The organism is Alteromonas sp. ABH2_165, assembly GCF_056159945.1.
In genome coordinates, this window is record NZ_JBSWWF010000002.1 from 1 (window position 1) to 115,041 (window position 115,041).

Annotated in this window: 112 protein-coding genes and 2 pseudogenes (1 of these 114 only partly in view); 57 read left to right on the plus strand and 57 right to left on the minus strand. The window is 48.3% G+C overall.

Annotation, left to right across the window (positions count from 1 at the left end; all coding sequences use genetic code 11):
• The first annotated feature begins 297 nt into the window (after positions 1-297).
• Complete coding sequence (locus ACXAFQ_RS04535) at positions 298-831, plus strand: gamma carbonic anhydrase family protein (RefSeq protein ID WP_474818427.1); 534 nt, start codon at positions 298-300, stop codon at positions 829-831.
• Positions 832-843: 12 nt separating this feature from the next.
• Here ACXAFQ_RS04535 and aroE read toward each other — a convergent pair whose 3' ends face one another.
• The gene (gene aroE / locus ACXAFQ_RS04540; RefSeq protein WP_474818428.1) at positions 844-1,650 is read right to left on the minus strand and encodes a shikimate dehydrogenase; all 807 of its coding nucleotides are present in this window, start codon (positions 1,648-1,650) and stop codon (positions 844-846) included.
• Here aroE and ACXAFQ_RS04545 point away from each other — a divergent pair.
• The gene (locus ACXAFQ_RS04545) at positions 1,649-2,077 is read left to right on the plus strand and encodes a group II truncated hemoglobin (protein ID WP_474818429.1); all 429 of its coding nucleotides are present in this window, start codon (positions 1,649-1,651) and stop codon (positions 2,075-2,077) included. The genes aroE and ACXAFQ_RS04545 overlap by 2 nt on opposite strands.
• Before the next feature lie 67 nt (positions 2,078-2,144).
• On the opposite strand, the gene ACXAFQ_RS04550 is transcribed toward ACXAFQ_RS04545, so the two are convergent.
• From ACXAFQ_RS04550 to ACXAFQ_RS04580, 7 genes are all read right to left on the minus strand, one after another.
• Complete coding sequence (locus tag ACXAFQ_RS04550) at positions 2,145-2,822, minus strand: OmpW family outer membrane protein (RefSeq protein ID WP_474818430.1); 678 nt, start codon at positions 2,820-2,822, stop codon at positions 2,145-2,147.
• A gap of 187 nt (positions 2,823-3,009) precedes the next feature.
• A complete protein-coding gene (hemF, locus tag ACXAFQ_RS04555; protein WP_474819238.1) occupies positions 3,010-3,924 on the minus strand; it encodes an oxygen-dependent coproporphyrinogen oxidase in 915 nt (304 codons plus the stop codon).
• A gap of 11 nt (positions 3,925-3,935) precedes the next feature.
• Positions 3,936-4,493, minus strand: coding sequence for an L-threonylcarbamoyladenylate synthase type 1 TsaC (tsaC, locus tag ACXAFQ_RS04560; protein WP_474818431.1), 558 nt, complete (start codon positions 4,491-4,493; stop codon positions 3,936-3,938).
• The gene (locus tag ACXAFQ_RS04565) at positions 4,490-5,044 is read right to left on the minus strand and encodes a DNA topoisomerase family protein (RefSeq protein WP_474818433.1); all 555 of its coding nucleotides are present in this window, start codon (positions 5,042-5,044) and stop codon (positions 4,490-4,492) included. The genes tsaC and ACXAFQ_RS04565 overlap by 4 nt, the downstream gene beginning before the upstream one ends.
• Positions 5,045-5,068: 24 nt before the next feature.
• A complete protein-coding gene (locus ACXAFQ_RS04570) occupies positions 5,069-5,545 on the minus strand; it encodes a DUF494 family protein (RefSeq protein WP_070124301.1) in 477 nt (158 codons plus the stop codon).
• A 3-nt stretch (positions 5,546-5,548) separates the two neighbouring features.
• On the minus strand, positions 5,549-6,679 hold the full coding sequence (dprA, locus tag ACXAFQ_RS04575; protein WP_474818434.1) for a DNA-processing protein DprA: 1,131 nt from the start codon (positions 6,677-6,679) through the stop codon (positions 5,549-5,551).
• Positions 6,680-6,713: 34 nt separating this feature from the next.
• The gene (locus tag ACXAFQ_RS04580; RefSeq protein ID WP_474818436.1) at positions 6,714-7,799 is read right to left on the minus strand and encodes a LysM peptidoglycan-binding domain-containing protein; all 1,086 of its coding nucleotides are present in this window, start codon (positions 7,797-7,799) and stop codon (positions 6,714-6,716) included.
• A 266-nt stretch (positions 7,800-8,065) separates the two neighbouring features.
• Here ACXAFQ_RS04580 and def point away from each other — a divergent pair, with 266 nt between their 5' ends.
• Genes def through trkA form a run of 4 tightly spaced genes read left to right on the plus strand, consistent with a single transcriptional unit; the run spans position 8,066 to position 12,266 of the window.
• The gene (gene def, locus ACXAFQ_RS04585; protein ID WP_474818437.1) at positions 8,066-8,578 is read left to right on the plus strand and encodes a peptide deformylase; all 513 of its coding nucleotides are present in this window, start codon (positions 8,066-8,068) and stop codon (positions 8,576-8,578) included.
• Positions 8,579-8,586: 8 nt separating this feature from the next.
• Positions 8,587-9,540 carry a methionyl-tRNA formyltransferase gene (gene fmt / locus ACXAFQ_RS04590; protein ID WP_474818440.1) on the plus strand — a complete coding sequence of 318 codons (954 nt, stop codon included), beginning with the start codon at positions 8,587-8,589 and terminating at the stop codon, positions 9,538-9,540.
• Between the two features lie 3 nt (positions 9,541-9,543).
• Entirely contained in the window at positions 9,544-10,860 is a 1,317-nt protein-coding gene (gene rsmB, locus ACXAFQ_RS04595) for a 16S rRNA (cytosine(967)-C(5))-methyltransferase RsmB (RefSeq protein ID WP_474818442.1), read from the plus strand.
• Positions 10,861-10,886: 26 nt separating this feature from the next.
• Positions 10,887-12,266 (plus strand): Trk system potassium transporter TrkA, encoded by a 1,380-nt coding sequence (trkA, locus tag ACXAFQ_RS04600; protein WP_070124308.1) that lies wholly within the window; start codon positions 10,887-10,889, stop codon positions 12,264-12,266.
• 31 nt (positions 12,267-12,297) lie between these two features.
• Here trkA and ACXAFQ_RS04605 read toward each other — a convergent pair whose 3' ends face one another.
• Together ACXAFQ_RS04605 and elbB are read right to left on the minus strand one after the other, a co-directional pair.
• Positions 12,298-13,749, minus strand: a complete 1,452-nt coding sequence (locus ACXAFQ_RS04605) for a TrkH family potassium uptake protein (protein WP_474818443.1) — start codon at positions 13,747-13,749, stop codon at positions 12,298-12,300.
• A gap of 120 nt (positions 13,750-13,869) precedes the next feature.
• The gene (gene elbB / locus ACXAFQ_RS04610; protein ID WP_474818445.1) at positions 13,870-14,523 is read right to left on the minus strand and encodes an isoprenoid biosynthesis glyoxalase ElbB; all 654 of its coding nucleotides are present in this window, start codon (positions 14,521-14,523) and stop codon (positions 13,870-13,872) included.
• A 421-nt stretch (positions 14,524-14,944) separates the two neighbouring features.
• Here elbB and polA point away from each other — a divergent pair, with 421 nt between their 5' ends.
• Entirely contained in the window at positions 14,945-17,716 is a 2,772-nt protein-coding gene (polA, locus tag ACXAFQ_RS04615) for a DNA polymerase I (RefSeq protein WP_474819241.1), read from the plus strand.
• 412 nt (positions 17,717-18,128) lie between these two features.
• Here the strand turns inward: polA and yihA are convergent, their stop codons facing one another.
• Positions 18,129-18,740: a ribosome biogenesis GTP-binding protein YihA/YsxC gene (yihA, locus tag ACXAFQ_RS04620; RefSeq protein WP_474818446.1), complete on the minus strand. Its 612-nt coding sequence runs from the start codon at positions 18,738-18,740 to the stop codon at positions 18,129-18,131.
• A gap of 177 nt (positions 18,741-18,917) precedes the next feature.
• Here yihA and ACXAFQ_RS04625 point away from each other — a divergent pair, with 177 nt between their 5' ends.
• The 4 genes from ACXAFQ_RS04625 to ACXAFQ_RS04640 all read left to right on the plus strand — a co-directional run bounded on the left by ACXAFQ_RS04625 (position 18,918) and on the right by ACXAFQ_RS04640 (position 21,577).
• Positions 18,918-19,541, plus strand: coding sequence for a c-type cytochrome (locus ACXAFQ_RS04625; RefSeq protein WP_070124313.1), 624 nt, complete (start codon positions 18,918-18,920; stop codon positions 19,539-19,541).
• Between the two features lie 360 nt (positions 19,542-19,901).
• On the plus strand, positions 19,902-20,549 hold the full coding sequence (locus ACXAFQ_RS04630; RefSeq protein WP_474818449.1) for a class I SAM-dependent methyltransferase: 648 nt from the start codon (positions 19,902-19,904) through the stop codon (positions 20,547-20,549).
• A gap of 49 nt (positions 20,550-20,598) precedes the next feature.
• Positions 20,599-21,105: a Der GTPase-activating protein YihI gene (gene yihI / locus ACXAFQ_RS04635; protein ID WP_474818450.1), complete on the plus strand. Its 507-nt coding sequence runs from the start codon at positions 20,599-20,601 to the stop codon at positions 21,103-21,105.
• Between the two features lie 13 nt (positions 21,106-21,118).
• Positions 21,119-21,577, plus strand: a complete 459-nt coding sequence (locus ACXAFQ_RS04640; RefSeq protein ID WP_474818452.1) for a DUF2489 domain-containing protein — start codon at positions 21,119-21,121, stop codon at positions 21,575-21,577.
• Positions 21,578-21,597: 20 nt separating this feature from the next.
• Here the strand turns inward: ACXAFQ_RS04640 and ACXAFQ_RS04645 are convergent, their stop codons facing one another.
• Positions 21,598-22,188 (minus strand): DNA-3-methyladenine glycosylase I, encoded by a 591-nt coding sequence (locus ACXAFQ_RS04645; protein ID WP_474818454.1) that lies wholly within the window; start codon positions 22,186-22,188, stop codon positions 21,598-21,600.
• Positions 22,189-22,309: 121 nt separating this feature from the next.
• Between ACXAFQ_RS04645 and glyQ the strand changes: the two genes are divergently transcribed.
• The 3 genes from glyQ (at position 22,310) to ACXAFQ_RS04660 (ending at position 25,802) form a co-directional block, all read left to right on the plus strand.
• Complete coding sequence (glyQ, locus tag ACXAFQ_RS04650; protein WP_474818455.1) at positions 22,310-23,215, plus strand: glycine--tRNA ligase subunit alpha; 906 nt, start codon at positions 22,310-22,312, stop codon at positions 23,213-23,215.
• A 2-nt stretch (positions 23,216-23,217) separates the two neighbouring features.
• Positions 23,218-25,287: a glycine--tRNA ligase subunit beta gene (gene glyS, locus ACXAFQ_RS04655; protein ID WP_474818456.1), complete on the plus strand. Its 2,070-nt coding sequence runs from the start codon at positions 23,218-23,220 to the stop codon at positions 25,285-25,287.
• A gap of 71 nt (positions 25,288-25,358) precedes the next feature.
• Positions 25,359-25,802, plus strand: coding sequence for a hypothetical protein (locus ACXAFQ_RS04660; RefSeq protein ID WP_474818457.1), 444 nt, complete (start codon positions 25,359-25,361; stop codon positions 25,800-25,802).
• 354 nt (positions 25,803-26,156) lie between these two features.
• Here the strand turns inward: ACXAFQ_RS04660 and gyrB are convergent, their stop codons facing one another.
• The 4 genes from gyrB to dnaA are packed head-to-tail and all read right to left on the minus strand — an operon-like array spanning position 26,157 to position 32,411.
• Entirely contained in the window at positions 26,157-28,577 is a 2,421-nt protein-coding gene (gene gyrB / locus ACXAFQ_RS04665) for a DNA topoisomerase (ATP-hydrolyzing) subunit B (RefSeq protein ID WP_474818458.1), read from the minus strand.
• A 10-nt stretch (positions 28,578-28,587) separates the two neighbouring features.
• Positions 28,588-29,676, minus strand: coding sequence for a DNA replication/repair protein RecF (gene recF / locus ACXAFQ_RS04670; protein ID WP_474818459.1), 1,089 nt, complete (start codon positions 29,674-29,676; stop codon positions 28,588-28,590).
• Between the two features lie 54 nt (positions 29,677-29,730).
• Positions 29,731-30,834, minus strand: a complete 1,104-nt coding sequence (gene dnaN, locus ACXAFQ_RS04675) for a DNA polymerase III subunit beta (RefSeq protein ID WP_474818460.1) — start codon at positions 30,832-30,834, stop codon at positions 29,731-29,733.
• Positions 30,835-30,866: 32 nt separating this feature from the next.
• Positions 30,867-32,411 carry a chromosomal replication initiator protein DnaA gene (gene dnaA, locus ACXAFQ_RS04680; RefSeq protein ID WP_474818461.1) on the minus strand — a complete coding sequence of 515 codons (1,545 nt, stop codon included), beginning with the start codon at positions 32,409-32,411 and terminating at the stop codon, positions 30,867-30,869.
• A 620-nt stretch (positions 32,412-33,031) separates the two neighbouring features.
• Between dnaA and rpmH the strand changes: the two genes are divergently transcribed.
• The 25 genes from rpmH (at position 33,032) to ACXAFQ_RS04805 (ending at position 53,553) form a co-directional block, all read left to right on the plus strand.
• Positions 33,032-33,166 (plus strand): 50S ribosomal protein L34, encoded by a 135-nt coding sequence (gene rpmH / locus ACXAFQ_RS04685; protein WP_014290886.1) that lies wholly within the window; start codon positions 33,032-33,034, stop codon positions 33,164-33,166.
• A 15-nt stretch (positions 33,167-33,181) separates the two neighbouring features.
• Positions 33,182-33,538 carry a ribonuclease P protein component gene (gene rnpA / locus ACXAFQ_RS04690; RefSeq protein ID WP_283645666.1) on the plus strand — a complete coding sequence of 119 codons (357 nt, stop codon included), beginning with the start codon at positions 33,182-33,184 and terminating at the stop codon, positions 33,536-33,538.
• Positions 33,526-33,774: a membrane protein insertion efficiency factor YidD gene (yidD, locus tag ACXAFQ_RS04695; RefSeq protein WP_283645667.1), complete on the plus strand. Its 249-nt coding sequence runs from the start codon at positions 33,526-33,528 to the stop codon at positions 33,772-33,774. The genes rnpA and yidD overlap by 13 nt, the downstream gene beginning before the upstream one ends.
• Positions 33,775-33,784: 10 nt before the next feature.
• On the plus strand, positions 33,785-35,449 hold the full coding sequence (gene yidC, locus ACXAFQ_RS04700; protein WP_474818464.1) for a membrane protein insertase YidC: 1,665 nt from the start codon (positions 33,785-33,787) through the stop codon (positions 35,447-35,449).
• 59 nt (positions 35,450-35,508) lie between these two features.
• The gene (locus ACXAFQ_RS04705; protein WP_474818467.1) at positions 35,509-35,991 is read left to right on the plus strand and encodes a YajQ family cyclic di-GMP-binding protein; all 483 of its coding nucleotides are present in this window, start codon (positions 35,509-35,511) and stop codon (positions 35,989-35,991) included.
• A 2-nt stretch (positions 35,992-35,993) separates the two neighbouring features.
• Complete coding sequence (mnmE, locus tag ACXAFQ_RS04710) at positions 35,994-37,382, plus strand: tRNA uridine-5-carboxymethylaminomethyl(34) synthesis GTPase MnmE (RefSeq protein WP_474818468.1); 1,389 nt, start codon at positions 35,994-35,996, stop codon at positions 37,380-37,382.
• 3 nt (positions 37,383-37,385) lie between these two features.
• Positions 37,386-37,820, plus strand: coding sequence for a flavodoxin domain-containing protein (locus ACXAFQ_RS04715; RefSeq protein ID WP_474818471.1), 435 nt, complete (start codon positions 37,386-37,388; stop codon positions 37,818-37,820).
• Positions 37,821-37,827: 7 nt separating this feature from the next.
• Positions 37,828-38,490, plus strand: coding sequence for a DnaT-like ssDNA-binding domain-containing protein (locus ACXAFQ_RS04720; RefSeq protein ID WP_474818472.1), 663 nt, complete (start codon positions 37,828-37,830; stop codon positions 38,488-38,490).
• 4 nt (positions 38,491-38,494) lie between these two features.
• A complete protein-coding gene (locus tag ACXAFQ_RS04725) occupies positions 38,495-39,313 on the plus strand; it encodes a DnaA ATPase domain-containing protein (protein ID WP_474818475.1) in 819 nt (272 codons plus the stop codon).
• A 650-nt stretch (positions 39,314-39,963) separates the two neighbouring features.
• Positions 39,964-41,865, plus strand: coding sequence for a tRNA uridine-5-carboxymethylaminomethyl(34) synthesis enzyme MnmG (gene mnmG / locus ACXAFQ_RS04730; RefSeq protein WP_474818476.1), 1,902 nt, complete (start codon positions 39,964-39,966; stop codon positions 41,863-41,865).
• A 35-nt stretch (positions 41,866-41,900) separates the two neighbouring features.
• A complete protein-coding gene (rsmG, locus tag ACXAFQ_RS04735; protein WP_474819247.1) occupies positions 41,901-42,503 on the plus strand; it encodes a 16S rRNA (guanine(527)-N(7))-methyltransferase RsmG in 603 nt (200 codons plus the stop codon).
• Between the two features lie 10 nt (positions 42,504-42,513).
• Positions 42,514-43,305 carry a ParA family protein gene (locus ACXAFQ_RS04740; protein ID WP_474818478.1) on the plus strand — a complete coding sequence of 264 codons (792 nt, stop codon included), beginning with the start codon at positions 42,514-42,516 and terminating at the stop codon, positions 43,303-43,305.
• A gap of 64 nt (positions 43,306-43,369) precedes the next feature.
• On the plus strand, positions 43,370-44,251 hold the full coding sequence (locus ACXAFQ_RS04745) for a ParB/RepB/Spo0J family partition protein (protein WP_474818480.1): 882 nt from the start codon (positions 43,370-43,372) through the stop codon (positions 44,249-44,251).
• Between the two features lie 197 nt (positions 44,252-44,448).
• Positions 44,449-44,832, plus strand: coding sequence for an ATP synthase subunit I (locus tag ACXAFQ_RS04750; protein ID WP_474818483.1), 384 nt, complete (start codon positions 44,449-44,451; stop codon positions 44,830-44,832).
• Positions 44,833-44,933: 101 nt separating this feature from the next.
• Positions 44,934-45,794 (plus strand): F0F1 ATP synthase subunit A, encoded by an 861-nt coding sequence (gene atpB, locus ACXAFQ_RS04755; RefSeq protein ID WP_474818485.1) that lies wholly within the window; start codon positions 44,934-44,936, stop codon positions 45,792-45,794.
• 101 nt (positions 45,795-45,895) lie between these two features.
• Entirely contained in the window at positions 45,896-46,117 is a 222-nt protein-coding gene (gene atpE / locus ACXAFQ_RS04760) for a F0F1 ATP synthase subunit C (protein WP_012520222.1), read from the plus strand.
• Positions 46,118-46,161: 44 nt separating this feature from the next.
• Positions 46,162-46,632 carry a F0F1 ATP synthase subunit B gene (atpF, locus tag ACXAFQ_RS04765; protein ID WP_474818486.1) on the plus strand — a complete coding sequence of 157 codons (471 nt, stop codon included), beginning with the start codon at positions 46,162-46,164 and terminating at the stop codon, positions 46,630-46,632.
• 14 nt (positions 46,633-46,646) lie between these two features.
• Positions 46,647-47,180, plus strand: coding sequence for a F0F1 ATP synthase subunit delta (gene atpH / locus ACXAFQ_RS04770; RefSeq protein ID WP_474818487.1), 534 nt, complete (start codon positions 46,647-46,649; stop codon positions 47,178-47,180).
• Between the two features lie 13 nt (positions 47,181-47,193).
• Positions 47,194-48,735: a F0F1 ATP synthase subunit alpha gene (atpA, locus tag ACXAFQ_RS04775; RefSeq protein WP_474818490.1), complete on the plus strand. Its 1,542-nt coding sequence runs from the start codon at positions 47,194-47,196 to the stop codon at positions 48,733-48,735.
• A 57-nt stretch (positions 48,736-48,792) separates the two neighbouring features.
• Complete coding sequence (gene atpG, locus ACXAFQ_RS04780) at positions 48,793-49,653, plus strand: F0F1 ATP synthase subunit gamma (RefSeq protein ID WP_474818491.1); 861 nt, start codon at positions 48,793-48,795, stop codon at positions 49,651-49,653.
• 33 nt (positions 49,654-49,686) lie between these two features.
• Entirely contained in the window at positions 49,687-51,069 is a 1,383-nt protein-coding gene (gene atpD, locus ACXAFQ_RS04785) for a F0F1 ATP synthase subunit beta (protein ID WP_070124358.1), read from the plus strand.
• 70 nt (positions 51,070-51,139) lie between these two features.
• Positions 51,140-51,556, plus strand: coding sequence for a F0F1 ATP synthase subunit epsilon (locus tag ACXAFQ_RS04790; protein WP_070124359.1), 417 nt, complete (start codon positions 51,140-51,142; stop codon positions 51,554-51,556).
• A 121-nt stretch (positions 51,557-51,677) separates the two neighbouring features.
• The gene (locus ACXAFQ_RS04795; protein ID WP_474818493.1) at positions 51,678-52,094 is read left to right on the plus strand and encodes a GFA family protein; all 417 of its coding nucleotides are present in this window, start codon (positions 51,678-51,680) and stop codon (positions 52,092-52,094) included.
• Positions 52,091-52,453, plus strand: coding sequence for a VOC family protein (locus tag ACXAFQ_RS04800; protein WP_474818495.1), 363 nt, complete (start codon positions 52,091-52,093; stop codon positions 52,451-52,453). The genes ACXAFQ_RS04795 and ACXAFQ_RS04800 overlap by 4 nt, the downstream gene beginning before the upstream one ends.
• Before the next feature lie 134 nt (positions 52,454-52,587).
• Positions 52,588-53,553, plus strand: coding sequence for a hypothetical protein (locus ACXAFQ_RS04805; RefSeq protein WP_474818497.1), 966 nt, complete (start codon positions 52,588-52,590; stop codon positions 53,551-53,553).
• Here ACXAFQ_RS04805 and ACXAFQ_RS04810 read toward each other — a convergent pair.
• Entirely contained in the window at positions 53,524-54,201 is a 678-nt protein-coding gene (locus ACXAFQ_RS04810; RefSeq protein WP_474818499.1) for a tRNA-uridine aminocarboxypropyltransferase, read from the minus strand. The genes ACXAFQ_RS04805 and ACXAFQ_RS04810 overlap by 30 nt on opposite strands.
• On the opposite strand from ACXAFQ_RS04810, the gene ACXAFQ_RS04815 reads away from it, so the two are divergent.
• From ACXAFQ_RS04815 to ACXAFQ_RS04825, 3 genes are all read left to right on the plus strand, one after another.
• Complete coding sequence (locus ACXAFQ_RS04815; RefSeq protein WP_474818502.1) at positions 54,175-54,519, plus strand: MGMT family protein; 345 nt, start codon at positions 54,175-54,177, stop codon at positions 54,517-54,519. The genes ACXAFQ_RS04810 and ACXAFQ_RS04815 overlap by 27 nt on opposite strands.
• 86 nt (positions 54,520-54,605) lie before the next feature.
• A complete protein-coding gene (locus ACXAFQ_RS04820; protein ID WP_474819251.1) occupies positions 54,606-55,793 on the plus strand; it encodes an HD-GYP domain-containing protein in 1,188 nt (395 codons plus the stop codon).
• Positions 55,794-56,064: 271 nt separating this feature from the next.
• A complete protein-coding gene (locus ACXAFQ_RS04825; RefSeq protein WP_070124369.1) occupies positions 56,065-56,697 on the plus strand; it encodes a YiaD family glycine zipper/OmpA-like lipoprotein in 633 nt (210 codons plus the stop codon).
• Between the two features lie 50 nt (positions 56,698-56,747).
• On the opposite strand, the gene ACXAFQ_RS04830 is transcribed toward ACXAFQ_RS04825, so the two are convergent.
• Positions 56,748-57,221, minus strand: coding sequence for a nuclear transport factor 2 family protein (locus ACXAFQ_RS04830; RefSeq protein WP_474818503.1), 474 nt, complete (start codon positions 57,219-57,221; stop codon positions 56,748-56,750).
• 138 nt (positions 57,222-57,359) lie between these two features.
• Here ACXAFQ_RS04830 and ACXAFQ_RS04835 point away from each other — a divergent pair.
• Positions 57,360-58,364: pseudogene (locus ACXAFQ_RS04835) on the plus strand (YecA family protein).
• 349 nt (positions 58,365-58,713) lie between these two features.
• Here the strand turns inward: ACXAFQ_RS04835 and ACXAFQ_RS04840 are convergent.
• Positions 58,714-59,577 (minus strand): YicC/YloC family endoribonuclease, encoded by an 864-nt coding sequence (locus ACXAFQ_RS04840; protein ID WP_474818505.1) that lies wholly within the window; start codon positions 59,575-59,577, stop codon positions 58,714-58,716.
• A gap of 269 nt (positions 59,578-59,846) precedes the next feature.
• Between ACXAFQ_RS04840 and ACXAFQ_RS04845 the strand changes: the two genes are divergently transcribed.
• The 4 genes from ACXAFQ_RS04845 to tusA all read left to right on the plus strand — a co-directional run bounded on the left by ACXAFQ_RS04845 (position 59,847) and on the right by tusA (position 63,596).
• Complete coding sequence (locus ACXAFQ_RS04845) at positions 59,847-61,784, plus strand: S9 family peptidase (protein ID WP_474818508.1); 1,938 nt, start codon at positions 59,847-59,849, stop codon at positions 61,782-61,784.
• Between the two features lie 203 nt (positions 61,785-61,987).
• Complete coding sequence (gene rph, locus ACXAFQ_RS04850) at positions 61,988-62,701, plus strand: ribonuclease PH (protein WP_474818510.1); 714 nt, start codon at positions 61,988-61,990, stop codon at positions 62,699-62,701.
• A 9-nt stretch (positions 62,702-62,710) separates the two neighbouring features.
• Positions 62,711-63,352 carry an orotate phosphoribosyltransferase gene (pyrE, locus tag ACXAFQ_RS04855; protein WP_070124376.1) on the plus strand — a complete coding sequence of 214 codons (642 nt, stop codon included), beginning with the start codon at positions 62,711-62,713 and terminating at the stop codon, positions 63,350-63,352.
• The gene (tusA, locus tag ACXAFQ_RS04860) at positions 63,342-63,596 is read left to right on the plus strand and encodes a sulfurtransferase TusA (protein ID WP_474818513.1); all 255 of its coding nucleotides are present in this window, start codon (positions 63,342-63,344) and stop codon (positions 63,594-63,596) included. The genes pyrE and tusA overlap by 11 nt, the downstream gene beginning before the upstream one ends.
• Before the next feature lie 79 nt (positions 63,597-63,675).
• Here the strand turns inward: tusA and ACXAFQ_RS04865 are convergent, their stop codons facing one another.
• From ACXAFQ_RS04865 to ACXAFQ_RS04885, 5 genes and pseudogenes are all read right to left on the minus strand, one after another.
• Positions 63,676-64,479, minus strand: a complete 804-nt coding sequence (locus ACXAFQ_RS04865) for a DUF1206 domain-containing protein (protein ID WP_474818515.1) — start codon at positions 64,477-64,479, stop codon at positions 63,676-63,678.
• A gap of 288 nt (positions 64,480-64,767) precedes the next feature.
• Positions 64,768-65,226, minus strand: coding sequence for a hypothetical protein (locus tag ACXAFQ_RS04870; RefSeq protein ID WP_474818517.1), 459 nt, complete (start codon positions 65,224-65,226; stop codon positions 64,768-64,770).
• A gap of 95 nt (positions 65,227-65,321) precedes the next feature.
• Entirely contained in the window at positions 65,322-65,906 is a 585-nt protein-coding gene (locus ACXAFQ_RS04875; protein WP_474818519.1) for a YqaA family protein, read from the minus strand.
• A gap of 9 nt (positions 65,907-65,915) precedes the next feature.
• Positions 65,916-66,251, minus strand: a pseudogene (locus tag ACXAFQ_RS04880) (amidohydrolase family protein); the annotation flags it as partial.
• Positions 66,252-66,470: 219 nt separating this feature from the next.
• The gene (locus tag ACXAFQ_RS04885) at positions 66,471-67,319 is read right to left on the minus strand and encodes a DUF3014 domain-containing protein (RefSeq protein WP_474818521.1); all 849 of its coding nucleotides are present in this window, start codon (positions 67,317-67,319) and stop codon (positions 66,471-66,473) included.
• Positions 67,320-67,602: 283 nt separating this feature from the next.
• Between ACXAFQ_RS04885 and ACXAFQ_RS04890 the strand changes: the two genes are divergently transcribed.
• The gene (locus ACXAFQ_RS04890) at positions 67,603-67,911 is read left to right on the plus strand and encodes a DUF6482 family protein (protein ID WP_474818523.1); all 309 of its coding nucleotides are present in this window, start codon (positions 67,603-67,605) and stop codon (positions 67,909-67,911) included.
• A gap of 8 nt (positions 67,912-67,919) precedes the next feature.
• Here the strand turns inward: ACXAFQ_RS04890 and ACXAFQ_RS04895 are convergent, their stop codons facing one another.
• The 4 genes from ACXAFQ_RS04895 to ACXAFQ_RS04910 all read right to left on the minus strand — a co-directional run bounded on the left by ACXAFQ_RS04895 (position 67,920) and on the right by ACXAFQ_RS04910 (position 72,598).
• On the minus strand, positions 67,920-69,248 hold the full coding sequence (locus ACXAFQ_RS04895) for an ABC1 kinase family protein (RefSeq protein ID WP_474818525.1): 1,329 nt from the start codon (positions 69,246-69,248) through the stop codon (positions 67,920-67,922).
• Between the two features lie 6 nt (positions 69,249-69,254).
• A complete protein-coding gene (locus ACXAFQ_RS04900; protein ID WP_474818527.1) occupies positions 69,255-69,533 on the minus strand; it encodes a hypothetical protein in 279 nt (92 codons plus the stop codon).
• Positions 69,534-69,612: 79 nt separating this feature from the next.
• Positions 69,613-70,146: a DUF6702 family protein gene (locus tag ACXAFQ_RS04905; protein ID WP_474818529.1), complete on the minus strand. Its 534-nt coding sequence runs from the start codon at positions 70,144-70,146 to the stop codon at positions 69,613-69,615.
• Positions 70,136-72,598, minus strand: coding sequence for a M1 family aminopeptidase (locus ACXAFQ_RS04910; RefSeq protein WP_474818531.1), 2,463 nt, complete (start codon positions 72,596-72,598; stop codon positions 70,136-70,138). The genes ACXAFQ_RS04905 and ACXAFQ_RS04910 overlap by 11 nt, the downstream gene beginning before the upstream one ends.
• A gap of 248 nt (positions 72,599-72,846) precedes the next feature.
• Between ACXAFQ_RS04910 and proB the strand changes: the two genes are divergently transcribed.
• The 4 genes from proB (at position 72,847) to ACXAFQ_RS04930 (ending at position 76,192) form a co-directional block, all read left to right on the plus strand.
• Entirely contained in the window at positions 72,847-73,947 is a 1,101-nt protein-coding gene (gene proB, locus ACXAFQ_RS04915) for a glutamate 5-kinase (protein ID WP_474818533.1), read from the plus strand.
• A gap of 50 nt (positions 73,948-73,997) precedes the next feature.
• Positions 73,998-74,435 (plus strand): acyl-CoA thioesterase, encoded by a 438-nt coding sequence (locus tag ACXAFQ_RS04920; protein ID WP_070124394.1) that lies wholly within the window; start codon positions 73,998-74,000, stop codon positions 74,433-74,435.
• Positions 74,435-75,364 (plus strand): D-2-hydroxyacid dehydrogenase, encoded by a 930-nt coding sequence (locus ACXAFQ_RS04925; protein WP_474818535.1) that lies wholly within the window; start codon positions 74,435-74,437, stop codon positions 75,362-75,364. The genes ACXAFQ_RS04920 and ACXAFQ_RS04925 overlap by 1 nt, the downstream gene beginning before the upstream one ends.
• 246 nt (positions 75,365-75,610) lie before the next feature.
• Entirely contained in the window at positions 75,611-76,192 is a 582-nt protein-coding gene (locus ACXAFQ_RS04930) for a HupE/UreJ family protein (protein ID WP_474818537.1), read from the plus strand.
• Positions 76,193-76,248: 56 nt separating this feature from the next.
• Here the strand turns inward: ACXAFQ_RS04930 and hypE are convergent, their stop codons facing one another.
• From hypE to ACXAFQ_RS05035, 21 genes are all read right to left on the minus strand, one after another.
• The gene (gene hypE / locus ACXAFQ_RS04935) at positions 76,249-77,289 is read right to left on the minus strand and encodes a hydrogenase expression/formation protein HypE (RefSeq protein WP_474818539.1); all 1,041 of its coding nucleotides are present in this window, start codon (positions 77,287-77,289) and stop codon (positions 76,249-76,251) included.
• Between the two features lie 5 nt (positions 77,290-77,294).
• Positions 77,295-78,422, minus strand: coding sequence for a hydrogenase formation protein HypD (gene hypD, locus ACXAFQ_RS04940; protein ID WP_474818540.1), 1,128 nt, complete (start codon positions 78,420-78,422; stop codon positions 77,295-77,297).
• Entirely contained in the window at positions 78,422-78,703 is a 282-nt protein-coding gene (locus ACXAFQ_RS04945) for a HypC/HybG/HupF family hydrogenase formation chaperone (RefSeq protein ID WP_474818542.1), read from the minus strand. The genes hypD and ACXAFQ_RS04945 overlap by 1 nt, the downstream gene beginning before the upstream one ends.
• Before the next feature lie 8 nt (positions 78,704-78,711).
• The gene (locus ACXAFQ_RS04950) at positions 78,712-80,187 is read right to left on the minus strand and encodes a sigma-54-dependent transcriptional regulator (protein WP_474818546.1); all 1,476 of its coding nucleotides are present in this window, start codon (positions 80,185-80,187) and stop codon (positions 78,712-78,714) included.
• Positions 80,184-81,143: a hydrogenase nickel incorporation protein HypB gene (hypB, locus tag ACXAFQ_RS04955; RefSeq protein WP_474818549.1), complete on the minus strand. Its 960-nt coding sequence runs from the start codon at positions 81,141-81,143 to the stop codon at positions 80,184-80,186. The genes ACXAFQ_RS04950 and hypB overlap by 4 nt, the downstream gene beginning before the upstream one ends.
• A 1-nt stretch (position 81,144) precedes the next feature.
• Positions 81,145-81,486, minus strand: a complete 342-nt coding sequence (gene hypA / locus ACXAFQ_RS04960) for a hydrogenase maturation nickel metallochaperone HypA (RefSeq protein ID WP_474818551.1) — start codon at positions 81,484-81,486, stop codon at positions 81,145-81,147.
• Positions 81,479-82,567: a hypothetical protein gene (locus ACXAFQ_RS04965; RefSeq protein WP_474818554.1), complete on the minus strand. Its 1,089-nt coding sequence runs from the start codon at positions 82,565-82,567 to the stop codon at positions 81,479-81,481. The genes hypA and ACXAFQ_RS04965 overlap by 8 nt, the downstream gene beginning before the upstream one ends.
• Positions 82,564-83,160 carry a [NiFe]-hydrogenase assembly chaperone HybE gene (hybE, locus tag ACXAFQ_RS04970; RefSeq protein WP_474818556.1) on the minus strand — a complete coding sequence of 199 codons (597 nt, stop codon included), beginning with the start codon at positions 83,158-83,160 and terminating at the stop codon, positions 82,564-82,566. The genes ACXAFQ_RS04965 and hybE overlap by 4 nt, the downstream gene beginning before the upstream one ends.
• Positions 83,160-83,408, minus strand: a complete 249-nt coding sequence (locus ACXAFQ_RS04975; RefSeq protein WP_474818560.1) for a rubredoxin — start codon at positions 83,406-83,408, stop codon at positions 83,160-83,162. Before ACXAFQ_RS04975 ends, hybE begins: the two co-directional genes overlap by 1 nt.
• Complete coding sequence (locus ACXAFQ_RS04980) at positions 83,392-84,258, minus strand: hydrogenase expression/formation protein (protein ID WP_474818561.1); 867 nt, start codon at positions 84,256-84,258, stop codon at positions 83,392-83,394. Before ACXAFQ_RS04980 ends, ACXAFQ_RS04975 begins: the two co-directional genes overlap by 17 nt.
• A gap of 23 nt (positions 84,259-84,281) precedes the next feature.
• Positions 84,282-84,713 carry a hypothetical protein gene (locus ACXAFQ_RS04985; RefSeq protein ID WP_474818562.1) on the minus strand — a complete coding sequence of 144 codons (432 nt, stop codon included), beginning with the start codon at positions 84,711-84,713 and terminating at the stop codon, positions 84,282-84,284.
• A gap of 15 nt (positions 84,714-84,728) precedes the next feature.
• Entirely contained in the window at positions 84,729-85,058 is a 330-nt protein-coding gene (gene hypC, locus ACXAFQ_RS04990; protein WP_474818565.1) for a HypC/HybG/HupF family hydrogenase formation chaperone, read from the minus strand.
• Positions 85,058-85,687: a HyaD/HybD family hydrogenase maturation endopeptidase gene (locus ACXAFQ_RS04995; protein WP_070124418.1), complete on the minus strand. Its 630-nt coding sequence runs from the start codon at positions 85,685-85,687 to the stop codon at positions 85,058-85,060. Before ACXAFQ_RS04995 ends, hypC begins: the two co-directional genes overlap by 1 nt.
• A gap of 189 nt (positions 85,688-85,876) precedes the next feature.
• Positions 85,877-86,194, minus strand: a complete 318-nt coding sequence (locus tag ACXAFQ_RS05000; RefSeq protein ID WP_474818567.1) for a HigA family addiction module antitoxin — start codon at positions 86,192-86,194, stop codon at positions 85,877-85,879.
• A 41-nt stretch (positions 86,195-86,235) separates the two neighbouring features.
• The gene (cybH, locus tag ACXAFQ_RS05005; protein ID WP_474818570.1) at positions 86,236-86,979 is read right to left on the minus strand and encodes a Ni/Fe-hydrogenase, b-type cytochrome subunit; all 744 of its coding nucleotides are present in this window, start codon (positions 86,977-86,979) and stop codon (positions 86,236-86,238) included.
• 27 nt (positions 86,980-87,006) lie between these two features.
• Positions 87,007-88,812 carry a nickel-dependent hydrogenase large subunit gene (locus tag ACXAFQ_RS05010; RefSeq protein WP_070124423.1) on the minus strand — a complete coding sequence of 602 codons (1,806 nt, stop codon included), beginning with the start codon at positions 88,810-88,812 and terminating at the stop codon, positions 87,007-87,009.
• A complete protein-coding gene (locus ACXAFQ_RS05015) occupies positions 88,812-89,888 on the minus strand; it encodes a hydrogenase small subunit (protein WP_070124425.1) in 1,077 nt (358 codons plus the stop codon). The genes ACXAFQ_RS05010 and ACXAFQ_RS05015 overlap by 1 nt, the downstream gene beginning before the upstream one ends.
• Positions 89,889-90,173: 285 nt before the next feature.
• Complete coding sequence (gene hypF / locus ACXAFQ_RS05020; protein WP_474818575.1) at positions 90,174-92,585, minus strand: carbamoyltransferase HypF; 2,412 nt, start codon at positions 92,583-92,585, stop codon at positions 90,174-90,176.
• Positions 92,586-92,603: 18 nt separating this feature from the next.
• Positions 92,604-94,055 (minus strand): nickel-dependent hydrogenase large subunit, encoded by a 1,452-nt coding sequence (locus tag ACXAFQ_RS05025; RefSeq protein WP_474818577.1) that lies wholly within the window; start codon positions 94,053-94,055, stop codon positions 92,604-92,606.
• Between the two features lie 10 nt (positions 94,056-94,065).
• A complete protein-coding gene (locus ACXAFQ_RS05030; RefSeq protein WP_474818579.1) occupies positions 94,066-95,061 on the minus strand; it encodes an NADH-quinone oxidoreductase subunit B family protein in 996 nt (331 codons plus the stop codon).
• Positions 95,054-96,382: a sensor histidine kinase gene (locus tag ACXAFQ_RS05035; protein WP_474818581.1), complete on the minus strand. Its 1,329-nt coding sequence runs from the start codon at positions 96,380-96,382 to the stop codon at positions 95,054-95,056. The genes ACXAFQ_RS05030 and ACXAFQ_RS05035 overlap by 8 nt, the downstream gene beginning before the upstream one ends.
• Before the next feature lie 186 nt (positions 96,383-96,568).
• Between ACXAFQ_RS05035 and ACXAFQ_RS05040 the strand changes: the two genes are divergently transcribed.
• Positions 96,569-97,069 carry an RNA polymerase sigma factor gene (locus ACXAFQ_RS05040; RefSeq protein WP_474818583.1) on the plus strand — a complete coding sequence of 167 codons (501 nt, stop codon included), beginning with the start codon at positions 96,569-96,571 and terminating at the stop codon, positions 97,067-97,069.
• Positions 97,059-97,643: a hypothetical protein gene (locus ACXAFQ_RS05045; protein WP_474818586.1), complete on the plus strand. Its 585-nt coding sequence runs from the start codon at positions 97,059-97,061 to the stop codon at positions 97,641-97,643. The genes ACXAFQ_RS05040 and ACXAFQ_RS05045 overlap by 11 nt, the downstream gene beginning before the upstream one ends.
• A 4-nt stretch (positions 97,644-97,647) precedes the next feature.
• Here ACXAFQ_RS05045 and ACXAFQ_RS05050 read toward each other — a convergent pair whose 3' ends face one another.
• The 3 genes from ACXAFQ_RS05050 to ACXAFQ_RS05060 are packed head-to-tail and all read right to left on the minus strand — an operon-like array spanning position 97,648 to position 104,221.
• Positions 97,648-98,661 (minus strand): LLM class flavin-dependent oxidoreductase, encoded by a 1,014-nt coding sequence (locus ACXAFQ_RS05050; RefSeq protein ID WP_474818588.1) that lies wholly within the window; start codon positions 98,659-98,661, stop codon positions 97,648-97,650.
• Complete coding sequence (locus ACXAFQ_RS05055; protein ID WP_474818590.1) at positions 98,658-102,398, minus strand: translocation/assembly module TamB domain-containing protein; 3,741 nt, start codon at positions 102,396-102,398, stop codon at positions 98,658-98,660. Before ACXAFQ_RS05055 ends, ACXAFQ_RS05050 begins: the two co-directional genes overlap by 4 nt.
• Entirely contained in the window at positions 102,395-104,221 is a 1,827-nt protein-coding gene (locus ACXAFQ_RS05060; RefSeq protein WP_474818593.1) for an autotransporter assembly complex protein TamA, read from the minus strand. The genes ACXAFQ_RS05055 and ACXAFQ_RS05060 overlap by 4 nt, the downstream gene beginning before the upstream one ends.
• A 369-nt stretch (positions 104,222-104,590) precedes the next feature.
• Here ACXAFQ_RS05060 and ACXAFQ_RS05065 point away from each other — a divergent pair, with 369 nt between their 5' ends.
• Positions 104,591-105,805, plus strand: coding sequence for a multidrug effflux MFS transporter (locus tag ACXAFQ_RS05065; RefSeq protein WP_474818595.1), 1,215 nt, complete (start codon positions 104,591-104,593; stop codon positions 105,803-105,805).
• Here the strand turns inward: ACXAFQ_RS05065 and ACXAFQ_RS05070 are convergent.
• From ACXAFQ_RS05070 to ACXAFQ_RS05085, 4 genes are read right to left on the minus strand one after another with little or no spacing between them, the layout of a single operon-like run.
• A complete protein-coding gene (locus ACXAFQ_RS05070) occupies positions 105,802-106,482 on the minus strand; it encodes a M15 family metallopeptidase (protein WP_474818599.1) in 681 nt (226 codons plus the stop codon). The genes ACXAFQ_RS05065 and ACXAFQ_RS05070 overlap by 4 nt on opposite strands.
• 5 nt (positions 106,483-106,487) lie before the next feature.
• On the minus strand, positions 106,488-108,113 hold the full coding sequence (locus ACXAFQ_RS05075; RefSeq protein ID WP_474818603.1) for a hypothetical protein: 1,626 nt from the start codon (positions 108,111-108,113) through the stop codon (positions 106,488-106,490).
• Complete coding sequence (locus ACXAFQ_RS05080) at positions 108,106-109,902, minus strand: hypothetical protein (RefSeq protein ID WP_474818604.1); 1,797 nt, start codon at positions 109,900-109,902, stop codon at positions 108,106-108,108. Before ACXAFQ_RS05080 ends, ACXAFQ_RS05075 begins: the two co-directional genes overlap by 8 nt.
• The gene (locus ACXAFQ_RS05085; protein ID WP_474818605.1) at positions 109,899-110,738 is read right to left on the minus strand and encodes a hypothetical protein; all 840 of its coding nucleotides are present in this window, start codon (positions 110,736-110,738) and stop codon (positions 109,899-109,901) included. The genes ACXAFQ_RS05080 and ACXAFQ_RS05085 overlap by 4 nt, the downstream gene beginning before the upstream one ends.
• A gap of 324 nt (positions 110,739-111,062) precedes the next feature.
• On the opposite strand from ACXAFQ_RS05085, the gene ACXAFQ_RS05090 reads away from it, so the two are divergent.
• Positions 111,063-113,027, plus strand: coding sequence for an alpha/beta hydrolase family protein (locus ACXAFQ_RS05090; RefSeq protein WP_474818607.1), 1,965 nt, complete (start codon positions 111,063-111,065; stop codon positions 113,025-113,027).
• A 144-nt stretch (positions 113,028-113,171) separates the two neighbouring features.
• Here ACXAFQ_RS05090 and ilvC read toward each other — a convergent pair whose 3' ends face one another.
• Entirely contained in the window at positions 113,172-114,653 is a 1,482-nt protein-coding gene (gene ilvC / locus ACXAFQ_RS05095) for a ketol-acid reductoisomerase (protein ID WP_474818610.1), read from the minus strand.
• Between the two features lie 152 nt (positions 114,654-114,805).
• Between ilvC and ilvY the strand changes: the two genes are divergently transcribed.
• Positions 114,806-115,041: the start of an HTH-type transcriptional activator IlvY gene (gene ilvY / locus ACXAFQ_RS05100; protein ID WP_474818612.1), read on the plus strand. It continues 622 nt past the right edge of the window; the window shows 236 of its 858 coding nt (coding positions 1-236); the start codon lies at positions 114,806-114,808; the stop codon falls past the right edge of the window.

Genomic DNA, 115,041 nt, shown 5'->3' on the forward strand with positions numbered 1-115,041 from the left:
CTACGCGCTTCGTTTTTAGTGTCAATCATTTTTTTAATTTAATTTCAAAATGTTGCTTCTAAAAACTGCTTACCGAATTTGCTTGAAAGCCTTATCCTGCAAGCTCTTCGCGGTGTCTGTCAGTGACGTTCCCCGTCGAAGTGGGGCGCATTATAGGGGGTTCAGTTAATAGATCAATGGTTATTTTCAAAAAACTGAAACATTTCGTTCGTTCGCTTAAATCTTGTACTTTCGCGCCTATAAAGCGAGCGATCAGAGGCGTATAGTAGCGTTATTACTATTTAAGAGAGCTTTATAATGCCTGTTAGAGAATACAATTCTATCTCCCCTTCTATTGCAGAACGCTGCTATGTAGATGAATCGAGTGTATTGGTTGGCGACATAACTATCGGTGTGGATTCCAGTGTCTGGCCCCTTGTTGCAGCCCGTGGCGATGTTAACTACATAAAAGTAGGTGTCAGAACGAATATTCAGGATGGTTCTGTTCTCCATGTTACCCGTAAGTCATCCGGCAACCCTGAGGGCAATCCTCTGATTATTGGTGATGATGTCACTGTTGGGCATAAATGCATGCTACATGGCTGCACCCTTGGTAATCGTATCCTTGTGGGTATGGGCGCGATAGTCATGGACGGTGCGGTTGTAGAAGATGATGTGTTTATTGGCGCTGGCACATTAGTGCCTCCAAATAAACGACTTGAGAGTGGTTATTTATATGTAGGCAACCCAATGGTGAAGAAACGCCCGCTCAAAGAAAGTGAACAAGCGTTTCTCAAAATATCAGCGGATAACTATGTGCGCCTTAAAGATGAGTATCTGGCGCAGGACTGAATAGGTGCAAATCTAAGGTCTCAGTTTCTCAATGACACCGGCGGTCTCCGGTGTCTTTCCTGTCCATATAGTGAATGCCGCTGCAGCCTGTTCCACCAGCATACCAAATCCGTCTTTCGCATTACGCGCGCCTTTCTCCTGTGCATATTGCATAAATGAAGTGGGATTAGCGCTGTATACCATGTCATAGGCAAGCTCACAGTGATCGAACAAGCCTTCGGTCACAACAGGAAGCTCACCGGTCAGACTAGCCGACGTACAGTTAATAATAATATCCGGCTGGTTAGTCTCTGCATCCTTAACGCTCACGGCGCAGAATCCATCCAGTTGAATATCCGAAACAATTGCTTCTGCTTTAGACAAGGTACGGTTTGTCATCATCAGTAATTCAGGCTCTGCTCTGAGGATTGGCTGCACCACACCACGGGCTGCCCCACCAGCGCCAATTAACAAAATACGCTTACCTTTTAACTCTGTAGCATTCAGTAAATCCGCCACCAGCCCCATGCCGTCGGTTGTATAACCAAATAGTGCATTCCCCTCACGATGAAGAGTATTTACTGCCTTAGCAGTTTTCGCTTCCGGATTACAGTTTGCTTCACTTAGCACAAACGCCTTTTCCTTAAAGGGAACCGTAACATTACAGCCCACCGCCAGTTCATCTGCGAAGAATGCGTCGACAGCTTGCTCAAAGCCATCTACTGGTGCCTCAATTTTGTCATAATGAATATCTTCACCGGTTAATTCTGCAAACATATGGTGGATGGCCGGTGATAAACTATGAGAAATTGGATTTCCGAATACAGCGAACTTTTTCATGGGCATTTTTAGCTTGTTAAATAAATCAAAGAAGAATACAGGATCCCCTGCCACACCTTATGAGGCGATTGGCGGAGAGGAAACAGTCAGATTAATTGCTAACCGATTCTATGACATCATGGAGCAAGATCCTATTGCTGAGGAGCTTCTCGCTATCCATCCGCAGCCACTAGATAAAATTCGCCATGTATTTTTTCTATATTTAACGATGTGGCTGGGCGGGCCAAATGAATTTGAAAAACAGTTTGGCCACCCACGTTTGCGCGCGCGTCACCTAGGCTTCCCGGTGACACCAACCCTTAAACGTCAGTGGATGTACTGCATGCGAAAAGCCATGCTACAAACGTTAGACAATATGGCTATTGCTGAGAAGCTACTCGACGCACTGGATCAGTTAGCTGAGCACATGATTAACCGCGAGGAATAAAAAAGCCCTCCAATTCAAGAGGGCAAAAGGCAAGTGCGAAAAACGCATGGAAAGCAAAAGCGAGTTATTAGAAAACGTAGCCCACTGATACGGTGTAAACCCAAGGGTCAATGTCAACGTCTACGCTGCCAGCTACACTAGCAACAGTGAAGTCGGCAGTAGTGTCAATAGCGATATAGCGGGCAGAGGCATTAATCAGCCATTTTTCATCAATTTTATAGTCGAAGCCTACCTGCGCAGACCAACCAAATGAATTGTCGAGATCTAGGTCAGAAAAGGTTTGCCCCTCACGATCGCCTGTAAAGTCTTCATCATAGATAAACGTGTAGTTTAAACCCGCACCAATGTAAGGAATAAAAGCTGAGTTGGTATCAAAGAAGTAAACAGCACTAATCGTTGGAGGTAGATGCGTAACTTCAGCAAGTTTACCGTCACCTAAACCGAGAGCATTATCTTCGGTACCAGTCAGTTCAACATCATGGGTAAACGGCGTTGCAGCCAAAATTTCTACGCCCCAGTTTGAATCCAGCATGTAAACCAGGTTTAAACCAAGCTGAGTATCGTTATCGACACCAACCCCCATACCAACATTGCCGCCTAGCGCGTTTACGTTAACATTGCTAGAATCGTCATTTGGCGCAACCGTAGTTACACCCGCGCGAACAATGATATCACCGGCTTCATAAGCCATGGCAGGAGCAGTAAGAGCAGTCAGAATAAGTGCTGCAAGGGTAGTTCTTTTCATGATTTTCTCTCGTGTATTAACGTTGATGTGCGTACTGTACGCCTCGGGAAAATCAGAATGTTGTTCTAGATCAACAGAAAAAATCTGTTTGAGAATGTGCCCGTTGAGGTTGATCTGAATCAACATCAACGAGTCATAGTGCTTTTAAAGAGAAAGCGAATTCACTGAGAACCAGTGGAGTGAATCATTACCAATCGGTGGGTTTAAGCCAGCTTGAGAGCTTGTCTTCAGGACTGCCAGGGGCTGGTTCAAAACCATACTCCCAACGAGCCAGCGGCGGCATCGACATAAGAATGGATTCAGTACGGCCGCCGGTTTGCAAACCAAACAGCGTGCCTCGGTCATACACCAGGTTGAACTCGACATAACGACCACGGCGATAAAGTTGAAACTGACGTTCCCGCTCGCCAAAAGACTGACCTTTACGACGCTCTACAATAGGCACATAAGCATCGAGGTAACTATTCCCTACAGACTGCATAAATGCGAAGCTTTTTTCGAAGCCCCATTCATTTAAGTCATCAAAGAACAAACCGCCGACACCACGGGTTTCATTGCGATGTTTCAGATAGAAGTAATCGTCGCACCATTTTTTATAATTCGGATAAACTTCATCGCCGTATGGCGCGCAACACTTTTTGGCCGTATCGTGCCAGTGCTGTGCATCTTCCTTAAATGGATAAAAAGGCGTGAGGTCGTATCCGCCACCAAACCACCAAATCGGCGCTTCGCCTTCTTTCTCTGCAATAAAGAAGCGCACATTAGCGTGGGATGTTGGAATGTAGGGGTTGTGTGGATGGATCACCAATGACACGCCCATAGCCTGAAAGCTTCGGCCAGCTAACTCTGGACGTGATGCTGTGGCGGAAGCTGGCATAGCATCACCAAACACATGGCTGAAATTAACACCGCCCTGCTCGATTACGCAGCCATTCTTCATTACTCTAGAACGGCCACCACCGCCCTGCTCTCTCTCCCAGGTGTCTTCTTCAAAAGAACCTTTTCCGTCAGCCAATTCCAGGGTCTGGCAAATATTATCTTGTAGAGAGAGTAAAAAAGCTTTTACTCGAGCGATGGCGTCAGCCGTATCCTCAATGTTCATGGTTTGCATATCTAGTCTCTGATTATCTGCCCGGTTTCGCAGTCACGAATCGTACTGGGACGGGTTTTAGCGCCGGTTTCGCCATCGATATAAATAACGCTATCAGCAAAATAAGCGCGCGCTTGCTGTTGATCTTGCGCAGGCGGCTCGCCGGAAGGATTGGCGCTGGTAGATACCAACGGCTTCCCCAAGCGCTCACAGAGCGCTTTAACCACCGGGTGATCAGTAACGCGAACGGCAATTTTTTCGTGTTCGCCCGTTATCCAACGAGGCGCGGTTTTCGATTTGGGTAGTAACCAGGTGTTGTGACCCGGCCAGGAGGAGAAGATTTCTGCTCTGCGATGAGGCGGCACGGCATTATCATTAACAAATGGCAGTAATCTTGAATACGAATCTGCGATCAGGATCATGCCTTTTTCAATTGGACGCTGTTTTAGCTGTAGCAGCTTATGTACTGCCATTTCGTTATCAGGGTCGCAGCCAATCCCCATTACTGCTTCTGTAGGGTAGACAATTAATACCCCCTTTTCGAACGCACCTTTCAGCGTATCGTTTTGTTGTTCGCTCATTCTTTGGACTCAGCCTGATAGTCACATAATGGTTGAGGGCAGCAGAGTGTTCCTTTCTTATCGATAAGCAATTCCCATCCACATTCTGGGCAGCTACCCGACACAGGCGGGAAATTTACCACATATCGACATTTGGGATAATGATTACAGGCGTAAAACCGCTTCCCATATTTATTTGTGCGTTCGATGATATGCCCGGTTTTACATTGTGGACATAAAACCTGTGTATCTTCCTGTTGCTTGATCGGCTCGATATGATGACACTCAGGGAAATTGGTGCAGCCGATAAACATACCATATCGCCCTTTCTTAATAGCCATCACATTTCCACATTCTGGACAGGCCGAGCCGGCAATTTCTTTTAGCGTTGTAGTTTGCTGATCGTGTAGAGGTTTACTGAAATGGCAATCAGGATAGGCAGTACAGCCAAGAAACGGGCCGTTTTTGCTGTTGCGAAGTTGCATACGACTGCCACATTCCGGGCAGTCGCCAAAGGCGTGCTCAAGCGCATGCTCGTGAGCACTAAAAAGGGAATGATCAATTTTTGACATAAAGAATGTCGGAAACGCTCCTACTTAATGTAGCGTACCGTCTGATTCCTCAAACAAAAGATCTTCCATTTGGGCGTACGCATTTTCTTTACCGGGTACATTGAATAACACCATCAATACTACCCACTTAAGATCTTCAAGGCAGAATTCAGGAGAATCGATTTCCATTACTCTGTCTATCACCATCTCACGCGTTGACGCGTCAAGCACACCAACCTGCTCTAAAAACAGCAGGAAGCCCTGACACTCAACATCAAGACGCATTTGCTCTTCTTGCGTATAAATGCGGCTCACGCCAGATGAGATCCCTTTACAAAAATACGGTTTAATATCCGTCTCTTGCAATGCGGCGAGTTTTTCTAACCAGGCCAACGCTTTGTAGATCTCATCGTGATGAAAACCAGCGCGTATTAACTCATCTGTCAGTTCGTCCTGATCGACGCGGATTTCCGTTTCGCTATGAATGAAATTCTCAAACAGATACATGAGGATGTCGAACATGGTTTATTTCCCCCTCAATTTGACGTAACCACCAGGAACAGCGGCTACGAGACCACGCAGCTCATATTCTAATAATGTTGCCATTACTACTGATATAGGCAGAGCGCTACGTTCGGCTATGATGTCAACGCCAGTAACATCTAACTCCACACTATCTAATAATTTATCGGTTGCCAAGTTTTGTTCTTTACTTTTTTGCTGCGATGTTTCGGGCAGACCATGCGCAGTACTGGCTTGCGGACTCAATTCTTCAATAATGTGTTCAGCCGATATAACCAGTTTAGCACCTTGCTGAATAAGTGCATGACACCCACTTGTTTGCGAGTTGCTGATATTACCTGGCACTGCGAACACATCACGCCCCATATTTGCGGCCAAATTCGCAGTTATCAAGGTGCCACTTTTCAACGACGCTTCTACAACCAATGTTCCTGCCGATACAGACGCAATCAGGCGGTTTCGCCGAGGGAAATGAAATCGTTTCGCCGGTGTACCGGGGAAAAACTCAGAGGCAATCAGACCTCCCCCTTCGACAATGTGCCTGGCAAGACTATGGTTACGCCGGGGATAGATGATGTCAGCACCTGTCCCCAAAAAGGCGATAGTTCTGCCTTCAAATGGCATTGCCCCCTTATGCGCCGCACTGTCGATACCGGTGGCTAAGCCACTGGTGATAGTGATACCAGCCTGCGCTAACTGTGTAGCAAACATCTCAGCGTGCTGTAGTCCAGAGAACGTTGCTCGTCGGCTACCAACAACGGCGATTTGTATATCAGATAATCTTGATACGTTGCCAACAGCAAAAAGTACCAACGGGGGCGATGACAACAACGAGAATCCGGTTGGCCAGTGCGCATGCTCACAGGTAAGAATATGGTGCTGCTCACTTTGCTCAAGCCAGTTAATAGCCTGATTTACCGCCTTTACATCGATATGTAGACGTAGGGTAGCCAATGCTGTTCTTACAGGCTCAGGAATAGCGTCAGACGATAACACTTGCTGATTAAACATGATGTCCTCTGCGCTCAGTGAGTATGCAGAAAGCATGCGGTGCCACTTTTGCGGCGACATTTTAGGAACGGTGGCCATGGCAAGCCATGCAGCGAGGGATGAATAATGGGAGGAAAAGTGCATGCCGTAACTCCTTGGTTACGGCATGGCTATTTAGTTAAGGGTTGGCGACAATCGCGCCGGTTTTCACCAGCTCCCTTGCGCGGGTAATAATACCGTAACTCGCTTTTTCAAAGGTTTTGAAGATAACAATTTCGCCAATTTTTATGCCTGGCTGATGCACCGTACTGCCATCGTTAAACACGCTGTAAAGCGCATTATTTTCGCCGGCATATTTGGGGGATTCACCATCAATGATGTCTGGCCCTTGTGCATAAAGCCCCATGACTGTGCCAGGCTGAACCTGTTCTGCGCCCAAGTCGACGATGACTACATCATCTTTTCCAAGCAATTCATGCTGATGCAGGTTACCCACCACGAACCCTCGCTGTTCAGGCTTCGCTGCCTGAAGCATGAGATCTTGTTTACCGGTAAACTCGCCATCGTATAGGCGGTCACCGCGGCGGGCTTCAAAATTAGATTTAGATACCTTAACGAGCCATTGAAACGGTACCGTGTCGTCAATCATATCGGCATCGGCGACGTGATAAACCTGGATGCCGAGGATATCGCCATTCAGGTTTTCAATAGTAGATTGTCTTCTCAGCACGCGATACTGATCGGAAGATCGGCCGTAGCTGCGACTAATCACGATATCATCTGTCACGAAACGGATATCACCCGTTTGGTTACCTAAAATGTGAGGCAGCTTTTCGTACACCTCTTCATCCAGCAATTCGTTCTGATTGATGTAAGGCGCAATCGCGGTCCAGGGCAACATGCCGATAGGATCTGGTTTATTCTGCTTTCTCAGTGATGGCCCGAGGGTTAAATGTTTCTTCTCCCGCTGTACAACAAGTACAGGCTGCCCGTCAACAATTCGGATAACCAGCACGTCGCCGGGGTAAATAAGATGAGGGTTTATGATTTGCGTGTTGTTGCGCCATAACTCTGGCCACAGCCAAGGCTTATCCAGAAAAAGACTCGCAATGTCCCACAACGTGTCGTGACGTTTTACGGTATAGGTTTGTGGTGCACCTTCTTTTAACGTCACCGCCTGGGCCAACCCCGACAAACAACCGACAAGCATACCTAGCAAGACTGCGGCAGTGGTTAAACGCTTCTTTATGAATCCTGTTTTCATGCTGGCACCAGCCACTCCTGTTGAAATTTTCGTCATTGCCTCTATATCGGCGGTGTAACGTATTTTTACAGTCCGAAACGCCTTATTACTTAGCTTTGATTGAAGCAGGCCTCTAGGACTAAAGCATAGCGCCAATGCATCAGGAAACAAAAAAATGCACGGCTGAACCCGTTATACGATAGAATAGTAACTTAAACGAATGTGTAAATAGCGCTGGCTATTGGATCGTATATAAATTCATACACGCAAGCGAAGTAGAACGACAGATGGCAATATTAGACGTTTTAAGTTTTCCCGACGAACGGTTACGCACTGTAGCGAAGCCGGTAAAGTCAGTTAATGATGAAATCAAACAACTTGTTTCGGACATGTTCGAAACCATGCGCGACGAGAAAGGCATTGGCCTGGCAGCAACGCAGGTAGATCGTCATGTTCAGGTGGTGGTGATGGATGTGTCTGAAGATCAGGACACGCCTCGGGTTTTCATTAATCCGGTTATCACCGAAAAAGACGGTTCCACGATCAGTGAAGAAGGCTGCTTATCGGTACCGGGCAATTACGCCAAGGTGGATCGCGCCGAGCGTGTTACCGTTAAGGCCCTCGATGCCGACGGCAAAGAATTTGAGCTTGAAGCTGATGGCCTGTTGGCTATTTGTATTCAGCACGAACTCGATCACCTGAAAGGTAAGCTGTTTATTGATTACCTCTCTCCTCTCAAGCGTCAGCGTATTCGTAAAAAGCTTGAGAAAGAAGCCCGACTGGCTGCGAAAGAAGCATAAGGTACGCTGTGACTTCACCACTACGAATTATCTTTGCAGGTACGCCTGAATTTGCTGCCGATCACTTATGTTCTTTGTTAAAAACAGAGCACGAAGTTATTGCCGCCTATACGCAACCCGATCGCCCGGCAGGACGTGGGAAAAAGCTCACTCCCAGCCCGGTAAAAGTGCTAGCGGAAGAAAGCCAAATTCCGGTTTTCCAACCGGCATCGCTTAAAAATGAAGAAGCGCAGGCAGAACTGGCTGCATTGAATGCCGATGTAATGGTAGTTGTGGCGTACGGTTTACTGCTACCTAAAGCCGTACTCGATATGCCGCGCTATGGTTGCATCAACGTTCACGGTTCTATTTTGCCCAAATGGCGAGGTGCTGCACCTATCCAACGTTCTATTTGGGCAGGCGATGACGAAGCCGGCGTTACCATCATGCAAATGGATGTGGGTTTGGATACCGGCGATATGCTGCATATTGCTAAACTCCCGATTGAAGCTTCAGACACCAGTGCCACTTTGTACAATAAATTGGCTGAGTTAGGTCCGGTTGCTTTGGTAGACGTACTTAATGATCTTGAGCGTTACCTTGGCGCTGCAGAAAAGCAAAATGACGACGAAGCCACCCATGCTAAGAAACTAAGCAAAGAAGAAGCGCTTATTGACTGGCAGGCAACGGCGGAACAGATTGAGCGGAATATTCGTGCGTTTAATCCCTGGCCGGTTGCATGGATGCAGTTAGGAAGCGACAACGTGAAGGTATGGTCTGCATCGGTTAGCGAAGCAACGTCAACACAAACGCCTGGCACCGTAGTCAAAGCGGATAAGCACGGTATTGTGGTTGCCACCGGCAGTAAAGATCTGCAAATCAATCAATTACAAATTCCGGGTAAAAAAGCCCTACCGGCGGCAGATGTTCTTAATGCTCGCCCTCAGTGGTTCGAAACCGGCAAGCCCATCGGCGGCAATTAAGTTATGACAATCCCCTTACCCCGTCAGAAAAACCTGCGCGCCGATACCGCGTGGGTTATTTATCAGATCCTCGAAAATGGTAAATCCAGTCGTGAATGCTTAGCAAAAGTACAGCGTCGATATCAGGGGAAAGATAACGCGTGGATTCAAGAAATGTCGCTGGGAGTGATGCGCCAGTTGCCTTTATTGCAAACTTGGTTACGTCAGCTGCTGGATAAACCGTTAAAAGGCAATAAGAAGGTGCTTGAACATCTGATTTTGCTTGGGCTGTATCAGATTGCATTTAGTCGTGTGTCGTCACATGCCGCTGTCAGTGAAACCGTCAACGCTGCTTCTTATCTTGGCGGCATGCAACTAAAAGGTTTAGTGAATGCCATCCTACGTAATTTCGAGCGACAGGCGCTGGCAACACAACCCGTAGAAGATCCTATCATCGCCAGTGGATTGCCCAAGTGGTTCTATAAACGTGTTGTTACGGCCTACCCTGATCACTACGAATCGGTTGTTGAACAAACCAATGCTCAAGCGCCTATCTGGCTTCGAGTGAATACCTGCCAGGTTTCACGTGAAACGTTTTGTGCAGCATTAACACAACAAGACATTGCGTTTTCGCTGTCAGAACAACACCCGCAGGCAGTGATACTGGTTAAGCGCCAGGATATTACCGCCCTTCCTGGCTATGAGAAAGGTTGGTTCGCCGTGCAAGACGGGGCGGCTCAATTGGCAGCGCAATATTTGGCACCACAGCCAAACGACCGAGTTTTGGATTGCTGTGCGGCGCCCGGTGGAAAAACCGGACATATTTTTGAGATCCAGCCTGCCGTTGGCTCTTGCCTCGCCATCGATAGCGATGCCATTCGTTTAGAGCGGGTTAAAGAAAACATGACTCGCCTACAGCACAAACCAGAAATAAAAACAGGTGATGCGCTTAGACCGGATCAATGGTGGGATGGCCAACTATTCGATCGTATTTTGCTTGATGCCCCCTGCTCTGCAACCGGAGTAATTCGTCGTCATCCAGATATACGCTGGTTACGTAAATCCACTGATATTGCAGCACTCGGCGCACTGCAGTCGGAAATTATGGATGTCATATGGTCATTGCTTAAACCCGGCGGCACACTGCTTTATGCCACCTGCTCCATACTGCCTGAAGAAAATCATCAGCAAGTTGCCGCGTTTTTAGCGCGCACTGAAGATGCAGAATTGTCTTCGCTTACTGAAACCGACTCCACCGAAAAACCTGGTCGCCAGATTTTACCTGGCGAGCAACAAATGGATGGTTTCTACTACGCGAGACTGATAAAGTCTTCTCACTAATAAGATAAAGAGTCTGAAATAAATCAATGAAAATCATCATTCTTGGCGCAGGACAGGTCGGTGGTACGCTGGCAGAAAACCTGGTTGGTGAAAAGAACGAGATAACCGTTATTGATTCAGACCCGACCATCTTACGAGCGCTACAAGACAGGCTCGATCTTCAGGTCGTTGAAGGCGTGGGTTCTCACCCAGATATTCTTAAAAAAGCCGGTGCCGAAGACGCAGACATGCTTATTGCTGTAACCAACAGCGATGAAAGCAACATGTTGGCTTGTCAGGTCGCTTACAGCCTGTTCAAGACCCCAACCAAAATTGCTCGCGTGCGTAGCGAGCAATACATTATTTATCAGGAACAACTGTATAAAGAGCAGAATATTCCTGTCGATCATATTATTGCGCCAGAGCAATTGGTTACCACGGCGATTAAACGCCTAATTGATTACCCTGGCGCACTGCAAGTTGTCGAATTTGCCGAAGGCAAAGCCAGTCTTGTTGCGGTAAAAGCCTATTATGGAGGTTTGCTCGTAGGTCATGCACTTTCAACATTAAAAGAGCACATGCCTAATGTGGAAACCCGGGTAGCCGCTATTTACCGACGTGGTCGCCCTATCCGCCCTCTAGGAACAACGGTTATAGAAGCCGACGATGAAGTGTTCTTCATTGCGGCTACAAAGCATATTCGCGCCGTAATGAGCGAGTTGCAGAAGCTGGAATCCAGTTATAAGCGTATCATGATAGCCGGTGGTGGCTTGATTGGCGCGGGCTTGGCAAAACGTCTTGAGCATAAGCACAACGTTAAACTTATTGAATTTAGTCCTGAGCGCGCGCAGTATCTTTCTGCGAACCTGGATAAAACCATCGTGTTCTGTGGTGATGCTTCTGATCCTGAGCTACTGAATGAAGAAAGTATCGATCAGGTAGATGCCTTCATAGCGGTTACCAACGACGATGAAGCGAATATCATGTCTGCGATGCTGGCCAAGCGAATGGGCGCGCAAAAAGCGATGGTGCTAATTCAGCGCAGCGCGTATGTTGATCTGGTTCAGGGCGGCGAGATTGATATCGCCTTTTCACCACAACAGGCAACGATTTCTGCACTGCTGACGCACATCCGTCGCGGTGACATTGTAAATGTATATTCTTTACGTAGAGGGGCCGCCGAAGCCATCGAGGCGATAGCCCACGGCGATGAGAATACGTCTAAGGTGGTCGGACGCGAAATTGGTAGTATCAAACTACCGCCCGGCACAACCATCGGCGCAATTGTTCGTGAAGACACGGTAATTATCGCTCACAGCGACACCAAAATTGAAGCCAATGACCATGTGATTCTGTTTCTGGTAGACAAGAAATACATCACCGACGTGGAAAAACTGTTCCAGCCTAGCGCTTTCTTCTTTGGCTAATTGATAACTTACAGATGAAGGCGAAGCAGGATCAGCTTCGCCAGAATGTGGGCGAGAATAGCACTAAAAGTGAAAACACCTCCAAACGACCAAACAGCATGGCCAGCACCAACAGCCATTTACCTGCATCGGTGACTTCAGAATAAGTGCCAGCAACACTGCCAAGACCAGGGCCTAAGTTATTCAGCGTTGCCGCTGTTGCCGTAAAGGCTGAAATATTGTCCAGCCCGGTAGCAATCATACCAATCATGATCACCACAAACACGATGGCATAAGCCGAGAAGAACCCCCATACCGCTTCTACAACGCGATCAGGCATTGCCCGCTCACCCAGCTTAACGGAATACACCGCTTTAGGGTGAATAAGCCTATCGACTTCCCGCTTTCCCTGTAGAAATAGCAGTAAGACACGCACCACTTTTAGCCCACCACCGGTAGACGACGCACAGCCGCCGATAAAACTGGAAAAGATTAACAATATTGGCAAGAAGGCCGGCCAGGATGAGAAGTCTGTGGTAGCGAATCCCGCGGTAGTACTAATAGACACCGCTTGAATCATTGCCTGATCGAGGGCTTCTTCTGCAGAACCGTAATAACCCGATAGCGTGAGCACCAGGAAGCAAATCATGATCAACGCAAACTGAATGCAAAGGAAAGCTTTAAATTCTGGATCCCGCAGGTAGCCCTTTATCGATCGAGAGCTGGCAGCCGCGTAGTGTAATGAAAAGTTAAGTGCCGCGATAAGCAGGAAGATGGAGCAAACCGCATTAACCATCGGACTGTCAAAGTAGCCAAGACTCGCATCATGCGTCGAAAACCCGCCAATAGCCACCGTGGCAAAGGAGTGGCAAACCGCATCAAACCAGTCCATACCGGCAATCATGTAAGCACCGGTACAAGCGATTGTCAGCGACAAATAGATATACCAAAGGTGCTTTGCCGTATCGGCAATACGAGGCGTCATTTTTGAATCTTTCACAGGACCGGGGGTCTCCGCTCTGTATAGCTGCATACCCCCTACGCCAAGAATAGGCAGAATCGCAACGGCCAGTACAATGATACCCATGCCGCCTAGCCACTGCAGTTGCTGACGATAAAATTGAATTGAATGAGGAAGGAATTCAATCCCTTCGATAACAGTGGCCCCGGTGGTGGTGAGCCCAGAGAAGGACTCGAAAAAAGCATCTGTGACCGTCATGCTCGGCTGTTCGAGCAAAATAAACGGGATGGCACCGAAGCTGGCCAGTACTGTCCAGAACAGTACGACGATGAGAAACCCCTCTTTCGCCCGGAGTTCTTTACGATGGTAACGGTTTGGGTACCACATTACTGTGCCGGTGGCGACACACATCAGGAAGGCAATAATGAAAGGCAAACCACTGCCGTCTTCAAAAACCAATGATATCAGTGCAGGCGGTATCATTGTGACGCTAAACAGCGCAACCAGTAATCCCAGAATCCTTACGATTGCACGGTAGTGCATATTTCGCTGTGCCTTTTTATATTTCTTCTAATGCAGTAACTGCATTGTTATCACCCCAATCTTGTCATTATGCGGTGACTCAGGCGAAAGGGAAAGCCCATTCGCCTTAACCGACTACGATTAGTTCATCGCCAGTACGGTTTTCACCATTTTATCGATACCGGCCTTGGCCTCCAAAATGTCACCTGCAAGCATGTAAGCAGGTGTGGTGACAAGTTTTGCTTCGGTATCAATAACGATGGCATCAACGGCGCAATCAACATGTGAAGCACCCAACGCATTAATACCTGCCGCCGCTCCCTCGTCGTTGCCGATGGTGACTTTACGTTGATCTTTATAGACCGCTGCAGCAAGGGCTGGTGCAATACAGGCGTAGCCCGCTGGCTTGGCGGCTTCTGCAAATGCTTTGCAGACGGCCATGACATCATTGTTAACTGAACATTCAGGCCCGTCTACCGCAAAGGAGCATAAGTTCTTCGCTGCTCCGAAACCGCCCGGTAACATAATGGCGTCAAAGTCGTCGGGCTTGCACGCGGTAACAGGTTTAATTTCCCCGCGAGCGATGCGGGCAGATTCAACCAGCACATTGCGCGACTCGCCTTCAGCAACTTCGCCTGTAAGATGATTCACTACATGCATTTGCGCCACATCCGGCGCGAAGCATTGATATTGTGCCCCGTTTTCACGAATTGCTAATAAGGTAATAACCGCTTCGTGAATTTCAGCTCCATCAAACACGCCACTTCCACTTAGAATCACTGCTACTTTTTTCACTGAATACTCTCCCATCTCTGCAGGCCAGATAGATCAGGCGTTATGCCTTTTATGATTAAAAAAACAACAAATACTATACAAAAAGTATCAATCTCAGCTGTCACTGATTGTTACCGTTATGCTACATTAACTGCCGAACTTGGTTAAACCATAAATCTCAATACACCAAGTTATCCACATTATCAGGGAAGAATTTATCACAAGGATGATGCCTCTTCGGTTTCCTGCAACACCTTATATACTCAGATCTACGGAATTTGACGCCGTTTTAGATCTACATTAACGATCCCGTTATTCTTAGATTTGATCACAAAGTTATCCACAAGCGATCCGAATATTGCTCAATACGGCTAATATGGCTTTAAGACGCCGCCTGTGGCATCCTGCATGCTTTATTATTGATGCCTGCGATAGCCTTTCTATGTCCCAAAGCAAAAAGCCTCCTTTTATTCTTGTTGATGGATCTTCTTACCTGTTCCGCGCTTTTCATGGTTTGCCCCCTCTGACCAACTCCAAAGGTCAGGATACGGGTGCCATTTACGGTGTGATCAACATGCTCAGAAGCTTGATCCGCCAATACCACCCTACTCACATAGCCGTTGTGTTCGATGCAAAGGGTAAAACCTTTCGTGACGATATGTATGCCGACTATAAGGCTAATCGCCCGCCGATGCCGGAAGAGCTGCGTTCTCAAATAGCCCCACTGCACGATATTATCCGCGCGATGGGTTTACCGATAATTATCGAAGACGGCGTTGAAGCCGATGATGTGATTGGTACGCTCTCCCGACAGGCGACAGAAAAGGGTATCGATACGCTTATCAGTACCGGTGACAAAGATATGGCTCAGCTGGTTAACCAGCATGTCACGTTGATAAACACAATGAACAATCAGATCACCGACATCGCCGGCGTAAACGAGAAGTTTGGTGTACCACCAGAATTGATCATCGACTTCCTGGCCCTAAAAGGGGACAAAGTGGATAACATTCCTGGCGTGCCCGGTGTAGGTGATAAAAGCGCGCAAGCCTTATTGAACGGCATTGGTGGCATTAATGATATCTACAATCATCTTGATGATATTGCTGGCTTGTCATTTCGCGGCAGTAAAACCATGGCAGCGAAAATGGCCGAGTACGAAGAACAAGCTCGCCTTTCCTATGAGCTTGCCACCATTAAGTTAGACGTGGAAATGGACTTTGCCCCAGAAACCCTCACCCCAACAGAGGCAGACAACGGCAAACTTGCTGAACTGTTTGCGGAATATGAATTTAAACGCTGGTTCTCTGAAGTATCTTCCGAATCGGCGGCTGAATCGGCTGAAGCAATCGCTGAGTCTGATGATACCGAAGACGCCCCGGCCTCTCTTTCTGATATTAATCGCGACAACTACGAAACGGTAACGACACAAGAAGTGTTCGATACCTGGCTTAAGAAACTCGAAGACGCCCCGCTGTTCGCGTTTGATACCGAAACCACCAGTCTGGATTATATGGAAGCGGAAATCGTCGGCGTGTCTTTTAGCACCGCCCCCGGCGAGGCGGCTTATGTTCCGGTTGCCCATGATTATCCCGATGCACCAGAACAGCTCGATCGCAATCACGTGTTAAGCGCACTTAAGCCCCTTCTCGAATCGGAGAGCATCAAGAAAGTGGGTCAGCATCTAAAGTACGATAAGAATGTACTGGCGAATTATGATATCAACCTGCAGGGCATTGCTTTCGATACCATGCTAGAGTCGTACGTGTTGAATAGTACCGCCACTCGTCACGACATGGACTCTCTGGCGATGGCATACTTGAATCACAAAACGATTCACTTTGAAGAGATTGCGGGCAAAGGAGCCAAACAGTTAACCTTTAATCAGATCGATCTGAATGAAGCCTCGCCCTATGCCGCAGAAGATGCCGATGTTACGCTTCGCCTTCATAACGAAATTTGGTCCCGTCTGGAAGAACATGACGAGCTAAAAGCGCTCTTATTAGATGTAGAAGTGCCCCTTGCCAGTGTGCTATCCCGCATGGAACAGTTGGGCGTTTTTATCGATTCGCAGAAGTTGAATCAGCAAAGTCAGGATCTCGCCACCAGAATTAAAGAACTGGAAGCCAGCGTGCACGATGCAGCCGGAGAGACTTTTAACCTGGGATCAACCAAACAGCTCCAGCAAATTCTGTTTGAAAAGCTTGAACTGCCTATCATCAAGAAGACACCTAAAGGTGCGCCTTCTACTTCCGAGGAAGTGTTACAGGAACTGGCGCTTGAGTACCCTATTCCAAAAATGATCATGGAATACCGAGGCTTGACCAAGCTGAAGAATACCTACACGGATAAACTCCCGAAGATGATTAATCATCGTACCGGTCGCGTGCATACTTCTTATCATCAAGCAGTCACTGCGACAGGACGTTTGTCTTCAACTGATCCAAACCTGCAGAATATTCCAATTCGTACAGAAGAAGGTCGTCGGGTGCGTCAGGCATTTGTCCCCCGTGATGGCTTTAAAATTGTAGCCGCCGACTACTCGCAAATCGAACTGCGTATTATGGCGCACCTATCTAAAGACAAAGGCTTACTCGATGCCTTCTCTGAAGGAAAGGATATTCACCGCGCAACAGCAGCTGAAGTATTCGATACGCCTTTAGATGACGTTACCGCCGATCAGCGCCGCAGTGCAAAGGCGATTAACTTTGGCTTGATTTACGGTATGTCTGCGTTCGGCTTATCTCGGCAACTGAATATTCCGCGTAACGATGCACAGAGCTATATGGATTTGTATTTTGAACGTTATCCAGGTGTACTTCGCTACATGGATGAAACCCGCGAACACGCGAAAGAGAAAGGCTACGTGGAAACGGTGTTTGGCCGTCGTCTTTATTTACCTGACATTAAAGCCAGCAATGGGGCCCGTCGTAAGGGCGCCGAACGTGCAGCGATCAATGCACCGATGCAAGGTACTGCAGCCGACATCATTAAACTGGCCATGTTAAAAGTGGATGAGTGGATCCAAAAAGAAGCCGGCGATGATGTGTATATGATGATGCAGGTACACGACGAACTGGTATTTGAAATTCGCGAGTCTGTTGTTGACGAAATGAAGGCAAAAATTGTAACCCTGATGGAGCAGGCTGCTGCTTTATCTGTTCCCCTCCAGGTAGAAGCCGGTGTGGGTGAAAATTGGGATGAAGCGCACTAAAACAGAAAGTAGCTTACAGTATTTACTGTATTTATCCTTACAATCGCCTACATTTGGTAATTTTATTACATTTTAACTTGCCTTTTCAGCATTCTGTTGTACCCTATTGCATGTAGGGTACAGAGGTGAGAAAGCTGTTTTCAAACCTTTGCTTTGGCCCCGGTAGTTTTACCGGGGCTTTTTTATGCCTGAAATTCAGTGATAAAGCTTTATCGTAAGACTATGATTTATATAGAGGAAAAAATTAAATAGAAAAAAATCGCGTTTTTTTCTATTTAATTTGAACTAATGGCGGGATGGGGCACTCTATATCTTCGGTTTTTATGTGTTTTCTCTCAGTCCTTTTCCCCGTCCAAATGGATGGGGATTTTTCTTTTCAAGACTGCAAAAATTTATCTCCTACAGCTGCCACCTACTCTTCTTCTTTTTTATTCAGGTCGAACCAATTATTTAATATTGCTTCAGCTTCACCCACGCCAATCTTATTCAACGACGAGAAAGTCTGTACCGTCACATCGCCATTGAAGGCCAGTGCTGCCGTTTTTGCAAACATTAATGCTTCTTTTCGCTTACCTGATTTTAACTTATCAGCTTTCGTCAATAACGCTAATACGGGAAGTCCCGCATCAACAGCCCAGAAAATTAAATCCTGATCGAGATCTTTAAACGGGTGTCGGATATCCATCATCACCACCAGACCACGTAGGCTTTTCCGCTTTTGCAAATACTCACCCAGCGATGCCTGCCATTTCTTTTTCATCTCTAAGGGTACCTGAGCAAAACCGTATCCAGGTAAGTCAACCAGGCGGCGGTTTTCGTCAAGTTCAAAGATATTAATTAACTGTGTGCGACCAGGCGTTTTACTGGTTCTAGCCAGGTTTTTTTGTCTGGTGAGCGTGTTTAATGCGCTGGACTTCCCGGCATTCGAGCGGCCTGCAAACGCCACTTCGATGCCCTCATCCTGTTTAAGATGGCGGATATCCGGCGCACTCATGAGAAACTTTGCTTTTGTGTAATACGACATTGTTAATATCCGTCTATACTTTGGACTTAATTATAAATTGTTTGACACTTATCAGAAAATCGCCATAAAACCATAGTTTTATTATGGAATAAGTTTTTCTGCCGTGTTAAATGTGTAAAGATACATATGATATCACGTATAACGTCGAAGCCGTTTGGTCCTTTGTAGAGATTAGTTATGAAAAAACTGTGTTTAGTTGTTTGTGTGGCATTAGGTTTTACCGGAACTGTTCTGGCAGAAGGAAATGCCGAAGCCGGAAAAGCAAAATCTGTAACCTGTGCAGCTTGCCACGGTCCTGATGGCAACGCCATGATCCCCATGTATCCGAAAATCGCAGGGCAACATGCAGGCTATATCGAAAAACAACTGAAAGAGTTTAAACTGGCGATGCAAACGGGCGGCGCAGAAGGCCGTAATAACGCCGTGATGAATCCAATGGCAGGTGCCCTGTCAGAACAAGACATGGCAGATTTAGCGGCCTATTTCTCTTCACAAGATCCTAAAATCGGACAAACGCCAGAGAATTACGTCGAAGCAGGCCAAGCGCTTTACCGCGGTGGTGACGCATCACGTGGCATTCCCTCCTGCAGTGCTTGCCACGGTCCAGACGGGAATGGCATGGGGTTAGCTGGCTTTCCCGATATTAGTGGTCAATACACTGACTACGTCGCAGCCCAACTAAAAAGCTTCCGGGAAGGCCAACGGGCTAACGACATGAACGGCATGATGCGTGATGTGGCCATGAAGCTTACTGACGAAGACATTGAGATCCTGTCGAACTACCTGGCAGGCCTACACTAAGTACTTGTATTTCAAAGGTTGTTAATTATTTGTAAATAACCACTTGTTTTTTGAACTCAGTTCTGTAGTATAGCTGCTCAAGTTTGGAGCTTTGCCTGAAAGAGCACCAACTGAAATACAACAATAACAAAAATCAACAGACCAGGAATTTGGATAAAGCGTCAGGAAGACCTTAAACAATATAAGCTCTGTAAAAAACAAAAAAAAGGGGAGCACCCTTGCACATAAGTGCAATAACGGGAGAGGTGTCATCAGACACTGATAAACGAGGTGATGGTTTCGACCATCACCTTTTTTTCTTTTTGGCTCCTGTTAAACTTGTTTCCAATCCTCCCCCAACCAATCCGGACGCCTCTGTAAATGAAATACTCTGACACTTGTCCGCTCTGTCTTTCAAAACAAATTAACCACTATCACGAAGATAAAAAGCGTCGATATTTGCGCTGTGAGCAATGTGATTTGGTATTTGTGGCAAGGGAGTTTTTGCCCGATTTAAGTCAGGAGAAAGCCGAATACGACCTTCACGAAAACAGCTTTGATGATCAAGGTTACCGGCAGTTTCTGAACCGAGCGTGCACACCAATAACAGAACAACTCACGCCTCCAGCTACAGGATTAGATTTTGGTTGTGGTCCTGCGCCGGTACTCGCCGATATGCTGAAACAGCATGGTTTTTCGATGCACTGGTACGATCCTATTTATGCCAATGACGAATCAGTTCTTAACCTGAACTACGATTTTATTTCCTGTACCGAAGCTATCGAGCACTTTCACAGACCAATTGAAGAGTTAACGTTGCTTACTTCATTGCTAAAACCAGGCGGCATGATGGCAATCATGACCAAGCGTGTTGAAAGTCCGGAGAAATTCGTCAGTTGGCATTACAAGAATGACATGACACATGTGTCATTTTTCTCAGCGCGTACCTTCGACTATATTGGTCGGGAATTCGGGTTTTCTGTCACTCTTTGCAGCAAAGACGTTGTATTGTTGAAGAAGCATCCATAGATACGCGGTATAATTACACCCAATTATCGTTTAACCAGGAGACAAAGTTATGTCGTCTCGTTCTAAAAAGACCCGTAAAGTCGGGCTAATTGGTGTCAGGAAAGATCCTGACTTCAATAAAAAGAAAAAACAAAATACCACTTCACCTGCAAAATCTAAGAAGCACTCCGGTAACAAAGCGGGTAGCAGAAACGCAGTTGAATCTAAGGCCAAGCAAGAGAAGCGCGCCTCAGGAAATAAAGATCCTCGCCACGGCAGTAAAAAGCCGATTGAGCTGATAAAAGCCCCGGTAACGAAAGCTGTGGTAAAAAAATACGCCACGCCAGCAGACGAATTGGCCGCGTTAGAAGCGGATAACCGATTAGCAACGTTACTCGATAAACTCGACGACGGTATTGCCATTAGTAAGGCAGAACAAGCTTACGTTGACGAGAAAATGGCACGTCACCGTATTATTTGTGATTTACTGGGTATTACTGACAGCGACGATGAAGAAGAGGACGAAGATCCGATGAAGCATCTGGATGCTATCAGTATGGATGAATTCAAAGACTAGGGTGTAAAGTGCTATGTGGTTAACTGTCGCCATTGTCGCAGGTTTACTGATTATTCTAGGTCTTGGATTTTATGCCGGAAAGCTCCTGTTTTTGTTAAAGCAACAGAACGCGAGACAGAAGGCTGCCAGAGATGGCCGGATAGACACAATCACAGAAAGTATTGTTGTTATCAGCAAAGCGATGCAACAGCAACAGTGTGATTTATCAGAAGGCGCCATTCGCATTTGTAAGCTGCTTAATGCCCTGCCATTGGAAGCACCGCCAGAGTATAAAACGAAGTTCCCCCATATCTACGCGCTCTATGTAGAGATCAGTGGCTTTGCGATTTTAGACGAACGCAGAAAACTGCCACTGAAAGAACGAAGAAAGCAAGATGTGGCCAGAGAACAAATTGAATCTGAATACGAGACCAAGGTGTTAGCCGAACTGGATGATATCAGTCGCTGGTGCCAACAACTGAACACCGCTTGAGTGCCAGTCTATCTTCACTGTTACCGCCGTGCCTGTTCACAGCACGATTGGTAACAGTGACATTCCACCGTGTGATCGTTCACCATTCCCACCGCCTGCATGTAGGCATAACAAATCGTTTCCCCCACAAATTTAAAGCCGTCTTTTTTAAGTGTTTTCGACATCTGCTTCGATTCAGGTGAACTGACCGGTGCCTGTTTATAGTCTTGCCATTGGTTAATAATGGTTTTATGTTCCGTGAACTGCCAGATGTAGTCTTTGAAAGTCATGCGCTCAGTAATGTTTAAATAGGCCTGAGCGTTGGTAATGATGCTTTTTATTTTAAGACGATTACGAATAATTCCTGTATTTTGCATAAGTCGCTCAACATCGTCATCGGTCATCTTTGCTACCCGTTCTGGTTCAAAGTTATGGAAAGCGGATTCAAAATTGGCCTGCTTTTTCAGAATCGTAATCCAGGATAAGCCAGCCTGTTGTCCATCGAGGCAAAGTTTGGCAAACAGTGCCTTATCATCCAATTCTGGTCGTCCCCATTGCGTATCATGATAAAGCTGATATTCCGTATCATCCGAGACCCAGCCACAGCGATTTACACCTGTCGTCACTTTCATATCGGTTTCCCTGCTAAATTAAGCGTATTTTAATCAGTTTTCATTGAATTCAGCCTACATTCGGCTGCTGACAAATTGTATACTACTCCACCTTTACATTGGTCAGTTATAAGCAGCAAACATGCAGAAATACGATATTAAAACCTTTCAGGGTTTGATCCTCGCACTGCAGGATTACTGGGCACGCCAAGGTTGCGTGATTATCCAGCCTCTTGATATGGAAGTAGGTGCCGGTACTTTCCACCCGATGACGTTCTTAAGATCGTTAGGGCCAGAGCCTATCAGCAGTGCTTATGTACAACCTTGCCGACGCCCTACCGATGGTCGTTATGGCGACAACCCCAATCGTCTGCAGCACTATTATCAGTTTCAGGTTATGTTGAAGCCTTCTCCTGACAACATCCAGGAGCTATACCTTGGCTCGTTGAAAGAGCTGGGTTTCGATCCGCTGGTTCACGATATTCGTTTCGTAGAAGACAACTGGGAATCACCTACCCTGGGTGCCTGGGGTCTTGGTTGGGAAGTCTGGTTGAACGGTATGGAAGTAACTCAATTTACTTACTTCCAGCAAGTAGGTGGCCTTGAGTGTAAACCGGTTACTGGTGAAATCACTTATGGTTTAGAGCGCCTGGCCATGTACGTTCAGGGCGTCGACAGCATTTACGATCTGGTGTGGACAGATGGCCCAATGGGTAAAGTGACCTACGGTGATGTGTTCCATCAAAACGAAGTTGAGCAGTCGGCGTATAACTTCGAGCACGCTGATGTGGATTTCCTGTTCAAAACATTCGATGAATGCGAAGCCGCCAGCCAATCGTTAATTGAAAAGAATTTACCTCTGCCCGCTTACGAGCAGGTTATGAAGGCGTCTCATGCTTTTAACTTGCTCGATGCCCGTCATGCGATTTCAGTCACCGAAAGACAACGTTATATCTTGCGCGTACGAACACTTGCTAAGGCCTGTGCTGAAAGCTATTACCAGGCGCGTGAAGCTCTCGGTTTCCCAATGTGTAAGAAGGAGCAGTAATCGTGCGCACAGAGAATTTATTAGTAGAAATTGGCACTGAAGAACTCCCTCCTAAAGCGCTGAAGGCGTTGGGGCAAAGTTTCGCCGACAATTTACAAACGGCTTTGGATAATGCTGAACTCGCTTATTCTGGAATTCACTGGTTTGCAGCACCGCGTCGTCTAGCAGTATCGGTTTCCGACCTTGCAGAATCACAACAGGATAAAGTGGTAGAGAAGCGCGGCCCTGCGGTTTCTGCTGCGTTTGATGCAGATGGCAATCCAACGAAAGCCGCCATGGGCTGGGCCCGCGGTAATGGTATCGACGTTTCTGAAGCAGAACGCATGGTTACCGATAAAGGGGAATGGTTACTTCATCGCGCCAGTGTTGAAGGTCAGCACATTAGCGCACTCATTGAAGGCCTGGTTAATCAAGCGATCGGTAAATTGCCTATTCCTAAAGCCATGCGCTGGGGTAATTCTACAACCCAGTTTATTCGTCCGGTGCATACGGTTACTGCCCTTTACGGCGCAGAATTGTTGCCTTTAACCGTACTGGGTAAAGCCAGTAGCCGTGTTGTTCAAGGGCATCGATTCCATGGCGAAGCCACCTTTGAGCTTGATCACGCTGATAACTACGCCGCCGCTATGAAGTCGCATTATGTTTATGCCGACTTTTCAGAGCGTACCGAGTACATTCGAAACGAACTGGAAAAGGCAGCGTCTGAGCTTGGTTTAAAAGCTGACTATGACGAGAGTTTACTGGAAGAAATTGCGTCACTGGTTGAATGGCCGGTTGTAATGCAGGCATCGTTCGAAGCCGCTTTCCTGGAAGTGCCAAAAGAAGCCCTCATTTACACCATGAAAGATGACCAGAAATACGTCCCGCTGCTGACCTCAGAAGGCGCGCTGGACAACCGTTTCCTGTTCGTCAGTAACATTGAGTCTCAAGATCCCATTCAGGTGATCTCCGGGAACGAAAAAGTCATCCGCCCTCGCCTTGCTGACGCAGAATTCTTCTTTAACACAGATAAGAAGTCTACGTTAGAAAGTCGTCTTGCCAGCCTGGAGACGGTGCTGTTCCAAAAGCAGCTCGGTACACTGAAAGATAAATCTGACCGTATTGCAGCCCTCTCTGGTTTTATTGCAGGCCAAATTGGTGCCGACGCGGAATCCGCTTCGCGTGCAGGTTTACTCGCGAAAACCGACTTAATGTCGCAAATGGTCATGGAATTCCCTGACGTACAGGGCGTGATGGGCAAATACTATGCGCTGAACGACGGCGAATCTGCTGACGTTGCCAATGCGCTTTATGAACAATACATGCCGCGTTTCTCTGGCGATGCGCTCCCTGCATCTGGCGTGAGTGCTGCTGTTTCTTTGGCAGACAAGCTGGATACGCTGGTGGGTATCTTTGGTATTGGTCAGTTGCCAAAAGGCGATAAAGACCCATTCGCACTGCGTCGTGCTGCCATTGGTGTGCTTCGTATTATTGTTGAGAAAGATCTCGCGCTTGATTTAGATACGCTGGTTGCGAAAGCGGTAGACGTTTATGGTGATAAACTGACTAACGCAGAAACACAGGCGCAGGTTGTAGACTTCGTGCTTGGACGTTTTGTCGCGTTACTGCAAGACCAAGGTGTTAGCATTGATGTTATTCAAGCGGTGGCTGCCCGTCGTCCTACTCGTCCAGCCGATTATGCTGCACGTGTAGAAGCGGTGTCGGCGTTTAAAGCCCGTGAAGAAGCTGAAGCACTCGCGGCTAGTAATAAGCGTGTTGCCAATATCCTTGCTAAGCAAGATGGCGATATTTCTGACGCTGTCGATGCATCCTTGTTACAGGAAGCAGCCGAAATCGCCCTGTACAAAGCGCTGGAGAGTGTTAAAGCTGAAGTTGAGTCTGGTGTTGAGTCATCTGATTACAATGCGGTATTAAGCGCTCTGGCTACGTTACGCGACGCCGTAGATAGCTTCTTCGATAACGTGATGGTTATGGCCGAAGACGACGCTGTACGGAACAACCGTCTGGCGCTGTTGTCTGTATTAAGACAGCAATTTCTTAAAGCAGCAGATATTTCGCTTCTCGCCAAATAGCCTGCTGTATTGCACACAATAACGCGCATTGCCCGGCAAGTTGTGTCGGGCATTTTTTTAATGGAGTTACAGTGATTAAAAAGTTCGCTTTTTTATTATTCGTCGCCCTTCTCTCTGGCTGTAGTAGCCGCAGCGTTGTAAGCCTGCCTGGCCTAATGGATCCGCCTGAGATTAAATTTGAAGATCTCTATTTACGCGGTGTTTTTAACTGGTGGGAAGCCAACGCTAAATATCAGTTAACCGATGGCCCTCAAGGCTGGTATGTTGATGTTGATTTAATTGCTGATGGTCAACCGTATGATTTCCGTCTGTCTGACGGTTTCTGGACACCAGACCAAACCTGTGGCGCCCGTTATCGTGGTCAGGTTGTACTTAACCAAGAACCGCTCTACATGGTTTGTGGTACAGATTCAGAGAATCTGCAGTTCACGCCACAAAAGACCGGTGTGTATCGATTTACCTTCACTCCCGCAAGCGGTGGTGAGGTAATGCTACTGGTGACGCCAAGAGCCTAATCCACCATTTATCTGAGCGCCGATAAATGTGAAAAGTCAGCTTATTGAGCTGGCTTTTTTTCGTCTAGCAGATGTCAGCGCAAAAATCGGGTCATCGTTTCGAACAATTTATTTCGGTTGCGTTGGATGGTTGAGATGCTTCAATGGGCGTTGCAATACCAATAAGGCAAACTAAAGTGAAAGTGATTTTTCTAAGCATGGCAATGTCCTTATTTACATCTGACACGTCCCTTTTTCTTTTTGAAAAAATTACCACGATTTTCTAAGCAATACCTCTCTTTGAGGTAGTTGTTTCCCATACAAAAAAAGGCGACTCATTGAGTCGCCTTTCACAAATTATTTTATTGTAATCAACTACACATCCAGGTTTTCAACTTTCAGTGCGTTCGCTTCGATGAAGGCACGACGCGGTTCAACCTGGTCTCCCATCAGCGTAGTAAACAGCTGGTCACAGTTAATCGCATCTTCAACTGTAACCTGAAGCATACGACGGCTATCAGGGTCCATGGTAGTTTCCCAAAGCTGGTCTGGGTTCATCTCACCCAGTCCTTTATAGCGTTGAATATACTGACCGCGTTTTGCTTCGTTCATCAACCATTCCAGTGCTTCCTTGAATGACTCCACCGGTTGCTTCTTCTCGCCACGTTGCACGAATGCCGAGTCGTTCATCATATCGTTAATTGACTCATTGAGGTCACGGATTTTCGCGTACTCAGCAGAGTCGATAAACTCCTGGCTTAGCTTATAGTTATAGTCGATACCGTGCATACGCATAGTAATTTGAATGAAGAATTCACTGCCTTCTTCTTCCTTCAAGATATCGTAGCTATACGTGGCACCATCATTCTCTTTCTCGTTAAGACTGTTTACGAAGCTCTCAGCAACGCTATCGAGTGTCGATTCACTCATAAGGTCTTCGTGTCTTAATGTTGGAGAATAAATGAGACGATATAAAATCGCAGGCGGCATCAGACGATGCATACGCTTAATCATTTTCTCAACTGACTGGTACTGCTTAACCAGATTTTCCAGAGCCACACCAGAAATTCCGGGGGCATCTTCGCTGGTAAATAACGCCGAACCATCTACAGCAATGTTCGTCAGATAATTAGTTAGAGCATCTTCATCTTTCAAATATTGCTCTTGCTTACCCTTCTTCACTTTGTAAAGCGGTGGTTGAGCAATATAAACGTAACCACGCTCGATGATTTCAGGCATCTGACGATAGAAGAACGTGAGTAGCAATGTACGAATGTGTGATCCGTCTACGTCCGCATCGGTCATGATAATGATACTGTGATAACGCAGTTTCTCCGGGTCGTATTCGTCACGCCCAATACCACAACCCAACGCAGTGATAAGCGTGGCGACTTCCTGAGAAGATAGCATCTTATCGAAACGGGCTTTTTCTACGTTCAGGATTTTACCCTTCAACGGCAGAATAGCCTGATTTTTTCTGTTACGCCCCTGCTTGGCGGAACCACCTGCAGAGTCACCCTCCACGATGTACAGTTCAGACAGTGCAGGATCTTTTTCCTGACAGTCAGCAAGTTTGCCAGGAAGACCAGCCAAGTCGAGCGCGCCTTTACGACGGGTCATTTCACGGGCTCTTCGTGCAGCTTCACGGGCACGGGCTGCATCGATAATCTTTGAAGCAATAATCTTACTTTCGTTAGGGTTTTCAAGCAGGAAGTCAGCCAGTTTTTCGTTCATTGTAGACTCAACGGCATTCTTCACTTCTGAAGAAACCAGTTTATCTTTAGTCTGTGATGAGAACTTAGGGTCTGGAACTTTTACCGAAATAACAGCAGTCAAACCTTCGCGGGCATCATCACCACTCGCGTTGGTTTTGGCCTTTTTGTTCAGGCCTTCTTTTTCCATATAGTTATTCAGCGTACGCGTCAACGCACCACGGAAACCCGCTAAGTGTGTTCCGCCGTCCCGTTGAGGTATGTTGTTGGTAAAGCAGAATATGCTTTCCTGGAAACCATCATTCCACTGCATCGCCACTTCAACAGAAATGCCGTCTTCACGCTCTGTGCTGAAATGAAATACTTTCTGATGCACGGGTGTTTTATTCTGGTTCAGGTACTGAACGAAAGCCTGAATCCCGCCCTCGTACATGAAGTGATCTTCTTTACCATCACGCTCATCTTTGAGACGGATAGATACGCCAGAGTTAAGAAATGACAGTTCACGGAGACGTTTAGCCAGAATGTCGTAGTGGAACAACGTATCGGTGAAGGTATCGGTACTGGGCCAAAAACGTACTGAGGTACCGGTTTTGTCTGTATCGCCAGTCACTGCCAGCGGCTCCTGAGGAACACCATGTTGATATTCCTGCTCGTGAACTTTGCCTTCACGTCGGATTTTCAGCTTCAGTTTGCTGGACAGTGCGTTTACTACAGAAACACCTACACCGTGTAAACCACCAGAAACTTTATAAGAGTTATCGTCAAACTTACCGCCGGCATGCAGTACGGTCATAATAACTTCTGCTGCAGACACGCCCTCTTCCGGGTGCATAGCAGTAGGAATACCACGGCCGTTATCTGATACAGAAACGGAACCATCAGAATGAATCTGAATAACGATTTCGGAGCAGTGACCTGCCAGTGCTTCGTCAATGGAGTTATCTACAACTTCGAAAACCATGTGGTGCAAGCCGGTTCCATCGTCTGTATCACCAATATACATACCCGGGCGTTTACGTACGGCGTCCAAGCCCTTAAGTACTTTAATACTGGACGAGTCGTAGTTATTTTGCTCTGACATAGTCTAACCTTTACTCCTCTTTCACGTGGCCATGTTCCACGTGAAACATTTTTTTGTCTTCATATTTGTCTATAAATTCGAGTTGCTCGCGTTCAATTGCTGTAACAAACAATTGTGTATCCATTGCGATCAACCCATCTATAAACCGCTCTCGCTTATCTATATCTAATTCTGCGCCGACATCATCAAGAAGGAAAATACTCTTTCTTTGCGTTTCCTGTTGAAACAGCTTTGTCTGCGATAACTGTAATGCTGCGACAGCCATTCTAAGTTGGCCTCTTGATAGAATTTCTTGTGCAAGGTTTCCATCTACCTTAAAGCGTAGATCAGATTTATGTGGTCCGGATGTGGTATATCCTACCTTGCTATCGTAATCACGTTTGCGGAGCAAACTATCTGTCAAAGAGGCGCCTTTTTCCCACCCCTTATAATACGAGATTTCGAGAGAAAACTCAGGTAGAAATTCACTACAAATAGCATTAAATATTGGCTGTAAGCGGCCTACATAGTCTTTTCGTTGGGTATTGAGGTGCTCCCCTACAATAACAAATTGCTGCTCCCAGTATGCATTCTCGGGCGAATCCAAATTAGCTTGCTTTTTAAGTAGCGTATTACGGGTTTTAAGCAGTTTTTGAAAGGTCTGAAACATCAAATTGAATTGATGTTCCACGTGGAACAACCCCCAGTCGATGAAACGTCGTCGCTCACCAGGAGAACCAATTATCAAATCTGTGCTCTGCGGTGTGAACAGTTGAACTGGGATCAGGCTAACTAAATCAGCTAAACGGTGGGAATGATTGCCATCAATCGAACAAACAAATTGTTCATGGCGACTACGTTGCAACCCAACAGAAGACTGCTCTCCTTCATCGTCTATACAACGCGTAAAAATACTGAAACGCTCGGCAGTGTGCTGAATTGCTGATTCGTGCTTGTTGGTTCGAAATGAGCGACCATAGCCAAGATAATAAAGCGCTTCAATAAGAGACGACTTACCACTGCCGTTTTTGCCACTGATTAGTGACAGCGAACGTGAGGGGTTGAAATCTGCGCTTTTGATATTTCGAAAATCAGTCAGCTGGACACGGTCCAGTTTCATAGAATAAATCCGGAAGGGAAAATATCCGGTGCAGTATCCGCACCGGAAGAATGTCTACAGACGCATAGGCATAATGACATAAAGAGCTGAGTCATCACCCGCGTTTTGAATAAGTGCGCTCGAATTGGAATCAGATAATGTAAGCTGCACCTCTTCAGTAGTAAGGGCATTTAAAACATCGATAAGATACGCAACATTAAAACCGATTTCTAAATCATCACCGCTATAGTTAACGTCAACGATTTCTTCGGCCTCTTCCTGCTCTGGGTTATTAGCAGTAATTTTTAGCTCACCGTTAGAAAGGTTCAACCGCACACCGCGGAATTTCTCATTAGACAGAATCGCTGCCCGGGCAAATGCATCTTTCAGCACTGCCTTGCTTGCAGTGATATTCTTATCGCCATCACGTGGAAGTACACGACGGTAATCAGGAAAACGGCCATCTACCAATTTACTGGTAAAGATAAAATCTGCTGAAAAAAGACGGATGTGATTAGCACCAATTTGTACTTTAATAGATTTGTCTTCATCACCAATTAAACGCGAGATCTCAAGAACACCTTTACGCGGAATAATTACCTGACGCGCTGGCAGCGATGCTGCGCCGTATTCTAAACGACACAATGCAAGACGGTGCCCGTCTGTCGCAACAGTGCGAATAATATTTTCTTCGGTCTCGAGGGACATCCCGTTCAGATAATAACGTACATCCTGCTGCGCCATGGAGAAATGGGTACTGTTTATCAGGCGTTTAATGTCTGAAGAAGACACTTCAAATTCAACTTCACCTTCCCAATCTTCCAAATTCGGATAATCGCCAGCCGACAAGGTTGATAAGGTGTAGCGACCACGACCTGCACGAATAAGTGCTTTGCTTGTATCAAGGGTAAAAGTAATCGAGGTGCCATCCGCAATGCCGCGAATAATATCAAAGAGCTTTTTAGCTGGAACGGTGATTTCGCCTTCTTCGAAATCCCCTTCAAGTTGCGTGCTGGCAATCAGCTCGACTTCTAGATCTGTACCAGTCAGCCAGAGTGCGCCTTCACTAACTTTAATTAACACATTAGAGAGAATGGGTAAGGTGTGTCGACGCTCAACAGCGCCAGATACCAACTGCAAAGGTTGAAGAAACTTTTCTCGACTGATGGTAAATTTCATTGATTTACTTTCCTGCCTGGAATGTCAAAGATTTATGAGGACAAGGTCCTTATCAGGTTCTTGTAGTCCTCTTTTATATCATGACTTTCCTCTCTAAGCTGCTCTATTTTTCGGCATGCGTGCAGAACCGTTGTATGGTCGCGACCACCAAAAGCATTTCCCAATTCCGGCAAGCTATGGTTGGTCAATTCCTTCGCTAAGGCCATAGCAACCTGACGTGGTCTGGCTACGCTTCGACTTCTGCGTTTAGAGAGAATGTCAGCTACCTTAATCTTATAATAATCCGCGACAGTTTTCTGGATGTTATCAACAGTTACCAATTTTTCCTGTAAAGCTAACAGGTCACGTAGTGCTTCGCGCACAAAGTCGATAGTGATGGGTCGACCCGTAAAATTCGCATTAGCAATTACACGGTTCAATGCACCTTCAAGCTCACGCACATTAGACCGTAAACGCTTAGCAATAAAGAATGCGACTTCATCCGGCAGGTGGATTTTATTTTCAGCAGCTTTACGCATCAAAATTGCAACGCGCGTTTCCAGCTCTGGCGGTTCAATAGCAATAGTTAAGCCCCAGCCAAAACGGGATTTAAGTCTATCCTCCACACCATCGATTTCTTTCGGATAGCGATCAGATGTGAGAATAATTTGCTGATTACCTTCCAACAACGCGTTGAAGGTGTGAAAGAACTCTTCTTGTGAGCGCTCTTTATTCGCAAAAAATTGAATATCGTCAATGAGCAGTGCATCAACAGAGCGATAAAAACGCTTAAAATCTTCAATGGCATTATTCTGTAGTGCTTTTACCATATCTTGTACAAAACGCTCAGAATGCATGTACACGATTTTTGCACCGGGACGATTAGCAATAATGCCGTTCCCCACTGCATGCAATAAGTGCGTTTTACCTAAACCGGTACCGCCATAGATAAACAACGGGTTGTAAGAGCCGCCAGGATTATTGGCCACCTGGGTGGCCGCGGCGCGAGCCAGTTGGTTCGACTTACCCTCAACAAAGTTATCAAATTGATAGGTCGGATTAATATTACTTTTGTGCTTCATCGCCTCAGGAATAGGCACCACATTTGGGCCCGCCCGTTGCGGTTGAGCCGAACTGGAATAATCGCGATTTTGTTGAGGCTTAGGTTCTGCCATCACTGCTGATGGACTTGCAGCCTGACTCCCCTGATGATGATGAGAAGATACATTCGCTGTTGCATCGCCCTGTTGGTGTGAAAACTGACCAGGGGCTTGAAATGCAGGTGGCTGCGTTGGCGTACGCGCAGGTTGTTGGTTCGACGTTGGCGGTCGAGAAGCAACAGAAGGCGCTGGTCTTACAGAACGCGTAGCAACATCAAGATGCAACTGAGGTGCATCAGCGCCACGAAATTCGTTGAACAATTCAGTTATCTTGTCTCTGTACTTATCTCTTACCCAATCCAGCACAAAACGGTTTGGGGCAAATAAAGTCAGCACGCCAGCTTCTTCTTGCGCAGTAAGTGGACGAATCCACATGCTGAACTGCTGAGTCGGCAATTCCTGGCGTAAGCGCTCTAGGCACATATTCCACAGAGACATAATAAAAACGGACTCCAAAAGGTGCTGCAGACGCCAGGTAGCGAAAAAAGACGAAAAGAATAGCTATTCCTTATCTGAAAATAAGAAATTAAGCTATGTAGTCTGGGTAACAGCGGTGTTTATCGTATTGTAATTGTGATCGCTGTGGATTATCTGATCTTCTGTGGGTAAAGTAAATCTTGATCTTTTTCGATCTCTACGATCTAACATTTAAATTATTGTTATTATTTGTTTATTTTATTTATTCATGAATTTAGTAAATTTATAAATAAAAACACTGTACGCTTGATCAGGTTGAAGGATCACGCAACAAAACTTACTGATCCGGCGCGATCAATGCTTGACTTGTGGATAAAATTATAGTTCCGACAAGGTTATTCACAACTTTAACTCGTCGGTCAAGTGTGAAAACGATTGATTGAACAAAATTTCTCCTTTGATAGCGAAAAAATATCCACTATCATCGCGTTTTCAATTGACATCAGCCCGCGAGATCTCTAGAATTCAGCGTCCTTTTTGGATGGGCGGCGTAACAACCTTACTGACAAACTCCACGTTTCGTTATTAAGTGCGTTATTTTGAACGTCTGATAATTTAACTAGAAAAGTGAGACTTTGGTCATGAAAAGAACATTTCAACCGAGCAACTTAAAGCGCAAGCGTTCTCACGGTTTTCGTGCTCGTATGGCGACTAAAAATGGTCGTAAAGTACTAGCAGCTCGCCGTGCTAAAGGTCGCGCTCGCCTTTCTGCTTAAGAGTACTACCCTAAAGTGGGTGAAAATAATTTCTCCAGGGAGTTACGTCTGTTAACTCCCTCCCACTTTACTCATGTGTTTAATGACGCAACCCCTGCTGTATCTCCCGCTTTTACATTACTTGCCAGACATAATCAGTTAGCACATCCACGTGTTGGAATTACTATTGCCAAAAAACGTGTGCGTAAAGCGCATGACCGAAATCGGCTGAAAAGATTAATCAGAGAAAGTTTCCGGCATCAACGCCACAAACTTCCTGCAGTTGATATTGTCGTTGTCGGAAAATCTGGCGCTGATAAGTTAACCAATGAAGAAATTGTTTCAATGTTGGACAAGCAATGGAAAAAACTGGCAAAGCGCTGCGCAAAATAACCATCGCCCTTCCCTTGCTACTGGTAAAATTCTATCAGTGGTTTATTTCACCCATGCTCGGGCAACGCTGCAGGTTCCATCCAACCTGCTCATATTATGCAATTGAAGCATTAAATTCGCACGGATTGCTAATTGGCGGTTGGTTATCGATTAAACGCATATTAAAATGCCACCCTTTCAATCCGGGCGGAGTAGATCCCGTGCCGGAATCACGGAATAATAAACACTCAGAATAAAGAGACCTATATGGAATCGCAACGTAGTTTTCTGCTAATCGGCCTTGCCCTCGTAAGCTTCTTGCTTTGGGATCAATGGCAAAAAGATTATGGACCCCAACCCGTTCAGCCCGCCGCGACTGAACAAGCCAGCGTAGAAGCCGGTAATGAGGGTGTACCTTCATCCGTGCCAATGAGCGACGATATTCCCGCCTCTTCCAACGAAGATGTACCGGGTGTGACACCAGAAGCAAAGCCGAACGCAGCTCGCATGATTCACGTTCTGACCGACACACTGGATTTACAAATTGATCTGGTCGGTGGCGATGTTATCAAAGCGAACCTGGTAAAATTTCCGCTAACGCAGGAATCAACCGAAACTTATAGTCTGCTACGCCCTGCAGACGGTCTCTATGTTGCGCAAAGCGGGCTAGTTGGTCGTGATGGTCCTGACGCTAACCGTTCTGGACGTCCTCGCTACGATGCAGAACAACAAGAGTTTGTCATGCAAGGTGATACGTTATCTGTACCATTAACTTGGCAAAATGCAGATGGCGTTGCGGTAACGAAAACTTACAACTTCACTAAAGGCAGCCACGACATTGCCTTAACCTACACTATTGCGAACAATTCATCGCAAACGACCACTTTCCAACAGTACGCGCAATTAAAGCAAACCACGCAAGTGCCTGACGGTGGCAATATGTTTATGCCGACATACCGCGGTGCAGCGTATGGTACTGATGAAGACCGTTACGAAAAATATCCGTTTGATGATATCGAAGACAAAAACCTGAAAGTCTCTACGGCTGGCGGTTGGGTCAGTATGCTTGAGCACTACTTTGTTGCTGCATGGGTACCGCCTCAGTCACAAACGAATAATCTGTATTCCAAACTGGTTCAAAATCAGTACGCCATCATAGGTTTTACCGGCACACCGGTTAACGTTAATGCGGGTGACACTGTGACCGTTGGTTCCGAACTGTATTTAGGACCAAAAGATCAAGATACCCTGGAAAGTCTGGCTAACGGTTTGGATCTGACAGTGGACTACGGCATTCTGTGGTGGCTGTCTAAACCACTTTTCGCCCTGCTGCAATTCCTGCACAGCTTGGTTGGTAACTGGGGTGTAGCAATCATTCTGATCACCGTTGTGGTGAAAGGTGCAATGTACCCGCTGACTAAGAAGCAGTACGAATCTATGGCGCGCATGCGTAATCTTGCACCTAAAATGCAGCAGCTGAAAGACCGCTTCGGTGACGATCGCCAGAAGATGTCTCAGGCAATGATGGAACTGTACCGCAAAGAGAAAGTAAACCCGATGGGCGGCTGTCTGCCAATTATCCTGCAGATGCCTATCTTCCTGGCACTGTACTGGGTACTACTGGAAAGTGTGGAACTGCGCCACGCAGATTTCTTCTTGTGGATCACTGACCTGTCTGTGAAAGACCCGTACTTTGTACTGCCAGTACTCACCGGTGCCAGCATGTGGTTACTGCAAAAACTGCAACCAACCACGGTGACCGACCCAATGCAGCAGAAGATCATGCAATTCATGCCAGTGGCAATGAGTGTATTCTTCTTATGGTTCCCAGCTGGTCTGGTGCTGTACTGGCTGGTCAGTAACATCATTACTCTTGTCCAGGCGAAATTGATTTACGCCGCCATGGAAAAGAAAGGGCTGAAATCCAAGTAATTCATCTAATCTTAAACAGCCCGCTTCTGCGGGCTGTTTCATATATAAAGAGGTCAAACATGCCATCTTTCGATATCGTATCCGAAATCAACATTGAAGAAGTCCGTAATGCCACGGAAAACACTACCCGTGAACTTGCTACCCGTTTCGATTTTCGTGGCGTAGAAGCCAGCATCGAATTTAAAGAAAAAACGGTTGTGATGAAGGCAGAGGGTGAATTTCAGCTGCAACAGCTAGAGTCAATGTTCCGTAACGCCTGTTCTAAGCGCAATCTGGATACCAGCATCCTCGACGTCAAAGATTACGACCAGCGCGGAAAAACCTGTACCCAAGTCATCGCGTTTAAAGAAGGTATAGAACAGGCTACCGCAAAGAAAATTGTAAAACTCATCAAAGATGCCAAGATCAAAGTACAAACGGCTATCCAGGGCGACCAGCTTCGTGTTACCGGGAAGAAGCGCGACGACTTACAACAGGTAATCTCGCTGGTTCGTGGCGCTGACTTAGGCCAGCCATTTCAGTTCAAGAACATGAAAGACTAATAATGAATTCACTCACCACCTCTCAGGATACTATCGTAGCTCAAGCCACCGCGCCCGGTCGTGGCGGCGTGGGCATTGTACGGGTATCCGGCCCGGCCGCCCTTGATGTAGCTAAAGCGCTGGTTCCTTCTCCGCTTAAGCCTCGTGTAGCCAGCTATACCCCTTTTGTGGGGCAAGATGACACGGTTATCGATCAAGGTATCGCGCTGTTCTTTAAGGGGCCTAATTCGTTTACTGGCGAAGATGTACTGGAAATCCAAGGACATGGCGGTCAGGTGGTGATGGATATGCTCATTGATGCGGTACTCAATGCGGCCAATGTGCGCCTGGCAAGACCGGGAGAATTCAGTGAACAGGCATTCTTAAACGACAAACTCGATCTGGCGCAAGCAGAAGCCATCGCCGATCTCATTGATGCCAGCTCTAAACAGGCAGCAAAAAGTGCGCTGCGTTCACTTCAGGGTGAATTTTCACAAACCATCACTCAGTTATCAGAAGAGATCATCCACTTAAGAATGTATGTGGAAGCCGCCATTGATTTTCCTGATGAAGAAATCGATTTTCTGTCTGACGGAAAGGTAGCCGGCGATCTTCGTCAAATTATCGAGTCATTGTATCAGGTGCAGCAAAAAGCTAAGCAAGGTTCCCTACTGAGAGAGGGCATGCAAGTAGTCATTGCAGGTCGACCTAACGCCGGTAAATCCAGTTTGCTAAATGCATTGGCAGGACGCGACAGTGCAATTGTTACCGATATTGCCGGCACCACAAGAGATGTGCTCAAAGAGCATATAGATATTAACGGTATGCCGGTGCATATTATTGATACCGCGGGCTTACGTGAAAGTCCGGACAAAGTAGAACAAATTGGTATCGAACGGGCTTGGAAAGCCATTGACGAGGCCGATCGAGTTCTTTTCGTAGTCGACAGTACTGACACGGCTGTTATTGATCCTTACGAAATCTGGCCAGAATTTATGGCTCGTCTGCCTGAAAACATTCCAACCACCGTTATTCGGAATAAAGCAGATTTGTCGTCAGAAACGGTAGGTATCCAACAGTTAAACACGCAGCATGGAGAAGTGAGTGTCATTGGTTTATCAGCAAACACCGGTGATGGCGTAGACTTACTCCGGCAACACCTTGCAGACACCATGGGTCTGGACACCACCACCGAAGGCCAATTTATTGCACGACGTCGGCACCTTGATGCCCTCGCCAAAGCAGCCGAACACGTAGACAATGGTGAGCAACAATTACTCTCAAACCTAGCAGGGGAACTCCTCGCAGAAGAATTGCGATTAGCCCACCAAGCGCTCACTGAAATTACCGGCGAATTCACCTCCGACGATCTGCTAGGTCGGATTTTCTCTTCTTTTTGTATTGGTAAATAACGCATGTCTCAGCATTTATCTATTGTGGTCGGTTCCGTTCTCGGTGCCTCAGAATATGTCGCAGAAGCCCTTGAGCAAGTTGCACAGAAAGCGGGTTTCACAACCACACTGCAATTTGAGCCAGACCTCTCAGGGCTAAAATGTGAAGGCAAATGGCTCATCTGTACGTCTACACATGGTGCGGGCGAATTACCTGAAAATATTCAAGCTTTTGCCAAATCACTGGAAGAGGCCGATCTTTCGGGGGTGCACGCCTACATCGTAGGACTAGGCGATAGCAGCTATGACACCTATTGTTTTGGCGCCATCGAAATGGAGAAGCGCTTAAAAGCTGCTGGCGCGAAAATCATCGCTGAACCACTGCACATTGATGTGCTCAATCATCCCATTCCAGAAGATGTCGCGATAAAATGGTTTGAACAGCAATTGAACTCCTGAACAACGCATGTTTACTGAAGCCGAATTTCACGCGCTTACTGCCTCGTTGTCAAATGACAGCCGGGTACTCTACTGTCTCGGTTTACGACCCACCGTTGATGTGCCTTCTGCATTGTCGGAACCTGTAAATTATAAATATCTGATCAACTTAGTTAACGGCAACAACACTGAAGACGGTGACTATTCTCGCGGCCAACAAATCAATGCCCTACTCGGGGAACTCGAACAGGCTGGCCTGATTGCCCTTCAGGATGACAACACGCTGGAAACGTCGTTAAGCGGACAACGTCTTTTACTGCCATTATGTAATGGTAACCAAGACAACTTTACGCACCTGCATCGTCAATACACCGCGATCCACGGACGCTGGCGACCCGATCCCGCTCTCTTTGAAGAAATGGCCAATCTCATCGGACTCATCGATCGCAAGTTTGATGACGAAGATATCGGCGAGTTTGTCTCGTATTGGTTAGGCCGTCCAGATGCGGTTTTCAGCCATTTTCAATGGACCCAGAAATTCGCCTATGCAGTAAAACGTAAGCGATTAGCTGTAGGCCATACCACAACGCGAAAGGTGGGTACACAGACCGTTCCAGTTGCAGCCGGTATTGAAGCCGACGATAATGCCAGAAAGCTGGTGGAAAAATACGCATCACAGAAAAAGAGCTGATCCAATGCAATCATTAAAAGACAAACTGAATTCCCTTGCCCGCGCCATGGGTAAACCAGAGGTGCAGGATGGCTATCAGGATTACGAAACGCTGCGAAAAGAGTACGAACGCAAAGCTAACGATGAAATTCGACAGTTGCAACAAGACAGCAAGATTAAACGTATCCGCGACTTACACGGGCGTTCTGATCTGAATCCGAGATGGACCTTTGCTAACCTGGTAGAAGACAGTGACGATGTGATAGAAGCCGTTAGCATCGCCCACTCCTTTATTGCCGCTCACAGCGATAGAGAATGGCGTCAGGCAGGATCACACATGATGCTGTTCTACGGTGACTATGGCCGCGGTAAATCACACATTGCTGGTGCCATTGCCCATGAACTCATTGAGCAATACGAGATCACCGTGTTGTACCGACAGCTATCTACACTCATGGAAATGCGTCATTTTTCTTTTGATTTTGGCTCCCAGGACAACATCGGACAGCGTTTCCGTGAAGCCCATCAAGAGCTTCTAGAGGTCGATCTGCTGATCTTAGATGAAGTGTGCGTGAATGAAACCATGCTAAAGAAAAATCAACAGAGCTGGCTAGGAAACTTACTTAGACAACGTTTGGTGAATAAGAAGAACTGTATTTTGATCACCAATCACAATCTCACAGAGCTCGAACTGGCGTTAGGCAAGTACTGCTTTGAATCAATAAAAGAATACGACACCTATAAAGTACGCTTTTCAGGGCCTAGTCGTCGTGACGGATTGGTTAATGATGAGAACCCGGCAGACAATCCCCAGCCGCGTTATCAACCTAATCAGGTACGCTAAATAACAAAATTTCCGTGAAAAAAATCAAAGCCGGTGTCCATCACACCGGCTTTTTTTCGTTTGGCCACAAATAATGTATTTATCAACATAAACGTTTTTGGATCGAAAAAAGCGATCATGTGGAAAAGATCTAATCACAGGAAGATCACCCGATCAGCCCCCGAAAACACTACGATCATACGATCATAAAGTGATCGTTCTCGACAACTTATCCCCAACACGATCACATCTTGATCACCCTTGTGGATAGGATCCCCTAAACCTTTGTGCATAAGCTCTGATCGTAAAATGCATAAGTTTTCAGCCACTTCCCGCTGTGGATAATATACCCGGTTATACACATGATCACAGAGTACTTATGATCCCCTCTGTACCACGGTTATTAATTCTGTAAGATCATGATCTCATGATCAAAAAGTGACTTACTAACAGATCTTCGCGATCCTAATAAATATAAAAATAAAGATCTTAAAAGAGATCTTATTTTCTTTAAGCCACCAGGCAGACCCAAACTAAAAACAGATTGCAGAAAATTTAACCATTTTCATTAGCCAATAAGTCAGCTAAAATACGCGCCCTTTTTCTGACAGACTAACCAATGTTAGAACAAACCAGATTAATTACATTCCCCGTGTTATGTGAGGTTCAACATGTTTTATCAAGACGCATTTGATGTCATTGTGGTTGGCGGTGGGCATGCCGGAACAGAGGCTGCTCTGGCATCTGCTCGCATGGGCGCAAAAACATTGCTGCTAACCCATAACATGGAAACGATTGGCCAGATGTCTTGTAATCCCGCCATTGGTGGGATCGGAAAAGGCCACCTGGTGAAAGAAATTGATGCCCTCGGTGGTGCCATGGCATTGGCTATCGATCACGGTGGAATCCAATTTAGAACACTGAATTCAAGTAAAGGCCCTGCTGTACGTGCAACCCGCGCGCAAGCTGACCGTAGTCTGTATCGCCAAGCTATTCGTCAAATTGTAGAGAATCAGCCTAATCTGTCTGTATTCCAGCAATCCTGTGATGATTTGATCGTAGAAAATGATCGTGTCGCGGGTGTTGTCACGCAAATGGGCCTGAAATTCAAAGCCCAAAGTGTGGTACTCACGGTTGGCACATTCTTAGGCGGTACCATTCACATCGGCCTTGAAAACTACCGTGGAGGCCGTGCTGGTGATCCTCCGTCCATCGCGTTAGCCGAACGTTTGCGAGATCTCCCTTTCCGTGTTGATCGCTTGAAAACCGGTACGCCTGCGCGTCTCGATGCGCGCACACTGGATTTCAACGTGATGCAAGCCCAGCCGGGTGACACACCAACGCCGGTATTTTCTTTCATGGGCAACCGTGAAATGCATCCTGAACAGATCAGCTGCTACATCACGCATACCAATGAGAAAACCCACGATATTATTCGTGGCGGTTTGGATCGCTCGCCCATGTTCACCGGTGTCATTGAAGGTGTTGGTCCGCGTTACTGTCCGAGTATCGAAGATAAGATCACCCGCTTTGCTGACAAGAATTCACACCAGATCTTCGTTGAGCCTGAAGGTTTGAACAGCATCGAAGTGTATCCAAACGGCATTTCAACCAGTCTGCCTTTCGATGTACAGCAGGCGCTCATCCACTCAATTCGTGGTTTTGAGAACGCGCATATTATCCGTCCGGGCTACGCTATCGAATATGATTTCTTTGATCCGCGGGATCTGAAGCAAACGTTGGAAACCAAATTCATCGGTGGTCTGTTCTTTGCCGGTCAGATTAACGGTACAACCGGTTATGAAGAGGCTGGTGCGCAGGGTCTGATGGCGGGCGCGAACGCGGCGCTGCAGGTACAGCAGAAAGATCCTATGATTTTACGTCGCGATCAGGCTTACATGGGTGTGCTAGTTGATGATTTGGCCACCATGGGCACCAAAGAACCGTATCGTATGTTCACAAGCCGTGCTGAATACCGCCTGTTGCTGCGAGAAGATAACGCTGATTATCGTTTAACGGCATTAGGCCGTGAGGTTGGTCTGGTTGATGACGCCCGTTGGCAGTCGTTTAACACCAAAATGGAAGTCGTTGAACAAGAACTTCAGCGCCTGCGCGGCCAGTGGGTTCATCCTGATCACGCTGCGGTTGAAGCACTTAACCCGTTACTGAAAAATCCGGTAAGCCGAGAGCATTCTTACGAAGAACTGATCCGCCGTCCTGAAATGACTTACAACGCATTGATGGCCATCGAAGGGATCGGGCCGGGTATCGACAATCCTATCGCTGCAGAACAGGTGGAAATTCAAATCAAGTATGCCGGTTACATTGCCCGTCAACTTGACGAAATTGCAAAAACTCAGCGTCACGAAAATACCTTGCTGCCAATGGACTTCGATTACAGTAAAATATCCGGTCTTTCTAACGAAGTGGTTGCTAAGCTAACTGAAGCTCGTCCAGAGACCATTGGTAAAGCATCACGTATCTCGGGTATTACCCCTGCCGCAATCTCGCTTCTACTGGTATATCTCAAGAAGCACGGCATGTTACGTAAACAGGAATTAAAAACCGCGTGAGCAGAATCGACACCGCAAAACTCAACGATATTTTAATGCAGGGCAGCGATGCGCTGTCTCTGGCTGTGTCAGCACAGCAAGCTGAGAAGCTGATTGGGTATGTGGAACGTATTGATAAGTGGAACAAAGCGTATAACCTGACATCGGTTCGTGAACCTGAGCAGATGATGGTAAAACACATTCTCGATTCAATCGCCGTTGCGCCGTTCATCGAAGGTAAACGCATCATCGATGTGGGAACCGGGCCAGGTTTGCCTGGCATACCATTGTCAGTGATGTTGCCAGAATCTTCGTTCACGTTGTTAGATAGTTTGGGCAAACGCGTGCGTTTTATGAAACAATGCGCTTTCGAACTCGATTTGAAAAATGTCACCCCCGTCCATAGTCGTGTGGAAGACCATAAGCCTGATCACCCATACGATATCGTATTAAGCCGCGCATTTGCGTCCCTGAAAGATATGTTGCACTGGTGCGAGCATCTGGTAGATTCATCAGGAGTCTTTGTTGCTCTTAAAGGTCAGTTTCCTCAGAGCGAAATAGATGAAGTAAGTGATCACTTCCGAATCGAGTCCGTAAAGGCGTTATCTGTCCCGGATCTTGAGGGCGAGCGTCATTTAGTCAATATTCGAAAAGTCTAACGGGTGCACAGTGGCGAAGGTAATCGCAATAGCGAATCAGAAAGGTGGTGTGGGTAAAACCACAACGGCAGTGAACGTGGCGGCATCAATGGCTGCAACGAAACGTAAAGTGCTGCTGATTGATTTGGATCCTCAGGGTAACGCCACCATGGCGAGTGGTGTCGACAAATACGAAGCCGATGCGACCAGTTTTGAATTGCTGATCGAAGAAAAACCGGTGGATGACGTTATCATCAAGAATACCACTGCCAAATACGACCTCATTGCCGCAAATGGCGATGTGACCGCAGCAGAAATCAAACTGATGGAAATGTTTGCTCGCGAAGTCCGTTTGCGTAATGCGCTACAACCGGTGAAGGATTATTACGATTTTATTTTTATCGACTGCCCGCCATCACTGAACCAACTCACCGTTAACGCGTTGGCCGCGGCCGATTCTGTGCTTGTCCCGATGCAGTGTGAATATTACGCCCTGGAAGGGTTAACCGCACTGATGGATACCATTCAGAAACTGGCATCTGTGGTAAACCCGGAACTGAAAATTGAAGGTGTGTTACGTACCATGTACGATCCACGTAACCGTTTGGCCAATGATGTTTCAGAACAGCTAAAACGTCATTTTGGTGAACAGGTTTATCGTACTGTCATCCCCCGTAACGTCCGTTTGGCTGAAGCACCGAGTTTCAGCATGCCGGCCATGTATTACGACAAATCGTCTGCCGGTGCTAAAGCGTATCTTGCGCTGGCCGGAGAAATACTGCGTCGACGCGAAAAGACATTGCAGCCCGCAAAAGCCAGTTAATCTGGTAAACTAACAAAAATTACTACACTGTCAGTTTAAATCGCTTGAGTCATTGAGGAAAAACATGTCTGCAAAGAAAAGAGGACTCGGACGTGGCCTGGACGCGCTACTTGCCACCAGTCAGACATCCGCTGCCCGCCGTGAACAGGAATCGGAAACGGTTGCTTCAGCCCAAAGCGAGCTGAAGAAACTGCCTGTTGAGTTTTTAAAACCTGGCAAATATCAGCCGCGTAAAGACATGTCTCCAGAGGCACTCGAAGAATTGGCCTCTTCCATTCGCTCTCAAGGTGTAATTCAGCCAATCGTGGTGCGCAACGTTGGCGAAGACGAGTATGAAATTATTGCCGGTGAGCGCCGCTGGCGTGCATCGCAACTGGCGCAGCTCGATGTTGTACCCTGTTTAATCAAGAACGTTCCCGATGAAGCGGCGGTGGCTATTGCACTTATCGAGAACATCCAGCGTGAAGACTTAAACGCGATGGAAGAAGCGCAGGCACTGGAACGCCTGATGAACGAGTTCGAGCTGACGCATGCACAAACGGCCGAAGCGGTAGGTAAATCCCGCGCGACTGTCACGAATTTGTTACGCCTGAATAATCTTAATGACGATGTAAAACTGCTGCTTGAACATGGTGACATTGAAATGGGCCATGCCCGCGCCCTGCTTGGACTTGAAGGTGAGCAGCAAACCGAGGTGGCGCAGGTGGTTTCGGGTAAGGGCCTGACGGTGAGAGATACCGAAAAGCTCGTTCGTAAATGTTTGGAGCCAGCAAAGCCAAAACCTGAGAAAACCGTCGACCCTGACGTGGCCAGTTTAATGAATCGTCTTTCTGAGAATCTTGGTGCTGCGGTATCCATCGATCATAACGCCAAGGGGAAAGGGAAAATTACCATTAATTTTAATGATTTAGAACAACTGGACGGCATCCTTTCCAAGATACACTAATCCTCTCTACGACCATAGTTGCAGATCGCTTTACTGTGGTCGTTATTCCTGTACTTTTCGCGTACAATGCGTGGCGACCTGATATTCGACACGAAAATTTTCAGAATAACTTTCAAAACGCGATGTTTAGTTGAAAATTATCGTTAAAACAGTATACTTCTGACGCTTTTTATTTGGGCTGAGAAATAAGCGGAATAATGGCCAGAGAAGAATTGGCTGCGGCCGGAAAGCGGCTTGCGAGAAAAGCCCTCTACATGCAAGCGATTGTCATGTGTATTTTAGTCGCCATCAGTGGTGCAGGAATGTCATTCAATGCTGCGAAATCAGCAGCGATTGGCGCGCTCATCAGCATCCTGCCCAATCTTGTGTTTGCGACATTCGCGTTTAAATACGCCGGCGCCAGTAAGAATCAACTGGTTGTCAAAAGCTTCAGTCAGGGCGCGAAACTGCGCATGGCAATAGCAATAATTTTATTCGTAGTGGCCTTTAAGCTGTTGCACGCAATACCGGAGGTGGTATTTGCCAGCTTCGCCATTACGACGGTTAGCTACTGGCTGACCATGTTTCGTCAACAACAATAATAAATAATAACGAAGTTGACCGGTACCTTGGTAGCACGACTACTGTGGTACAGACGAAACGCTGAAAAGTTTTTACACTTTAATTTTTTTTAGGTTGAAACATGGCATCTGAGATTACAACACAAGAGTATATTCTCCACCATTTGACCAATGCCACCATGTGCGTCACTGACGACGGGGTGAAATTTAGTCACGGTGAAGAACTTCATAACGTTGCAGAAGTATGTGCGGAAGCAGGCTTCTGGGTTTGGAACATCGATACGATGGGCTGGTCTATCGGTCTGGGTATTCTGTTCCTATGGTTGTTCCGTCGCGTTGCAAAGTCAGCAACATCTGGCGTACCGGGCAAAACACAGGCGTTTATCGAGCTGGTTGTTGAGTTCGTAAACGACAACGTACGTGATACTTTCCACGGTAAAAATAATCTCATTGCGCCACTGTCATTAACCATCTTCGTCTGGGTTTTCCTGATGAACCTGATGGACTTGATTCCAGTAGACTTCCTGCCTACCGCAGCGGGTCAAATTGCTAACGCTGCAACCGGTGTCGATCCACACCATGTGTACATGAAAGTGGTACCTACCACCGACCTGAACATGACGTTGGCACTGGCATTAGGCGTCTTTTTCCTGATTCTTTTCTATTCCATCAAAGTCAAAGGCATTGGTGGCTTCATGAAAGAGCTGACGTTCCAGCCTTTCAATCACTGGGCTTTCATTCCGGTTAACTTTGTACTGGAATCCGTTACCCTGCTGGCTCGCCCGTTCTCACTGGCGCTGCGACTGTTCGGTAACCTGTATGCCGGTGAACTTATCTTCATTCTTATTGCGACCCTGGGTGTCTGGCAGCTGCCTCTGCACTTCCCGTGGGCGGTATTCCATATTCTGGTAATCGTGCTCCAGGCCTTCATCTTTATGATGCTGACCATTGTATATCTGAGCCTGGCTCACGAAGACCATTAATGTAGTCCGGAGAGCCTGCATAACCCTGGAAAATGCAGGCAATTCAAACTGTTTTACTTTTTACACTTTAATTTTAAATTTAACTTAAATCGGAGACGTACATGTTATACATCGCTGTTGCACTACTGATTGGTCTGGGTGCCCTGGGTACCGCTATTGGTTTCGGTCTGCTGGGTGGTAAATTCCTTGAATCTGCTGCTCGCCAACCAGAACTGGCTCCTCAACTGCAAGTTAAGATGTTTATCGTAGCGGGTCTTATCGACGCGATCGCAATGATCGGTGTTGGTATCGCGCTATACCTTCTGTTCGCTGTTGGTGCTTAATTTTTTAAACCCATTTTTTAGCGAACATATGAGGAGGAGCGGTCGTGAACATTAACGCCACTCTAATTGGTCAATTAATCGCATTCATCGTATTCGTGTGGTTCTGCATGAAGTACGTATGGCCACCATTGCTGGGTGCGATTGAAGAACGTCAGAAGAAGATTGCCGATGGCCTTGAAGCTTCTGAACGTGCTGAAAAAGACCTGGAACTGGCTCAGGAAAAAGCTACTGAGCAGTTGAAAGATGCGAAAGCGCAAGCAGCTGAAATTGTCGAGCAAGCCAAAAAGCGTGCTAGTCAACTTGAAGAAAGTGAAAAGCAAAAAGCTTACTCAGAGCGTGAGAAAATCATCGCTTCTGGTTATGCCGAAATTGAAGCTGAACGCAATCGTGCCAAGGAAGAATTACGCGCCCAGGTAGCAGCCTTAGCTGTTGCTGGTGCACAACAAATTCTTCAACGTGAAATCGACGCAAACGCACAAAACGACATTGTTGAAAAACTTGTCGCTGAGCTATAAGAGGGAGATGAGCCATGTCTGAATTGACAACCGTTGCTCGTCCCTACGCTAAAGCTGCTTTCGATTTTGCTGTCGAGCAAAACGCCGTTGCCAAATGGCAAGACATGTTGGTATTTGCCGGCGAAGTTGCAAACAACGACGACATGCATCAGTTAATGACTGGTGCTGTTGCCGCAGAGCAACTCGCTGAAATATTCATCCATGTGTGTGGTGAACAGCTCGACGAACATGGTCAGAACTTCATTAGGGTTCTGGCTGAGAATAAACGTTTAGTTGCACTGCCAGCCATTTCGGAGCTATTTAATGCTTTGAAAGCGGATTACGACAAAGAAATCGAAGTTGTATTAACTTCTGCTTCTGCACTGTCTGATTCGCAAACTGCTGAAATCAGCGCATCGTTAGAAAAACGTTTGGCACGTAAAGTGAAGCTTAATTGTAACGTGGACCCTGCCCTGGTCGCAGGCTTTGTAGTCAAAGCCGGTGATACAGTTATTGATGGTTCCGTGAAGTCGAAATTGAACCGTCTCGCAGACGCGTTGCAAGCATAACGGGGATAAGAGTATGCAACTTAATTCCACTGAAATTGCAGAACTGATCAAAAAGCGAATTGAACAGTTTAATGTAACCAGTGAAGCTCGCACCGAAGGGACTATCGTCGCAGTAACTGACGGTATTATCCGCATTCACGGCTTAGCCGATGTAATGCAAGGTGAAATGATCGAACTTCCTGGCAGTCGCTACGCTATTGCACTGAACCTTGAACGAGATTCAGTTGGTGCAGTAGTTATGGGTCCGTATGCGGACCTGCAAGAAGGCACAAAAGTACAATCTACCGGCCGTATCCTTGAAGTACCTGTAGGCCCTGGCCTGCTGGGTCGTGTTGTAAACACCCTGGGTGAGCCAATCGACGGTAAAGGCGCTGTTGAAGCTGCCGGCTTCGAACCAGTAGAAAAAATCGCACCAGGCGTAATCGACCGTCAATCAGTTGATGAACCTGTACAGACTGGCTACAAGTCAGTTGACGCGATGATTCCTGTTGGTCGTGGACAGCGTGAGCTGATCATCGGTGACCGTCAGTGTGGTAAAACAGCCATGGCTGTTGATGCCATCATCAAACAGAAAGATTCAGGCATTAAATGTGTTTACGTAGCAGTTGGCCAGAAGGCTTCTACTATTGCTAACGTAGTACGCAAACTGGAAGAACACGGCGCGCTGGCTCACACCATCGTTGTTGCGGCTTCTGCCTCTGAATCTGCTGCCCTGCAGTACCTGGCACCTTACTCTGGTTGTACCATGGGTGAGTACTTCCGTGACCGCGGTGAAGATGCACTGATCGTATATGATGACCTGTCTAAGCAAGCTGTTGCTTACCGTCAGATCTCTCTGCTTCTGAAGCGTCCTCCTGGTCGTGAAGCATACCCTGGTGACGTTTTCTACCTCCACAGCCGTCTGCTGGAGCGTGCTGCTCGTGTAAACGACAAGTACGTAGAGCGTTTCACTAACGGTGAAGTTAAAGGTCAAACGGGTTCACTGACGGCTCTGCCTATCATTGAAACTCAGGCCGGTGACGTTTCAGCGTTCGTACCTACTAACGTTATCTCTATCACCGATGGTCAGATCTTCTTAGAAACTGACCTGTTTAACGCAGGTATTCGTCCTGCTGTTAACGCCGGTATCTCTGTATCACGTGTTGGTGGTGCTGCTCAAACCAAGATCATTAAGAAATTGGGTGGTGGTATCCGTCTTGCGCTTGCACAGTATCGTGAATTGGCTGCGTTCTCTCAGTTCGCATCTGACCTTGACGAAGCAACGCGTGCACAGCTTGAACACGGTGAGCGCGTTACCGAACTGATGAAGCAGAAGCAATATGCTCCTCTGTCAATCGCTGATATGGGTGTGTCTCTGTATGCCGTTGAGAAAGGCTTCTTAAAAGATGTAGCGCTGGACAAAATCCTTGATTTTGAATCTGCACTGCACGCTTACATGAACAGCGAACACGCTGAGCTGATGAAGACTATCAATGCAACCGGCAACTACAACGACGATATTGATTCACAGTTGAAAGACGCTTTAACGAAGTTCAAAGCAACTCAAACTTGGTAATCAATGGTGCTGGCTTTCGTGGTCAGCACATTTCGTTGAGTAATCGGAGAGATAATCATGGCCAGCGGTAAAGAGATTAAAGGTAAAATTGGGAGTATCAAAAATACTCAAAAGATTACCAGTGCGATGGAAATGGTTGCTGCGTCGAAGATGAAAAAGGCGCAGGAACGTATGGCCCACGGCCGTCCATACGCGCAAAGCATGCTAAAAGTGATTGGTCACATTGCTAACGGTAACCTTGAGTACCGTCACCCTTACTTAGAAGAGCGTGATGAGAAACGGGTTGGCTTTATCGTGATTTCTACCGACCGCGGTTTATGCGGTGGCTTGAATACTAACGAATTCAAGCTGGTCACCCAGAAAGTGCGTGAATACCACGACAAGGGTGTTGAAGTAGATTTTGCGGCATTAGGCTCGAAGGCTTGTGCATTCTTTAACCGTTTTGGTGGTAAGCTACTTGCCGCAGAAACTGGTTTAGGCGATGCCCCTTCAGTCAGCGATGTAGTTGGTGTGGTTCGTGTAATGTTACGCGCCTACGACGAAGGTTCACTGGATAAGATTTATCTGGTTTACAACGACTTCGTTAACACCATGACGCAGAAGCCTGTGATGAATCAATTATTGCCTTTGCCAAAGTCAGAAGATGAAACACTGAAGCATCGTTGGGATTACATCTACGAGCCGGATCCAAGAGAAATTCTGGAATCCTTAATGGTTCGTTACATTGAATCCCAGGTATATCAGGGTGTTGTGGAAAACGCAGCATCAGAACAAGCAGCGCGAATGGTAGCAATGAAAGCGGCAACAGATAACGCCGGCAACCTTATCGATGATCTGCAACTGGTATACAACAAGGCTCGTCAGGCTGCAATCACACAGGAAATCAGTGAGATTGTATCCGGCGCCGCAGCGGTGTAGGCAAAGGTTTAGAAGAGATAACGAGGACAAATTATGAGTCAAGGTAAGGTCGTCCAAATCATTGGCGCCGTTGTGGACATCGAGTTTCCACAAGATGCGGTACCAAGAGTATATGACGCACTGAAAGTTACCGAAGGTGACTTATCCGGGCTAACCCTGGAAGTGCAACAGCAATTAGGCGGTGGCGTAGTTCGTTCCATCGCTCTGGGTACCACAGACGGTCTGCGTCGTGGCCTGGCAGTAGAAAACACTGAAGCACCTATCATGGTTCCGGTTGGTACATCCACTCTGGGTCGTATCATGGACGTGTTAGGTAATCCAATAGACGAAGCGGGCCCAATCGGTGAAGAAGAGCGTATGTCTATTCACCGCGCAGCGCCAAGCTACGAAGACCAGTCAAGTGCAGTTGAGCTGCTTGAGACAGGCATCAAGGTTATCGACCTGGTATGTCCGTTCGCGAAAGGTGGTAAAGTTGGTCTGTTCGGTGGTGCCGGTGTAGGTAAAACCGTAAACATGATGGAGCTTATCCGTAACATTGCAATCGAGCACAGTGGTTTCTCTGTATTCGCTGGTGTTGGTGAGCGTACTCGTGAGGGTAACGACTTCTATCACGAAATGAACGAATCTAACGTACTGGACAAAGTATCGCTGGTATACGGTCAGATGAACGAGCCACCGGGTAACCGTCTGCGTGTTGCTCTTACTGGTCTGACGATGGCAGAGAAGTTCCGTGACGAAGGTCGTGACGTTCTGTTCTTCGTAGATAACATCTACCGTTATACCCTGGCAGGTACTGAGGTATCAGCACTGTTAGGTCGTATGCCTTCAGCAGTAGGTTATCAGCCTACCCTGGCTGAAGAGATGGGTGTTCTACAGGAACGTATCGCATCAACCAAAACGGGTTCAATCACGTCTATCCAGGCGGTATACGTACCAGCCGATGACTTGACTGACCCGTCACCAGCAACCACCTTTGCTCACTTAGATGCAACGGTAGTACTGTCTCGTGATATCGCGTCTTTAGGTATCTACCCTGCGGTAGACCCACTGGATTCGACTTCACGTCAGCTGGATCCTCTGGTAATCGGTCAGGAACACTACGACACAGCGCGTGGCGTTCAAACCGTACTTCAGCGCTATAAAGAGCTGAAAGATATCATCGCGATCCTGGGTATGGACGAACTGTCTGATGAAGACAAGCTTGTGGTAACACGTGCTCGTAAAATTCAGCGTTTCCTGTCTCAGCCATTCTTCGTAGCAGAAGTATTCACCGGTTCTCCTGGTAAGTACGTTTCTCTGAAAGACACTATCAGTGGCTTTAAAGGCATTCTGGAAGGTGAATACGATCACCTGCCAGAACAGGCTTTCTACATGGTTGGTTCTATCGACGAAGCGTTGGAAAAAGCCAAGAAATAAGAGTGAAGCCGGGCGGGTGGTAACCCCCCTCGCCCGTGCTTGATTCACGTTCCTTACTAAGGAGTTTACAATGGCAGCTATGACCGTTCATCTGGATGTAGTAAGCGCAGAAAAAGAGATTTTCTCTGGTCTGGTTGAAACATTACAGGTAACAGGAAGTGAAGGTGAATTGGGTATCCACCCAGGTCACGCGCCACTTATTACTGCAATTAAACCTGGTATGGTGCGTTTGGTTAAGCAGCACGGCGAAGAAGAGTTGATTTATGTTGCTGGTGGCGTACTTGAAGTACAACCCGGCACTGTGACTGTTCTCGCTGACGCAGCGGTACGTGCAGATGATCTGGACGAACAGGCAGCGGAAGAAGCGAAACGTCGTGCTGAAGAGCACATCGCCAACCCAGGCGCTGATTTCAACTATGCAGAAGCGGCACAGGAGCTGGCAGAAGCCATTGCTCAATTACGCCTGATTCAGAAACTGCGTAAGTAATTATTCAGCTACTTTTAAAAAACCCGGCTTATGCCGGGTTTTTTGTTTTCTGTGGCTTGCCAATACGACGCAAATAGCGTTACTGTATATTTAACCAGCAAGGAATCCCCGGAGAACCGATATGTCAAAATCAGGAAGTTGTCTGTGCGGTGAAGTCGAAGTTCATGCTTCACAGGTTGAAGAAGGCGTCGGCGCCTGTCATTGTTCAATGTGTCGTAAATGGGGCGGAGGACCGTTCTATGGCGCTCACTGTGGTACATCAGTTACATTCAAAGGCGAAGATGCAATAACACGGTTTGCGTCATCTGCGTGGGCTGAGCGCGGATTCTGCCATCGTTGCGGCACGCACCTGTTTTATCAGTACATGGAAACCGGAGAATACTTTGTGCCGGCTGGGATTTTCAGTGATGACTCCCTCACTTTGGCAAGCGAAATCTTTGTTGATGAAAAAGGCAGTTATTATCAGCTCGACGCAAACAGTAAAAAAATGACCGGTGCAGAAGTACTGGCATCGTTCTCTCAGGAAGATAAATCGTGAAAAGTAAGTCGTTGCAATATCTCGAATACCCTACTCGCTCTATCCCTAAAACCAAGGCATTCTTCAGCACTGTATTTGGCTGGGAATTCATAGATTATGGCGACATGTACTGCGCCTTTTCATTGGACAATGTCGATGGTGGCTTCTTTCAAAGTGATGTAATCAGCGATACCGGAAATGGCGCTGCTTTAACGGTTTTCTTTAGCGATGATCTCGAAGCGATTCAAAGCGAAATTACACAAGCTGGCGGCTTTATTAAACAAGAAATCTTTGCGTTTCCGGGTGGTCACCGTTTTCACTTTAGCGAGCCAGGTGGTAGTGAATTTGCCGTTTGGTCAGATTGTTATAAAGAAAAGTAATATACAAATTAAGGGATAGCATTGTGCGAGTGTTGCATTAAGCTGCTGGTCATTTAAACTACGCCAAAAATAATAATAAGTAATACTAACAACGCAGTGGGAAGGACTTTACTGATTGGTTTCGTGAAGGCCCTATGACAACACACTACAACTATCCTTCTTCCTCTGCCTCGTCGTTCTGGCGAATGCCGCTTAGCTACTTTTTCATTTGCTGCGTCATTAACTATTTCACCGGTGCACTGGATTTACAAACAATAAGCGACGCGCGAGGCCAGCGAGATTTTAACGCGGCCATCGGCATGCCGTTGTTAACCAGTTTCTTTTGGATCAGCCTTCGGGTTCAGCAGCAACAAATGGCCAGTGCTATCATGAGCTACTTGCTGGATAAGAACGCGCTGAGCCTATTTGCACAACATCGAGCCAGGCTAGCTTCTAAGTTACGCCAGCAAATTATTACATCCGCTACGCTGGCCGTTTCGGTAACGGTTGTTTATATCATTTCCGAAGAGTTGGTAGCGTTCGATCTTAATGCCCAAGTGCTGGTACTCGATCTCATTGCTGTGCCATTCTGGTTCTTTTTCTGGTTATTCTTATTTCAAATGGTGTCATCGACGCAATATATAACACGACACTTCATTACTAAGACCATCACCACCAGCGGTGAGCTAAAAGCACTTAAACGTATCTCATCTCTTTCAGTGGAAAATACACTCTTTGGCCTTATTGCGCTGGTTATCATTCCTGTATTCTGGTTTAACACGCAAATTCCAGCCATAGACATGTTCATCGTCACCATCTTCTCGTTGTCACTGATTGCCTATTTGTTCATGCCCGCCTACCGAATTGTGGGTTTAATTAGTACGCAAAAGCAGCAGGTTATCGATAAACTCACAGTTGGCTTAGTCGCCATCCATAAAGTAGAGCAGCACAATAAGCTTGAAGCAGAACGTCGTCATACACTGGAAAGGGAAATTGAAGAGGTAGAAAATATCTCAGCGTCGCCTGTTCCTTTCGAGCTGGCTAAGCGACTAATCAGTGTGGTGATGTTGGTACCTGCCTCGTGGATGGCGTTACTGTACCTTGAGCACCTTGTTGGCTGAAACCTTGCTGTTACGGCGATGTGCCTGGGGACTTTGCCAAAACGACTGAAATTTTTGCTGAAGTCGATGTAACGGTGCAGCAGAGCTATCGCATGTGTTAGTCAGGGTGTATGCGACGGCCTCCAGCGTTGAAAGACTTTTATCAAATTTAGTGTGTCTTATTTCGTACTCACTCGGCGGTGCACTATCAAAATGATACTGTGGCAGTGTATGTAACTGCTGCAGTGTTTTCCACATACCAAAAGCCTGCTTCCAGCTCCCATCGAGCAATATGAACAAATCGTGTTCGCGCACCGGCTTTGTCTCTAGGGATTCAATCGCTACACTGCCTTCAGACGGATAAATAACTGCAGGTGATTGATACTGTTGCAGATAATCGGTAACTTTTTGATTTGATTGCTCGGTGCCGGAGACAATAATTTTAGTATCAGGTAGTGTAAGACACACTAATCGTGCGGTATTCTTTGCGTGAATTGCTTCTTTCTTATGCTGAATGATGAGAAAATGAACATCTGAGTGAAGCGTTTCTACTGCTTGGCAAACACAGGTTTTACTAGGATAGCCACAGTCTGAACAATAGGAACGCATGAGTAACTCAGGATTGCCGAAGAAGGGGTTATTATGGCTGAAATTGATAAAACGAGGCAAATTCTCGAAACTGTCATGGTCATTCCTGTAGGGAAAGTAGCGACATACGGACAAATTGCCGATCTTGCGGGTTTGCCCGGTAGAGCCCGGCTAGTCGGCAGTTCGCTAAGAAGTGAGTTCGATGGTGCTGAAGTGCCGTGGCAAAGGGTGCTCAGGGCAGATGGAAAAATTGCGTTTCCCAGCGGTTCCCCCAAAGCCGAAGAACAGCGACAAATATTAATCGCCGAAGGCGTGTGCGTTAAAAATAACCGCGTTTCGCTGGCGGATTACCGATGGCAACCTGATATGGCAACTATACTTAGTGCATTGAAATATTGAATACAAACTTGCAGAGTTAACGTGTCAATGTGTGCCAAAACCAATATTATGCGTAGAACCTGGTGTAAATTGAAGTGACCAATACCGTGATAAAAACAATTACAATCAACGAATTAACCCCCGGTATGTTTGTTCATGAAATTACTGAGCAGTCAGGCAAGGTAAAAATTAAAAGTCAGGGGCGAGTAGCCAGTGAAGCCGTGGTCGATTCGTTACGTGCCAGAGGGGTACTCAAGCTCCGTATTGATTTATCAAAACAGTTCGATCCGCGAAACGGCACCCCTATTCCTGCAGCTACGCCAGAAGCCCCTGCCAATACGCGAAAAGCCACTAAGACAAGTTTTACCAGTGAATTGATCAATGCCGAAAGTCTGTATAAGCAAGGTAAGAAAATTCAGCACACGTTGCTTCAGGCTGTTGAGAAAGGACTGCCATTCGATGATCGTATCCCCAGCGAGTTCTCTCACAAACTGGTTGCGTCTGTCGAGCGTAACCCTGATGCGCTGCTTTGCCTTACCCGTATTCGCGAGAAAGATGATTATCTTCTCGAGCACTCATTGAATGTGGCGATTATTCTGGCCAACTTTGCCCGATTCGTTGGCATGAATGACGACGAAGTCCAAGAGCTGGCCTACGCCGGTTTTCTTCACGATATGGGAAAAATTCGAATTCCTGATGACATACTTCATAAGCCTGGCAGGTTGACCGACCAGGAAATGGATGTGATGAAGAAACATGTGCAGTTTGGTGTTGAGGCATTAGAAGAAGTCAATCTTAATGCGGCGCTCATTCGGACTGTCAGCGAACACCATGAACGTCTCGATGGCGGTGGTTATCCTGCCGGCACTGCCAGTGACGGTATCAGTCATGCCGGGCGGATGTTGGCTATAGCCGATATGTACGATGCGCTCACCGCTGATCGTTGTTATAAAGCGGGCATGCCGAGCCAGCGTGCTTTTCAAATTCTTATCAGTGAGAGCCCTCATAAACTGGATAAAGGATTGGTTCAACAGTTCATCAAGTGTATGGGGGTTTATCCGGTAGGTAGTTTGGTGCTGTTGTCGAACGACAAACTCGCCATGGTGTTGGCCCAAAACGATTCGCCGTTAACGCCGAAAGTAAAACAGTTCTATTCCACGAAAGGTGGGCACTACATCACACCAAAAGATGTCGATCTGGAAGCTGATACAAGAATCACGATTGTTAAAGCAGTGAGAGCGAGTGACTACAAAATTAACTTTAACGAGTTCTTTAACCAGAGCATCGCCCCGTAACGCTGAGTCCTCCTGGAACCGAATCCCCCTAGCACCGTTGCCTATTTCATACACTTACCGGGAAATATTTACCGGCTAGAAGTGATCTTCAATATTTAATTTCACTTGTTAACTTTATCGTATTGCCGCGCTGTTCAGCGTGTATTCATCCGCTTAGTACTAATCTGCCCACATATTAGCGACTGGAACAGGAATTGCTGTTTTATCCGTTGTAATCACTGCTAAACACGAAGCAGACCCGATACAGAAGTAGAACCTTAAGAGGGACATGATGAAAAAAGTATTCGCAGTAGGATTAATTAGCGCCGCACTCGCGGTTGGCGGTTGTGCAACCAGTCCAAACAACACACAAAAAGGTGCTGGTATTGGCGCGGTAGTCGGTGCTTTGCTGGGTAAGGCCACGGGCGATAATGATAAAAGTCGTTACGCCTGGGGAGCCGTGGTAGGCGCCATTGCGGGTGGTGCAATCGGTAACTACATGGATCGTCAGGAAGAAGAAATGCGCGAACAACTGGCTGACACCGGCGTTCAGGTAGTACGTGAAGGTGATAACCTACGCCTTATCATGCCGGGTGACATTACGTTTGCCACCAACAGCGCGTCTATCAGTCCAAACTTCAACCCTGTTTTGCAGGACGTTGCCAAGGTTGTAAACAATTACGAGAAAACGGTATTGATGATCGAAGGTCACACCGACGATACCGGTGCTGACTCTTATAATCAGACCTTGTCTGAGCGTCGCGCACAGTCAGTGAAAAACCTACTGGTAACGTTTAATGTAAATCCGACCCGGGTAACCACCGTTGGACTGGGCGAATATCAGCCCAAAGTGCCAAATACATCTGCTGAAAATCGTCAGATGAACCGCCGTGTAGAATTGAAAATCCAACCGCTGACCAACTAATCTGTCTGCTAGTCAAGAAAGGGAGCAAATCTGCTCCCTTTTTAATGCTGCTAATGCTGCGCGGTTGCTTGAATTTGCTTTACCACGTCATCTACCAATTCATTGGGGAGTGGAATGGTAAGATGATACTGTGTTACCAGCCATTTACCGTTTCTTTTCTCAAGTACTCCCGTTCCTCGAGTCACGCCGTAACTCTGGCTATCCAACATTTCATCAAACCAGGCGACATCCCCCGATTGTGAAAAATACACATGACGCGCTGTGGGCGTATATGTCCAGCCCTTGCCCTGATCGAAATAAGGCTTTGCGTACGCTTTGAATTCACTCACCGTCCAGGTTTCAGAGGCATCGGTACCGATGAAAACGCCGTCAGTCGCGAAGGTGCTGAAATAGTCTTCATAGCTGGCTGAAGCTGCTGATTGATGAAGTTTATCAAGAACTATTGCTACTGCCTTCTCGCTAGGTGTGGATGCAATAGCGGATGAGCAGAAGACGATTAAACTGCATAGTAGAAGTTGTTTCATAACTTTCCCTGTAACCCGTTAAAGCATCATCTTAACCTTAGAAGCGCATTTTTGATATTCTCGTATTGGTTGATTGCATATGCACAGTGCAAGCAGGAAAATGCAGCGATTACTCTGTAACTACGAGAAGGGACAACAATGAAAATCGGCCGAAACGATCCTTGTCATTGCGGTAGCGGGAAAAATTTTAAACGTTGTTGTATGGACAGTACTTCAAAGCAGCATGCTCAAGTTATGGATGACGTTGAATCTATGTTGGCAATGAATCCTAATTTGACCCTCGATGAACTTAATACGGTTTTGCAAAAAAAGATGTTGGATCGAAATAACCAACCTAACGCTGATTTTTGTGGAGTAACACCAACGCAGATGGCTAATTGGCTTTATGCGCCTTTTGATGAGTTGCAGTGGGTAACAATTAATACGCCAGATGATCTTTCCACCAGCCCGGTAATGCGCTATTTAGCGCTCATTCTCGATGAAGCTATGGCGCAAGAAGGGTCCTTCAAAGCAACAAGCAAAGGCAATTTGCCGACCAAATTAGTCAAGCAGGCCAGTGAATTATTGGCTGAGTTCCCTGTTGCGCAATTCGAACATCATATAAGCATCAGTGAATTTGCAGGTAGTAACGAAGACAAGTTTAATGCCCTGCACTACACTCGGGTGCTTGCTGAAATTAGCGGTATTATTTATCGACGCAGTGGCCGCTATCATGTGAAAAAATCAGCGCAGAAACAGTTTCAGACGTTAGGCATACAAGCATTTTTTAAACCCATGTTAGAAGCTGCCATTTACAAATATAACTGGGGATATTTGGACGGTTTTGAGTTTGATGTCGACTTGCGAACATTTTGAGTGTTTATGCTGTGGCGTATTCAAAACCACAAGCGTGTGGATCGGTTGATTGAAGAAGTCCTGACAGCATTCCCAGATTTACTACTGGCATTACCTGCGGACAATTATTTTTCGCCAGAAGAAAATATAAGCAGACTTATCGAGACTCGATTTCTGGAGCGATTTTTACAGTTTTGGGGATTTGTAACCATTGATTCGAGACGTTATATAAATGCCGATCCCGTAGCCAGAGTGGTTAATGTGCAACCTTTACTCACACAAACTTTTCAGTTCTCTGTAAGTCCATAGCAAAGTCATCTGGCATTGCTGTTTCACCCACTCGTTATTACCTACATTCGAGAGAGTTCGTATTTCGTTTAAATCAGGCCAACGATAAGTATATTCACCGTTAGTGGTGATTTTAGATATATTCGTTACCTGTGAACCAATAAATCACCTATATGGGTGATTTATTGTGCGGGATTATAAGGACGGGGATAATTTGTAGGTTTTTCCAGTCTATTGAGCCCGCGGCTTAAATTTTCTAGTCATATACTTGAAGCCTTGATTTATAAAGATGACGTTAGAGAAAGTTGTAAACCGGCGGAATGCATACTTTTAATGGAGTAAGTAGGCTGAGGCAGGCTCAGCCATGTTTTTACTCAATATTCTGGATCTGCTCTCTCATCTGCTCAATCAGCACCTTCAATTCAACCGCAGACTGGGTGATTTCGGAGTTAATCGACTTTGACCCTAATGTATTCGATTCACGGTTAAATTCCTGCATCATAAAATCGAGACGACGGCCGCAGGCGCCACCTTTTTTGAGAATATTTCGGGTTTCTTTCACGTGGGCATTGAGGCGATCAAGCTCTTCGGCAACATCAACTTTTTGTGCCAGCATCACCATTTCTTGTTCAATACGAGTTGGATCCAACTCTACCTTGGCTTCTTCGAAGCGAGATAGAATTTTCTCACGTTGCCACTCCACAATAGCAGGCATCTTTTCGCTCACTGTAGCGGCTTCAGACTCAATGGCATCAAGACGTTGTTCAATCATTGTTTTAAGGGCATCACCTTCGCTGGCGCGGGCTTCTATGAACTGAGTCAGCGTAGTATCAAACGCGGCAAGAATGTCTGCCTGAATGGCGTCCATATCGGCTTCTTCTGCGGCAATGACACCGGGCCAGCGTAATATATCCAAAGGATTGACGCCGGTAGACTGACCATGGGACTGCACCCAATCTGCTGCATGCATCACTTCTTTTGCCAGTGCTTCGTTGAGGTTGAGCTTAGTGACGGCCGCATCGTTTGCATTGAAACGCAGAGCACACTCTACTTTGCCGCGCTGAAGACGTTTACGGAAGCGCTCTCTGAGCACTGGCTCCAATGCGCGAAACTGCTCTGGTAAGCGAAAATATGTTTCCAGAAAACGCTGGTTAACCGAACGGATCTCCCATACTGCAGTACCCCAGTCTTTTTTGATTTCAGAACGGGCAAAAGCGGTCATGCTGTAAATCATAAAAATGCACTCTCCCAGAGGCTCACTATTGTTTGTGTAAACGATCATACGCGACTTTTGGACAGTATGCCCAATTATCAACATGACGCATAATAGCATTGTTAATATGTAAACACTGTTTCTGGCCACAACAGAGTCATGCGCTAAACAATGTATCTAAATGGTATCTAAATGTTTCGTAAATTGATTTTACAACGCAGCTACACTAATCTTTTACACTGTTTAGACAAACGAAATTCAAAAAAGTTAAATACAAGGAAAGTATTAGTATGCGCAGTTTACTTTTTGCCTTTTGCTTAGCCATATCATTTAGCAGCTCTGCTAAATTCACCCTCGAAGAAATAGCTCAGGCTCCTCAATATCGTGACGCCGATATATCCCCAGACGGCAAACACCTCGCCGTCGTTTACATTAAAGATGGAAAACGGAATCTTGCTGTATTAGCCATGAAAGATTTTTCGGTAGTGGGTGGCACTAATCTCGGTCAGGATGCCGAGATTGGTACGGTTTACTGGGCGAATGAAGAACGCTTGGTAATGACGCTTCTGCGTACTGAAGAAAAGCAAGCTGAGTCAATGAGTCATGGTGAAATTTACGCACTGAACTACGACGGTTCCGACGGGAAAATTATCTTCGGATATACCAAGGCCCGGCGAGGCGGTATTAAAGCCCGGCAAACAAACGCGGATATGGCTGGTGGAAGGATCATCAATTTATTACCGGATGATCACGATAATATTCTTGTTTCATCACAACCATTCTCCCGGGATGGCGGCAGTCTTGCAGAAGTTCACAAGCTTAACGTTTATACCGGCAAACTAAGTCCGAGAGTAATACGTGCACCTACAAAGCTCGCATCAGTTTATACAGATAAAGCCGGTAATGTTCTGATGGCATCGGGCGTCGATGACAATGGTAATTCGCAAATATTCAGAAAAGCAAAAGATTCAAATGACTGGGAAGAAGTGTCTAGTAATTACGGCACTGAATTTGGCATTGTTGGCTTAAGTGAAGATGGCAAGAGTGCGGTCTTTTTTGATAACTACCAGCAGGACAAAATTGGTCTGTTCAGCCTGAATCTCGACACCTTTGAAAGAAAGAGCATTTACACCGACCCTACTGTCGATCTGAGTGATGTTTCTCTTACTTCGGATGGGACTGCGGTTTACGCGGTGAGAGTTGAAAGTGGCTACCCGTCTTATGTGGTGTTCGGTGATGCGGGTGAAGAAGCACAACTATTTAAATCCTTATTACAGGCCCTGCCTGGCTACCGATTGAACATCACCAGTAGCACAAAAGACAACAAGAAGTGGGTAATTCATGCGAGTAGCGATATTGATGCTGGTACCTGGTATATGTTTGACGCTGCGAAAAACAGTCTCACTCAGCTTCTTGCCAACATGTCACATATTGCTGTAGATGATTTGTCTGAAATGAAACCCGTCACTTTCGCTGCAAGAGATGGTGAAAAGATCCCGGCTTACGTGACCTATCCGATTACCATGAAAAAAGGTGAAAAGGTGCCACTGGTTACGCTGGTACATGGTGGCCCCCACGGTCCTCGCGATGCCTGGGCATTCTATCAGGAAGTGCAGATGCTCGCTGGTCAGGGGTATGCGGTTTTGCAGGTAAATTTCCGGGGCTCGGGTGGCTATGGCAGAGCTTACATGGAGAGCGGCTACCAGCACTGGGGCGATTTGATTATGCACGACATCATCGACGGCACACAATGGTTAGTGGACCAGGGTAATATCGATGCCGACAATATTTGTATCATGGGTACCAGCTTTGGTGGCTATTCTGCAGTCATGGCCGCAGAACTTGCTCCGGATTTGTTTAAATGTTCGGTGGCTACAGCTGGCGTCTACGACATGAATTTAATGTTTACTGAAGGTGACACAACCGATGTCTTCTTTGGCACTGATACTCTGGAGAAATTCCTTGGTACGGACCGTGAGCAGCGGATAAAGTTTTCTCCAAATTATCACGTCGATAAATTGAAAGGGCCGGTATTAATTGCCCACGGCAAGAAGGACCGCCGTGCACCCTATGAACACGCAGTACGATTAAGAAATGCAATGGATAAAGCCGGTAAGCCTTATCGCTGGTTTATTAAAGAGGATGAGACGCACGGATTTTATGATGATAAGAACCGTGCGGAATATTTCAATGTCGTTGCCAGTTTCCTGGCGGAGAACCTCAAATAACATTCAGTGAACCATAAAGTGTAAAGTGACCCCCATCCATTGGATATGCCAATGACTGGGGGTCTTTTGTTTTATAGGGGAAATTTAAACAAACTCGACTTTGAATCATCAACAAAGCCTAAACTCCCGTTCAACTTACCCTGTTAAGTAAGCTATAATCCCCGCTTATTTATTGCGTCTAAAGCCTATATCAGGAGATCCCTATGCGTCCAAGCGGCAGAACCGCCAGTCAGATCCGTCCCGTTACCATTACCCGCAACTATACCTGCCATGCGGAAGGCTCGGTGCTGGTGGAATTCGGCAACACCAAAGTGCTGTGTACCGCTACTGTGGAAGAAGGGGTTCCTCGTTTCATGAAGGGTCAGGGAAAAGGCTGGGTAACGGCTGAATACAGCATGCTGCCTCGTGCTACGCATACCCGTAGTCAGCGTGAAGCGGCTCGCGGTAAGCAAGGTGGTAGAACGTTGGAAATCCAGCGTCTTATCGCGCGTTCTTTGCGTGCAGCACTGGATCTGAAACTGCTGGGCGAAAATACCATTACGCTGGACTGTGATGTTATTCAGGCTGACGGCGGTACCCGTACTGCGTCGATTACCGGTGCCTGTGTGGCACTGGTAGATGCTCTGACCTATATGCGCGCCAAGGGCATTATCAAAACCAACCCATTGAAATTTATGGTGGCTGCACTGTCTGTGGGTATTTATGAAGGTACGCCGATTGCCGATCTGGAGTACACTGAAGATTCAGCGGCAGAAACCGATATGAACGTTGTCATGACCGAAACCGGTAAGCTGATTGAAATTCAGGGCACTGCTGAGGGCGAACCGTTCTCCTTCGAAGAGATGCACGAAATGCTGGATATTGCTAAGCATGGTCTGCGTGAACTCTTCGACGTGCAAAAAGCAGTACTGGCGTAAGGAGATATCATGAAAGCGTTTAAGCGTGAATTTATTGAATTTGCCATTGCCCGTGGCGTACTGAAATTTGGCGAGTTCACTTTAAAATCGGGCCGCACCAGCCCGTATTTCTTTAACGCCGGTTTGTTTAACAAAGGTGGCGATCTGGCAAAGCTGGGTCGTTACTATGCCGCAGCGTTGGCAGATTCCAACATTGCTTTTGATGTGCTGTTTGGTCCGGCTTACAAAGGCATTCCTATTGCCACAACCACCGCGGTTGCACTGGCTGATCATCACGACATGGACGTGCCTTACTGCTTTAACCGAAAAGAAGCCAAAGATCACGGCGAAGGTGGCAACCTGGTAGGTAGCCCGCTTGAAGGCCGTATTATGCTGGTAGACGATGTGATCACCGCGGGTACGGCTATTCGTGAATCTATGGAGCTGATTGCCAAAAATGGCGCAACGCTGGCTGGCGTGCTGATTGCCTTGGACCGTCAGGAACGGGGTAAAGGCGAACTGTCTGCCATTCAGGAAGTCGAGCGTGACTTCGGTACTGCTGTGGTGTCTATCGTTTCTCTTGGCGACGTGATCGCGTATCTGGAAGAAACCGGTGAGCATGCAGAACACATGGACTCTATTCGTAAATACCGTGAGACTTATGGCATCTGATAACCCGTCTTTTGTCAACGCTGATCATGAACTGGATGCACTGGGCTTACGTTGTCCTGAGCCAGTCATGATGGTGCGCCTGAAAGTACGTAAAATGACAGACGGTGAAACGGTGTTGATAACGGCTGATGATCCGGCAACGGAGCGGGATATTCCTGGCTTCTGCCGCTTCATGCAGCATACGTTGGTGGCAAGTCAGACAGAAACCCTTCCCTATCAGTTTCTGATCCGTAAAGGTGTGTGAGTAGAAAGACTACGAAAATTGAAGAAGCCGGCACCTGCCGGCTTTTTTGTGACTGTAAATGTTGAGCGATTAGCTTGGTTCAGCGATTTCCCGGTGTGGTGCGGTAAACGGTTTCAAAGCCACAAAATATTCCGAACATAGCAATTCCTGCCCCGATAGCCGCGAGTTCATATTGTCCGTAGCGTTGGTTAAGGATGGTATTGAACGCTTCTCGGATACCGCCTGCTTCCGAAGGATCTAACTCAATGCCTGCCTGAACAAAAAAAGCGCCTACCAGAATGTATACAATACCTCGAGCCAGATAACCGAGGCGGCCGACAACACGACTCAGGTGCACCTCATTATCGTGCATGTGATGGGTGTTGAATTTTCCCATAAAGTCAGCCTTAAAAGCATGTTTGAGCTGAATAAACGAGAACACGAGAATACCTACGCCGATTGCCGCTACCAGCCACTCCCCCCAGATTTGCTGCATGAGTTCCTGCGAAACCTGCTGGCTGCCGCCACCGTCTGAACTACCAGCACCTGTCAGTACTTTTATGGCACCCCATGCACCAACGCCGTAAATGATGGCTGATAAAACGAAAAAAGCCCGGGTGATGACATCGCCAGCTTTAGACATGTCAAGATCTTCTGTATTCAGAAAAGCCTGAATCAGACGCCACAACATGTAGCACACCAGTCCGCACACTACACCTGCCAGTAGATACCAGCCAAAAGGCTGTTCCATCAGCGTACGAAAAACATGTTCCTGGGAAGGTTCTTCTGATTTAAGGAATGAGAGCGCGGTGGTCACAACAAATATTCCCAGTAAAACATAGACCACGGTTTTTGCCCCGTAGCCCGCGCGGGCGATATAGCTGATGACGTTTGATTTGTTCACAGATTTTCCTTTCAGCCGTGATATCCGGAACGATGACACCATGTCGGCTTGTCCGTATTATTTATGTGTACGGTAGGAAGGGATAGATAAGATTTATCTGATGTAAAATTTAATCTATTTCCGATATAGCCTGCAGCAATAATTGCTTAAGACGTAACTTATCCTGTTGTCTGCAGCAACGGATATCACTTATATGCAGCGTATGCTGTTGCAGCAGCCGTTTGAGCTGATGGATGTCCAACTCGAGGGTGATAGTATCTGCTGCAGCATGAAGCCGCCCCTGCGTCATTAGTGCAGTACCCGGGAAGAAAGCGTCTGACGCTGATAAAACGCCTGTCCCTGTTGCAGCGAGAAGCTGATTTGTCTGAGATGAGAAAGCATATCGGGCTCTGTAGCAAATAGAGGCGCCAGAGCATGAATTTGTTGTGCTGCGCTATCAAGGCACACGACCGCTTCGTTAATATTGCCTGACGCGGCATGAGTACGGGCCAGTTGAATAGCGGAAGCGCCATAGGCCAATAAGTCATTGTGTTTTGCATTGGTGTGACTGTCTGAAACCTGAATAGACAACATCACTGCCTGGGCCATCTCAAAAGCTTCTCCCGCTGTCTGACAGGCCGTTTCCATTTCCCCTGAGCGAGCTTTCTCCAGAGCGGTCTGACTGGTTTGCGTAAAGTGTTCCCTGGCGTGCTCGGGATGCATCTGAAGCCATTTCCAGTAAACCGGACAAAGATAGTTTGTTTTCATTGTCGCACCTCCTTTCTATTTAAAGTAATGCAAATGAGAACTATTATCAAATAAAAAGTTCACTACTATTTTTGTTTGCTTGGCTCAGCACTGATTCAGAACAATGTTGTGACATACCAAATCAGCACGACCAATAGGGTTAACGCAATAATTGCTTTGGTTTTGTATCGTCTGATCAGCGACTCGGCTTTATCGCCCGCGAAGTACACAACAGCAGCCAGCCCAAAATAACGTAGTGAGCGAGCGATCACTGTTGCCAATAAAAAGAGTAGCAGTGAATATTTGGTTGCGCCCGCTGCTAACATGGCTATCTGAAACGGTATTGGCGCAATGCCCAGTGTCATGACGAACCAGAACCCTTGGCTTTCCATTTTGCTGGAAACGCTGTCAAATTGTTCGGGGCTGGATAACGTTTGAATAACCCAGTCGCCCACCAAATCAAACAGGTAATAGCCAAGTGCATATCCAAACAGGGCGCCAAAAACACAGCCTAGAGTCGAGACTAGTGCTATGGCCCACAGTTTTTCTCTGCGGGCCTGCATCAGCGGGATCAGGATAGCTTCAAGAGGAATAGGAACGATGGTGGATTCAAGAAAGGATGCCAGGGTGATCCCTTTCAGCATGTGTTTCGAATTCACCATCTTTTTGGTGCTGTGTTTTAACTTTTTGGTTATGGGCATTATCTTCTTCTATTGTTTGAAGATTGCCCCATCCTTCATGACGAAAACAACCTTCCCCATCACCTGAATATTCTCAAGTGGGTTACCTTCAACGGCAATGATATCTGCCAGCTTGACCTTTTCGATAGAGCCAGACTGGTCGTTGATCCCCAACATTTTTGCCGGTGCGATCGTTGCGCTCTTCAACGCTTCTGCTGCTGGCATACCGGCCTCAACCATAAGCGCGAACTCCTGCGCATTATCACCGTGGGCAGATACACCGCTGTCATTGCCAAAAGCGATGTTTACACCTGCTTTATACGCACGACCGAAGGTCTTTTGGATCAATGGGCCGATAACGGTTGCAGTACAAACAGTGCAGGCAGGCACATTAAACGTTTTTTCATCGTTATTATCTTTCGTTAAGTTTGTCCAAAGGCCGTTTGGCATGATTAAAACGGATTGAATCTACTGTAAAGAGTTGTGACCGGTGACGCCATTGATCAACTGACCACCTGCTTCAATGCACAAAAAAACGCGGTGCCCTTTCGGAAACCGCGTTTTTCAAATCAGTGAAGGGTGTTATTAAAAGCCGTCGTCTACCAGCAGCGACTTCAATTCACGTAGCTTCGCTTTTATGCGACGCATGTTGTCAGGCCCGGTACGTAACAGTTGTTTTTGCGGCGTACTTAACTCTTCCAACTGGGAATCAGCATATTTGTATGCGACCGAATCTGAATACACTTCCACAGGAACGGGCACTTCTGGTGTATCCAGCAGTTGATCAATCGCTTCTACCAATACTGATTCAAAAGGTTGACCTGGCTGACCAATCTCATCGTATTTTGACTGAATTTCGCCCTCATAACGCTTCATTAACTGAAGCAGTGCTTCGTTATCAAAGCTTTCCATCATTGTGACGTAAGGGGTATATCGCTTGTAGCTGGCAGCATCGATCCACTCTTTGTCGGCTTGGCGATAAACCTTGAACGATTGCTCCGGCGCCGTCAGCGGAATTTGCTGGCTAGCAGGCATCTCATCGTTGGCAAGGTTTGTCACGGTAACAACAAAGCGCTGGATCAAGCCTTCATTCACAATCAGACTGTTCGCTTCTTCAGAATCGGAAATTTCATTCAGCGCTTCTTCTACGCCTTTATCCGATACATCAAGTGGCTCTGGCTCGGGTTCTTCTACCGGCTCAGGCATCGGCTCAACCTCGTCAGTTGGCTCAATTTCCATTGGCTCTGGCGGTGGTGCTGGAGAGAAATCTACGGGCTCATTAGGCTCGATGGGTGTGTCTACCACCGGCTCCTCTGCTACCGGAGCGGGTTTCTCTTCTGTGGGCCAGAGCACAACTGCAATAATTACCACAACAATGGCTGCGATAATCAAAAAGTGCGGGGCCAGTGTTTTCTTCTCTGAATCGTCACTCATAACTTTTCACCCTGTAATGTTACCTCTGGATCTCAATACTACCAGAGATGTGTCCACTGTTTTGAGAATCAATGGATCAATTTGTTCCCTGCAAAAAGCAAATTCCTCTTTTCTAACACTTTTCTACACTAAAACGTCACTTTTTGATCGAAATATTCTGTTTATACTCGCAAAAAGTGCAGGAAATATTACATCATCTTAATGTAAAACCGGCGTCAGCGGGCTGGTCACTATAACAACTCATTCATACACTAACTGAGTGTAAATCAGTCAGAGGTTTGTCATGAGTAAGTTCTATTTTCGCGATATCGAACATGCCCCTATGGTGATAGATTATCTTGAAGTGCAGTCATATGAAATGAACGTCTATCTTGTTCATCTGTGCGTTGGTCTTCGTTCCGGGCTCGTCTACGATGAAAAGAACAATCCAATGCGGTTCTACAGTGCCGGGCAGATCCGCGAATTGTTTGCGCATTGTGAGGTGGAAAAAGCCGTGATGAAACACGATACCCCCTACGATGAAATGATCGGTAACCCGCCTAAAGCCGCTTACTCTATGGCGCTTCCGTTCACTATGACGTTACCGTATTAATATAAGGGTCAAAGCCAGGGTGCGGCGATAGCGCGAAGATTCATCTGTGCATTCAGTCGTTTTGCGAGCAAAAACAGGCCTCCCAGTTTCCGGTGAATAAACAATGCGTCTACAGGAGGCACATGCCAGAAATCCTGGTCGTATGTGAGTGCGGTGCCCAAAGTATGAATGCGTGCGATGAGGTCGCTGGTGCCGAAATCGTATTCTGTATCGTGGTGGATAGCTTCACACGCTGTCATCCCCAATTCTACCACCCGTGCTTTTTGTTCATCTGAGTGGGACGATAACAACAGGCCAATAGACAAAGCGGCTTGCTCCATCATGGTGTTGTCTTGGGTAGCGGCTGCTTTCAATAACTGTTGGTAACCTTTTGCGATATAGTCAGGAATTTCCCGGGTTGCCCCGAAGTCGAGCAAGATCACTTTGCCGGATTGAGGATGAAAGCGGTAATTTGCAAGATTTGGATCGCTTTGGATAAGTTTGAAATCAAAGACTTCTTTGAAGAATAAGCGCATCAAGGCACTCATGATGTGATTGCGTTGTGCTTGCGATAGCCCAAGTACCTGCTGAATATCTTCGCCACTTTCAAAACTCATGGCCAACACATTTTTTATGCAGAGCGCTGGAAAACTTCTCGGTACAATAAAGTCCTGGTCGTTGTTGAGCAACTGATGATAGCGGTCGAGCATCTGCGCTTCGCGCAAATAATCAGCTTCTTGCTTAAGCTGCGTTTTGGCCTCTTCCAATACAGTGGCAATGTCCAACTCTTTTGGAATTAAGCCACTCATTCGAATTAAAGTGGCAACATTATTCACATCACTGTCTATGCTCTCCCGTACACCAGGATACTGTACTTTCACCGCAAGCATGGTTCCGTCCATAGTGATGACTTTATGTACCTGTCCAATGGATGCGGCCGCCTCCGGGGTAGAGGTAAAATATAAAAGGTCGCTTTGCCAGTTGTCGCCCCAAGCTTCAGCGAGTACTTCATCCAGTTGTGCTTTCGGCATAGGCTCAGCATCATCACGAAGGCGGGCAAGAATATCTGCCAATTCCCGGGGCAGGAAATCACCACCATCCATACTAATGAGCTGGCCAACTTTCATGGCCGCGCCGCGCATTGTGGCGAGCTTATCGGCAATGCGTGTTATGTTCGCAGGAGTGAGCAGCAAATCGGACATGGCAGGCCGCTGGCCTTTAAGCAGTTGACTGGCGCCTGATGTCACCACGTTCCCTGCTATTCGCCCTGCTAATGACCCTAACCCGAATACCCGGGAAAGGCGACCAGATGGAACGGCCTTACCTCGGGGAGGTTGACTATTGTGATCGTCGCTCATCGACGTTCACACGAACATAACGGACAGCATTTGAATGAGCATGCCTATCACGCTGCCGACAATAAACCCGATCCAGCCATTTTTATTGATGTAACGAAACACGGTAGCTAAGAATATGCCGCACCAAAGCATAGCGGCGTAGACAGAGAGTGTGCTATTGGCATCGCTGCCGCCGGGAGTAAACAGCAGTACAATAAACATCGCAGCCATTGCGCCAGAGAGCAGCACCCACATAATGTTCTTTTTATCGGTAAAGCTGTTGGGTTGAGTATTGGTTTCAGACATAAGACTTGCCCGTAGACATTCACAATATTTTAACTATGAAGCATTACGGGCAAGTGGGTCAATGTGCAGATATAAGACTTTAGTGTTGCGCGTCGTTGTGACCAGTGAACTCAACGCTAAGTAGTTCCACATTATCACGGAATGTTAGCGTTTTAATGTCGCCCTGACCTTCCACATTCAATGTGTTGACCTGGGATGGCCAAATATCACGTAACGCATCATGACGAATGCGCAAACCTTCTAAGGCGGGTGGTTGTTCCGTTTCCTGGTATACCCAGAAAAATTTTCCTTCCGTTTCATAACCTACGGTTTTCAATGCGAGGGATTTGTCCTCGGCATTCAGTAGATAAAACCGTGAAGTTACATAGTCTGCAAAGGCTTTCTGCGTCGATTCGTCATCAAGAATATCGGCGTGTTTGTCGAACAGTACTTTTACCGCATGTTCGGCATCGTGCAGATTAAAACGGTGCATAACCTCAATGTTCTCAGTGCGCTGATTGAACAACACTGTGGTAATGGCCGCCTTTATCTGGTGTGCCGCAGTAACCTGACTGATAACCAGCAGCAGAGCCGCTAGGCTCCACTGCTGTAAACGGCGAGACTTAGTTGTCATCGCCTTCTTCATCATCGTCGGTCTTCAGCTCGGTTTTCATATCCTGCATCAGGTCCATTGAAGTGCGTGCTTCGCTCTTCTTAGACTTGTACGCTTCGATACGTGAAGGAATGATACGACGCGGGTAGTAGTTATTTTCTACGTCTACGTCTGCCGTTTCCCAACGGGGATCAACCGTTACGCTTACCAGCTCTTTATCTTTGTCAGTCACAATCAGCTTAGATACCGCCTTAGGTGTACGACGCCAGATTTCAGCAGGAATACGCATGGTTTGTTTTGTGCCATCAGCAAATTCCATTTCCAGCAGTATTGGCATTACCAGACCGCCCAGGTTGCTGAAGTCCATTACGTAATAGTTCTTGTCTTCACGAACGGCACGTTCAAAGGTTTCACGTTCCCATGGCTCCAGTTTTTTCAGGAAATCACGGTACTTGTTACGGTCTTTGTTGGTTGGTGTGTACTGGTCGTTGTCATCATAGAAATCTTTGATGTCATCGAAACGTTCAACCCACAACTTACGGCCTTCTTCGCGGTTACGCTCGTCGGTGAGCGACAGCGGCTTGTCCATTTCAGCTTCACGCTGGCGAGCCAGATCGATGTCAGGATCTTTGGTATCTAAACGCAGCTTGTACACGCGGTCGATAGAGATATCTACGTGATCCGTGGTGTAGAACCAACCGCGGAAGAACCAGTCCAGATCTACACCAGACGCTTCTTCCATCGTGCGGAAGAAATCAGACGGTGTAGGACGCTTAAACATCCAGCGTTGTGCATATTCTTTAAACGCAAAATCGAACAACTCACGGCCAAGAATGGTTTCACGCAGAATATTCAGCGCAACGGCAGGCTTGGTGTAAGCGTTAGGGCCTAAGTGCAGAACTGAGTCAGACTGGGTCATGATTGGCACCTGAGATGAGCCTTTCATATAGCCTGTTACATCGCGTGGCTCAACACCCCAAGGAATGTTTGGATCCCATTCACGACCGGCAACGCCATCGAGGAAGCTGTTTAAACCTTCGTCCATCCAGGTCCACTGACGTTCGTCAGAGTTCACGATCATCGGGAAGTAGTTGTGACCCACTTCGTGGATAACTACGCCAATCAGGAAGCGCTTTTCAGACAATGAATATGTCCGTGAACCGTCATCTTGGAGCTCGGTGCGCGGGCCGTTGAAGGAAATCATCGGATATTCCATTCCGCCAACCGGACCGTTTACAGACTGTGCAGTCGGGTATGGGTAAGAGAACGTGAAACGGTTGTATACGTCCAGGGTGTGTACTACAGATTCTGTAGAGTATTTCTTCCACAGATCGCCACCTTCTTTCGGATAGAAAGACATGGCCATGACGTGCTTCTGCGGACCATCCTGTTCAATACCTTTTGCATCCCACATAAACTTACGTGAAGACGCCCAGGCAAAGTCACGCACGTTGTCGGCTTTAAAGTGCCAGGTTTTGGTTTTGCTGGTACCTGCTTTCTCGTTTTCCAGTGCTTCATCTGCGGTTACGATGAAAACAGGGCGCTCAGCGGTTTTAGCTTCTTCTAAACGCTTACGCTGGGTGCTGGTAAGCACATCTTTCGGGTTTTGCAGAACACCAGTAGAAGAAACGATGTGGTCGGCCGGTACAGTCATAGATACATCGTAGTTACCGAATTCCAGGGTGAACTCACCGCGGCCGATAAACTCTTTGTTGGTCCAGGCTTCGTAATCAGTGTATGCCGCCAGACGCGGGAACCACTGTGCCAGCAGGAAGATGTCGTTACCGCCTTCGCGCTCGTCATCCGGGAAGTGCTCGTAACCAGAACGGGCTGATACGGCATCTTCTTCAACGATGTTATAGGCAAAATCGATATCAAACTTGACTGATTTACCCGGCTTAAGCGGGGTTGCCAGGTCAACACGCATTAGGGTGCCAACGATAACTTTATGCAAGTCTTTGCCACCGGCTTTGACTGCATCAATCTGATAGCCTAATTCGTGGTCTGCCACAAATTGGTCACGACGCAGGGCGCCCATGCTCAGTTTTGCCGGGCTGTCGCCGCTGGCTGATTGTGTTGCTGGACCACGGTTGCCAATACCGCCAAAGGTGGTGGTCAATGCAGACAGTGAATCATCACGGAATTTGTTCTGATCGAGCTGAATCCACAAGTACTTCAGTGTATCTGGCGAATTGTTGTGATAAGTGATGGTTTCAGTGGCTTCAATGCGGCGCTTTTCTTCATCCAGTTCAGCTTTGATGACGTAGTCAACTTGTTGCTGCCAGTACTGGTGGCCGGCTTCACCTGCTGCGTTACGGTAAACGTTAGGTGTAGGGAGTACTTCGTCGAGTTGTCTGAATTTATCTTCGAAGTCGCCTTTTGTTTGTTTTATCGCTGCGGTGGCTACAGGAGCCTGAACCAGTAAACCCAGTACAGGAGCCAACCAAAGCAGACGCTTTTGTCGCGTGCTCATTCAATTTCCTTCTTATTATAAAAAGACAGAAAGTCTAAAATGTTATGTTATAGCTTTTTTACATATCGATGCCAGTTTTTAACCGTAGATAGCTCCTGTCTCACCGCAAATCAGCGCAATTTCACTGGTTGTTTTTATGCTGATGGTCTAAGTCTGCAAAATCCGATCTAAAGGATTACCGCTTACACATTTTTTTCTGCCGGTGTTTGCAGTATTCTCGAAGATCTCTTTGCTTATCACTAATTTTCATGAGTAATTTCACCTGGCAACGTGCTGTTATTAAAGTAGGCAGCGCACTCATTGCGCCAGACGGTAATAACGTCAGCGCAAAATACCTGCTTCCTCTCGCTCGATTCATCACCGAGAGCCGTGCGGCAGGAAAGGAAGTCATTGTTGTTTCGTCTGGAAGCGTAGCGGCCGGACGGGGCCGGGTGGTAATAAACCACCCCGCATCCATTGCTGAAAAACAGGCCATGGCAGCCATTGGCCAGATGCAGATGATGGCGAACTGGCAGCGATTTTTCGACTGTCCCTGTGCGCAGGTTCTACTTACTGCCGAAGACCTGCGTGATCGAACCCGCTACGTGAATATTAAAAATACCCTTCGTGAACTGCTTATTCATGAAGCGCTGCCTATCGTCAATGAGAACGACACCGTGGCAGTGGCGGAACTGAAGGTGGGTGATAACGATAATCTTGGCGCTTACACGGCGCTGGTGGCGCAGGCCGACACGTTAATTATCTGTTCTGACATCGACGGCCTTTACACCGCCGACCCACGCAAAAATCCAGATGCCACTTTAATTCCTGTGGTGGAATCCATAACACCGGAAATTTATGGTTTGGCGGGTGGTGCCGGAACGGCAATGGGCACCGGCGGCATGCGAACAAAAATCGAAGCGGCAGATAAATGTGCCCAAAGTGGTATTCAGACACTGATTGTTAATGGCCGCGACGGCAAGGTATTTGACGCATTGCTTAAAGGGCATTGTCCGGGTACGGTATTTTCAGCTCAGCAATCACGCCAAACGGCAAGGTCACTGTGGCTTACTCATACATTGAAAACGCGCGGTGTGGTGGATATCGACGCCGGCGCCAAACGGGCGATCACCGAGCGAGGTGCATCGCTCTTGCCTTCGGGTGTTATCGGAGTAAATGGTAAGTTTGCTGCCGGCGATGCCATTGAACTGCGTTGCGACGGGCAAGTGTTAGCCAAGGGGCTGGCACTGTACGACGCCAAAGATCTGCTGCAGATAAAAGGGCAGAAGAGCAGTCAGATCCAACACATTCTGGGTTATGACTATGGTGAAGTGATCGTTCACCGTGATGACTTGGTACTGTTACCATAAACTGAATTTTTGCGTGTCCTTGGCCGGCGCGCTTCGCAAGGAGAGTAAAGATGACGGATTTCGCCCCCGCATTAAGCGACTATCCCTATCAGGTAAAACTGACATCCCGTCAGGAAGACAACGACGAAAACGGCTTCATCAATAACGTGGCGTTTTACAGCTTTTTCAATACCGGCGTTAACATGTTCCTGCAGAATCACTGTCCGCAAGCGTTCGAGCATGAGGGCATTACGGCGTATGTCGTGAGCTCTCAGTGCCAGTACATGTCGCCTGCCTCCTTCCCTGACGATATTTTTGTTGGTCTTCGTGTGGCAAAAGTCGGGCGCAGCTCGGTAACCTACGGGTTGTCGGTGTATGCCGGTGAAACCAAACGTCGTGTCGCTCATGGTTTGTTCGTGCATGTTTATGTAGAGCGCCATACCGATAATGCAGTGCCTATTCCGGCGGATGTCAAAGATGCACTGTTAACGTTCTCTGAGGAGTTTTAATGAAAGCGGTATTGCTGGACGCCGATACACTTAAACCTGAAGAGTTAGACTTAACCGGTCTTACTGCATTGCCAATTTCGCTCACCCAATATGCAACTACCACCGCGGATGAGCGTATTGCGCGGATAAAAGACGCCGAAATTATTTTGGTGAACAAAGTGGTACTCGATGCCGAAGTGCTGGCTCACGCCAGTGCTTGCAAATATATCGGTGTGTTGGCCACTGGCACCAATAATATCGATAAGGCGTATTGTCAGGAGCAGGGTATTCACGTAGCGAATGTAGAGGGGTACGGTACTGATGCGGTGGCGCAGCATGCGCTTATGCTGATGCTAAATATTGCTACGTCTTGTCCAGCCTATGCTGCCGATGTGGATGCGGGTAAATGGGCTGCTGGTCCGCACTTTTGCTTGCTTGATCATCCGGTCATGGAGCTGGCGGGAAAAAATCTGGTTATTGTCGGTTATGGTGAGCTTGGACAACGCTTTGCTGCCATGGCAAAGGCTCTGGGGATGAGTGTACAGGTTGCTGCCCGCCCGGGAAAAAGTGACGACGAAAGGCCTTCGTTAGATGCGCTGTTACCCGATGCGGATGTGGTTTCGTTGCATTGCCTGCTTTCCGAAGATTCAAAGCACCTGATCAACGCTGAGCGGCTTAAAGTAATGAAGCCAACGGCGTTATTGGTGAATACCGCCCGAGGGGCGCTTATTGATGAATCTGCACTGCTAAGTGCGCTTAAAAACGGCGAAATTTTGGGTGCAGGGCTAGACGGGCTTTCACAAGAGCCGCCTCCGGCTGATCACCCGTTACTAAATACCGGCCTCAAAAACTTACTGATTACGCCACACTCTGCTTGGTTGGCGAAAGAGGCGCGCCAGCGCTTAGTCAACATCGCTACGGGCCACTTAAAAGCCTTTTTATCGGCATAACCCTTCATCGATTTGTTAGATAACATTTCACTTTGTTTAAGAAGTGGAATGTTATTTAACAGCGTGCTGAACCCTTGTCGTCCATTTATTCCCTCTGGCTGCTTCTAACCTACTGCCCTTATTGAATTTTCTCATGTGAGCTTGTTTGCCCTCTATTGGCATTGCCTTTGCTAACTACACTAAATAAAAGCACCGCTAAAACGGTTTGCAAATAACTCGTTCAATAATAAATAAAAGGGTTTCACCATGAAATTATTTGCCAAGGTCAGCTTACTGGCCGCACTTGCTGCTCTGGTTCCTTCTGTTGCGTTTGCGCATACCGGCACGGGTTTTCATTCCCATGGCCTTATGGCGGGTCTGGCTCACCCAGTGATGGGCTGGGACCATCTGGTGGGATTGCTGGCCGTAGGTTTCTGGAGTATGACGCTGGTTAAAAGCCAGCAGACAAAAGTTATCACCACCTTTTTTGCAATGCTGATGTTAGGTTTTGTTGCCGGAGCATCGGGTATTGCGTCGTCTGCCGTAGAAAGTGGAATCGCTGCGTCAGTGCTGCTCGCAGGCTTGCTATTAATACGTAATCGCCAATTTGCAATGCCTGCGGCAGCGTTTTTTGCCACTTTCTTCGCCGTGTTTCACGGTATCGCTCACGGCGCTGAGGCATCCGTTGGCGCGTCTTTCGAATTCGCCGTTGGCTTCATGTTAAGCAGTGCCATGCTGTTTGCGTGTGGTGCATTGTTTCAGATGGTATTTGCACAGCGTTTCGCTGCAGTGCGTTATATTGCGGGAGCCGGCGTTGCCTGTGCCGGTTTAGGAATGATGGCGTTCTGATAGTAAGACAAGTCGCGGGCCCACCGCTGATCCGGTGGCCACCCGCGGCGATTTCGTTAGCAAATTCGCGGCAGTTGTTCTCCTACCAGCATATCCATAATGCGTTCGCCGCCGAAAAACGTTTTTACCACAACTCTACCCGCTTTACCTTCCGCTACTTCTCCAATAATGGCTGCGTCCTTTCCCGCAGGATGCGCACGCATAGCCGACAGCACGGTATCGGCAGATCCTGCTGGTACGGCAGCCACAAGCTTTCCTTCGTTGGCGAAGTACAACGCTTCGAGGCCAAGAATTTCACAAACACCGCGAACTTCTTCACGAATGGGCACCGCTTCATCATCCAGACGAATACTTACCTGAGATGACTCTGCAAACTCACAGAGCACAGTAGCGACACCACCACGGGACGCATCGCGAATTGCATGGATATCGGGACACACTGCCAGCATAGCTTGAACTAAGCCATGTAGAGGCTGACAGTCGGTTTTTAGCTCGACGTCCAGCGCCAGATCGCCACGGGCGTTTAAAATAGCCGCACCATGATCGCCAATGAAGCCATTCACGATGATTTTATCTCCGGTCTGGCAGCGCTTCGCTGAGATATTTACGCCGTCAGGGATCACGCCGATACCCGTGGTGTTGATAAAGCATTTATCGCCTTTACCTTTCGGTACCACTTTGGTGTCGCCGGTGACAATCATCACACCGGCTTCATCTGCAGCCTGCTTCATTGAGGTAACGATACGCCGTAACTGTTCCACTGGCATGCCTTCTTCGAGGATCATGCCGCACGACAGATATTTAGGCATTGCGCCAGACACGGCTAAATCGTTTACTGTGCCATTTACTGCCAGCGTACCGATGTTACCTCCGGGGAACTCAATTGGATCTACAACGTAGGAATCGGTAGTGAATGCTAACTTCGCTCCTTGTTGTTGGAGCGCGGCTAAGTCGAAACGCGCCTGATCTTCCAATCCGTTTAAATGTTCGTTATCGAAGGTGCCGACAAAGACATCGTCGATAAGATCGCGCATGGCTTTGCCGCCAGCACCATGCGCCATGGTAATGGTGGCGGCTTTTAAAGTATGTTTTGACATTGCAACTACCCTGCTTGATGTACGTCTATCTTGCCGTAACTGTAGTAGGCAGAACAGGCGCCCTCGGTGGATACCATCAGCGCGCCGACGGGCGTTTCTGGGGTACAGTCTTCGCCGAACGCAGTGCAATCCCACGGCTTCAGTGCGCCTTTGAGTACTTCGCCGCACTGACAGGATTTAGGATCTTCAACTTGCAGCGTGGCCACTGAGAATGCTCGTTCTGCATCGAATTCTTTAAACGCTTGGCGGATCTTCACGCCAGACTCAGCAATAGAACCCAAGCCCCGCCATTCAAAGTGCTCACGTACCTCAAACACCTCGTTCACCGCCGCCATGGCGTTCAGGTTGCCTTGTTCCGGCACAATCCGAGCGTACTGGTTTTCAACTTCGGCACGTCCATCGCGTAATTGCTCCACCACCATTAATAGCGACTGTAAAATATCCAGTGGTTCAAACCCGGCAACCACCAACGGGCGGTTGTAGTGAGAGGCGATGAAATTATAAGGTTGTTTACCAATCACCATGCTTACGTGTCCCGGCCCGAGAAAACCGTCGATAGACATGCCCGGCTCATCCAGAATCGCCTTCATGGTTGGAATAATGGTGATGTGGTTGCAGAAAAGATAAAAGTTGTTCAGTCCTTCACGCTTCGCCTGCATCACGGTAAGCGCGGTGCTGGGCATAGTGGTTTCAAAACCGAGGCCAAAAAACACCACCCGCTTGTGCGGGTTTTCCCGGGCGATAGCCAGCGCATCCATCGGAGAGTACACCATACGCACATCACAGCCTTCGGCGCTGGCCTGCTGCAGGCTCTTCTTCGAGCCCGGTACCCGCATGGCATCACCAAAGGTGGTGAAAATCACATCCGGCTGTTCGGCAATGGCGATACAGTCGTCCACCCGGCCCATTGGGAGCACGCAGACCGGGCAGCCCGGGCCGTGCACCATCTCAATGCCTTTGGGCAGCAATCCTTCCAGGCCATAACGAAAGATAGAGTGAGTGTGGCCACCGCAGACTTCCATAATTTGCAGCGGACGCTCCTTAGCACGTGGAATGTCTGCCACTACCTCGTGGAGTTTTTTCAGTACCTTGCGGGCAAGGGCCGGATCGCGGAATTCATCAACGTATTTCATTATGCTCTGCTCCCCGATTGCGTCATGGCGTCCATTTCTTCCTGCAGCTCGCCAATTTCTTTCAATATCTCCAGCGTGCGCTGTGCTTCGTCTTCATCAATGAGGCTCATGGCGAAACCCACGTGAATGAGCGCCCAGCTGCCGATAACGTCAGATTCGGGCTGATCCGGGGTGTAAACGCAGCTCAGATTCACTTCACGCTTTACACCAAGAATACTGGCGACGCCAAACTGGCCGCCTTCTCTGACCTCAACGATCTGGCCCGGAATACCTAAACACATAATGACTCCTAATGTTTGGGGCGATCGGTGATGTCGCCCTTATCGAGGTCGTAGCGTTCCAGTTTGGAGCGTAAACCGACCCGGGACAGGCCCAGTTCCAGAGAGGCGCTGCTTTTGTTCCAGCGATGGCGGATGAGGGTTTCCCGCAGAATGCGTTTTTCCAGCATCTCCACACGTTCTTTCAGTGTACCGTCCAGATTCGCCAGCAGTTCCAGTTCTCCGCGTTCGGATTCCGGTGAAGCGCGCAGGATACGGCTTTGTAGCAGGTCGGCAGTTAGTAAATTACCCTCTGCCATCACCAGCATGCGGCGGACTTCGTTCTGTAATTCGCGTACGTTACCCGGCCAGTGGTAGCGAGCCATACAGGCCAGCGCTTCATCGCTGAAGCCGTTAACCTGCTTGTCGAACTGCGACATCGCGGTATCGAGAAAATGGTTCGCCAGAACAGGTATATCAATTTTGCGACGCGACAGCGCAGGGAGTTCCATGGGGACTTCGGCCAGTCGGAAATAGAGATCCTGACGGAAGCGCCCGGCGCGGACTTCTTCTTCCAGATCACGGTTAGTAGAGGCTACCACCCGCACATTAATTTTGCGGCGTTGCTGATCGCCCAAACGACGTATCTCCCGCTCCTGTAAAACTCGCAGCAGCTTTACCTGAAAGGCCGGGCTTATTTCGCCAATTTCATCAAGGAAAATGGTACCGCCATCGGCTTGTTCAAACAGACCTACGTGATCGGTGATCGCGCCGGTGAAGGAGCCCCGCTTGTGGCCGAACAGCTCTGAAGCCAGCAGTTCATCGGGCATGGCACCGCAGTTTTCCACCACAAAGGGTTTGTCGGCGCGCAAGCTGTTGTAATGCAATGCGCGAGCGAACAGCTCTTTACCGGCACCGGACGGACCGCTGATCAACACTGACACATCAAAAGGCGCTATTTTCTCTACCTGCGCGCACACGGCATTCAGTGGACTGTTCTCGTGGCGCTTGATCCCTTCCAGACGGAAGCTTTGTTGCAACTTGCTGCGTTTGTGTTGAACTCGCGACTCTGACTCCATTTCTGTGAGTCGCATTTCCATATTCAGCAAATCGTTTTCCTGCTGAAACGACACCATGTTACAAGCGCTACGCACGGTGGAAATCAGATTATCCGGGTGCCAGGGCTTGGTAATGTACTGGAAAATCCCGGCGTCATTCAGGCCACGAATAATATCTTCTGACTCGGTGTAACCCGACAGAATAAGACGGCCCACCTGAGGCCAGCGCTCTCGCACTTCTGTAAGTAAATCTACGCCGGTACGCTCGGGCATACGTTGGTCGCAAAGAATCACATGAACCGACTCGCTTTCCAGTACTGACAGCGCTTCCGACGCATTTGCTGCGGTGAATACATCAAAATCGTCATCCAGTGTCCGTTCAAGGGTTTCCAGTGAACGCAACTCATCATCAACGCAGAGTACCGCTGGGCGGCTGGCAACGGCGGTCATAGCAGATCCCGAAGGCTGGCTGCTTCCGCCTCAAGTTTCTCTAAACGCTGTCTGATGTGTTTAGAACGGTGCGCATTCAACCAGGACAGCCAGGTTTCCATGCCTTCACCACTACGTGCTGAGATCTGGATGATTTCAATGTCTGGATTTACCTGACGGGCGTAATCGATGCACTTGTCTACATCAAAATCCAGATGTGGCAGCAGATCGGTTTTGTTCAGCAGCATCAGCTTAGCGGCATGGAACATATCCGGGTATTTCAGCGGTTTATCTTCCCCTTCGGTAACCGACAAAATGGCGACCTTGGCGGCTTCGCCCAAATCGAAAGCCGACGGGCACACCAGGTTGCCTACGTTCTCAATAAACAACACGCCGCCAGACAGATTGTCGAAGTTTTCCATGGCATGACCCACCATGTGGGCATCGAGGTGGCAACCTTTACCGGTATTGATTTGGATAGCGGGCACACCGGTTTCGCGAATGCGGTCAGCGTCGTTGGCGGTTTGTTGATCGCCTTCAATTACGGCCATCGGGAACTGTTCGTCGAGGGCTTTGATCGTTTCTGTGAGCAGTGTGGTTTTACCGGAACCCGGACTCGATACCAGGTTCAGCGCCAGCACCGAGTCGCGTGCAAATGCGGCACGGTTGCGGGCGGCGTACTGATCGTTTTTACCCAGAATATCCTGCTCAATTTGAATCATCCGCGACTGGCTTAAACCTGGTACATGGGCGTGGGCCGGGCCTTTACCAAAGTGAATGTTGTGACCTTCTGCATGCACATGATTGTGATCATGATTGTGGTCATTCCCATGATCATGTGTGTGACCGTGGTTGTGCTCATGAGCGTGAGCATGGCCATCATGCGCGTGCGCATGATGATGGTGACCATCGTCATGCTGGTGGTGATGACCTTCGATTTTTACTTCACCTTCGGAACAACCGCATACAGTACACATATCAGGCTACCTCTAATTCTTTAATTCGCATTTCATCACCCTGGGTTACTTGCAACTGGTAACTGCCGCAATGACTACAGCTGTCATAACGTTGGGTAATAGAGACTGTTTCGCTGCACTGCAGGCAGTAAGCCACACCAGGGAGCGAGATGATAGTGAGTTTGGCACCTTCTGCCAGACTGCCTTTCATAACCACGTCGAAGCAGAATGTCAGGGCATTTGCATCGATATTGGCCAGTGGGCCGATTTCCAGCCACACTGCTTTTACTTTTTCGTACTGCTGAGTCGCGGCCTGATCTTCTAAGACCTGAAGAATGCCTTCAGCAATGGACATTTCATGCATGGCTTACCTCACTTTTCCAGCTCACGCAGGGATCTATCATTTTTATCATTGTGTCCACCACAGTGGTGGCATTGTCTGCGTCGACTTTCATACCATTACACACAGAGTACAAGGATCCTCGAGGATGAAAATTCCATTCTGTGGGGGCCACAATAGCATAATCCTCTATGACCCACTGTTCACCAAGCTGTCGCAGCTCCACTTTATGCAGCAAGGTACCTCGGGCAGTTTCTGCTAAGCCTATGCCATGGCGTTGAATTCCGGCGTCGGGCAGAAGGCGACGCATGTTTCTGGGTATGGTGGCAAAGTCGTTGATCAAGGCCGACAACCGATTAACGAATACGTTGTCATCTTGATTGCCTGCCCGGGCGAAACAACCGGATTCCCGCGGTTTGCCATTGATCGACGGGAGCTTACAAAATGCCGCCCTGTCGCCGTTATCAAGTTCGTCTAAAACACTATCGAGGTCTGTCTGTACCGAAAGATCCAGTGTGTCTGCCCCTGCACCAAAGGATAAGTTACTGAATAAGGCGGCTGTCTCGGCGTGATGGTTTACTACCCATTCTCTAAGCAAGTCCGGATTTTTAAGTTCGCCCAATGGCGCGCTGAACATTGCTATGATTAAGGTTTCTAAGGCGGCAACGTGGCTGTTGTAGTCCTGGGTGTCTTCTTTTGCTACGGCGTTAAGTTGTAGTGACCAGCGAGCCTTTTGATGACACTGGGCAAACCAAGCGGTAAGCCTGCCCATAATCACGTCTTTACCGGCCACCCAATGTTGCAGCAGGCTAATGCCCAGTTCTCTTGCCGATTCAGCCATGACCAGAAATGCCCTGGCTCGGCGGGTGGGCTCTGATACGGTGATAGACTGCGCCGACTCCATCGCTTTTAAAGACGCTACGGTTTGCGCGACGGCACAAACATTAAAGATCAGCGGTAATGCCCCAACAACCTGTTCCACGGGCTTATCACGAAACCAGGCAGTGAGATGTCGGGGGCGACTGTTGATGATGTCTACAATGGTCAGTTGGCCCTGTTTCCACAAGGCATTTACCTGGATTTCCCCGGCGCTGAACGACGTCACAGCTCCACCTCGTTGTCTAATCCGGTAACGGTTGCAGAAAATTTGCCACGCATGAATGCTCTGCGACTGACACCGGGGTCGTCTGATGTCGTCAACTCGGACGCGGCCAGCGCTTTTGCTTCCGTTTGCGCCGCGTCTTCCCTCGACGCCTCTTCATTGATAATCTCAGTGCGGCGCTGATGCTCGTCTTTTAGCAGCTGCCGCTCTGACACGCTATTTTCGTCTTCCTGCATAATGAAACTTAGCGCACTTATCGCGACATCTTCTGCAACGGACTGGGCTTCAAATTCCCACATGGGTGAGAACAATGAACAAATTCCGTAGCGACCCAGGGCACTATCTTCTGACGCGGTAAATTCAAACATGCCGGAAGGCAAGACCAACGCAAAGGTTTCACCACAGTCAGGCAGCGCAGGATGCAGCAACAGTAAGTTCATGCACCACGGCGTTACCACAGCAAACAGCGAATGCTGACAAGGTGTCGCCACCGCGTCACTGCAAAATACAGACAATGCGGGATTGTACACCGGCAGATCGCACATTTTGCTATCGGCTTGCTGATAGAACGCCATGATGTCAGAGCGTGTTATCATCAGTCTTTTCCGGTCACCATGAACTGATCTTTATCACCATCGCACTGAGGGCAGCGCCAGTGTTCGGGCAGTTGCGTAAATGGCGTGCCCGGTGGGATCTGCTCAATATCATCACCCTCGGCGGGGTCGTAAACATACCAGCAAATCTTGCATTCCAGACAGGCGTCATCGCTGATACGGCTGGCATCACCCATAAAACTGCCTTCAAAGCCCTGATAGTTCATGCTTTCCTCACACCAGTACGTCACGAATTTCGTGCAGGCGTTCAGCCGAATCTTCCAGATCTTCCGGTGCCGCACAGCCCACCGCTGGAATATCTACTATCTCGAGGGTATCGAGAATTAACTGATCGGTGCTGTTGTAGTACTGCACACGCCACAGGTTTTCCACGTTGGTGGCGGTGATGCGGCAGTTGCCATAACCTCGCGACAGCATGGTGACAGGACCTGTGCCAGTGAAGTAGGTTAAACAACCATGATCTTCAGGAGAAAATGGCAGCAGCGACAGATTGATGACATGGGGGATTGCCGTTTTGTCCTGGCTGTATTTCTCTGACACTTCTGCAATTTCTACCAGTACCGACGGCGCGTTTAGCAGGTTAGTTGGCAAGCTGGCAAGTTTGGGGGTAAGCGGCTCTGCTTGACTAAATGCCAGTTCGCGGACTGCCACAGGAATATCGGCAACTTCAATGATGTCTGAGGAAAGTTCCTCACCAATCCACGAGCGAACACGCCAAACACCTGCCATCACCGTTTCCTGAATTTGATAGGCTTCGGTACCCTCAATACGGATACTGACTTCTCCTTCTCCCAGCAGGTTATTCAGCAGGGAAAGATCTGGCGCAGGCAGCGACTTAATACTGAAGCGGCTTGAAGGCTGGTCCACCTCGTAGTGGTCTAGCGCATGTTGTAGCTGCTCCAGCACGGCAACGGCATGCGGACAGGACTGTACGTCTTCTGCTTCTGGCAAAATAGGCATGTCATAAGTGTGCATTGCGCCCGGCATTTTCATGTAGTCGAGCACCATATCGCCCTCGTCCTGACTACCCGGACCAATGGGTACTGCACCGACATTACGAATTGGAATTTGATTATCCATAGTGATCTCCTTGTAAGCGCCGCCTAGTGGCCGCAGCTGGCTGGGCCAGGGTTAAACACAACCGGGGTACCAATGCCCGGATCACAAGTAGGCTCTTTTGAAAGCAGGTCGGAAATCATCGACATGTATTCGTCCCAGTTGCGAACTTTGGTAATGTCGCCGAGGTATTTCCCTTGTTTCAGAAATACCAATGCCGGGTAGGCGCGAAAATTATAGCGACCGCGTAGCTCGCGCTCATAATTGGTAGACACCACGGCTGGCGTTAGTTTGGGAAAAGCTTTAATCAGTTCTGGCAGAATCACTGCCACGTCATTCGATTCGGGGAACTGTTTGGGTTGCTCAGTGAGAAACAGTACTGAGAATTCTTCTTCCTGAATGAAGGACTCAAAATTTTCTTCCGACAAGTGCGGGTAATTCAGTTCTTCTATCAGTCTTTCTACTAATGGTGAGGGCATGGGCTGACTTCTTATTTAGCGTGTTGTTGAGTTAACCGGGTTTAATTGAGACTTCAGATGTTCTGGCAGTTCCGGCTCGCGATCATTAAGATCAGCGAACAGCGACTGGTCATAGTCGAGGGTGCCATTCATTACCTGAGTGAGTGCTTTTAATGCATCGGCGATATTCTTTGCGCGATTGGCAGACACGACTTCCCGGGCGGCACCAAGAAAAACCAGCACCCAAGTGCCTTCTTTCTGCGGGCCAACTAACTGCATGTCTACCCATTGCTCATCCTGACTATCACCACACAGGGCGCGTAGGCCGTCGTTCTGAATAACCTGAAGCGGAATGCCGGTACACATCAGTGCGCCTCCTGTTCACCTTGAGCTGGCGGGAAAAAGCGAATATCACCGGTGCGGCAAGCCGAGGCTTCATCCGGTCGGCCTTGTTCGTAATCGCTCAGATTCAGCTGTTCGGGCGACAAGGCATGGTTATTGGTTTGTTGCTTCTGCGCGGTAATGCCGAAGTCTGTTAAATAGTTCAGGGCGGTATCGATGGCGGGCTCGATTTGCGCTTTGACCACATCTCGCAGACTGCCGCCGAAATCTTCCAGTTCTTCCGGCTGACAGCCAACAAGCAGTAAGGCTGACGGGTAGTTGCCTGTGAACTCGGCCATGGCCAGTACTTCCTGGAACCCGGTTTGGTGAAGACTCATTTTCTTTGCGCCCATGAATTTAGGCACATCATCGTTATATACCACTTTCAGCGTGCCTGGCGCTAAACCATAGTCGATGGCATCAAACACCACTAAAACATCGGCTTCCTGAACGTGCTGCACCAGGTAAATACCCTGGGTGCCACCGTCCATCAGCTTTACATCGCCTTCAAACACATAGTCCTGATTAAGTGCTTCGATGCAGCGTACGCCAAAACCTTCATCGGCCCAGAGCACGTTGCCAATGCCTAAAATTAATACTTTCTTACTGTTCATACCCGCCTGCTTATCTTGTTATTCGTTAAAGGGCTGTAAAGTAATGTTTAAAATTTTTGTTGTTTAGTCTTTCAGGTATTACAAACTCTGTGCCAATCGAGGAAAAAGGCAGAAAGCCAGTATTGGCGGGGTGTAACGGGGAGCGTTACAGAACGTGATAAATTTTGATTGGAAATTAACTTATCAATTTTATGCTATATCGGAAAGTTTCTTTTCTTTTGCGGCTTGTTGCGCTTGATAGAGATCCCAGCGTTGTTGCTTTTCGAGCCAGAACATGGCGGGCGTCTTCAAAAACATGCCGAGACGTAATGCAGTATCCGCTGAAATAGCGCGGCGGCCCTGAACGATTTCATTCACCCGGCGACGGGAAATTTTCAGTTCTGCCGCCAGACGAGACTGGGTAATTTTCATGGGGGTGAGATAACACCGGGCCAGAAATGCGCCGGGATGCTCGGCTTTTTTACAGCCAGGGTTGCAGGGTGAGGAAATGGAAGTAATGTCACACATAGGCAGGGAATACGCGCCTGCAAAGGCGCGTATATTCTCGGTTAGTCCGGCTTGTCATCTTTGAACATCCGCCAGCCGCTTACCATGGTGGAGATCAGGCTTTGGCGTGACATGATGTCTTCACGGATGGCCACGTACACGTGGATCATGATGAAGGTGATGATCCACCACATGCCCACACGGTGCCAGGTGTGTACACCCTGACTCTGACCAAATAGCGGGATGACCCAGCCAAACATCACGTCGGCCCAGCTGCCCTGCCCAAGGCCCTCGCTATACAGTGCGAAGCCAGTCACGATCATAAAAATAATGCCGAGCACAAAAAGTACAAACATACCCAGTTGTGCCAGCGGGTTATGACCCACGTATTTCTTCGGCGTTTTCTCCATAAACGAGTACCAGCGGATCTCGTGCCACACTTCTTTCCACCAGGCTTTACGGAAAACCTTGGGATAGAAAAGCTCTCTGGCGTGACTATTGCCCACAATCGCCCAGTAAATCCGACCGATAAAGGCAATAGTCACCACGTAGCCCGCGGCAAAGTGCGCGAAACGGATATAGCCCATCAGGAAGTTCTCACTGGCCTCACCCGGCTGCGTTGGCAAAGGCACACCAATGAAGTACCCGGTCACGCATAGTGTGAGCACGCTCAGTACCGTTACCCAGTGCCATAGCCTTACGGGTGCCTGGTATACATAAACGGCGGTTTGTTTGCGTACCAGTTCCTTTTCTTTGCCATCACGATGATTATCCACCAGCTCTTTTTTTTCTACGGTTGATGTCATGACGTTCTCCTGCGTTAGCGCAATGCCTTAGCGAACCTTAACTTTTGTCAGTTCCTGACCATCTTCGGCCATTACGTGGGTAGAACACGCCAGACAGGGGTCGAAACTATGCAGGGTACGCAGAATCTCAACCGGTTCATCAGGACGTTCCATGGGGGTGTTAAGCAGCGAGGCTTCAAAGGCACCAATGTTGCCGTTGGCATCGCGAGGGGAGCCGTTCCATGTAGTTGGTACCACCGCCTGATAGTTCTCTATTTTACCGTCTTTAATTTTGATCCAGTGACCCAGCGCGCCGCGCGGTGCTTCGTTTATGCCCACACCTTTGGCCTCTTTTGGCCAAGTGCTCGGGTCCCATTTCTCAACGTTAGCCGTTGATGAATCGCCGCCTTTGATGTTGGCAACTAACTGATGCCAATCGTCCAGCATAGAATCCACACAGAGTTCAGAGTCCAGCGCTCTGGCGAGGGTACGACCTAAGGTAGAAGGCAGGAATTGTTTCAAGCCGAGATCCATTCCGGTAGCAGAGTTGAATGCGTGCAGTGAGCGGTCAACCTGCTCTTTGATGTATTCCTTACCGGACGCATAGCCGATGATATAACGGGACAGCGGACCCACTTCCATGGCATGACCTTTCCAGCGTGGCGACTTGATCCAGCTGTACTTGGCGCTTTCATCCAGTTCTTTAATGTTGGTTTTGGTGCCCTTGAAGTTCGGGCCCAGTTCGAATTTTGCTTCGGTTTCACCATCCCATGGGTGCAGACCTTTCGCACCATTGGCGTACTGATACCAGCTGTGGTCAACGAACTCCTGAATTTCATCTGGGTTACGCACATCTACAGGGTGAATCTCGTCCCAGTTGCCGCCGATAATTGCGCCTGCCGGTACCAGGTCTGTGCTGCGATCGCCGGGCACCACCGTGTGTGTGCCGTAGCTCATCACGTTGTGGGCTGCCAGACCGCCGCCGTACAGCCAGTCTTTGTACAGCGTGGCAATGGCGATAACGTCAGGGATGTACACGTTCTTGATGAAGGCTTCGGCTTCGCGGATACGCTCCAGCACGAAGTTCAGGCTGGTCATGTTCACCGGTGCGCCGGACGAGCCGGTGCCATCCAGGTTAATCGCACAGGCCACGCCGCCTACCATGTAGTTCGGGTGCGGGTTCTTACCGCCGAAAATGGTGTGGATCTTGACGATTTCCTTCTGCATATCTAGCGCTTCCAGATAGTGCGCTACCGCCATCAAATCCGCTTCCGGTGGCAGTTTGTATGCAGGGTTGGTCCAGTAACCGTTAGCGAACAGACCTAATTGGCCGCTTTCAACGAATTTCTTGATACGGGTTTGCACATCTTTGAAGTAGCCTGGGCTGGATTTCGGATGGGCAATGGACACTTTTTTCTGTAAATCGGAGGTTTTCACCGGATCGGCTTTCAGCGCGTTAACCGGGTTAACCCAATCCAGCGCGTGCAAGTGATAAAAGTGCACCACGTGATCGTGAATATTCAAAGTTTTATCCATCAGGTGCCGGATGATGTGTGCGTTCAGCGGGATATCGATGCCTAATGCATCTTCTACCGCTCGGACACTGGTCAGCGCGTGACAGCCGGTACAAACACCACAGATACGTTCTACGAACGCCCACGCGTCGCGCGGGTCACGGCCTTTCAGGATCACTTCCAAACCACGCCACATGGTACCGGTGGATACCGCGTTACGAATAATATTGTCTTTATCGACGTTCACTTCGCAGCGCATATGACCTTCAATGCGGGTCACCGGATCGACCACAATCCGACGGCCACTGTTGTCCAGGCTGCTTGAATTTAAATCATTCATTATTCTTGTTCTCCTTTATGCTGTGCGCGCTTCACAGCACTCGCTGCGGCGTGGGCAGCAATGGCGGCACCAACGCCACCAGCAACAGTCATACCGATTTCATCGGCGTTTTTCTCAATACCAAATTGTTTGATGTCGGTGAGGCGATCGTAGAACGAGCCTTTGTCCCAGAAGCCGTCTTCGGAACAACCGATACAGCCGTGACCGGCCTGGATGGGGAACGAGGTACCTTCGTTCCAGCGTACCGTAGAGCAGGCGTTATAAGTGGTTGGCCCTTTACAGCCCACTTTGTACAGGCAGTAACCCTTACGCGCGCCTTCGTCATCCCATTGCTCTACAAACTGGCCTGCATCGAAGTGCGGACGACGGTAGCATTTGTCGTGAATACGTTGGCTGTAGAACATCTTTGGACGACCCTGACGGTCAAGCTCCGGCACGCGGCCGAATGTGAGCATGTAGGTAATAACGCCGGTCATGACTTCGGCAATAGGTGGACAACCCGGTACTTTGATGATGGGCTTGTCTTTAATGACTTTGTGGATAGGCACGGCCTGGGTCGGATTAGGCTTAGCAGCCTGCACGCAGCCCCACGATGCACAGGAACCCCAGGCAATAATCGCGGCGGCATCTTTGGCCGCGTGTTTCAGCTGGTCGAGGAACGGTTTACCACCCACGATACAGAACATACCGTCTTCATTCAGCGGCGGGTTACCTTCTACGGCGAGAATGTATTTACCTTTGTATTTCTGGATGGTTTCCTCAAGGATTGCTTCCGCTTGGTGTCCGGCAGATGCCATCAGGGTATCGTCGTAATCCAGTGAAATCATCGACAGCACCACGTCTTTTACCAGCGGGTGGGCTGAACGGATGAAAGATTCTGAACAACAGGTACATTCCAAACCGTGTAACCACAGAACGGGCGTCCGCTCTTTGGTTTCCATGGCATGGGCAATGCGAGGTGCGAATGCCGGGCCAAGGCCCAACGCTGCCGCAGTCAGGCTGCAGTACTTAAGAAAACTTCGACGGGTAATTCCCTGCCGACGCATGACGTTATAAAAAGTTTCCAATTGGGACATGGTGGGTCCTCCGCATACTTCTGCTGAAGACGAAATAATCTCGCGTGTACCGTGCCTGTTCGATGATTGGGTATTAAGCAAGTTATCCGGCTATTCAGCGGATTTTTGTTTTTTTGTTTGGTGCAACAATTTCTTTAATGCAACCAGACAGATAGCAAACACCAGACCAGATCGGAATTGCTTTTAATAACAGTAAGTTAACAATTTTAGAGGCGGGAATTGGTTTGTTAGCTTTCCACTGGAGAACGAAACTGGAAAGTCGGTTATCAGTAAAAACAGAGGTGTTCAGGCAGGTGTTGTGCGGGCCAGCGTGATCAGCGCCTGACCAAAGGCAATACCGGCATCGTTAGCGGGAATGCGCTGATGGCTGAGTACGGTGAACCCAGCTTGCTGCAACTGCTGTTGAAGCAAGCCCTGCAGTAAACTGTTCTGCATGACACCACCGGAGAGAACCACAGTACGGAAGTGTTTCTGCTTTTGGATATTCTGCGCTAAGCAGGTGAAAGCCGTTGCCATTGATACATGGAATCCCTTGGCAATATTGGACTTATCTTCGCCCTGTCCGAGCGCGTCTATCATTTCCAGTAGCATGGGGCCGGGATCAATACGTCCTTCCGTATCGGGTGTCAGAGTAAATGGCTTCGCAGGAAGCTGCCCGTTCTCAGCCAGCTTTTGCAGGGCAACGGCTGACTGACCTTCGTAGCTGATCTGATTGTCGTAACAACCAAGCAGGGCAGCAACGGCATCGAATAAACGCCCGGCAGAGCTGCTAAGCGGGCAATTGAGCTGCTTATCTATCATCTTCGACAGCGTGGCTGCCGTGGGGGATGCCAGTGTTTTTGGTAATCCGGGAACCGCGATCACGCGTTCTCTAATGTCTTGCTCACTCAGTAAGAGATATAACTGGCCAAACAGACAACGCCAGGGCGCGAGAATTGCCTGTGTGCCGCCGGGTAGTGGTGCGGGTTTGAGTCCGCCCAGTCGTTCTGCTTGCTGATAGTTGCCAAACAGCACTTCGCCGCCCCAAAGCGTACCATCGGTGCCAAGACCCGTGCCGTCAAGGCAAATGCCGAGGAGGTTTTCACTGCTCAGTGGAACGTCATTGTCTCCCATACAGGCTGCCATATGGGCATGGTGATGCTGAGTTTTACTTATCGGCGAATCAACATAAAACGAAGAATCTTCTTCATCGGCACAGCGCTGCGCGTAGCCACTGGAAAGGTAATCGGGATGCAGATCGCAACTTATTTGTGACGGGGAAAACTGATATAAGTCGCGGTACAGTGCGAGTGTCTGCTCCCAGGCATCGAAGGTACGGGCATCACTGAGATCGCCCATGTGCTGTGAGATTACAGCGTTGGGCCCCTGGGTCATGCAGAAGGTGTTTTTCAACTCCGCCCCCAGGGCCAGAATGCTGTGCTCTGTTGAAAAGCCTTCCGGTAGCGGTAGCACCAGCGGTGTATAGCCGCGGGCTAGTCGTAGTGGCTGTAACCGGGAGCCCGTTTCATTTGGTAGCACCTGCATGACGGAGTCATCTACCCGGTTGTGGATAGGCCGGTTATGCATCACAAATACGTCGGCAATATCACATAGCTGGCTTCTGGCATCCTCGTTGTCGATGGCTTGGGGCTGCCCAGAGGCGTTGCCGCTGGTCATTACCAGCGGGAAATCCACCGCGTCCATTAGTAACAGGTGAATGGGCGTGTAAGGCAACATAATGCCAAGGCGATTGGTATCGGGTGCTATCGTGTCAGCCAATGGCTTACCTGTAAGCAGCTTACCCGATGGGCTATGGGGCGTTGAAGACGCTTTAGCACAATCTTCTTTAGGCGGGACAAGTACTACCGGAGCCTGGGGCGACTTCAGCAGCGCGATTTCCTCATTGCCCAGGTGGGTATAGTCACTGGCCTGTTCGATGTTTCTCATCATCAGGGCAAACGCCTTGTGCGGGCGTCGTTTACGTTCGCGCAGCGTGTTTACGGCCTGCTGGTTCGTTGCATCGCAGACCAAATGAAATCCACCCAGCCCCTTCAGCGCAATAATCTTCCCCTCGCGAAGCGCGGCGGCAATATCGGTAAATGGCGAACTGGAAACTAACTTTTCACCCTGGCTATCTTCCAGCCACAGCGTTGGCCCGCAGTCAGGGCAAGCTACCGGCTGAGCGTGAAAGAGCCGGTCTGCAGGGTTCTGATACTCAGCTGCACAAGCATCACAAAGCGGAAAATCCGCCATCGTCGTGCTTGCCCGGTCGTAAGGCAGGGTTTTAATGATGGATAGCCGGGGCCCGCAATTCGTGCAGTTCAGGAACGGATATTGGAAGCGACGATCTGCGGGATCGAAAAGCTCGTTTCGGCAGTCTTCACAGGTGGCAGCATCGGGCGGACAACCGGTGTTAACCGCGTTGCTCACAGATTCGGTGATGGTGAACGATGTCGGCCCTACGTTGATAAAAATCGGAGTCAGAATAACGCTGTTGATGCGTGATAAGGGCGGTGCGTTATCACGAATCGACGCCACAAAAGTGTTGGCTTCGGCTTCTTCGCACTGCACTTCAATCAGCACGCCCTCGCCGTCATTAAAAATATGTCCGCACAGGGATAATTCATTAGCCAATCGCCAGACAAATGGCCGAAAGCCCACACCCTGTACCAGACCAGTAATGCGGATATGAAAACCGTTGGTTTCAGACGTTGTCATGGCGTATGAATAATCAGGCTAGTGCACCGTGCAGGCCATGCACGGATCAAAAGAACGGACGATGTGCTGTACGGCCACCGGCTCAGTCTCGCCCGGACGTACCGGCGCGCCTTCTAATGCCTGCTCCAATGCACCTGGAATACCGAAGCTGTCTCTGGGGGAAAAGTTCCAGCTGGTGGGGGCCACAATCTGATATTGCGAAATTTTACCCTTTTTAATTTCTATCCAGTGTCCCAGTGAGCCACGGGCGGCTTCCACCAAACCAATGCCTCGCGCACTGTCGGGTAGCTTGGTTTCGTGGCGAAATGGCGCAGAAGGGTCAATGGCTTTAGCCCATGCTTGCATGGCGGGGATCACGCTTGCCAGTTCCAGCAGGCGGGCGACGATTCGAGAATGTACATTCGCGCCGTTAGCAGCAACTAATGCTTCAATCAGCGGGTTTCGATTCAGCATTTGACGGGCAATAGCGCCGGTTTCCATCACGTGATTATCCAGCCTGGGTGATTTACACCAGCTATACGCGTTGTCGTTATCCAGATCGGGCGTGGTTTCGCCCTGCATTGGATTTACCGGTGCAGACAGGGGCGTTAACCAGCTGTGAGCATGATCTTCCGTGACTGCGGAAATGGTCACGTCTGTGCGTTTACCTTTAATCAACTGGCCCGGTGCAAACAGGTGTCCTTCGGTCAGTGGGTACGCGCCATAACTTAAAAAGTTGCCAGGGCCCCTACCGAGTTTATGTAGCTCCAACTCCTCGCTGATGTGCAGAAAACGGCTAAAATCGCTGTGATCCCAGCTTTTCGATGCCTGCCACGCTTTGAGTTCATCTATTGAAGACAACTTGTTGATGGTATCGAGATTGTCGCCAAACAATTCAGATTCTAAAAATTTGCGGAACGCAGAAATAATGGTTACCACACGAATGCGTTCGGCACGGTCGATGGCACGTGCGGAGCCGTCCGGCTGAATGGTGAGGGTGTGCGGCCACTTGCCTGCCATTAACCCCATCAGATGCAGGAAGGCCGCGCGAGCGGGCAGCATGACTGCAGTGGCGCTGCCGGATGTCGCTTTAAAGCGGTTGGTTATTTCTGCAAACCAGGGCTTGTCGGCATACAGGTCGCGGGCAAAATCTGGCATGAAGAATAGATAGAAATGGGTGAGCAGATCGGTCATGTTCTCATTGGCGAGAATCAAGTTGGTGGCTAACTGGCCGTTACGAGGCATCTCAATACCCATGCAATCAGCCAGTGCCCGGGCGGCAGCAACCGATTGGGTTACTGAACAAATGCCGCAAATCCGTGGCGTGTACACCAGTGCATCTAATGGGGCTTTGCCCAGCATGATTTGCTCGAAACCCCGATAAAGGGTTGAGTTCACTTCGGCGCTGTCGACCTGTCCGTTCTGGATATCCAGGGCAATTTCTAAATCCCCCTCAACGCGGTTAAACGGGCCTGCAACGATTCTGCTCATAGGGTTGCTCTCATTTGTCCCGCTTGTAGATAGTCGGCGGATAAATTAACTGATCGGATACCGCGTTCTGTTTCAGGCGGTTGGGGGTAGCGGCTTTCGACAGTGAAGCCAGCGCCACGAACCAAGCTTTGGGCATATCGGTGGGCAAACCAACAGGAATGCCTGCCACTTTCGGAGTGCGGGTGAAGGTGTGTCCCGGTTCTTCAAATTCAGGGGCAGTACAGTTGATACAGGGGTAACCGCCATTGGTACAAGAGCCCTGCCCGTTCCACGGTCTAATATTGCAGTCGGCGTGCGCTTGCGTGCCTTTACAGCCGGTGTTTTCCATCATACAACCGCGATCACCTAACGATTCAGCGCTGGCTTTGTATTCGTAAAATTCATTGCGATTGCAGCCGTGATGAACAAGGTGATCGGCATACATGCGTGGGCGAGCCAGCGCATCTAAATCGTCATCGGTATGTTCACTCATGGCAATGCTAGTGAGAGTTTCGGTTACCCAGTCTGGATGCGTCGGACATCCTGCGATATTCACTACTTTATTGCCAGACTGTGAGCGGTAGTCTTCACCAAGCAAGCCGCCAGTTTGCTCGCCTTCGAACTGCAAGCCGGTAGCCTCGGTAAGGTTATCGGCAGCGGCGGTTATGCCGCCATACGCGGCGCAGGAACCGACTGCCACGGTATGACGACTCTTGGCTGCTAACTCTGACACCCATTCAATCATTGGCTTGCCGGTACCGCCCATCACGTGAAAACGACCGGTGCCGTTTGGGCCGGTCATCATCGAGCCTTCGATGCACAGAATATCCAGCGACAAGCGATCGTTCAGGATATCATCCAGGATGGCAAGGAATTCGCGGCCACTGGCTTCGCTTAACGAGGGGTGCCACAGCAAATTAATGTCGGCAGCCTCAAACAGCGCGATGACGTCTGGCGATTCGGCATTCAACAGTGACATGGAACAGCCACCACACCCCCCAGATTGTAACCAGAGTAGATTATGCATCGTCTTCTCCCGGCCCCGGCAACCAGAGTCGAGCCAGTGCGCCACCTTGTTCATGATTGATGATACTGAGTTCGCCGTGGTGTTCAGCGATGATGCCGTAGCTAATGGAAAGTCCTAGGCCCGTGCCTTTTCCTACTGGTTTGGTGGTGAAAAAGGGTTCAAATAAATTCGGTGCATCGGCTTCGCTAATGCCTGGTCCGCTATCTTTTAATGTAACCAGTACCCCTTGATGACAAGGCTCTGCACTCAGAATAAGCGACCTTGTTTCACTGTCGGCCATGGCGTCAAACGCATTCTGCACCAGATTTACCACTACCTGATGAATTTGCCCAGCGTGTCCCCAGGCATCTAATTTTGGCGGCAGCTGATAAGTAATATCAACCGCGAATTTGCTCTCTTTCACAATCCAGTGTGCCGCTGTGCGGATGACATGAACAATGTCGAATGCGGCTTTTGCAGATGCCTGCGTGGATGAAAACTGGCGCAGATCATCAACAATTTCTTTCACCCTAACCGCGCCCTCCATGGTGCCTTCCACCAGTGAATCGAGATCTTTAATCGCTTTATCCAGACGCATTTGCGAGCGCATGTCGCGGAGGTCTTCCCGGGTGGCACCCTCGCTCACCGCATCGAAATAGGTGCGCAGCTTATTGGTGTAGCGCTGTAATACGTGCATATTGCCGTATACAAAGCTGATAGGATTATTCAGTTCATGGGCAACCCCGGCGACCAGTCGACCCAGAGAAGCCATTTTTTCAGACTGTACCAACCGTTGCTGTGCCAGTTGTAGTTCGGCATGGGCTTCGTTGAGTTCTTTGTAAGCCCGCTGTAATTCGCCCACCGGACGGCCTACCAGCACCACGCCCACTTTACGGCCACGGTGGTTAATACGGGGTGAGCAATTCACCGATAACGGCACATCTCCGAAGCTGCCGTGCAGTACCACATCCACGTCTCGTTCTATGTGTTTGCTGTCGACTTGTTTGAGGAGCGGTAAAAGTGGAACACCGGGGCAACTGATGAGATCTTCTACCGGCGTACCTAGCAGACTGGGGCTATCTTCGTCTGTGAATTCGCTGAGCGCACGGTTTACACCATCAATTTTGCCGTGGTTATCGCAAACAATCAGCACGTCGTTCATCGAGCTCTGCACGCTGTCAAAGTAACGCTGTGCTTCTTCCAGCTCAACATTTTTACTTTCTAACTCAACCTGCGAGCGAACCAGATCGGCATAGGCCTCATCCATTTTGTGGATGACATCAACCCACGCAACATCGGCCTGGATGGCCTGTTCGTTATCGACTTCGTGCTCGTTGGTCATTTCAGACCACTAAAATGAGACATTTCATAGCGTAAAACTATACCGAAGATCACGGCGGTTCAAGTACCTGCTCGGTAGGTGCCATAAAAATTTATTCACGATGACTGTAATTTTTTTCAAAATGCCCTGACTATGGGGTAACAAACACACTTTCAGGGCATGAACCCTAAGGACCCGGGAACACCCTTGGCTACCGATTTTGCTGCCATACTCAAGGAATACAACGGACTGCTCAGCCGCGTTGCCAGTGGCTATGAGGCCAATGAAGCATTGCGACAGGAATTGCTGCAAGAGATCGCGCTGGCCGTGTGGCAAGGGTTGCAGCGTTTTGAGCGTAAAAGCAGTCTGAAAACCTACATCCTTAAGATTGCTCACAACCGGGCGGTAACGCACGTGGCGACCAATGCGCGTATTCCACGGGCTGAGTCTTTTGACGACCACGAAGCGTCTAATCCGTGTTTCACCCTCAATCCTGAGGACAATGCTGCGCAAGACAAACAGTTGCAGGCGTTACTTAATATCGTGCGCGAACTACCGCTGCCGGGACGTCAGGTGCTAACGCTGTCGCTGGAAGGACTGTCTTACGATGAAATAGCCGACGTGTGTGGTTTAACTACCAGCCACGTGGGTGTACTGCTGAAGCGAACCAAAGCCGCTGTTGTAGAGAGGTTAAACGATGACAAATAATACTGATGATCTGGCCGCGCTTTGGCAAACTCAGGAAGTGCAGCCAATCGATGTGGAAAAAATTCAACGTGAATTGCACATGCAGCGCTGGAAGCAGCGTTTTTACATGCTGGTAGATGTGCTTGGGCCGGTACCGCTGGCGCTCATTCTTTACTATCAGTCAGACAAATTACCGCTGTCTGCATTAATCGTTACCTGGGCCACGCTAATTATCACCGTACCTTTCGTCATTTATTTTCTCTGGCTGCGTCGCCACGCTGCCTTCACCACGGCCGTCGATACCCAATCGCACGTAAATGTGCTTTATCGTCAGGTGGCGAACAATGTGAAAATTGCGTTTTACACCAAACATTCCTGCTGGGTGTCGTGCGTGATGCTGTTGCTGTTCTTCGGCGGAGAAATTTTTAAAACCTTGTCTGCCAGTGAGGAAGGATTATCTTTAGTCAGGATTGCGGTTTGGCTGGGGCTAGGACTGGTGATCAGCTTTGGTTGTTTTATCTGGGCCCGCGGACGGGAACGAAAGTTCAGAGCGAGAATGGAAGAGCTGGCCGGGATAAGAAGCCAGCTCGACTAACGGTTCAAGCTGCCCAGTTCTGTTTTTGCATTACTGAAGCCATGTCGCCCACGTGACGGATGGCGTTGAGACACTTGTCCTGATCGGTGATCGGAAACGAGAAAATCATCTCATCTACTCCGGTGGCCTCAATAAATTGACTGATCTGACGTTCCGCCTGTGCTGGTGTACCGACAATGGCAAAGCGCAGGGTATTGTTAATGGCGGCGACTTCATATTCTGAAAGTACCGCATCAATATTGTCGACGGGGGCTGGCATTGGGTCGTTTGCCTGACGGCGCAGATTAGCGAACTGCTGCTGAACCGAAGTAAACAAACGCGCTGCTTCTGCTTCATCATCGGCCACCACACTCATTACACCGGCTGATACATACGGTTTGTCTAACTGTGCCGAAGGACGGAAACTGTCACGGTACACACTAATAGCATCCAGCAGCATGTCTGGCGCAAAGTGTGAGGCGAAGGAATACGGTAGACCAAGCTGTCCGGCGAGCTTCGCAGAATACAGACTGGAGCCCAGTAGCCACAGTGGTACCTTTGTGCCTGCACCGGGAATCGCGAGAACGCGGTTATCGCCTTTGTCGTCAGACAGGTATTCTTGCAGCGCCATCACATCAGCGGGGTAATCCTCAACGCTGGCATTCATGTTGCGGCGAAGTGCTCTGGCAGTGGCCATGTCTGTACCTGGTGCGCGACCCAGACCCAAATCGACCCGGCCCGGAAACAGGGTAGCCAACGTACCAAACTGTTCGGCAATCACTAGCGGCGAGTGATTGGGTAGCATAATGCCACCCGACCCAATGCGAATCTTGCTGGTGGCCTGGCCCACTGCTGCTAGCAATACCGCTGTTGCTGCACTGGCAACTCCGCGCATACCGTGATGTTCTGCTAACCAAACACGTTGATAGCCTTGCTTTTCCGCTTCTGCGGCTATGGCTTTGCTCTTTTCGAACGCGTTAGCCGCGCTCTGACCCTCACCAATATGCGCCAAATCAAGTATAGAAAATGGAATACTCATGGTTTCTCCTCGCTGGTTGTCTGATTGCTCTGACTGCGGGATGGCGTAGATTCCCCCAGGAAGAATTCATAATAAAAATCGACGGCGAATACCGACTGCTCCTCAATGGTGGTTTGCACGCCTTCAACAAATAAGCGTGGAAGCAAACGATATCGCAGGGCTAAATCAGGCGGTTCCTGGCGACGGCGTAAAGTGCCAGTGGTGTTATTATCACTGCTTAAACCCACGTCCAGGTTGTACTGCACGGTAAGCCGTTCGTTTATCTGACCGTTAATAGACAGCTTGGTAGAGCCACCGTTAGGATTAGATGTGGTGCCAACCGTGAATTCATCAATACCTAAAGCACTGCCCACTTTGTTTTGCAGATTTTCTGTATTAGATAATCCGAAGCCCAGCAGCAAGCTGCCGTAATCACTGCTCGACGATGACGATGAACCCAATCCTTGACCAGTAAGCAGGTAAGACAGGGTGTTACTCTGATTCATACTGGGCTCAGAGTACAAGGCAATGTTCGGACTGTCTGCCGCGCCGTCGATGCGGACACCTGCCACCACGCCGTCTGCGGTTTTATTCGGGTCGCGTACGGCTTCTACCAACAGCGATGGTTGGTCAATTGGACCATTGAATTGCACTTCACCGGTACGGATAACCAGATCCTGACCATAGGCCTGATATCGCCCGTTGAGAATTTGTAGGCTACCAAATGCCACCATGGATGGCTGAGTATCCACTTCGATATTACCGTGTAGATTGGCCGTTAAACCAAAGGCTTCCAGCTTCACCTCGCCGAGTTTTTCCTCATCGATATTCACCGTGATATTGGCATTAACCATGTCGAGAGGATCTTCCGTTGGGGGTTCACCACGTAAATGCACATCCTTTGACGGCGACACAGCGCTTGGCGGTAATTCTTCGATTTCGATACGAGCCCAGGGAATATCGACAGAGCCAGAAACGTTGACTTCTCCGGGCTTCACGCTAGCAGAAATATCTGGCGATACGTCTATGCTGATATCAGGCTGATTCACGCGGAAGCGATCGCCTTTTAGCTTGATATTGGTTTCAAAACCATCGCTCCAGGCCAGGTCGCCACTTAACGTGCCTGGCCCGTTACCGAGTAAAAATTTACCGTCAAAGTCTGCGCTCTGACCATTGAACGTGATTGACTGTTCCCAGTCACCAATACTGACCGGCATATCTTCAATGTCGACATTACCGTTGCCTAGTTTCAGTTGGCCGGTGACTGAAGGCGCCGTCGCTGAGCCTTCTAATTGCAAATCGCCATTCAGGTTACCAGCGAGTTGTCGTATGGCTGGCGACATCGGCTTGAATGGCGCAATCCTGATGTTATCGATATTCACCTTGCCGGTTAGCGGCATGTCATCCTTGGTGGGCTGCATTTCAAGGTCGGCGGTAATGTTGCCTAACTGCTCGCTCATTAATTTAAGCGTGGATGTAAGTGTATCGTTTTTGTAGTTACCCTGCGCTTGCAATGTGTCTACGTTCAGTTTCAACTGTTGTTCCGGGCCCATGGTCCAGGTAGACGGGGTAACGGACACATCAAAATTTGCTGTCATCGGGGCGTTAACACCAAACTCGCCCGTCGTCTTTAAAGACAACTGCGCGTCGGATGTGGCAGTGAATGTATCAGGCAACAATTCGTGCGCCCACAGTCCCACCGGAACTGAGTTCGCATTTACAATCCATTTGGTGCGCTCATCTTTGTAAAGCACATCTTCAATACAAAGCTCGCCTTCATTGCGAGATTCCCAGCAGTTCCGGTGTACTTTCATACTGAACGGCTCTGGTCGCACCGCCACCCGGAATGGCTGATTAAGCTGCCAACGCGTGGTGAGCAGCCCGATTTGACTATCACTGATATCTGCGGTGTAACGATCGTCTTTCCATGCGCCTTTCATGGCAAGTTGCAGTTTGTGTTCAGGGAGTGAAAGGTCTACACCAAAGCTGTGATCGGAGAAAGTACCTTTGGCATTCACCGTACCGTTCACTTTGCCCTGTTCAGCGGCGATAGGACTCAATGTTGCCGAAGCCATCACATCAGTAAGGGTGATGTCGGCGTCGATAATCGGGTCGGTCCATTCGCCCTTCGCCTTAATTTTGCCGTTAACCTTACCAAATACCTGCGGATACAGTTCATCTATGGCGGCAACATTTAAATCGATATCTGCGTTTAAATAACGCTCTTTGAAGATTTGAACCATCGCGCGCACGGTGCTTTCCGCCTGGCTTACATTCAGGTTGGCCACGAGAATATCGTTGCCTTGCGAATAGATAAGACCACCGTTTACCTCTACCGGTACGCCATGACGCATGCCTTTTACCGACAGGTTTCTGATATTAGCTTCTACCCCTTTGTCGGTAAGTCGCATCAGACTATCCAAGCTGCCGTTAATCTGGGTGGGCGCAAAAGGTGATAGTTGGGTAGCTGAAATATCACTGACCGTGGTATTACCCGACCAGCTCACAGACTCATTCAGATACAAAGTGCCCGTATTCACTACCTGCCCTTCGAGGATCTTCACGTTCAGCGCATTAACCGTAATGTCGTTCTGGTTCAGGACCACATCGGCAGTGACCGGTATTGCGCCTATTTCGGCAATATCTGCACCTGAATCAGCGGCAAAGCGGTATGCCCCCATTTCGCCTTGTAGCAGCATGTCGCCTTGCCACAGCTTGCTGTTTTCAACCTGAGGAATGGCCTGTTCCGGCCAGTTGATTTTGAGATCCAGCGGTAGTGTATCGTCGAGAATATTTGCGTGACCGGCTATCTGGGCCGAATACGTGCCGTCCACCGCCACATCCAGATTCAAATCGCGCAGTGAACCATCGGTGGAGAGTGTTACCGTTTCTTCTATACCTTCCAGTGTGATGCCGGCAGTGGCATCAAGGTTCAGCGGATAGTCTTTTGCCAGCGTAACCGAGGCCGACGCGTCGACATTGGCCATGGCATGTTCCACGTGGAGCTTATCTAATGTGACATCGCTCTTTTCGAGGGTGAGTGAATTAAAGGCTACAACGGGGATCTCTTGTAGTGTCGCACCGCCCTGTTTGACTGAAATGTCTTTCAGCTCGAAAGATTCCACCGTTACGGGAATGGGAATAATAACCTCAGGCAACGTGGGTGCGGTGTAGCTAAGCGCATAACTGGCGGGCTTGTCTGTGGGCTCTGACTCTTGTGGTGCTTCTGGCAATGTTACCACCAGACCTTCCGCTTTTAGCGGCGATAGGCTAACGGTTTTCCAGGCCGTCCCTTGGGTGGACAGCGACTTAAGCGCAACCTGTTGGGCTAGCAAGTCAATGGATATATCGGTAAGTGTGAGTGCATTCAGCTTTACAGAAACAGGAAGTTCAAATTCGGTAAGCGGTTCGCTGTCGGGCTCTTCTTCTACGTCACTAACAGCGAGCTGTTTGAGAGTAAAACCGTCTACAGTAAGGAAGTCCACACACACTTTGGTGGTGATTAAACAGCCGAGTACAAGGTTCGTTTCCGCTTTCTCAACCGAGACCGACCATTGCTCATTTTCCCAGCTCACGCCCCTGACGCTAATATCGCTGAGTATTGTGCCGTCGATGTCGTCAATGTGCAGCCCGTCTACTGCGGCGTTAGCAACGTAGCGGATAACCGGCGCACCTAACGGACTGACGATGTACGCGATCAGCACGCCAATGAGCAAAAATGGCGCAACGACCCAGAGGCTAATCGTACGTTTTCTCATAGCTCTGGCCCCAGGATGAAGTGCAGACGCCAGGTATTTTCATAGTCCGACATGCCTCGTGCAACATAAACCCGCACTGGGCCTATGGGAGACTTCCAGTGAAAGCCCGTGCCCACACCGTAGGCTAAGCCGGGACTACAATCTCCAATCTCGTCATCTGAAGATGAGCCCGTAGAATCATCACAATTATTGCTGACTGAAAACGTGTTTGCAGCGGTACCTGCATCAAAGAAAACAGCGGCCCGCCAGTTAGGAACAACTTCATAAGCATATTCAATACTGCCTGTTGCCAGGTATTTACCGCCAATCGAAACGTTATTAATTTCTCCGGTTTCAGGGTCGAGCACATCATCCTTTGGCGAAATATCACGGAAGGCAAAGCCTCGCACGCTCTGGTCACCACCGGCAAAGAAACGCAATGAGGCCGGTACTTTCGAAAAGTTGTTGGTTTCAATCGCGCCGCCTTCTGCCCGAAGCATAAGCCAATGCCGGTTATAAGTACGCACAATACCCGCTTCTACCACGGCTTTTTGGAAGTCGATGTCAGAGCCATAGCCGTCACGCCCAATTTGATAAAAAGCAGAAAAATACGTGCCTTTTGTGATGTTAAGCGAGTCATCTCGGTTTAGATATCGCACGCCATAGCCTGGCATAACTAATTGGGTGGTTTGCGCTGGGTCTGCACCTTGGGTGTAATTTTCCCGAAGATAAGTTAACGACGCATCGAATTGCCAGGGAGAGCCACTTTCCTGCCAATAACGATGTCCGGCCACCGTGAGGGTTTCTGCTTCGGTGTTGGTATTGCTGTAATCAATAAACTGATAGCCGCCTTCAATGCTGATGTAGTCATTGGTGATATCGCCTTGTGGAATGCGATAATCCATGGTGAATGACTGTTCAGGCTGCGATAAAAATACCTCTGAACTCACTGAATGTCCGCGGGAGTTGACCCAAGGGCGTTCCCACTTCAAACGCAGCCTTGCGCCGGTATCAGTGGCAGCGCCAAGACCCACATTAAAAGCGTCCCGGGGTTTGTGAACCAGTGTAATTTCAACCGGTACTTCTTTGCCCTGCGCTTCGGTAACCACCGGGCGTGCAATAACCCGAGAAAAATAGCTAGACTGGTTTAGCCTACGATTAAATTCTGTCAGCTTGGCAGAGGTGTAGTATTCCCCTTTCTCGAAGGGTTGTAGGCGCTTAATGATTGCCATGGCTTTGTCGTCACCAACAATTTTGATGTCGCCAAATTGATAGCGCTGACCGCTATCTGCAATCATCAAAATATTGGCTTCGCGATCTTCTCGCACTAAGTCAAGGCGGGTCGCGCGCCAATTGAAATCAAAATAACCCCGGGACAACGCATAATTAAACGTGGATGATTTGAAGTTTTCATAAACCGGTTGATTCAGCACGTCGCCCTTTTTCAACGCGAAACTGTTAAAGCGCTTGCTGAAGTCTTCATCGGTGCGGGCATCGCCGAATACTTCGGCAAAAACATTTGCGACTTTTAGTGGCGTATTCAATGTGATATGCAGGATCACGTCGTCGTCTTTCAACTCAACCACAGCCTCACTGTTGTAGTAACCAAAAGGCTCTACTGCGGTGGATACCGTTTTACTTATCTGATCTTGCCAGAACGGATCGCCAAGCACCTCGGGACTCACATCAAGGCTGTTGAGGTGCAGACGAATATTGTCTTCCAGTTTACTGTCTTCAACGCCTTCAATTTCGACATCAAGGGCTGACGCCTGGAACGCAGTAAAAAACAGAAGGCACGGTAAAACCAGGCGACACCTGAGCGACGCACTGAAAGGACGAATCATAGAGTTGAATGATTCCCTGAAAAATAATGAGTGGTGGAGCATCTTAGAGTTACCGTAAAACAATTAGTTCACGGTACGACAGACACCAGAAAAACGCGCTGATGGAGAGTACCTCGATAAAATACCATGCAATGATAATGGTATTCGTTAAAACGATGCAAAACGATCATCCTGCACCTGCTATAAACGACCGGTTTTCATCGTTCAAAAACAACAAAGCCCTTAGAGCAAAGATATTATTCCACTTACTAACCGCATAAGATGTGCTGCATTGCCAAATAAAGCCGGTCAAATGGCGATTAATCATATTACATTAAGCTATAATACGCCGCCTATATATTGATTATTTACAAAGCAGATACCAAATTCATGAAAGCACCCCGCACTCCTGTTCCACCAACGCTTGGCTTGTTCGAATTCGTCGCGTTGATGGCACTGATGACATCGCTGGTGGCATTGAGTATTGATGCCATGTTGCCTGCGCTCATACAGATAGGTGAGGCGCTGCATGCAAAAGACCCTCACGAGGCTCACCTGATAGTCTCGATTTTCTTTGGCGGCATGGCGTTCGGGCAGCTTTTCTTTGGGCCCTATTCAGATACCCGCGGGCGAAGAGAAACCATTCTGCTAGGCATCACTATTTTTGTGATCGGTACCGTGGTTTGTATGATGGCCAACGATATGACCAGCATGCTTATCGGCAGGTTGATACAGGCTTTCGGAGTGTCTGGCCCCCGCGTTGCAGCCATGGCGGTTATTCGTGATTTATATGTGGGTGATGCCATGGCCAGAGTGATGTCCTTCATCATGATGGTCTTTATTCTGGTGCCAATGCTGGCGCCTATGGTGGGACAGGCGGTACTGACATTCTTCCATTGGCAGCATATTTTCACCCTGTTTTTGATTGTTTCAATTATTACCGGCGCGTGGTTCATGTATCGGCAACCTGAAACCTTACCCGCCGATCGCCGCCGGAAATTCACCTGGCTGAGATTCTTTGTATCGACAAAGTTCATTCTCACTAACGTGAATGTGATGGGTTATACCGTTGCTATGGGTTTCATATTTGGTGCATTCCTGGGCTACCTCAGTGCTTCGCAGACTATTTTCCAGGAATACTACGGCTTAGGCACCCTGTTCCCCTTTGTATTTGCGTTACTGGCATTTTCCATCGGACTCGCTTCGTTCTTTAACGGCACCATGGTTGTACGCTACGGCATGCGCAAACTGGTAAATATCGCGCTATATGGCGCGGTAGGTTTTGCCGCCGTGATGGTGGTCACGCTGTTCCTGTTTGGTGGACTACCGCCCATTAAGGTTCTAATACCCGTCATGTTTGTGGGCTTTTTCTTTGTGGGTATCCTGTTCGGTAACCTGAACGCATTGGCCATGCAGCCATTAGGTGAAATGGCGGGCCTGGGCGCCGCCATCATCGGTTCGCTTTCAAGCTTGTTTGCAGTGCCTATCGCGTTGTTCATCGACAGTTTCCTCGATGGAAATCTATACCCCATTGGATTTGGATTCCTGGCGTTCTTCTCACTGGCGTTTGTTAGTGTGCGGTTTGCAGATAAAGACGCTCACTAACCGTGAAGTTGCATTAGTTTTCGTTGATATTGTTCCGGGTCATTAATGTTCAGCTTATCGTCGAAGTGAACAAAGTCGGGCGTGCCGAAGTGGCCGCCCCAGCGCAAGCCTTGTCTGCAAACTGCACAAATAAACTGTGTGATGTTGTCCGGAATTTGGGTGCTGCCTTTAAAAGCCCGTGATCCGTAGCAGATGGTTTTATACATAAAGTTGACGTCGACGGCGTGACCCACATGGTGATTTGACACGCTTGCCGGTTTCACAATGGCATTGCCGACGGGCGAAAGCGGTGAACGCAGACTGCTGGTCACAAGTAGCTTTAGCTCGTGATTTTTGGCTTCCTCTTCCATAATCAGCAGTGACTTCTCAAAGTCTTTGTGAATGCGAATCGGTTGTTCGCTGGTGATGCAGTCATTCCGGGACCGATATTGAATGATGCCGTTATCAAAAAGGAAAGGAACAACTTTTTCTGGTGTAATTCGCGGTTTATAAGGCTCCAGATAGTCTTTCAATACGTAGCCCACCTTCCCCAATGGAGTGATAACTTTCACCCAGGTTTGCTCATCAACAGCCGTGAGTTTGGTGTCATCAGGGAGTATTTCCAGCGTGTCTCCGTCAAACGGTGAGTTTCGCAAACGTAAACCATTGTCAGAGCGGGTTCTGAAGTACTTTTTCATGCTCATCACCCAACTGCGTTGTTTTCGTCGTCATCCATGCTGACGTACTCTGGCTGTTCACGCTCAATGTCAAAGAAGTCGGCCGAGCGGATAATCGTTGCTGCTCCGGCTTTTTCTCTCACGGTAAGTTCCTGGCCGGCTATATTGGTCAGCACAAATTTATCCCCTGTTTTATGAAGACCGACTGGTTTGATTAGTATTATGGTATCGTTCACATAGGCACGACCGGATTTTAAATCAATGAAGGCCGCTGCTTTTGCTTCCGGAGTGACGGAACGATAAGGCACTGTTTTGGGCTTGGCGCCACCCAGACGGTCACTGATGCTTCTGACCATCATCAAGATCCATTCGGACGAAAACCCTGCCGCAAAGGCGATAGATATGCCCGTGAACTGACTTTCAAAGTCATCGTTAAGATAGCCGTATGCAATCACAGCAAGTATGGGCGCTGAGGCTACCTGGATAATCTGAAACAATACCAGTTCGGGAAGCTCACAATAGCCAATTGGCGCATAGGAATCGCCACGGAATACTTTTTCGCTGGTATCTTGCTCAGTGCGTTTCAGGCGGGCCTGGAATTCCGGCAGCTTTCTCGCCATGGCAATCATTGCACCGATCAATGCACAGAAAATAAAGTAGGCCGGTACAATAATGCCACCAATAATCAAATTGCCGGTTACATGATTATCAATCACGTAATGGGCATCGAGCGCCTTTTTCTGTTCAATTCGGCCTTCAACCAAGGCCTGGAGCGCAATTAGCTTCGCAATATTTTTAAAATCTGATTCGTCACCGGGGTTAGCACTTAATGCGTAAGTGCGGATTGTATTGTTGTCGTCGGCAACCTTGCCTGCTTTTTTGATTCGAGAGTCAAGGCGTTTAAGCAGTTCTACGGATGCACAGGGGTTGGGGTTATCTTTACTGAGCAGACTATCGATATCTGCGCTGCAGTTTTTCTGGTCGTGATAGAAGTCATTTGCACCGGGTATCGCATTAATGGCTGTTTCAGAATAGGCGGGTGTAATCGCTTTCCCTGCTTTAGCAATCTCTGGTGCATCGACAACGGAGCAATTATTCGTGAGGCTGCATTGGGTTGTTATGCCACCTATCACAAGCATTCTTTGCGGCTCTGTCTGTCCACAGTATTTCAGGTTTGCAGGAATGGTGACTCGCAGTACAGCCTTTAGCTCTGCTGCGTTTTCAGTTTCTTTTGTTTCAGATTGCTTTGGTTCGGCTGGTGCTTGATATTCACAGCCGTAGACGAGTATAGGCAGGAAGGTAGGAATTGTGTTTTCGTTCTTTGTTTTATCATAATCGATAAACATTAGCGCAAACGCAAGGCAGGCAATAGCAATCAGAAACATATAGCCTATTACCAGCACACCTCTGGCGATCCGTCTTTCGCGGTTTGGGTCGTCGTCACTGACTATCAGTTCTGCAGTGAATAAGCTAATAGCGCAGGCTATTGATATGGAAACACCCAAAATAAGGAGGAACTGGGAATAGGAATCGCCGACGCCAAAGAATGTTGTGATTATCCAGAATAGAGCGCCGGTCAATATAAGTACCAAAACAACCGGGCCAGCCCATTTGCGAAACCCTTTATCTGCCGAACTGAAGGAGCTATTCATCAGTATCACTCCCTGCCAGCGAGAGTGCTGTTGCATAAGCGCTCATCCGCGCTTTTGCAGACTGGCGGAGCTTTTCAACTTTTCTCACGTCGGCATCATCCGGCAGTGCATTGATTTCAGCCAGTAGCTGGGCGAGTTCTGATTTGAGGTTGCGTATCACCGTTTTCTGATAATCGATGTCCAGTGCCAGAGCTTCATTCTTTCCGGCCTCGAAGGGTTGCTCGTCATCTGCTTTGTCTTTACCGAAGTCGACTTTGCCAAGGCCAGATAACCCGCCAACTACATTCAGTGCCGCTTCAGTTACAGCGGAGCTTATAGCAATTTGATTTTGTGCAAGTACCGTAGGATTGTTCTTCGCCTGTGCCGTGCGGAAACGGGTTGGCGTGTCCCGAATAACTACCACAGATGTGTTTCCATCGCCTTTGAAGTGCTGTTTATTGATTGTATTCCACTGATTAGCGAACATCGGGTTGACGATGGTTCGCCACACCGGATCACCCGCGTTCTGCAGGCGGTCAATGAGGTCGTTAAGGTTGCTTTTGCTTTTTACCAGGCCTTCTAGTGCAGCTTGCGAGGATGCAGATTCGGGTAAATCGTTGCGCAGCGCTTCCAGTTCGTTGGCCAGATTCAGACTGGCTCTTTGAAAGCTGGTGTCATCGAAACTTCGGGAAATGGTTCGCTGGCCAGTAGCGGGCTGGACTCCAGCTTCTTCATTGAGCGCCACCAGCTTTTTTTGCAATTGACGTGCAAAGTTTTTCCACAGCGGTGCCGACCCGGGACGCACCTCGATGTATTTATTTATCAGAAACTCGATATTGCCCCAGTTGAAGTAAATAGCGGGATGGCTGAGTTGTTTGTAGGCTGCAATAACTTTTGAAACAGTGTTCAGGGTGTCCACTTCAAGATCGACGAAGGATTGTTCACATGTTGAGTTATATTTATCTGTACATAAGGTGACCTCAGTATCAGATTGTTTTACATAAAGTTCTCTAAACTTGGCTGAAGTAGTAATTTTGTCGAACAGATAATTATGTTTTGCCAGTACTTTAACTTCTTTAGTTTTACGAGTTCGGCGAGGTTTTGAGGTGGTTTTCGATACTGTTTCTATTTCAGTGTCTAGATATTCAATAAAAGTTTCCGGGTTATCACATACTTTATTCGTCAGTTCTTCTTTTGTGCTATTAATCAAGAGTTCGCATTGCTTTCTTGCAACAGTAGAATAGGCAATTTTGTATACTCTCAGATAGGAAAGTAGCTTGTTGGTGGCTTCCTTGCGGGCCTTATTAAATCGCTCGTATCGATTTTCTAAACAAGTTTGATAAGACTTTAATGGTGTGGCTGAATGAAGCTCTTCTTTAGAGAGTTCAATATCCACTTTTACTTTGACGTCTAGGGCATTATTCAATTCTACATCGGATGGATTTACCTTATCGTGACGAGAAGCTTCAACCTTTTCTTCATCCGTAAGTTTGGGGCAGCTTACCGTCGCCCGGTATGGGGTCTTTCCGTCTGAAAATTGGCCGCTATCCAGTATAACTTTAAGCGCATCGTCATATAACGCTGATGTACCTGTAGCAAGCTTGATCCTGGTCGCCAACGTCTCATCCGCATTTTCCTGCAGCTTTGCCAGATCCTGAAGCATGGCCTCTACCTTGCGGTCAGATAGCGGCAAGTCCACGGCTGGGTTCTTTTCGAAAATGTCTACGGTCACGTCCAGTGTCGCCGTCGCGCAGCCTGTTAGCGTCATCACGCCTGCCAGGGTAAATAGAAATGGAAGCCGATGTTTCATAGTGAAGACTCCGTGAGTATTACCAGAGACTCAACCTCAGTTCTCAGCTCATCAAGCTGCTGCGCTGCCAGTTTCTTTTCATCGTCGCTTTCTGTTTTTTCTTCAAGGAGCCCTGCGGTGCTTGTCAGCCGAGCACTCAACAGTGAAGCAAAGCGTTCAATATTTTGTTTCTCTTTTGCCAGACGAACGTTTTCTGCATCTTCCTGACCTTTCGCCAGTTGCGATAGTTTCAGGATAGCCCGACTGGTTTCGTTATTTTGAGCTGTCGTTTTTATGCCATTCAACACTTCGTCAGGGTTGGAAGAAAAAGCGATGACAAACTTCTCTCCAGAGTGCATTAATGTGAGGTTAGAAACGGGGTCATACTCAATCTCTTTTGCACCGTCAGGAAGGGGGGTGCCATCACCTGGTACCGCGCGAACCCGTTTTAAAACAAGAAGGTGTTTGGCGATTTCTTCATCTGTGCTGGCAGGATTTTGCGCTGCCTTCATATAAGCGTCATAAGCTGCAACATAGGCATCATCAAAAGCGTTTTTGATCTTTTCATTAGCAAGCTCGGACTTAACGCTTTCAATGTTTCCCGCGCCGTATAGCCTGTCAACTGCTGCGCTGGGAAACCAGCCAGACTCGTAGGCTGCAACCCCTAACACGCTTTTGCCTTTTACGGTGACGCGAAAGTAGTTGGTGTTTTCGCCGCTGGCGACGGCTACGTAGAATACTTCTTCGACATCCATGCTTGCCGTTTGGGAGTTGGCGCACCCTGTAGAAAGTAGAGTGAAATAAGTAATGCAAAGAAAAGAAGCAAGGCTTCTCATCTTCCTTGTGAGAATGGTCATTGCGAAATCCGTTTCGAGCAAAATTGCTTATAAGTTGAACAATATATTAAGAGGAGAGCAAAAAGTAAACGTCTTGAGTGTAAAAAATGTACAGCTTGCTTAGGTGGGGATCGAAAAAATACCCGCTTTTTAATCGAAGTCGGAAGGAAAGTCGTCGTGCAATAGGCTAGATAGTAGTTTGAGTACGAGTGCGTTACAGTACCACCCATTGTCTTTAATACACTTTGTATAACAGAGGGAGTTGGCATGCGTTACCTGCTTATCTCGTTGGTAGTGCTGCTTATAGCTTGCCAACCCAAAGAATCACGATCGGACGAGGAGTCTATGAAATCATCATCAACCGATACTGTCGAATATGGTGGCTGGTCGTCGCCAGTAACCGCTGAATCCATTGTGCAGGGCAGTCGCGGACTTTCCTCGCTGGCTGTGGATAACGGTTATGTTTACTGGGTAGAGTCCCGACCGCTTGAAGGTGGTCGCAGCACCATAATGCGTAAGAAAGAGGGTCAAGGTGATACGGCGGCTGAAGAGTTGCTGGCAGCGCCCTGGAATGTGCGTACTCGTGTGCATGAATATGGCGGACGATCCATTCTGGTCAGCAACGGTGTTGTCTGGTTTACCCATTTTAACGATCAGCGCATTTACCGCATGGTCATTGGTGAAGCGCCGGAGGCGATTACGCCGGAAGATAAGATCCGCTTTGGTGCCTGCGAGCTGGACGCTCCCCGTGATCGCCTGATTTGTATTCGTGAAGATCACCGCTCAGTGGGCGAACCGCAGAATACGCTGGTGGCACTGCCTGCAAACGGCATGTCGGAAGGTGAAGTATTGTTTGAAGGTTCAAGCTTTGTATCTGCGCCGAGCTTGTCATTGGATGGGAAGTCCATCGCGTTCATTGCGTGGAATCATCCGAATATGCCGTGGGACAATACCACATTGTGGTCGGCAAACTTCGATACTGACGGCAAACTGGAAGGGCTAACAGAGCACAACCCGGATACTGGTGAATCGGCTATCGACCCTCAGTGGGATGTTGAAGGTAACCTGTATGTATTAAGCGACCGCAATAACTGGTGGTCACTGTATCAGGTATCCGGCACCGAGTTTACCCTGCTGTCGCCGCAACCGGAAAACTCAGAGATAGGCGGTCCGGCCTGGCAGGTGGGCAAACATTACTACCGTATTCGTCAGGATGGTTCTATTCTCGCGCAAGTGGTTCAAGGTGCTATTGGCCAGCTTTATTTGCTCGACAGAAAATCCGATGCAATGCATGTGTTGACGCCGGAAAGTGCCGCCATTGAAGATTTTGTTGAATCGGACTCTGCACTCTATGTGATTCAGGACCCGCAAACTCGCCCCGGTGAGCTCATTGCACTGTCTGATTTATCGGCTGATTCTCCAAAAGTGAATGCTGTTGCGACATCCAGCGATTCTGCGCTGGATCCATCCTGGGTGCCAACCATTCAGGAAGTGAGCTTTCCGGTGGGTGATAGCGCGAAAGCATACGGCACCTACTTCCCGCCAACGAACCCGGATGTGACTGCGCCTGAAGGTAGCGCGCCGCCACTGATTGTTATGATCCACGGTGGCCCTACGTCGAAAGCATCGCCCACCTATTCGGTGAGTAAGTATTTCTGGACTAGCCGCGGCTTCGGTATTCTCGATCTGAATTATCGTGGCAGTACAGGCTATGGCCGTGAATATCGTCATGCACTTTACGGTGAATGGGGCGTGACCGATGTAGAAGATGCGGTTGCCGGTGCACAGTGGCTGGCAGATCAGGGGTTGGCAGATGCCGATAAACTCATTATCCGCGGCGGGAGTGCCGGCGGCTATACCACCCTAGCAGCACTGGCTTTCAGTAATGTGTTTAAAGCCGGTGCGAGCCACTACGGCGTTAGCGATCTCGAAGCGCTGGCCGGCGATACTCACAAGTTTGAATCCCGCTATCTGGATCAGGTGATTGGCCCGTACCCGGAACGCAAGGATTTATATATCGAACGCTCTCCTATTCATCATCTCGATGGGTTCAATGTACCATTGCTGCTGTTACAAGGACTAGATGATAAGGTAGTGCCACCCAATCAGTCTGAAATGATCTTTGAAGCACTGAAAGACAAAGGCATTCCTACCGCTTATGTGGCCTTTGAAGGTGAGGGGCACGGCTTTAGGAAGTCTGAGAATATTGTAACGGCACTGAATGCTGAGCTGTATTTCTACTCAAAGGTGCTGGGCTTTAAATTAGCAGAGCCATTACCTGAAATTGATATCATGGGGCTTGAAAAGTAATCCGCGAAGCGGCTCTGAACACCAATGCAAACGCCAGCATCTTGCTGGCGTTTTTGTTTGTTGCTATCGAATTCCAGGCATAAAAAAGCCCGACCAAAATGGTCGGGCAAGAGGGCTTGGTTAAGCACCTAACGACAGAAATCGTTACACACCAATGATGGCTTTCATGTCCGTCATGTAGCCGCGTAATTCTTTACCGATAGCTTCTACACCGGTATTACGGATGGCATCGTTCACTTCAACCAGACGGCGGTTATCAACCTGGTTAGAGGTTTCGTTTAACCCTTTACCGATAACGCTGGTATCAATTGACGGCATTAACTTCTCGCGCAGTAATGGAATGGCTGCATTAGCGAACAGGTAGTTACCGTACTCAGCAGTATCGGAGATTACCACGTTCATTTCATACAGACGCTTACGAGCGATAGTGTTAGAAATCAATGGTGTTTCATGCAGTGATTCATAGTAAGCAGACTCAGGCAGGATACCCGCTTCAACCATTACGTCGAAGGCTACTTCTACACCGCACTTGATCATGGCAACTAACAAGATGCCGTGGTCAAAAAATTCTTGCTCAGTGATTTTACCATCGTACTGAGGTGCGTTCTCAAAACCAGATTCACCGGTCTCTTCACGCCATTTCAGCAGATTCGCATCACCGTTCGCCCAGTCTTCCATCATAGTGCGAGAAAATTCTCCGCTGATGATGTCATCCTGATGCTTTTCAAACAGTGGACGTAACATGTCAGTCAGTTGCTCAGACAGGTCAAATGCCTTGATCTTCGCAGGGTTAGACAGTCTGTCCATCATGTTAGTCACACCACCGATCTTCAGTGCTTCGGTGATGGTTTCCAGACCGAACTGGATTAACGCAGCTGCGTAACCCGCGTCCATGCCATCTGCTGTCATTTTTTCATATGCCAGGATAGCAGCGGCTTGTTGCATACCACACAGAATGGTTTGCTCGCCCATCAGGTCTGATTTAACTTCTGCAACGAAAGACGATTCCAGAACACCTGCACGGTCACCACCAGTGGCGCTTGCCAGTGCTTTCGCGATATCCCAACCTTCACCTTTTGGATCGTTCTCAGGGTGAACCGCAATCAGTGTAGGTACACCGAAACCACGCTTATATTCTTCACGTACTTCAGTACCAGGACACTTAGGTGCACACATCACAACAGTGATGTCTTTACGGATTTGCTGACCTTCTTCAACGATGTTGAAACCGTGAGAATAGCCCAGCGCAGAACCTTCTTTCATCAGCGGCATAACCGCCTCAACTACGCTTGCGTGTTGCTTGTCAGGTGTGAGGTTGTATACCAGATCTGCTTCAGGGATCAGTTCCTGATAGGTGCCAACTTTAAATCCGTTGCTTGATGCACGCTGGAACGAGTCGCGTTTTTCATCAATTGCTGCCTGACGCAGTGCGTAAGCAACATCTAACCCTGAATCGCGCATGTTAAGGCCTTGGTTCAGACCTTGTGCGCCACAGCCCACGATAACCACTTTTTTGCCTTTCAGGAATTCACAACCATCGGTGAACTCACTGCGAGCCATGAAACGACAGCGACCTAATTGGTCCAATTGCTGACGCAGAGACAGAGTATTAAAATAATTAGCCATAATAAATTCCGAACATCATAATCTAGTCATTATCAACGGCTCAAAGCCAGTCGATGACCTCGTCGATGACGACTTGCTGCGAAGATTACTTGAACACTTTTGTTTTGGAAAATGATATATTCGCAAAACAGTGTTTCATATTTTGCAATATTATGGATTTTCGTTCTCTACAGCTGTTTAATCATCTTGCTACCAGCCTGCATTTCGGTGTTACGGCTGAAGCCATGTATGTATCTCCTTCTACGCTAAGCCGCGCCATTCAAAGGCTGGAAGAAGAATGCGGAGCTGTGTTACTAAAGCGCAGTAACCGCAGCGTGGAACTTACCCATGCCGGGCATAAGATGCTGGCATTCAGCACCGACATGCTAAAAGAATGGCAATCTTTATT

What these genes read in the sequence shown, in the direction of transcription:
- ACXAFQ_RS04535 (WP_474818427.1), top strand. Translation starts at nt 298, where the DNA reads ATGCCTGTTAGAGAATACAATTCTATCTCCCCTTCTATTGCAGAACGC.
- ACXAFQ_RS04545 (WP_474818429.1), top strand. Translation starts at nt 1,649, where the DNA reads ATGGGCATTTTTAGCTTGTTAAATAAATCAAAGAAGAATACAGGATCC.
- aroE (WP_474818428.1), bottom strand. Translation starts at nt 1,650, where the DNA reads ATGAAAAAGTTCGCTGTATTCGGAAATCCAATTTCTCATAGTTTATCA.
- ACXAFQ_RS04550 (WP_474818430.1), bottom strand. Translation starts at nt 2,822, where the DNA reads ATGAAAAGAACTACCCTTGCAGCACTTATTCTGACTGCTCTTACTGCT.
- hemF (WP_474819238.1), bottom strand. Translation starts at nt 3,924, where the DNA reads ATGAACATTGAGGATACGGCTGACGCCATCGCTCGAGTAAAAGCTTTT.
- tsaC (WP_474818431.1), bottom strand. Translation starts at nt 4,493, where the DNA reads ATGAGCGAACAACAAAACGATACGCTGAAAGGTGCGTTCGAAAAGGGG.
- ACXAFQ_RS04565 (WP_474818433.1), bottom strand. Translation starts at nt 5,044, where the DNA reads ATGTCAAAAATTGATCATTCCCTTTTTAGTGCTCACGAGCATGCGCTT.
- ACXAFQ_RS04570 (WP_070124301.1), bottom strand. Translation starts at nt 5,545, where the DNA reads ATGTTCGACATCCTCATGTATCTGTTTGAGAATTTCATTCATAGCGAA.
- dprA (WP_474818434.1), bottom strand. Translation starts at nt 6,679, where the DNA reads ATGCACTTTTCCTCCCATTATTCATCCCTCGCTGCATGGCTTGCCATG.
- ACXAFQ_RS04580 (WP_474818436.1), bottom strand. Translation starts at nt 7,799, where the DNA reads ATGAAAACAGGATTCATAAAGAAGCGTTTAACCACTGCCGCAGTCTTG.
- def (WP_474818437.1), top strand. Translation starts at nt 8,066, where the DNA reads ATGGCAATATTAGACGTTTTAAGTTTTCCCGACGAACGGTTACGCACT.
- rsmB (WP_474818442.1), top strand. Translation starts at nt 9,544, where the DNA reads ATGACAATCCCCTTACCCCGTCAGAAAAACCTGCGCGCCGATACCGCG.
- trkA (WP_070124308.1), top strand. Translation starts at nt 10,887, where the DNA reads ATGAAAATCATCATTCTTGGCGCAGGACAGGTCGGTGGTACGCTGGCA.
- ACXAFQ_RS04605 (WP_474818443.1), bottom strand. Translation starts at nt 13,749, where the DNA reads ATGCACTACCGTGCAATCGTAAGGATTCTGGGATTACTGGTTGCGCTG.
- polA (WP_474819241.1), top strand. Translation starts at nt 14,945, where the DNA reads ATGTCCCAAAGCAAAAAGCCTCCTTTTATTCTTGTTGATGGATCTTCT.
- yihA (WP_474818446.1), bottom strand. Translation starts at nt 18,740, where the DNA reads ATGTCGTATTACACAAAAGCAAAGTTTCTCATGAGTGCGCCGGATATC.
- ACXAFQ_RS04625 (WP_070124313.1), top strand. Translation starts at nt 18,918, where the DNA reads ATGAAAAAACTGTGTTTAGTTGTTTGTGTGGCATTAGGTTTTACCGGA.
- ACXAFQ_RS04630 (WP_474818449.1), top strand. Translation starts at nt 19,902, where the DNA reads ATGAAATACTCTGACACTTGTCCGCTCTGTCTTTCAAAACAAATTAAC.
- yihI (WP_474818450.1), top strand. Translation starts at nt 20,599, where the DNA reads ATGTCGTCTCGTTCTAAAAAGACCCGTAAAGTCGGGCTAATTGGTGTC.
- ACXAFQ_RS04640 (WP_474818452.1), top strand. Translation starts at nt 21,119, where the DNA reads ATGTGGTTAACTGTCGCCATTGTCGCAGGTTTACTGATTATTCTAGGT.
- ACXAFQ_RS04645 (WP_474818454.1), bottom strand. Translation starts at nt 22,188, where the DNA reads ATGAAAGTGACGACAGGTGTAAATCGCTGTGGCTGGGTCTCGGATGAT.
- glyQ (WP_474818455.1), top strand. Translation starts at nt 22,310, where the DNA reads ATGCAGAAATACGATATTAAAACCTTTCAGGGTTTGATCCTCGCACTG.
- gyrB (WP_474818458.1), bottom strand. Translation starts at nt 28,577, where the DNA reads ATGTCAGAGCAAAATAACTACGACTCGTCCAGTATTAAAGTACTTAAG.
- recF (WP_474818459.1), bottom strand. Translation starts at nt 29,676, where the DNA reads ATGAAACTGGACCGTGTCCAGCTGACTGATTTTCGAAATATCAAAAGC.
- dnaN (WP_474818460.1), bottom strand. Translation starts at nt 30,834, where the DNA reads ATGAAATTTACCATCAGTCGAGAAAAGTTTCTTCAACCTTTGCAGTTG.
- dnaA (WP_474818461.1), bottom strand. Translation starts at nt 32,411, where the DNA reads ATGTCTCTGTGGAATATGTGCCTAGAGCGCTTACGCCAGGAATTGCCG.
- rpmH (WP_014290886.1), top strand. Translation starts at nt 33,032, where the DNA reads ATGAAAAGAACATTTCAACCGAGCAACTTAAAGCGCAAGCGTTCTCAC.
- yidC (WP_474818464.1), top strand. Translation starts at nt 33,785, where the DNA reads ATGGAATCGCAACGTAGTTTTCTGCTAATCGGCCTTGCCCTCGTAAGC.
- ACXAFQ_RS04705 (WP_474818467.1), top strand. Translation starts at nt 35,509, where the DNA reads ATGCCATCTTTCGATATCGTATCCGAAATCAACATTGAAGAAGTCCGT.
- mnmE (WP_474818468.1), top strand. Translation starts at nt 35,994, where the DNA reads ATGAATTCACTCACCACCTCTCAGGATACTATCGTAGCTCAAGCCACC.
- ACXAFQ_RS04715 (WP_474818471.1), top strand. Translation starts at nt 37,386, where the DNA reads ATGTCTCAGCATTTATCTATTGTGGTCGGTTCCGTTCTCGGTGCCTCA.
- ACXAFQ_RS04720 (WP_474818472.1), top strand. Translation starts at nt 37,828, where the DNA reads ATGTTTACTGAAGCCGAATTTCACGCGCTTACTGCCTCGTTGTCAAAT.
- ACXAFQ_RS04725 (WP_474818475.1), top strand. Translation starts at nt 38,495, where the DNA reads ATGCAATCATTAAAAGACAAACTGAATTCCCTTGCCCGCGCCATGGGT.
- mnmG (WP_474818476.1), top strand. Translation starts at nt 39,964, where the DNA reads ATGTTTTATCAAGACGCATTTGATGTCATTGTGGTTGGCGGTGGGCAT.
- rsmG (WP_474819247.1), top strand. Translation starts at nt 41,901, where the DNA reads ATGCAGGGCAGCGATGCGCTGTCTCTGGCTGTGTCAGCACAGCAAGCT.
- ACXAFQ_RS04745 (WP_474818480.1), top strand. Translation starts at nt 43,370, where the DNA reads ATGTCTGCAAAGAAAAGAGGACTCGGACGTGGCCTGGACGCGCTACTT.
- ACXAFQ_RS04750 (WP_474818483.1), top strand. Translation starts at nt 44,449, where the DNA reads ATGGCCAGAGAAGAATTGGCTGCGGCCGGAAAGCGGCTTGCGAGAAAA.
- atpB (WP_474818485.1), top strand. Translation starts at nt 44,934, where the DNA reads ATGGCATCTGAGATTACAACACAAGAGTATATTCTCCACCATTTGACC.
- atpE (WP_012520222.1), top strand. Translation starts at nt 45,896, where the DNA reads ATGTTATACATCGCTGTTGCACTACTGATTGGTCTGGGTGCCCTGGGT.
- atpH (WP_474818487.1), top strand. Translation starts at nt 46,647, where the DNA reads ATGTCTGAATTGACAACCGTTGCTCGTCCCTACGCTAAAGCTGCTTTC.
- atpA (WP_474818490.1), top strand. Translation starts at nt 47,194, where the DNA reads ATGCAACTTAATTCCACTGAAATTGCAGAACTGATCAAAAAGCGAATT.
- atpG (WP_474818491.1), top strand. Translation starts at nt 48,793, where the DNA reads ATGGCCAGCGGTAAAGAGATTAAAGGTAAAATTGGGAGTATCAAAAAT.
- atpD (WP_070124358.1), top strand. Translation starts at nt 49,687, where the DNA reads ATGAGTCAAGGTAAGGTCGTCCAAATCATTGGCGCCGTTGTGGACATC.
- ACXAFQ_RS04790 (WP_070124359.1), top strand. Translation starts at nt 51,140, where the DNA reads ATGGCAGCTATGACCGTTCATCTGGATGTAGTAAGCGCAGAAAAAGAG.
- ACXAFQ_RS04795 (WP_474818493.1), top strand. Translation starts at nt 51,678, where the DNA reads ATGTCAAAATCAGGAAGTTGTCTGTGCGGTGAAGTCGAAGTTCATGCT.
- ACXAFQ_RS04805 (WP_474818497.1), top strand. Translation starts at nt 52,588, where the DNA reads ATGACAACACACTACAACTATCCTTCTTCCTCTGCCTCGTCGTTCTGG.
- ACXAFQ_RS04815 (WP_474818502.1), top strand. Translation starts at nt 54,175, where the DNA reads ATGGCTGAAATTGATAAAACGAGGCAAATTCTCGAAACTGTCATGGTC.
- ACXAFQ_RS04825 (WP_070124369.1), top strand. Translation starts at nt 56,065, where the DNA reads ATGAAAAAAGTATTCGCAGTAGGATTAATTAGCGCCGCACTCGCGGTT.
- ACXAFQ_RS04830 (WP_474818503.1), bottom strand. Translation starts at nt 57,221, where the DNA reads ATGAAACAACTTCTACTATGCAGTTTAATCGTCTTCTGCTCATCCGCT.
- ACXAFQ_RS04840 (WP_474818505.1), bottom strand. Translation starts at nt 59,577, where the DNA reads ATGATTTACAGCATGACCGCTTTTGCCCGTTCTGAAATCAAAAAAGAC.
- ACXAFQ_RS04845 (WP_474818508.1), top strand. Translation starts at nt 59,847, where the DNA reads ATGCGCAGTTTACTTTTTGCCTTTTGCTTAGCCATATCATTTAGCAGC.
- rph (WP_474818510.1), top strand. Translation starts at nt 61,988, where the DNA reads ATGCGTCCAAGCGGCAGAACCGCCAGTCAGATCCGTCCCGTTACCATT.
- pyrE (WP_070124376.1), top strand. Translation starts at nt 62,711, where the DNA reads ATGAAAGCGTTTAAGCGTGAATTTATTGAATTTGCCATTGCCCGTGGC.
- tusA (WP_474818513.1), top strand. Translation starts at nt 63,342, where the DNA reads ATGGCATCTGATAACCCGTCTTTTGTCAACGCTGATCATGAACTGGAT.
- ACXAFQ_RS04870 (WP_474818517.1), bottom strand. Translation starts at nt 65,226, where the DNA reads ATGAAAACAAACTATCTTTGTCCGGTTTACTGGAAATGGCTTCAGATG.
- ACXAFQ_RS04875 (WP_474818519.1), bottom strand. Translation starts at nt 65,906, where the DNA reads ATGCCCATAACCAAAAAGTTAAAACACAGCACCAAAAAGATGGTGAAT.
- ACXAFQ_RS04885 (WP_474818521.1), bottom strand. Translation starts at nt 67,319, where the DNA reads ATGAGTGACGATTCAGAGAAGAAAACACTGGCCCCGCACTTTTTGATT.
- ACXAFQ_RS04890 (WP_474818523.1), top strand. Translation starts at nt 67,603, where the DNA reads ATGAGTAAGTTCTATTTTCGCGATATCGAACATGCCCCTATGGTGATA.
- ACXAFQ_RS04895 (WP_474818525.1), bottom strand. Translation starts at nt 69,248, where the DNA reads ATGAGCGACGATCACAATAGTCAACCTCCCCGAGGTAAGGCCGTTCCA.
- ACXAFQ_RS04900 (WP_474818527.1), bottom strand. Translation starts at nt 69,533, where the DNA reads ATGTCTGAAACCAATACTCAACCCAACAGCTTTACCGATAAAAAGAAC.
- ACXAFQ_RS04905 (WP_474818529.1), bottom strand. Translation starts at nt 70,146, where the DNA reads ATGACAACTAAGTCTCGCCGTTTACAGCAGTGGAGCCTAGCGGCTCTG.
- ACXAFQ_RS04910 (WP_474818531.1), bottom strand. Translation starts at nt 72,598, where the DNA reads ATGAGCACGCGACAAAAGCGTCTGCTTTGGTTGGCTCCTGTACTGGGT.
- proB (WP_474818533.1), top strand. Translation starts at nt 72,847, where the DNA reads ATGAGTAATTTCACCTGGCAACGTGCTGTTATTAAAGTAGGCAGCGCA.
- ACXAFQ_RS04920 (WP_070124394.1), top strand. Translation starts at nt 73,998, where the DNA reads ATGACGGATTTCGCCCCCGCATTAAGCGACTATCCCTATCAGGTAAAA.
- ACXAFQ_RS04925 (WP_474818535.1), top strand. Translation starts at nt 74,435, where the DNA reads ATGAAAGCGGTATTGCTGGACGCCGATACACTTAAACCTGAAGAGTTA.
- ACXAFQ_RS04930 (WP_474818537.1), top strand. Translation starts at nt 75,611, where the DNA reads ATGAAATTATTTGCCAAGGTCAGCTTACTGGCCGCACTTGCTGCTCTG.
- hypE (WP_474818539.1), bottom strand. Translation starts at nt 77,289, where the DNA reads ATGTCAAAACATACTTTAAAAGCCGCCACCATTACCATGGCGCATGGT.
- hypD (WP_474818540.1), bottom strand. Translation starts at nt 78,422, where the DNA reads ATGAAATACGTTGATGAATTCCGCGATCCGGCCCTTGCCCGCAAGGTA.
- ACXAFQ_RS04945 (WP_474818542.1), bottom strand. Translation starts at nt 78,703, where the DNA reads ATGTGTTTAGGTATTCCGGGCCAGATCGTTGAGGTCAGAGAAGGCGGC.
- ACXAFQ_RS04950 (WP_474818546.1), bottom strand. Translation starts at nt 80,187, where the DNA reads ATGACCGCCGTTGCCAGCCGCCCAGCGGTACTCTGCGTTGATGATGAG.
- hypB (WP_474818549.1), bottom strand. Translation starts at nt 81,143, where the DNA reads ATGTGTACTGTATGCGGTTGTTCCGAAGGTGAAGTAAAAATCGAAGGT.
- hypA (WP_474818551.1), bottom strand. Translation starts at nt 81,486, where the DNA reads ATGCATGAAATGTCCATTGCTGAAGGCATTCTTCAGGTCTTAGAAGAT.
- hybE (WP_474818556.1), bottom strand. Translation starts at nt 83,160, where the DNA reads ATGATAACACGCTCTGACATCATGGCGTTCTATCAGCAAGCCGATAGC.
- ACXAFQ_RS04980 (WP_474818561.1), bottom strand. Translation starts at nt 84,258, where the DNA reads ATGGATAATCAAATTCCAATTCGTAATGTCGGTGCAGTACCCATTGGT.
- ACXAFQ_RS04985 (WP_474818562.1), bottom strand. Translation starts at nt 84,713, where the DNA reads ATGCCCTCACCATTAGTAGAAAGACTGATAGAAGAACTGAATTACCCG.
- hypC (WP_474818565.1), bottom strand. Translation starts at nt 85,058, where the DNA reads ATGTGTACCGGCATTCCGCTTCAGGTTATTCAGAACGACGGCCTACGC.
- ACXAFQ_RS04995 (WP_070124418.1), bottom strand. Translation starts at nt 85,687, where the DNA reads ATGAACAGTAAGAAAGTATTAATTTTAGGCATTGGCAACGTGCTCTGG.
- ACXAFQ_RS05000 (WP_474818567.1), bottom strand. Translation starts at nt 86,194, where the DNA reads ATGTGTGACATTACTTCCATTTCCTCACCCTGCAACCCTGGCTGTAAA.
- cybH (WP_474818570.1), bottom strand. Translation starts at nt 86,979, where the DNA reads ATGACATCAACCGTAGAAAAAAAAGAGCTGGTGGATAATCATCGTGAT.
- ACXAFQ_RS05010 (WP_070124423.1), bottom strand. Translation starts at nt 88,812, where the DNA reads ATGAATGATTTAAATTCAAGCAGCCTGGACAACAGTGGCCGTCGGATT.
- ACXAFQ_RS05015 (WP_070124425.1), bottom strand. Translation starts at nt 89,888, where the DNA reads ATGTCCCAATTGGAAACTTTTTATAACGTCATGCGTCGGCAGGGAATT.
- hypF (WP_474818575.1), bottom strand. Translation starts at nt 92,585, where the DNA reads ATGACAACGTCTGAAACCAACGGTTTTCATATCCGCATTACTGGTCTG.
- ACXAFQ_RS05025 (WP_474818577.1), bottom strand. Translation starts at nt 94,055, where the DNA reads ATGAGCAGAATCGTTGCAGGCCCGTTTAACCGCGTTGAGGGGGATTTA.
- ACXAFQ_RS05030 (WP_474818579.1), bottom strand. Translation starts at nt 95,061, where the DNA reads ATGCATAATCTACTCTGGTTACAATCTGGGGGGTGTGGTGGCTGTTCC.
- ACXAFQ_RS05035 (WP_474818581.1), bottom strand. Translation starts at nt 96,382, where the DNA reads ATGACCAACGAGCACGAAGTCGATAACGAACAGGCCATCCAGGCCGAT.
- ACXAFQ_RS05045 (WP_474818586.1), top strand. Translation starts at nt 97,059, where the DNA reads ATGACAAATAATACTGATGATCTGGCCGCGCTTTGGCAAACTCAGGAA.
- ACXAFQ_RS05050 (WP_474818588.1), bottom strand. Translation starts at nt 98,661, where the DNA reads ATGAGTATTCCATTTTCTATACTTGATTTGGCGCATATTGGTGAGGGT.
- ACXAFQ_RS05055 (WP_474818590.1), bottom strand. Translation starts at nt 102,398, where the DNA reads ATGAGAAAACGTACGATTAGCCTCTGGGTCGTTGCGCCATTTTTGCTC.
- ACXAFQ_RS05060 (WP_474818593.1), bottom strand. Translation starts at nt 104,221, where the DNA reads ATGATTCGTCCTTTCAGTGCGTCGCTCAGGTGTCGCCTGGTTTTACCG.
- ACXAFQ_RS05065 (WP_474818595.1), top strand. Translation starts at nt 104,591, where the DNA reads ATGAAAGCACCCCGCACTCCTGTTCCACCAACGCTTGGCTTGTTCGAA.
- ACXAFQ_RS05070 (WP_474818599.1), bottom strand. Translation starts at nt 106,482, where the DNA reads ATGAAAAAGTACTTCAGAACCCGCTCTGACAATGGTTTACGTTTGCGA.
- ACXAFQ_RS05075 (WP_474818603.1), bottom strand. Translation starts at nt 108,113, where the DNA reads ATGAATAGCTCCTTCAGTTCGGCAGATAAAGGGTTTCGCAAATGGGCT.
- ACXAFQ_RS05080 (WP_474818604.1), bottom strand. Translation starts at nt 109,902, where the DNA reads ATGAAACATCGGCTTCCATTTCTATTTACCCTGGCAGGCGTGATGACG.
- ACXAFQ_RS05085 (WP_474818605.1), bottom strand. Translation starts at nt 110,738, where the DNA reads ATGACCATTCTCACAAGGAAGATGAGAAGCCTTGCTTCTTTTCTTTGC.
- ACXAFQ_RS05090 (WP_474818607.1), top strand. Translation starts at nt 111,063, where the DNA reads ATGAAATCATCATCAACCGATACTGTCGAATATGGTGGCTGGTCGTCG.
- ilvC (WP_474818610.1), bottom strand. Translation starts at nt 114,653, where the DNA reads ATGGCTAATTATTTTAATACTCTGTCTCTGCGTCAGCAATTGGACCAA.